The organism is Dokdonella sp. (assembly GCF_041395345.1).
In the GTDB taxonomy this organism is placed as follows: domain Bacteria; phylum Pseudomonadota; class Gammaproteobacteria; order Xanthomonadales; family Rhodanobacteraceae; genus Dokdonella.
Window position 1 is genome coordinate 57672 of the sequence record NZ_JAWLAR010000012.1, and the last position, 104820, is coordinate 162491.

Consider the following 104820-nt stretch of genomic DNA (forward strand, 5'->3'; position numbering starts at 1 on the left):
GGCTGATCGCGGCACGGCGACGGCCTGGGCACGGATGTTGTAGCCACCCGACTTGAAACCGCGCGAATAGGAAGCGTAGATCATCGACTCGGGTGCGATCTCGTAGTTGATCGCAATCTTTGGCGAGGTGTTCTTGAAATTGATCGTCTTGTCGAAGTCGGCTGCCACGGAAATCGGATCCGTGTAGCTGCCATCCGCATAGCCCTGGTTGAGTACGTCGGCGCGCTTGTCTTCGTCGGTGTAACGCAGACCCAGATCGAGCTGCCAGCGCTCGCTCAGGTCGAATGTCCAGTCGCCATAGACCGCGATGCTGTCGGTGTAGACGGTTCCCTGCGTATCGCCGAAGAGAAGGCCGAAGAAGTTGTTCAGCACCTGGCCACCGGCATCGCCATTGAAGCTGTAGATGCCGAAGACGCCGCGTGACCTGCCGCCGGCGTCATAGTTGAATTGCAGCTCGTTGGTGGTCTGGCTGTCGCTGTAGAACGCCTTGACGTCGGCAATGGTCGCCTGATTGAGATCGAAATCGATATTCGTTTCCGTGTCCGACTTGCGATAGGCGAGGATGTACTTCATCGACCAGGCATCATTGATCCACCAGTTCGCGGTGGCGGCATAGCCTTCCATGTCGGTGTTGTTGACGTTGGGCATGCCATTGCGCACGTCATAGCGCGAGTCAAGCGGCTCGACGCCCGGAATGAAGGGATTTGGTGCCAGCATCTTCGCGCCGCGCACGCCGGACATGTCCTCCATCCAGTCGTAGTTGAAGACGATGTCGAAGGATTCGCTGGCGAATATTCCGAAGCTGACGCGCGCTGCATTGATCTGCTTGTCGCTGACCGGCTGGTCGGTGACGATGTTCTCGCCGAATCCGTCGTGATTGAGGCTGGCCATGGCAATCCGTGCGCGGAACACGCCGTTGTCGTCGAACGCGCCACCGACACCGGCCTTGGCATCGAGCTGCTCATAGTTGCCTACCGTCAATTGGCCATAGCCATTGAAGTTGCGGTCCATCGGTCGCGAAATGTACTTGATCGCACCGCCAATCGTGTTCTTCCCGTACAGCGTTCCCTGCGGGCCACGAAGGACCTCGATGCGCTCGACATCGAAGACATCGAGCAGCGCACCCTGAGGCCGTGCCAGATATACGTCATCGAGATAGATGCCGACGCCTGGATCCACGCCCCATAGTGGATCGGATTGTCCGACACCGCGGATATACGCGGTAATCGTGCTGCTCGAGCCGCGCGCCGCGTAGATGGTGAGATTGGGCACCTTGCCGCTCAGATCGCCAAGGTCTTCAACGTTGAGCGTGTCGACGCGCTCGGGCGTGAACGCGGTGACGGCCACAGGCACGTCGAGCAATGTCTCGGTGCGCTTGCGTGCAGTGACCTTCACCGCATCCATGCGCGCGATGTCGGCGGTACTGGAGTCAACGCTCGAGCTTGCTTCCTCCGCTTCGGCTGATTCGCTGGCGTCCTGGGCCTGCACGCTGGCGCTGAAGGCCAGGCCGAGGACGACACTGATTGCAAGACTCATCGGGTTGCGCTTCATGACTCACCCCTTCTGTATCGGTTGGTATTCGGTGATCGGGGATCCGGGCTGCGATCGGGTAGACGGGCCACTTTGCCGAATCTGGCTCGGCGCAGTCTGCCGGCTGGGACAGGGCCCGACACTTGTACCTTGGTACAGTGGGCCTCGGCGGGCCCGACTGGGGATACTGCCGGCCCACTGCGTGATATGCGCCGTTGTTGCGGAGCTGCAAGGATGTCCCTGTTGATCGTGCTGGCCGCGCTGGCCTTCCTGATGTTTGTCGCCTATCGCGGCTACAGCGTGATCCTGTTTGCGCCGATCGCGGCTCTTGGTGCCGTGCTGCTGACCGATCCGGCCCTGGTTGCCCCGATGTTCACCGGCCTGTTCATGGACAAGATGGTCGGCTTCCTCAAGCTCTATTTTCCGGTCTTCCTGCTCGGCGCCGTATTCGGAAAACTGATCGAGATATCAGGGTTTTCCAGGTCGATCGTGGCAGCCACGATCCGCGTTGTCGGGGCGCAGCGCGCGATGCTCTCGATCGTACTGGTTTGCGCCTTGCTTACCTACGGCGGCGTGTCACTTTTTGTTGTCGTCTTTGCCGTTTACCCGTTCGCGGCAGAACTGTTCCGCCAGAGCGATATTCCGAAACGCCTGATCCCCGGCACGATCGCGCTCGGTGCGTTCACCTTCACCATGGATGCCCTGCCGGGTACGCCGCAGATCCAGAACATCATTCCGGCCTCCTTCTTTGGCACCAACAGCTGGGCCGCGCCGATCCTCGGAACGCTGGGCGGCGTCTTCATCCTGATCGTCGGCATGCTTTACCTGGAATCGCGTCGGCGCCGCGCCGCGCGCGAGGGCGAAGGCTACGGTGAGCAGTTGCTCAATGAGCCGGCGCCGTTCGCTGGGGAAAAGCTTGCCCACCCGTTGATTGCAATCACACCGTTGATTCTTGTCGGTGTGGCCAACTATCTGTTCACGCGCTGGATACCGCGCTTCTATGGCGAAACCCAGTCATTCCTGCCATCGGTGATCGGCGATCCTGCGCCGGTCGTGCAGGAAGTTTCGAAACTGGCCGCCATCTGGGCCGTGCAGGGTGCCCTGCTTGCCGGCATCCTCTGCGTGATCGTGTTCGCCTGGCGTCCCGTCATCGCAAGCTTTGCCGAAGGCACGAAAAATGCCATCGGTGGCGCCCTGCTTGCCTCGATGAATACCGCTTCCGAGTATGGCTTCGGTGCAGTCATTGCGGCCCTGCCCGGATTTCTCGCCGTCGCCACGGCGCTGCAGGCGATCCCGAATCCGCTGGTCAACGAGGCCGTTTCGGTGACCGCCCTGGCCGGCATCACCGGATCGGCATCGGGTGGCATGAGCATCGCCCTCGCCGCGATGGCCGAAAGCTTCATCGCCAATGCGAATGCCGCAGGTATCCCGATGGAAGTCCTGCACCGGGTCGCCGCGATGGCCTCGGGCGGCATGGACACCCTGCCCCACAACGGCGCCGTGATCACCCTGCTCGCCGTCACCGGGCTCAGCCATCGACAGAGCTACAAGGACATCTTCGCGATCACCCTGATCAAGACTTCTGCCGTATTCGTCATCATCGGGCTGTTCTATCTGACCGGTTGGGTTTGAGCACGGTTCATGGGGCTTCCGGCTTCGCGCGGATGCCCTGGCCAGACAATCTTCGAAGCCTGCATCTGATCCGGCCGGGGCAGCAGTTCCCCTTGTGCCTTCATGCGCCAGTGGCGTGCGAAGGCCCTTCCGCCTCCGCTCGAGACGGACAGCAAGCCCGACACATTCGCAGTCCTCGCCAGCCTGGCCGGAATGTCCGCCATCCTCGGGACGTGTCGGCGTGATGACCCTTGCCTCATCCAACAGATGATTGCAGCCCGCGACCGGGAGGTCACAATGCCGGGTTCATCCAGTTCACTGCGGCTGCGCCTGGCAATCAACCCTCACTGCGACCGGCCAGCCCGCAGGCTTCAGTTCAGCTACGACTGAAAAAGCGGTAGCGATTCTTGCCTGCCCGCTTTGCCTCGTACATGGCAACGTCTCCGGCCTTCATCAGTTGCGATGCGGTCACTCCATCATCCGGGTATACCGCGATTCCGAATGATGCGCTGAACTGGAACGTGCGGTCATCAATCGTGGTCGGCCGACTGAATTCCTCGATGAGCTGATCGGCCAGCCTGCTCAGGACTTCGCGCAATGGAGCGCCAGCATTGGGAGCCGCCTGTACGAGCAGGATGAATTCGTCTCCGCCCAGGCGCGCGGGTTTGGTCTCGATCTGCTCATTGGCATTGACCACCTCACGGAATCGGTCGGCAAAGCGACACAGCAGCTTGTCGCCGGCATCATGACCCCAGGAATCGTTGACTGGCTTGAAATCGTCGATATCCGCGAGAATCACGGCAAACGGAAATCTTCTGCCGCGAGCGACATAGGCCTCCAGGCTCTCGCGAAACGCACGTCGATTGGCCAGTCCGGTCAACGAATCAGTGTTGGCAATCCGTCGAATGTCGCGATCACGCTTGGCGATGCCATCGGTCATGCGCTCGAAAGCGCGAATAAGCTCGCCGATTTCATCCTTGTTGTCCCGGCCGGGCAGGTTGACCGAGAGATTTCCGGCCTCGATTTCCTTGGCCGCATCGGCGAGGCGCCTGATCGGTCGCACAAGCACACGCTGCATCACAACGCTGACGATGATGCCGAGCGCAATGGCGAGTCCGATCAGGACGAACACACCGAGGAAATATCGGCGCGAAATCTCGTTGAGCCGTTCTTCGAGCGCTCTGGTAGCCTCAGCCTCGTATCGCTGCACCGAAGCCAGTGAATAGCCGATGCGAACTCCACCCAGACGATCCTCTCCAAGCAGGATCGGCGCGGAGACATCGACGATATCCCCGTTGCGCTGCATCAGCAGTTCGGATGCAGCAATGATTCTCGCAGCCAGCGGATCCGACATGACCTGCCCATAGCTTGCGATGGCGTCCGATCCATCATGAATGATGGCGCCGTCCGGATCGTAGACCGTCGCGTACTTCGCATCGGGCTGGGTGAGGACATCGCTGACGATGCGGCCGATGATTTCGAGATCAAAATTGTAGAGAGGGTTGATCAGGGCCTCGGCCGCGTTGCTTCCAGCCGCTCTGGCCTGCTCCTGCAAGCGCTCAAGCACGAGGTTCTGAATGGATTCGCGAGTCAGTTCGATGACATCGCGCTGCAAGGACAGTTGGCGCTGCAGGAGCGCCACCAACGCCAGCAGCGAAACCAGCAACGCGAACGCGACGAGGGTGAGGAATCTAGCCTGGAGGCCGTATCGAAAGCTCATTCGATCCCCGCGCTGACCTTGTTGACGCCCACGCGCAAGCGCTCCAGATCCTTCCTGTCGGTCTCGTCCAGGTCGAAAAAGCGCATCGACTGATGGTACTTCTCCAGCAGGCCAATCGCCTCGGGATCGTCTGCCATTCCAATCAGGACTTCGCGCAAGCGCGCCCGGACCTCTGGTTTCAGACTCTGTCGAACCACCTCCACGCCACGCGGTACCTCGGGGCTTTCCCTCAGAACGATGAAATCACTCTTGAAGAATTCCGGAATCTTGCGCGCGTTGGTCCAGTCGAGATTGCTCACGGTGCCCACATCGACGAGATTCTTGTGCACCCAGGTTGCGATGTTGCGTTCAGTGCGGGCGAACACGTAACCGACCGAATCTGGCACCGGAGGATCAAACGGAGAACCGAGTATCTCGAGGTTCATGTCCCGTTCCAGAAGCTCCATCGCCGGTATGAAATAGGCGCTGGTCGATGTCGGATTCTGGAAAGCGATGCGATGGCCGCGCAGTCCCTCGATCGAAGTAACCTTGCCATCCCTGCGTGCAAAGTAGACGGTGTGGTATCGACGAACACCGTTTCGATCTGACAACAGAAAGGTCTCTGCACCGGCCCTGCGCTGCAGAAGCATGGCGCCACCGGCCGTTTCCGAGACCCAGTCGACTCGGCCACGCCGAAGGTAGCTGGCCATTTGCAGCGCATCGCGCGCCATCAACACCTTGCCCTCGCGAATGCCGACGTCAGCCATGTGCGCAACGACATAATCGAGCAAGACCTTCATCGATTCGTAGTGCGACTTCGGGTCATCGCTGATTCGACCCAGCACGAGCACACCGGGCGCTTCTTCGGCATGCACGGCCACACCGGCTCCGAGGCCCGGACCGAGACAGGCAAGCACGAAAATCAGGCGGGCTATCGTACCTTTCAACGTGAACAACCCTTCCAGTACCGGGTGACAGATTATCGGAATACTCGAACGCACGACAGGCAGGAACGCAAGATTCGTGCCTTCGATGACGGGAATCGGGAATCGATGCCGGTGCAAGCCGGGATCAGGGGGTCTTGCTCCTCTTTCGGGCTCGGCGCAGGACAGGACCCATGGTCCCGAGAGATCCGTTTCACTTGTTTACCGTTCCCCATTCCCGGCTTCGGGGGACACCACGAAAAAGCGGGCCGAAGCCCGCTTTCGCTGGTTATTCAACCACGCGGTCGATCAGGCACTGACGCCTTCACCTTCCTCGACGGCCTTCATCGACAGGCGAATACGGCCCTGCTTGTCGACTTCCAGCACCTTGACCTTGACGATATCGCCTTCCTTGAGCTTGTCCGAGACCTTCTCGACACGCTCGTTGGAGATCTGCGAAACATGCACGAGTCCGTCCTTGCCCGGAAGGATCGTGACGAATGCGCCGAAATCCATGAGCTTGGCGACCTTGCCTTCGTAGATGCGACCCGGCTCGACATCCGAAACGATCATCTCGATGCGCTTCTTGGCTTCGTCTGCGGCCGCACGATTGACCGAGGCGATGATGATGGTGCCGTCATCCGTGATGTCGATCGTGGTGCCGGTTTCCTCGGTGATCGATCGGATCACCGAACCACCCTTGCCGATCACTTCACGGATCTTGTCCGGATGAATGCGCATGGTCAGCAGACGCGGCGCGAATTCGCTCATCTCGGTGCGTGCCGCACCAAGGGCCTTGTTCATTTCGCCGAGGATATGCAGGCGACCCTGCTTGGCCTGGGCCAGCGCGACCTTCATGATCTCTTCGGTAATGCCGTCGATCTTGATATCCATCTGCAGCGCGCTGATGCCATCGGCACTTCCGGCCACCTTGAAGTCCATGTCACCGAGGTGATCCTCATCGCCGAGGATGTCGGAGAGCACGACGAAGTCGTTGCCTTCCTTGACCAGACCCATGGCGATACCCGCCACCGGGGCCTTCAACGGCACGCCGGCGTCCATCATTGCCAGCGACGATCCGCAGACCGAAGCCATCGAAGAGGAACCGTTTGACTCGGTGATCTCCGAGACGACGCGCAGCACGTACGGGAAATCTTCCATCGACGGCTTGACCGCGAGCACGCCGCGCTTGGCGAGCCGGCCGTGGCCGATTTCGCGACGCTTCGGACCCATCATGCGACCCGCTTCGCCGACCGAATACGGAGGGAAGTTGTAATGGAACAGGAACGGATCCTTCGACTCGCCTTCGACGGCGTCGATAATCTGGGCATCACGACCGGTACCGAGCGTGACGGTCACCAGTGCCTGGGTTTCGCCGCGCGTGAACAGGGCCGATCCATGGGTACGCGGCAGCACGCCGGTGCGGATCGTGATGGCGCGAACGTCATCCAGATTGCGTCCGTCGATGCGCTTTTTGGTGGCCAGAACCGACGCCCGCAGGGTCGTGTATTCCAGCTCGGCGAATTCCTTGGCCAGTTCGCCGGATGCCCAGCCATTGGCTTCGGCATCTGCCTTGAGCCCGGCCATGACGTCTTTCTTGAGGGCGTTTATCGCATCACGGCGCTCGATCTTGTCGACCACGGCGTAGGCGGCACCCAGACGATCGCCGACGGCATTCCTGATCGCGTCGACGATGGCCGGATTGCGCTCCGGGGCGGTCCAGGAGAAGGATTTCTGGCCCACCTCGGCGACGAATTCGTTGATGGCCTGGACGGCCTGCTTGATGGCATTGTGGCCAAACACGACCGCGCCGAGCATGACTTCTTCACTGAGCAGCTTGGCCTCGGATTCGACCATGAGCACGGCATTGGCCGTGCCGGCGACAACGAGCTCGAGCTCGGAAGTCTTCAGTTCGGTGGCGGACGGCATCAACAGGTACTGGCCGTCGGCGTAGCCGACCTTCGCAGCGCCAATCGGACCGGCAAACGGCAGTCCGGACAATGCCAGCGCGGCCGATGCACCCAGCAGTGCCGGAATGTCGCCGTCGATTTCCGGATTCATCGACATCACGGTGGCGATGATCTGCACTTCATTGCGGAAATGCTCGGGAAACAGCGGACGGATCGGACGATCGATCAGTCGCGATGTCAGCGTTTCCTTTTCTGTCTGGCGACCTTCGCGCTTGAAGAAGCCACCCGGGATGCGACCACCCGCGTAGAACTTTTCCTGATAATCGACCGTGAGCGGGAAGAAGTCCTGGCCTTCGCGTGCCGACTTGGCGCCGACTGCGGTCACCAGGACGACGGTATCGCCGATCCTGACGACCACTGCACCACTGGCCTGGCGAGCGATTTCGCCCGTCTCCAGCGTGACTTCATGATTGCCGTACTGGAATGTCTTGGTTACTTTCGCCACGTTATTTGTGTCCTAAAGATTTTGAGCACGAACATGCCTGCGAAGGCGCGCTCGTGCGTCTTGTGAAAAGTGCGGCCAGGGGTGGCCGCTCTGGACTTCATCCAAACGCGAAACGTTGGCCCGTTCGCCAACGATTGCACATGCCGCGTTCATGGACGAACGCACGAATTACCTGCGCAGGCCGAGACGTTCGATCAGGGTCTTGTAGCGATCATTGTCCTTGCTCTTGAGGTAATTGAGCAGGCGACGACGCTGGTTGACCATCTTCAGCAGACCGCGACGGGAATGATGATCCTTGTCGTGATCCGAGAAATGCTTGGAGAGATGTTCGATACGGGCCGAGAGCAGTGCAACCTGGACCTCCGGCGAACCGGTATCGTTGGCAACACGACCGAAGTCGGCGATGATCTTGCTGGTTGTTTCGACGTTGAGCGACATGTTGGAAACCCTTATGGAACGAGGGCGAGGCTTGGGAACAGCCACCGGCCGGTGACAGTTACCAAGCCCCGCATGGAAGATTTGCCGGGAAAGCTGCCTATTTTAGCTGGCAAAGGTGCATTGCAACAAGTTGTCTGCGCCATTCGGCTCAGATTGAAGGCCCCGGGCCGCCCAGATTGAACCCGCGCAGGCATCTCAGGGTGCCGTCCGGATGCGCCTCAGCCAATGCCAGAAGACGCCCGTCCGGCGATTTCGCCATGTAAATGGCGGGCTCCAGCAAAAGCCTGACACGCTGCCCCTGAGCCAGCTTGAGACTGTCCGACTCATCGAGAACGATTTCCGGGTAGCCCGCCAGGCCCGCTTCAACGGGCAACAATCGGGCATCCAGTACGTCGGTGCCTTCGGCAGCCAGTCGCTCGAGTTCCGGAATAGTCGTCATTTCTGGCGAGCGGAAGGGTTCGACCCAGAGCCTGCGCAAGCTGGCGACATGAGCGCCACACCCGATGGCTTCGCCCAGGTCGCGCACCAGGCTGCGCACGTAAGTGCCGGACCCACATTCGACATGCAGGCGCAGTCGGTGGCCTTCGCGCCCGATCAGGCTGAAATCGCGCACTTCCACCTTGCGTGCCTCGAGTTCGATGCTTTCTCCGCGTCGGGCCAGCTGATAGAGCCGCTCCCCGTCACGCTTGAGTGCCGAATACATCGGGGGCACCTGAAGAATCGTTCCGCGAAAGGCCTTGAGCGCCTGTTCGACATCGGCATCCGAGAGCTCGGGGACGGGCCGGGTATCAACGACCGTCCCGTTCGCATCCGCACTATCGGTGCTGATGCCCAGCACGCATTCGGTTTCATAGGCCTTGAACGAGCCCAGCAGCAAGCCTGCGATCTTGGTCGCCTCGCCAAAGCAGAGCGGCAGGAGTCCGGTCGCCAACGGATCAAGGCTTCCGGTATGTCCGCCCTTGGCCGCCCGAAACAGATTCCGCGCTTGCTGCAAGGCCTGGTTCGAACTGAGCCCTTCGGGTTTGTCCAGCAGGAGCAGACCGTGGACATCGCGCCAGTGCTTCTTCATCGCCGCACGAACCGGATAACCATCATTCCTTGTCGGGGTCGGGCGCATTCTCGCGCAGCAACTGCTCGATGCGTTCACCGCGATCCACCGAGTCGTCGTAGTGGAATCTGATCTCGGGTACGCGGCGCATTTTCAGCGTGCGCGACAATTCGCGGCGAAACTCGAACGCCATCTCGTTGAGTGCCTTGACCGCCTTGTTCGACTCCTCGGACAGAAGCGTGGTGACGAACACCTTTGCCATATCGAGATCCCTGGTCACCTCGACATCCGAGACACTGACCGACGGAAGCGCATGGTCGCGCACCGCCTGGTGCACAAGCACGGCAATCTCCTTGCGCAACTGCACGGCAACTCGATCGGAACGTGTGAAATCGGACATTTTCTCGGAGACGGGAATAGAGAATAGGGAATAGGGAATAGGGAATGGTTAGGAGCAGGAATGGACAGCGGGCCGGTATCGGCAGTAGCTAGATTACGTTCTTGCTACTGCACTTACCTATTCCCTACTCCCTATTCCCTACTCCCGGCCTTTCAAAGCGTCCGCTGCACTTCGATTCGTTCGAAGCACTCGATCTGGTCGCCGGCCTTGACGTCGTTGTACTGCTTCACGGCAATACCGCATTCGGTGCCATTGCGGACTTCGTCCACCAGCTCCTTGAAGCGGCGCAGCGACTCAAGCTCGCCTTCGAAGATCACGGTGCTGTCGCGCAAGACGCGAATCGGCTTGTTCCGCTTGACCGTGCCTTCGATAACCATGCAACCGGCAACCGCACCGAACTTCGACGAACGGAACACGTCGCGAACTTCGGCCGTACCGATGATTTCTTCGCGGATCTCGACACCGAGCAGTCCGGTCGCAACCTGCTTCACCTGGTCGATGACGTCGTAGATGATCGAGAAGTAGCGAAGATCAAGCCCGCTCGATTCGACCACTCGACGTGCTGCGGCATCGGCGCGCACATTGAAGCCGATGATCGTGGCCTTCGACGATGCAGCACGCGTGGCATCGGATTCGGTGATGCCACCGACACCCGAGGAAATCACGTTGATCTTGATCATGTCGTTGCTCAGCGCAGTCAATGACTGGCGCAGGGCCTCGACCGATCCTTGCACATCGGCCTTGATGACCAGGTTGAGCGAAAGCTGACCCTCGGACTGACCCATCTGGGCCAGCACGTCTTCCATGCGATTGCCGGCGGCCTGAACCAGGCGCGTATCGCGCCGTTTGGCGTCACGCTGGCTGGCAACATCCTTGGCCAGGCGCTCGTCGGCCACGACCACGAAATCGTCGCCTGCCTCGGGCACGCCGGACAATCCGAGCAACTGCACCGGAATCGATGGACCGGCTTCCTCGATCTGCTGGCCATTCTCGTCGAAAATGGCGCGAACGCGGCCGTATTCCACGCCGCAAACCACGAAATCGCCTTTCTTCAACGTGCCCTGCTGGACCAGCACGGTCGCGACCGGGCCACGGCCCTTGTCGAGGCTCGATTCGATCACCGCACCGGAGGCGCGGCCGTCGCGCACCGCCTGCAATTCCATCAACTCGGCCTGCAGCGACACCGCCTCGAGCAATGCGTCGATGCCATCGCCGGTCTTCGCCGAGACCGGCACGAACTGCACGTCGCCGCCCCAGTCCTCGGGCACGACTTCGTGCTGGACCAGACCCTGCTTGACCTGCTCCGGATCCGCATCCGGCTTGTCCATCTTGTTGACTGCAACAATCAGCGGAACCTTGGCTTCGCGCGCATGCTTGATCGCTTCCACCGTCTGCGGCTTGACGCCGTCATCGGCGGCGACCACGAGGATGACGATATCGGTCGCCTGGGCACCGCGCTGCCGCATCGAAGTAAATGCAGCGTGGCCCGGTGTGTCGAGGAAGGTGATGACGCCCTTCGGCGTTTCCACGTGATAAGCGCCAATGTGCTGGGTGATGCCACCGGCCTCGCCCGCCGCGATCTTGGTCCGGCGAATGGTGTCGAGCAGCGAAGTCTTGCCGTGATCGACATGCCCCATGATGGTCACGACCGGAGGGCGCGGCTCGGCTTTGCCGTCGGTCTCCGCGTGCGCGAGCAGGCTGACCTCTGCGTCGGTATCGGTTGCCTTGACCGCGGTATGGCCCATCTCCTCGACGACCAGCTGTGCAGTGTCATGGTCGATGACCTGGTTGATCGTGGCCATGACGCCCATCTTGAAGAGCGTCTTGACGACTTCCGCACCTTTGACGGCCATGCGCTGGGCCAGGTCGGCCACGCTGATCGTTTCGCCGATCTCGACTTCGCGAACGACCGGGGCAGACGGCTTGGAGAATCCGTGGGCGCCAGCGGAACGCGAGGGTTCTGCGGCGCGCGAACGCGGCTTCTTGCGACCGGTGCGTCGCGCACTGCCCTCCTGGGACAGATGCAGCTCGTTGCCAAAGTAACGCTTGGACGGTGGCGCACCTTCGCCATCCCGACCACGATGACCGCTGGCGTGCTTGGGCTTGCCGTGGCGTCCGGCTCCCTCGGACGGCGCGCCCGAACGGCCCTCGTCCCGGTGCGGTCGCTCGGTCGCAATGGGCAGGACCGGCAAAACCGGAGCATCCGGCGCCTCGTCCGCCTTCTTGAGCAACTCGGCCTCGCTGGCCGCCGCAAGTCGTGCAGCTTCCAGTGCCTTCTGTTTTTCTTCCTCGGCCGCCTTGAGCCGGGCTTCTTCTTCCTGACGGCGACGATCCGCCTCGAGACGCGCCTGTTCCTCCGCTTCGCGCTTGGCCTGCGATTCTTCCAGCTTGCGCAACGCATCTTCGCGCTCGGGATCTATCGCCTTGCCCTGATCCTCGACGACACTGCGCTTGACATAGGTGCGCTTCTGGCGGACCTCGACGTTGACCGTCTTGGTTGCCGCGCCACGCTGCCCGGGATTGACGGTCAGTTCGCTGACCGTGCGACGCTTCAGCGTCACCTGCTTGGGTGCACTGTCTTCGCCAGTTGCCTCGCGTTTGCCATGATTCCGGCGCAGGAAGCCAAGCAACTTGACCTTTTCCTTGCTGCTGATCGACTGCTCCGGGTCGGAGAAGCTCATGCCGGCCTCGGCCAGTTGCGCGAGCAACTTGTCCACCGGTGTGGCCAGAATCGTGGCCAATTGCTTGATTGTTACGTCCGACATGTTCTGTACTCCTGACCTGCCCGCGATTGCCTCACTGCCATCTTCGCTCCGTGTCGGGATTCGCCCGTCACAGTGGTTGATGAAGTCATCAGGTCTCGCGTGCTGCCATAATCAATGCTGCCGCCCGTTCCTCGTCGACGCCTTCGATGGCCAGCTCCACCAGTTCATCGGTGGCCAGATCAGCGAGGTTCTCGCGAGTCACGATGCCGTGCTGGGCAAGCTCATAGGCCAATCCTTCATCCATGGTCTCGAGTTCAAGCAAGTCTTCCGCAGGCTTGTGCTCCTCGATTTCCTCCTCGACTGCAAGTGCATCGGTCACCAGGGCATCGCGTGCACGGGCACGGAGCTCCTCGACGATGTCCTCGTCGAATCCGTCGATGGTCAGCAGTTCCGCTGTCGGCACATAGGCGATTTCCTCGACCGTCGAGAAACCTTCCTGCACGAGAATCTGGGCAATTTCGTTGTCGACTTCGAGCTTCTCGACGAACAACAGACGTGCCGCCTCCTGCTCGCTCTCGCTCTTCTCGCGAACCTGGTCGGCCGTCATCACGTTGAGCTGCCAGCCAGACAACTTGCTGGCAAGGCGCACGTTCTGACCGCCGCGACCGATCGCCTGGGACAGTTTGTCCTCGGCAACCGCGATGTCCATGGAGTGCTTTTCCTCATCGACGATGATCGATTGCACTTCCGCCGGCGCCATCGCATTGATGACGAACTGGGCGTTGTTCTCGTTCCAGAGAACGATATCGATACGTTCGCCATTGAGCTCGTTGGACACCGCCTGAACGCGCGAACCGCGCATGCCGATGCAGGCGCCGATCGGATCGGTGCGATGGTCGTGGGCAAGTACGGCAATCTTGGCCCGATCACCCGGATCGCGTGCGCAGGCCTTGATTTCGACCAGACCCTGGCCCACTTCCGGCACCTCGAGCTTGAACAGCTCGATCATGAACTCCGGAGCAGTCCGCGAAATGAACAGCTGCGGGCCACGCGGCTCGGAGCGGACCTCGAAAAGATAGCCTCGCACGCGATCGCCCGCGCGGACGGCTTCGCGCGGAATCGACTTGTCTCGCGGAATGAATGCTTCGGCATTGCCGCCAAGGTCGATATAGAGGTTGCCGCGCTCCACGCGCTTGACGATGCCGGTAATCAGTTCGCCCACGCGATCCGCATAAGCCTCGACGATCTGGGCGCGCTCGGCTTCCCGGACTCGCTGCACGATGACCTGCTTGGCAGCCTGAGCGGCGATACGACCGAACTCGGGATTCTCGATCTGCTCCTCGATGTATTCGCCGACCTGGCTCTCGGGTTCGATATCGATCGCGTCCATCAGGCGCAACTGCCAGTCCGGCGACTCCATGACGACGTCATCGGCGACGATTTCCCAGCGCCGGAAGGTTTCGTATTCGCCGGTCTCCTTGTCGATCGACACGCGAGCGAGGATTTCCTCATTCGGATAGCGCTTCTTCGCCGCAGAGGCGAGAGCAGCTTCCATCGCCTCGAAAATGACGTCCTCCGGGACCCCCTTTTCGTTGGCAACAGCGTCAACCACCAGCAATAGTTCTTTGCTCATCAGTTCAACTCCCGAGCGACCGTCGCAACGGCCTCACTTGTGTTTCGGACCACGCGTGCGCGGCCCGGTGTCCTCTTTCTTCTTCGACGCCGCGGATATTCCGAGCGCCGCGTAGTCCGGAACCAGTTTCGCCTTGACGACATTGGCGTGGTTGATCACCACGTCCCTGCCATCCTGGTCCAGATGAATCCTGTCCTCTTGCACGTCCTTGATGGCACCGTGGAAGCGATGCCGTCCGTCAATGGGAAGGGCCGCGTTCAGTTTCACGGTGCTGCCGATGAAGCGCTTGAAATGCTCCAGCGTGAAAAGCGGCCGGTCAATCCCCGGCGACGAGACTTCCAGCGTATAGCGACCCTCGATCGGATCGTTGACGTCCATCAGGGCTGAGATCTCGCGGCTCACCCGCTCGCAATCCTCGATCGCCACCGGGCGCCCCGGCGCGTCGATATAGACGCGCAGCAGGCTGCTGCCTCGGCTCGGACTGAACTCGATGCCAACAAATTCCAGGCCGAGGTCGGTGACCAGCGGTTGCAGAAGTTCATTGAGTTTCTCGTTCGTCACAGCGACTTTTCGCTCCGCACCAAATCCCGCCAAAAAAAAATGGGCGCAAGGCCCATTCCGTAGTTCACCGTTGTCTTGCTTCCCAGGCATCGGTGCTCGCGCTTCCTGCGCTTTCCTTGCAGAAGGGCCACCGAAGTGGCCCTTCGCAGGAAACCTGGTAGCGGGGGCAGGATTTGAACCTGCGACCTTCGGGTTATGAGCCCGACGAGCTGCCAGACTGCTCCACCCCGCATCAGAGCCGCGCATTGTAACGATGTGGCATGAATCGCGCAAGGCGCCTACGGCCTTTGAACGATCGGGATCTCCCTTGCAGGGCAAGGAACCCGAATAGGGCTGCCAGATGCCCGTTCAGGTGGCGATCGGTTGGTATGCGGGGCCAAGGGATGCGCCCTTCCTTGCCGAAAGAGGTTGTCCAGCGCCACCGCCCGATTGCGTCCTTTTTATGCAAAATACCTGGAATGACAATTGCAACGATTTGGCTCCCTCATCCGTCGTGCTGAAGCGCCACAATAAGGACAGGGGAAGTTGCATGAGGTTTCATGTCTGCATTGCGTCTCTGGTCGCTGCGGGTTTCTGCGTGAATGCTTCTGGAGCCGACGAATCCACCGGACGCTGGTCGTTAGGTGTAGCTGCTGGCCCGGCCTACTACAACATCGATTCGAATCCGCTCGCCGATGTTCACCATGACCGGCGACCGACTTCCGCGGAAAGTCAATCGATTGCCCGCTCCATTCGCGCCGCATTTTCCTTCAACCCTTACATCGCGGTGCAGGGCACGTATACGGACTTCGGCTCGGTTGACTACGAAAAGATATACCAATGCACCACACCCGGCTTCTCCTGCCTGCATCAGGCATTTGCACCGATCAGAGGGCAATTTTCTGCGCACGCCATGCGATTGAGCTTGAAGGGATCCCTGCCCCTCGGGCAGCAACTTGAGCTCTTCGTCAGTACCGGCGCTTCTTACGTCGAGTACCGCAACCATTCCGCCGAAGTTCCGGGCATCAATGGACATCGCGAAATTGATCACACTTCGCACGAATGGTGCCCGGCCTTGGCTCTTGGCCTTCAATGGCACTTCGCCAGAAACTGGTCAACACGCCTCAGCTTCGATGGCATCTGGGACGTCAGCGATACTTCGACCACCGGTAGTGCGGACCTGTATTCACTCACCCTCGGCATTGACTATCGGTTCGGAGCGCCAAACTGACCGTTACGGGGAAATCGCAGCTGGTCTCTCCTGGGGAAGATTGCGCGGCACAAGCGGGCATGCATTTCCGGAGCCATCGATTCAACCGAGTGCCCGCAGCCTCTCGTGGCCGAATCTGGGTGTTTGTGACTGGTGTTACTCCATGGAACTCCGGCGGTGTTCTCACGCGCCTTCGGCTTGCGAGTCACTTCTCGCTGAATGGTCACTGCGCCGCCTGAACGGCACACGCAGCACGGCTGGCCAAAAGAGGAGAATTGCCGGTTGTCCGGCGCAAACGAAAGCTGCCAGAAACGGGAACACAGCATGCGGAGCAGGCGTTGCGCCGGCTCCGCATGCCCAATCATCACCCACCAACTGCCTCGGGCCGGTCAACGCCAATGAGCCCGAGGCAACTCGAGAATAATCTTCAGAACGCGTACTGATACCCGGCAACGAGCTGCCAATCCGTCTCCAGTTGCGGACCGTGCAGTCTCTGATAGACCGGCAGCAATAGCTCGACCGCCAGGCGGTTCCCGCGCATCGAACCTTGCGCGGCGTAGTTCATGCCGATGCCGAGCTCGATTCGCTGCCCGCCTTGCCTCGACGGATCCGCCGTCTGTACCGGCGCCATGATCTGAGGATCCTGACCACGAATCTCACCTACGTCCTGTCCGGCCAGGCGCAAGGATGTGCTGACAGACGGCGTCCACAGCCGCGAAACCCACGCGGTCAGACGTTGCTGATCGCCGAGTCGATAGTCCTCGTTGTTGTCCGTTACATGCCAGAGGCCGGTCCATTGCGCACCCCAGCTCCAGTCGTTGAACTGGCGCGTGACGGTGAGCCCGAGGATCGGATCGGTGGTTCCGCTCCCGAGTTGCATCGGGTATGGAAGTCGAAGCACCGGCTCCATGCCATTGGGTGCAAGCACCTGGCCTTTTTCCTTGACAGAACCCGTAGGCAACGAGACACCCACGTTGGCGTGCCATCGACCCATCGCGTTCTCACCCAACCCGATCAAGGCGGACAGCGTGCTGTCGGCAAAGCCGCTGCTGGATGTTTCGAAGTTGCCGAGCACATTGGTACCCATGCCCCCGGCGTAGGTCCGATGCTTCATCTGCTTGTCCACGTAGTTGATCATGGCCATCAGAGTTAGTCGATCGGTGAGGCCGTACATGGCGCCGAACATGTTCATGTCCATCTGCATGTCCAGGGGCACCACCCTCAATGTGGGTGGCATGCCCGGCATCCCTGCAAACGGGTTTGACTGCGTAGTGACGATCTCATCGGGCGAAATGTCGTCCGTACCCGTTCGGTTTCCCTGCATGTCCATATGCATATAGCGATAGGAGATCATCCACTCACCCGCGCGATGCAGGTGATCGCCCATCACGCCGATCGGTGCGTGACTGTCGGCACGCACTGGAGCCGCGTCTTCCGCGTTGTGGTCGGCTTGTGCCGTACCCAGATTCAGGGCAAGCGCAAGCGCCGCCGCAATTTGCAGTTTCATTGGAGTTTCCTGTATTTGCTGCATCGAACGTCGATGCTTCGAAGGCACGGCCACCAGAGGGCCGCTCGCTGGTCAGAACTTCAAGGATCCTGCAGGTGGACCGCGCGCCTCGTAGTATTGCTCGGGTACAACCACCACTGATATCGAGCGCGCGATCGGCTCGAGAGCCGCCTGCAATCGAGCCAGCTCCATCGTGAATGGCCGGACGGAGTCGGCAGCCGAATAGACCGTGAATTCGCAATATCCATCGCCGTGCTCATGCGCTGGCGCTGGCGAGCCATTCGGCACGCCATGTGATCCGTGATGCGCATGAGGGTCGTGATGAGCCGGGAACAGCAGTTCGACCTGATGCCGGCTCAGCCCGCTCGGGCAAAGGGCAACGTATGTTCCGGCACCCGGCATGGTTCCGGGCGCGAACGGCAGGCGCAGGGCAATTGCGAGAAGGGCCAGCCACGTCAAACCTTCGCTGCGCAGGCGACGACCAAGGTTTTTCCGCCAGAGAGCCCAGGCCGTGCGCACTGTCAGGACCAGCCGTGTTGGACGCGATCCATCGAAGGAAGCGATCTGGAAATCTCGATCGACCCAGGCTGTTCGCTGGAACTCACCGGAACAGGCTAGACGCCAAACGCCCGATTGCACCAGTCGAACAATGGCCCCCAGGCCAGCCCGAGCACGATCAGGGCCAAACCATTCAGCGAGATCACCCAACGCAGCGGCAGATCGGTCGGCAGCGGGAGCTGATCGGAATCCGCTGGCGCGTCGAAGTACATCACCTTGACGACGCGCAGGTAGTAGTAGATGCCGATGATCGCGAACACGATGGCGACGATGGCCAGCCAGAGGTAACCGGCGTCGACGGCGGCGCTGAGGACGAGCAGCTTGGCGAAGAAGCCGAAAAGCGGCGGCACGCCGGCCAGCGAGAACATGGCGATGGCCATGATGCCTGCGTACCAGGGGCTGCGCTGATTAAGACCCTTGAAATCGTCGATTTCCTCGCACTCGAAACCCGTACGTGCCAGCAGCGCGATCATTCCGAAGGCAACGGCAGCGGTCAGCGCGTAGCTGATCGCATAGAACATGGCCGCCGAGAATCCGGCAGGAGTCGCACCGACGAAACCGAGCAGCAGGAAGCCGACATGGGAAATCGTTGAATAGGCGAGCATGCGCTTGATGTTCGATTGCGCAATCGCGAACAGGTTGCCGATGACCAGCGAGAACACCGAAAGGATGGCCAGCATCTGGGTCCAGTGCTCGCCGAGTCCGCCAAGTCCGCCTTCGAGCAGCCGATAGGCCAGCCCGAATGCGGCAAGCTTCGGCGCCGAACCGATGAACACGGTGACGGCGGTGGGTGCCCCCTGGTACACATCGGGCAGCCACATGTGGAACGGTGCGGCACCGAGCTTGAATGCAATGCCGGCGACGAGGAAGACCAGACCAAAGGCCAGCCAGCCGGGATGCTCGACCTGTCCAATTGATGCGCTGATGCGGGCCAGATCCAGCGTGCCGGTCGCGCCATAGATCATCGACATGCCGTACAACAGCAGGCCCGAGGCCAGTGCACCGAGCACGAAGTACTTGATCGCGGCTTCGGCAGATACCGATGAATCCCGATTCAGCGCGACCAACGCGTAGGACGAAAGCGCAAGCAGCTCAAGGCCGAGATAGGCCGTGATCAGGCTGCCCGCCGAGACCAACAGCATCATGCCGATGGTCGCGAACAGGATCAGCAGATAGAACTCGCCGATCAGCAACTTGCGGTCACGCATGTAATTGCGACCGTAGAGCAAGGCAAGACCGCTCATCAGCAGGATGAACTGCTTGAGCACCACACTGATGCCATCGTGCAGGAACATGCCGTTGAACGCGACTGCGCCCTGCCCGGCAGCGGGTGCACCGCGCCAGACGAAAACAGCCGTTACGGCCAACGCCGCAATCGACAGCCAGTGGGTGACGTTGCGCTGGGTCGGCTTGATGAACAGGTCGATCAGGAGTATCGCGCAGGTACCTCCGAGCAGAATCAGCTCGGGCAGGATGGCGACCAGATCGGCGGGATTGAATTGCATGGTCATCGTATTCTCAGGCCTTGCTCAGCATCATTGCGTTGACGATCTGCAACACCGAGCTGTCCATCAGATCGGTCAAGGGCTTCGGGTAGATGCCAACCGCGAGTACAGCGGCCGCGAAGGAGCCGAGGACAATCCACTCGCGCGCATCGAGGTCCTTGAATTTCTCTACCTTGGGATTGGTCACTTGACCAAAGATCACGCGCTTGACCAGCCATAGCGTGTAGGCGGCGCCAATGATCAAGGTAAATGCGGCCACCGCAGCGACCCAGAAGTTGTCCTGGAACGCAGCCAGGATGACCATGAATTCGCCGACAAAACCGCTGGTCCCGGGCAAGCCGCAATTGGCCATCGCAAACAGCACGAAAAACGCGGCGTAGGCCGGCATCACATTCACAACGCCACCGTAGTCCCGGATCATGCGCGAGTGCAGCCGGTCGTAAAGTACGCCGATGCACGAGAACATGGCGCCGGATACGAATCCGTGCGAGATCATCTGCACCATCGCACCCTGCAAGCCGAGGCGGGCAGCGTCCGGATTCTCGTGGACGCGAACCAGCGAAAGCACGATGAAGATGCCGAGCGTGACAAACGCCATGTGCGCAATCGACGAGTACGCGATCAGCTTCTTCATGTCTTCCTGGACGAGGGCGACGTAGCCGATGTAGACCACGGCCACCAACGACATCGCGATGACCACCCAGGCATATTCCTGCGAGGCATCCGGCGTGATGGGCAAGGAAAAGCGGATGAAGCCATAGCCGCCGACCTTCAGCATGATCGCGGCCAGGATCACCGAGCCACCGGTCGGCGCTTCGACGTGGGCATCGGGCAACCAGGTGTGCACCGGCCACATCGGCACCTTGATCGCGAACGCGATCAGGAATGCGAAGAACAGCCAGGCCTGCTCGGTTGCGCCCAGGGGCGCTTCGGCAAATGCCTGCAGGGAAAACTCGCCGGTCTTCATGTGCAGGTAGATCAGCCCGATCAGCATGAAGATCGAACCGAGGAAGGTGTAGATGAAGAACTTCAGGGTTGCATAGACCCGTCGCGGACCACCCCAGACTCCGATGATGATGAACATCGGAATCAGCATGGCCTCGAAGAACACGTAGAACAGCAGCGCATCCGTGGCCGCGAAGACACCGATCAGCATGCCTTCCAGGGCGAGCATTGCGGCCATGTATTGCGACACGCGCTTGTCGATCGGGCCCCATGAACCGATGATCACGAGCACGCTGGTGAACGTGGTCAGCACAATCAGGGCGACGGATATGCCGTCGACGCCCAGTGCGTAGAACACATTCAGCGCGTTTATCCAGGCGTGTGATTCGACGAACTGCATGCCGCCGACAGGCGCGTCGTAGCCAAGGTAGAGCGGGATGCTGGCAACCAGCGTCGCCAGGGCGACCAGCACGCTGAGCCAGCGCGCCACGCGCGGATCACGCCCGAGTGCGAGTACAAGCACGGCGCCGACAATCGGCAACCAGATCAGCACGCTGAGTAGAGGCCATTGAGCCATGATGGTCGTCATTCCCCGTAATCAGGCGGCAATTCGCGTGAACAGCCACCACGATCCGCCGAGCAGCAGGATCAGGCCGAGGATCATCGCGAACGCATAGTGGTAGAGATAGCCGGACTGGACTCGCCGCACGATGGCCGAGAGCTGGTCGATCAGGCTGGCGGATCCGTCAATGGCGCCATCAATCAGGCCAGCGTCACCGCCGCGCCAGAGGCCGCGGCCAAGCTTGATGCCGCCACGCGCAAACACTGCCTGGTAAAGATTGTCGACCCAATACTTGTTCGACAGCATGTTGTAGACCGGTCGCAATGCGGCCTGCGCCTTGTCGGCAATGCCGGGATTGATCAGCCAGATGTAGGTTGCCGTGACAAAGCCGGCCACGGCGATCCAGAACGGCGGCGCCATCACTCCGTGCAAGACAAAGGCCGTGGCGCCGTGGAAGTCCTTGCCAAGTTCGCCGAGCACGTCGTTTGCATCGCGCACGAAGATCGCATTGCCGAAGTAGTCGCCGAACAGCATCGGGCCGATGGTCAAGCCACCGATCAGGATGGACGGAATCGCAAGCAGGATCAGCGGAACCGTGACGACCCAGGGTGATTCGTGCGGCGCGTGCACGAGTTGGCCCGGTTCATGGTGGGCGTGGTCATCATGGCCGTGATGCTGCTTCAGCGGATCGACCGTGAAGCGCTCCTTGCCGTGGAAGGTCATGTAGAGCAGGCGGAAGCTGTAGAGCGCCGTGACAAAGACGCCGACCAGCACACAGAAATAGGCATAACCGGCACCGGCGCGATGCGACTCGTGCACCGCCTCGATGATCGCATCCTTGGAAAAGAACCCGGCAAAGAACGGGGCACCGGCCAGGGCCAGCGAGCCAATCCACATCGTGATCCAGGTGATCGGCATGTACTTGCGCAGGCCGCCCATGTGGCGCATGTCCTGCTCGTGGTGCATGGCGATAATGACCGAACCTGCCCCAAGGAACAGGAGCGCCTTGAAGAAAGCATGGGTCATAAGATGGAACACGCCGGCCGAATAGGCCGACACGCCCAGCGCAACCGTCATGTAGCCAAGCTGCGAGAGGGTCGAATAGGCGACCACGCGCTTGATGTCGTTCTGCACGATGCCGATCAGACCGGTGAACAGGGCCGTGGTGGCGCCGATCACGAGAACAAAGGTCAGTGCAGTGTCGCTGAGCTCGAACAGCGGCGACATGCGAGCGACCATGAAGATGCCCGCAGTAACCATGGTGGCCGCATGGATCAGGGCGGAAATCGGGGTCGGGCCTTCCATCGAGTCAGGTAGCCACACGTGCAGCGGCACCTGCGCGGACTTGCCCATCGCGCCGATGAACAGACAGACGCAAACGATGGTCGCGACTTGCCAGGGATGACCGGCAATCAACTCGACCGAGCGCGCGCCCATGTCGACCGCCGGATCCTGCGCGTAGGCGAACACCGTGGCGTAGTCGAGCGAGCCGCCAAACCACATCAGCACGCCGGCAATGCCGAGCAGAAACCCGAAATCACCGACGCGATTGACCAGGAAGGCCTTCATGTTGGCGAAGATCGCGCTCGGGCGCTTGAACCAGAATCCGATCAGCAGGTAGGACACCAGGCCCACCGCTTCCCAGCCGAAGAACAGCTGCAGGAAGTTGTTGCTCATGACCAGCATCAGCATCGAGAAGGTGAACAGCGCGATGTAGCTGAAGAAGCGCTGGTAACCGTCATCCTCGGCCATGTAGCCGATGGTGTAGACATGGACCATCAGCGAAACAAAGGTGACCACAACCATCATCATCGCGGTCAGGCGATCGATGAGGAAGCCAATATTGGCGCTGGTGCTGCCAATCTGGAACCAGGTGTAGACATTCTCATTGAAGACCTGCGCGCCACCCCAGACCAGCTCGTAAAGCACGTAGATCGACAGCGCGCAGCTCAAGCCGACACCGGCGATCGTCACGCTGTGGGCGCCGACTCGACCGATGCGCCTGCCGAACAGGCCGGCCAGCACGGCGCCGAACAGCGGGGCGAGGACAATCGTCAGCAGAATGGATTTGTCGAGCATCATCAATCAACCCTTGAGACTGTCGATGTCGGTCACGTCGATGGTCGCGCGATTGCGGAACAGGACGACGAGGATGGCCAGACCGATTGCAGCTTCCGCCGCAGCCACGGTAAGGATGAAGAACACGAAGACCTGCCCCGACGGATCTCCGAGGAATCGCGAAAACGCTATGAAGTTCGTGTTGACAGCGAGCAGCATGAGCTCGATGCACATGAGCAACACGATGACGTTCTTGCGGTTGATGAAGACGCCGGCCACGGCGATGCAGAAGAGGATCGCCGCCAGGGTGAGGAAGTGCGCCAGTGTGATCATGGTGTCGCGTCCCCTTTCTTCACCGCATCCATCTTGACCAGGCGGATGCGATCTTCACGCTTGACCATGACCTGACGTGCGGGATTCTGCGACTTGATGCCACTGCGCTTGCGCAGGGTCAACGGGATCGCGGCGATCAGACCGACGGTCAGGATCAGGGCAGCCACCTCGAATGGCAGCAGGAAATCACGGAACAGGGTGCGGCCGAGCCAACCCATGTTGGTCATGCCGGCCAGGGCAGCCGGGTCATCGTTTGGCGCCATCTGCAAGGTACGCACGCCGATCATCATCAGCATTTCGACCAGCATGACCACGGCCACGACGATTCCAACCGGGAGGAAGCGGACAAAGCCTTCGCGCACCGGCGCGAAATCGACGTCGAGCATCATGACGACGAACAGGAACAGCACCATGACTGCACCGACGTAGACCAGTACAAGTGCGACAGCGAGAAATTCTGCCTGCGCGAGCAACCAGACGCAGGCCATCGAAAAGAAGGTCAGCACCAGGTTCAAGGCAGCCACGACCGGATTCTTCACGCTGATCACGGCCAGCGCGGCCAGCGCGGCGACCGCGGCGAAGAAATAGAAGCAGACCAGTTCAAATGTCATTGGATTCTCCGTGTCTGCTCATCGGAATGCCGCATCCTGGGCACGCGCTGCAGCAATCTCGCCCTCGTAGCGATCACCAATGGCGAGCAGCTGGATCTTGTTGACCACGTTCTCGCCGCGCTGCTCGAAGTGGTATTCGTGCAGGTGGGTTTCGACGATCGAATCGACCGGGCAGGATTCCTCGCAGAACCCGCAAAAGATGCACTTGAACAGGTCGATGTCATAGCGCGTCGTGCGCCGCGTACCATCCTCGCGCATTTCCGAATCGATGGTGATCGCCAGGGCCGGGCAAACCGCTTCGCATAGCTTGCAGGCAATGCAGCGTTCCTCGCCGTTGGGATAGCGGCGCAGTGCATGCAGGCCGCGGAAACGATTCGACTTCGGAATGTGCTCTTCCGGATAGCGCATCGTGTACTTGGGCTTGAACATGTAGCGAATGGTCAACCAGAGGCCGGCCAGCAGCTCCAGCAACAGCAGACTCTTGAAGTAGTGGATGACTCTGTTCATGAGTAGATTCGGATTCCTTGCTTGCTCATGCGCCGATCGTGACGAGGCCGAAGTACTTCAGGCAGGCCGCGACGATCACCCAGGCGATCGTGATCGGAATGAACACCTTCCAGCCCAGGCGCATGATCTGGTCGTATCGGTAGCGTGGGAACGAAGCGCGGAACCACAGATAGAAGAAGCTGAAGAAGAATGCCTTGGCGAAGGTCCACTGCCAGCCGCCCTTCCAGATCCAGTCGATCCACGGCACGTCGGCCGTGATCCAGCCCTGGAATGGACTGAGCCAGCCGCCGAAGAACAGGACGGCGGCCAGGAAGGCGATCAGGATCATGTTTGCGTATTCGGCAAGGAAGAAGATCGCGAATGCCGAACCGGAGTACTCGACGTGGAAGCCGGCGACGATTTCTGACTCGCCCTCGGCCACATCGAAGGGTGCGCGATTGGTCTCGGCGACACCCGAGATGAAGTAGATGATGAATACCGGGAACAGCGGCAACCAGTACCAGTCGAAGAATCCCATGCTTCCCTGTTGCGCGAGCACGATATCGGTCAGGTTGAGGCTGCCGGTAAGGATCATCACGCAAACCAGGGCAAAGCCCATGGCGATTTCGTAGGAGACTGTCTGCGCCGCCGCACGCATTGCGCCGAGCATCGCGTAGCGCGAGTTCGATGCCCAGCCCGCGAGGATGATGCCGTAGACACCGAGCGAGGTCATCGCCAGCAAAAGCAGCAGACCGACGTTGACGTTGGCCAGTACCAGGCCGGCATCGAATGGAATCACCGACCACGCCGCAAATGCCGGCACCAGCGCAATCATCGGCGCCAGGAAATAGAGGGTCTTGTTCGCATTGGCCGGAAGAACAACTTCCTTGAACAGCAGCTTGAAGACATCCGCGAATGCCTGCAGCAGGCCGAACGGGCCGATCTGGTTCGGCCCCATGCGCACATGCATCCAGCCGATGACCTTGCGTTCCCAGTACACGAACATGGCCACCGCGATGATCACCGGAACGGCAATCGCGAGGATCTTCAGAACGATCCAGAGGGTCATTCCGGTGTCGCCGTAGCCAAGCAGGCTGTCGCGCATCGTGTCGATCATGCCGCGGCCCTCGCAATCCTGAGCAACGCGCCATGGGCAGGAAGCTTGGCGACTTCCGCATACCCCGCTTCGATCCAGGCCGCACCTTCAGGCACGGCCGCGTCCAGCCGCACGGCAAGCGGTGTTTTCTCGACCCAAGCCTGATCGCCATTCTCGAAGCCGAGCGACGCCGCATCGGCAGGGTTCAGGGAAACCATTGCACCACGTGTCAACGGATGCGCATTGAGTGATGCCGAGCGACGCAGTACGGCATCGGCACGATAGATGGCAGTCGTGGCGATACGCTCGAACAGCCCCTTCTGCGCCGGCTCGGACTTGCGATCACCCGGTTCGGCCCTTGCTGCCTGCACCTTGACCATGCGCTCACGCACTTCGGCGATCTCGGTAAAGCCGAACCCTTCAAGCGCCAGCGCGGAGCCGAGCGCTCGCAGGACTCTCCATCCCTGTCGCGCTTCACCCGGCAGCTTCGAACCGGCCGCCACGCATTGCACGACACCGTCGATATTCGTGTAGCTGGCATCGATCTCGGGCGGAAGTCCTATCGGCAGGATCGCATGCGCGGTGTTGCGCACGTTTTCGCCCGCATAGGCACCGATATGCAAATGAAAATCCGCCTTGGCGCAAGCTTGGTCGAATGCCGCCGGCGTGGCGAAATCTGCCGAGCCAGCATGATAGACAACCAGGGTCTTCGGCGGATTCGCGATCATTGCGGCGGCCGCCCGACCCCCCTTCTGCGGCAGACAACCTGCATCGGACAGGCCGATGGCGTTTGCGCCAGAAGGTATCTCGTTGTAGCCGGCGCCCGTGGCGCGTGCGATGAACCTTGCCGCCGCGCGCAACCAGGCGGCCTCGGCGTGTTGCAGCGCCGATTCGCCAAGGATGATTGCCGCAGCGCCGGAATCGGACAACAGCTTGATGATGGTCTGGGCGGATTCGCTGGTTTCAGCCCGGGATAGTTCGCTGGCCAGCGCCGATGACGCCGGAAGCTTGCCGGCGTCATTGGCCGCCCTTGCCAGACCCAGCAGGCGACCGACCATCGCGCCAGGCGCAACGATCTGCTTGCCGGCCAATTTGAAGTTGAAATCGAAATCGAGCGGGTTGACGACGTGGACTTTGGCGCCCGCGTTCACGGCCTTTCGCAGACGGTGGTTGAGCAGCGGGATTTCATGGCGCGGATTGCAGCCAATCAACAGGACAGCCTCGGCTTTTTCAATGTCCGCGAATGGCGTTTCGAACGCGCTCGCATGTGGTGCATCGGAGAAATCACTCTGGCGCAGGCGATGGTCGATGTCATCGCTGCCAAGTCCGCGCACCAGCTGCGCAAGCAGGAACCCTTCCTCGCTTGAAGCCAGTGGCGCGACCAGGGCACCGAGCTCGGCACCCGCCTTGCGCAGATGTTCGGCAACGAACGCCATGGCGTCGGTCCAGCTCGTCGCCACAAGCTTGCCGTCCTTGCGGATCATCGGTGTTGTCGCGCGGTCGGCGGATCGCAGACCCTCGTGGCTGTAGCGATCGCGATCCGACAACCAGCATTCGTTGACCGACTCGTTGTCTCGCGGCACCGTACGCAACACCTCACCGCGGCGCGTATGCAGCCACAGGTTCGAGCCAAGCGCATCGTGGTAGCCGATCGATTCGCGCGCGATCAGTTCCCAGGCGCGCGCCTTGAAACGGAATGGCTTGTTGGTCAGCGCGCCAACCGGGCAGACGTCGATGACGTTGCCGGAAAGTTCGCTCATCAGCGGCTTGCCGACATAGGTGCCGATCTGCAGGCGTTCGCCGCGTTCCATGCCGCCTAGCTCGTAGGTGCCCGCCACTTCGGCCATGACGCGCACACAACGCGTGCACTGGATGCAGCGGGTCATTTCTGTTTCGACCAGCGGACCGAGGTTTTCATCGGCGATCGTGCGCTTGCGTTCGACGAAGCGGCTGACCGAGCGCCCATAGCCCATCGAGAGATCCTGCAACTCGCATTCGCCTCCCTGATCGCATATCGGGCAATCCAGCGGATGGTTGATCAGCAGGAACTCCATCACGTTGCGCTGCGCGGACAGTGCGCGCTGCGACTGGGTCTGGATCTTCATGCCGTCGGCTACCGGCGTGGCGCAAGCCGGCTGCGGCTTCGGCATCGGCCGGCCACCCATCTCGACTTCGACCATGCACATGCGGCAGTTCGCGGCGATCGCGAGTTTTTCGTGGTAGCAGAAACGCGGAATCGGGATACCGAGGCGGTCAGCCGCCTGGATGATCATCGAACCCTTCGGCGCAAACGTCTGCTTGCCGTCGATCTCGATGGTGACGTGATCGGGCGGGACGTCGGCCTTGATCGGCTGGGCGCTCATGGGTTGGCTCCTGTGGGAGCCGGGATTGATTTACGGCACGGGAATCGGGATTCGGGATTCGGGATTCGAAAAATCGCCGCGAACCGCTCCAGCGAATCTCGAATCTCGAATTCCCAATCCCAAGTCGTGAGCACAGCGAACGACATCATGCTGCAGCCTCCATCGAAGCTTCGACCATCGATCGCCCGTGGGTAATGAAATACTCGAACTCGTGCCAGTAATGACGCAGGAAACCCTGGACCGGCCATGCGGCGGCTTCGCCGAACGCGCAGATGGTGTGGCCTTCGATCTGGCCGGCGGCGGCTTTCAGGGTGTCGAGATCGCCAATCTGCGCCTTGCCTTCGACGATGCGCGTCAGCATGCGGTACATCCAGCCGGTGCCTTCGCGGCAAGGCGTGCACTGACCGCAGGATTCGGCGTAGTAGAAGCGCGCGATGCGCTGGCAGGCGCGCACCATGCAGGTGCTTTCGTCCATGACGATGACCGCCCCCGAACCGAGGCCCGAACCGGCCTTCTGGATCGCGTCGTAATCCATCGTGATGGCCATCATCGTTTCACCGGGCAATACCGGCATCGACGAGCCACCGGGAATCACCGCCTTGATCTTCGCGCCGTTGCGCATGCCGCCGGCCATTTCCAGCAGATCGGCGAACGGCGTGCCCAATGGAATCTCGTAGTTGCCGGGTCGGGCGACATGGCCGGAGACAGAGAAAATCTTCGGTCCACCGTTGTTCGGCTTGCCGACATTGAGAAACCAGTCGGCGCCCTTGCGCAGGATCGCCGGCACCGAGGCGTAGGTCTCGGTATTGTTGATCGTGGTCGGCTTTCCGTACAGACCGAAATTGGCCGGGAACGGGGGCTTGAATCGCGGCTGCCCCTTCTTGCCCTCAAGCGACTCCATCATCGCGGTCTCTTCGCCGCAGATGTAGGCGCCGGCACCGAGGGCAGTGTGGATATCGACATCGATGCCGGAACCGCCGATGTCCTTGCCAAGCAGGCCGGCTTCGTAGGCCGCCTTCAGGGCCATCTCGAAATGTTCGTAGGGCTCGTGGTGGAACTCGCCGCGCAGGTAGTTGTAGGCCACCGTCGATCCGGTCGCGTAGCAGGCGATCGCAAGACCCTCGATGACCGAATGCGGATTGAAACGCAGGATGTCGCGATCCTTGCAGGTGCCTGGCTCGGATTCGTCCGAGTTGCACAGGATGTATTTCTGTCCCGGCGCGTTGCGCGGCATGAACGACCATTTCAGACCGGTCGGGAAACCCGCACCGCCACGACCGCGCAGCGAACTGTTCTTGAGTTCGTCAATGATCGTGACCGGATCGGGCTTCTCGGCGAGGATCTTTTTCCATGCCTGGTAGCCATCGACCTTGAGGTAGTTGTCCAGCGTCCACGGCTGATCGAAATGCAGCGTGGTGTAGACGACCTGATGATCTTTTGGAGCGGGTCCGAATGCCATGGTTATTTCAGTCCGTCGAGGATCTTGTCGACTTTCTCGGTATCGAGGTTTTCGTGATAGTGGCCATTCACCACCATCATCGGCGCACCGCAACAGGCGGCCAGGCATTCCTCTTCGCGCTTGAGGTAGATGCGACCGTCCGGCGTGCTTTCGCCGAGCTTCGTGCCCAGCTTCCTTTCGCAATGCCGCACGAGATCCTCGGCGCCATTGAGCCAGCACGAAATGTTTGTGCAGATGGCGACGTTGTTGCGCCCCACCGGGCTGGTCTCGAACATCGAGTAGAAACTCGCCACCTCGAATGCCCAGACTTCCGGCAAATCGAGATATCGCGCCACCGCGACAATCAATTCGTCGGTCAGGAAGCCGCCATTCTGTTCCTGGGTCACGAACAGGCCCTGGATCAGCGCCGAGCGCTTGCGATCCGGCGGAAACTTCGCCACCCAGGCGTCGATATGCTGGCGCGTATGCGGCGTCAACGCCGCCATCGGATCGACGTCCTTGATCTGGTTGTAGGTTCCGGTGGGTTTCATGGTTTGAGAGCCGGGAATCGAGAATTGGGAATCGAGAGTCGGAGAGCAGGAGCAGCGGCAACAGGGCGAACATCTTGGCGTGCAGGAAGGCCCGCGTTAACCATTCCCCATTCCCCATTCCCCATTCCCGTACTCATCGATCTATCTCCCCGAACACCACATCGTAGGTTCCGATCATGGCGACGACGTCGGCGAGCATGTGACCGCGAACGACCGTGTCCATGGAAGACAGATGGGCGAAGCCGGGAGCACGCAACTTGCAACGGAACGGCTTGTTCGCACCGTCCGAAATCAGATAGCAGCCGAATTCGCCCTTTGGCGCCTCGACTGCGGCATAGGTTTCGCCGGCGGGTACGCAATAGCCTTCGGTGAACAGCTTGAAGTGGTGGATGAGGGCTTCCATGTCGTCCTTCATCTCTTCACGCCTGGGCGGCGCTACCTTGTAGTTCTCGATGATCACCGGGCCGGGATTCGCCTTCAGCCAGGCCACGCACTGCTGGATGATGCGGTTGGACTGGCGCATCTCCTCGACGCGCACCAGATAGCGGTCGTAGCAGTCGCCATTGACGCCAACCGGGATGTCGAAGTCGACCTCGGCATACTTCGCATAGGGCTGCTTCTTGCGCAGGTCCCAGGCGATGCCGGAGCCTCGCAACATCGGCCCGGTCATGCCCCAGGCCTTGGCCAGTTCGGGGGAAATGACGCCGATATCGACGGTGCGCTGCTTCCAGATGCGGTTGCCGGTCAGCAGTTCCTCGTACTCGTCGACCTTGCTCGGGAAATCCGCGCAGAACGATTCCAGATAGTCGAGCATCGAGCCCTCGCGCCACTGATTGAAGCGCTTGAGGTCATTGCCCTTGTGCCAGCGTGATTCCTTGTACTTCGGCATCTGCGCGGGCAGATCCCGGTAGACGCCACCGGGACGATAATAGGTGGCGTGCATGCGTGCGCCGGAGACCGCTTCGTAGCAATCCATGAGCTCTTCGCGCTCGCGGAATGCGTACAGGAACACGGCCATGGCGCCGAGGTCGAGGCCATTCGATCCGATCCACATCAGATGATTGAGGATGCGCGTGATTTCGTCGAACATCGTGCGGATCCACAGCGCGCGCTCGGGCACCTCGATCTGCAACAGGTTTTCGATGGCACGCACATAGGCATGCTCATTGCACATCATCGAAACGTAGTCGAGGCGATCCATGTAGCCGATCGACTGGTTGTACGGCTTCGACTCGGCCAGTTTTTCAGTACCACGATGGAGCAGTCCGATGTGCGGATCGGCGCGTACGACGGTCTCGCCATCCATTTCCAGCACCAGGCGCAGCACGCCATGCGCGGCCGGATGCTGCGGGCCGAAGTTCATCGTGTAATTGCGGATCTCTTCCATTACTTGATCCCCGCTTCGCGCTCGGCGTTGGCCTGCTCGTAGCGCGAGTCGTCGCGGATCGTCCGCGGTACCAGCACACGCGGTTCAATGGACACGGGCTCGTAGACCACGCGCTTTTTTTCCGGATCGTAGCGGACTTCAACGTTGCCGATCAGCGGGAAATCCTTGCGGAAGGCGTGCCCGACAAAACCGTAGTCGGTGAGGATGCGGCGCAGATCCGGATGCCCCTCGAAAACGATGCCATAGAGATCAAAGGCTTCACGCTCGAACCAGTTCGTGCCAGGCCAGATGTCCACCAGTGAAGGCAATGCAGGGACATCATCATCCTCGCAGAAAGCACGCATGCGCAGCCGATGGTTGTTCTGCAGCGACAACAAATGCACGACTACGGCGAAACGATGCCGGATATGGGTGTCGCGCGGCCGCTCGGCCCAGCTGAAGCGCCCTGCCCCCTTGCCTTCGACGCCGCGCGAAAATCCTTCCGAGGAGACGTCGGTCGTGTCCCACTCGGTCTGGCCATGACTGAGATAGTCGACGCCACAGACATCGACGCAGAGATCGAAATCCAGTTCCACCTCGTCGCGCAGGCTGCGCGAGACACTGAGCCAGTTTTCAGGCAAGACTTCGATCGTCGTCTCACCCAGCGAGGTGCTGGTGCTGACAATCTTGTGGCCAAGCTTGACTTCGAGATGACGGGCCAGGGTTGCGGGTTCGCTCATGCCGTCCTCAGCGTGCAATGGTGTTGGTGCGGCGGATCTTCTTCTGCAGCTGAAGAATGCCGTGAATCAGCGCCTCGGCCGTTGGCGGACAGCCGGGAACATAGATATCGACAGGCACGATGCGATCGCAACCACGCACGACAGCGTACGAATAGTGGTAATAGCCGCCGCCATTGGCGCAGGAGCCCATCGAGATGACCCACTTCGGCTCGGGCATCTGGTCGTAGACCTTGCGCAGCGCCGGAGCCATCTTGTTGACCAGGGTACCGGCCACGATCATCACATCGGACTGACGCGGCGAAGGACGGAAGATCACGCCGTTGCGATCAAGATCGAGTCTGGAAGCGCCGGCATGCATCATCTCGACCGCACAACAGGCCAGGCCAAACGTCATCGGCCACATCGAGCCAGTGCGCGCCCAGTTGACCAGCTCGTCCATTCTCGCGGTGACAAAGCCGCGTTCCATCAGCGGATTGTCCTCACCGGGGCGCAGGATGTCGTCGACCGGACCGCCCGGGGTCGGGTTGTGCATCACCCGTGCAATGGAATCACTCATTCCCATTCGAGGGCACCCTTCTTCCAGACATAGACGAAGCCGAGCACGAGCAAGCCGATGAACATGCCCATTTCGGCCAGGCCAAACACACCGAGTTCGTCGAACACGATGGCCCATGGAATCACGAATGCGATTTCCAGATCAAAAATGATGAACAGGATGGCGATGAGGTAGTAGCGCACGTCGAACTTCATGCGCGCGTCCTCGAACGCTTCGAAGCCGCACTCATACGGCGCGAACTTCTCCGCAGTGGGCTTTTTCGGCCCGAGCAGATTGCCGAGAATCAGCAATGCAATGCCGATTCCAGTGGCCACCACGAGAAACAGCAGGACCGGGAAATACTCGACTAGCACATGCACCTCCGCGCCGTTTGACGCATCAGCGGTTGCCACAGTGTGCGGCAACGACGGTTGTCTATGATGTTGGTGCCCAAGGGGGGACTCGAACCCCCACAGCTCTCGCCGCTACCACCTCAAGGTAGTGCGTCTACCAATTCCGCCACCTGGGCAACGCCATCAATCTCCGTCCTTCCCCGCTGTATCCGGCTGCGGTTCCGCAGGCGCGACGGCTGCAGGGGCCGGCGTGTCCGTGGATAGTGCAGGCGCCGGCGCTGGCACGTCCGTCGAACCCGGACTTGCCTGGACGGCTGCCGGCACATCGCCGGTGGCCGGCTCACTGCTTTCCGGAGCCACGCCTGCCATCACGCCAAGATCATCCGTACTGCCCTCAACGAGAGCGGGACGGCTGTGATACATGCCCATGCCGAGGCTGAGCAGGAAGAACAAACCGGCCAGAACTGCCGTGCTGCGCGAAAGGAAATTCGCTGAACCGCGCGCACCGAAGACAGTCGAGGAAGCGCCACCGCCGAATCCGGAGCCTGCATCGGCACCGGCGCCGCGCTGCATGAGGATCAGCGCGATCATCGCAACGGCAATCAGCACATAGAAAACTTGGGCAATGATCGAAAGCATCTGAATCAGGAATCCTGGTTTGCGGCAGACGCTGCCGCCGCGCAAATAGCAATAAAATCGGCCGCCACCAACGAAGCGCCGCCAATCAGCCCGCCGTCAATATCGGGTTCGGCAAACAGTTCGGCAGCATTGGCGGCCTTTACGCTGCCTCCGTAAAGGAGCCGCAGCGAGCTCGCTATTCTAGCATCCTGCCCCGCAAATTTGTCACGCATGAACGCATGAACCTGCTGGGCCTGTGCCGGCGAGGCCGTCTTTCCGGTGCCGATCGCCCAGACCGGCTCATAGGCCACTACCGCCCCTGCGAATGCGGATAGTCCGGCCAGATCGAGCACGGCATCCAGCTGCGCCGCCACGATAGCCTCGGTTTCGCCGGCCTCCCGGTGCTCCAGCAGTTCCCCCACACAGAGGATCGGAACCAGCCCGGCAGCCTGGGCTGCGACAAACTTTCGCGCCACAACCTCGTTGGTCTCGGCATGGTACTGGCGCCGCTCGGAATGCCCGACCAGCACATAGGTGCAGCCGACATCGCGCAGCATTGCGCCCGCCACTTCGCCGGTGTAGGCGCCCTGAGCATGTTCACTGAGGTCCTGGGCGCCAAAAGCCAGGCCATCTCCGGCATGGGCTGCGACCAGCTCGGCCAGATAGGGGAACGGAGGAATCACGGCAACATCAGCGTCTTTCGGCACGGATTGGGCCACGGCAGCGACCAGCTCGGTCGAATCGGCACGAGCACCATGCATCTTCCAGTTTCCAGCGACGAGTTTGCGGCGCATGTCTGGGCCTTGCCTGCCTGAGGGTCGCGAAGGATAGCCGCGGCTTGGCCTGCCGGCAAATATTCGAGCGCGAGCGGTTGGAGCGTGGCGCAATCGAGCCTGGGACACCGCCGCAGGTTGGCAGTGAGCGTAGCGAACCCCAACGGTTGGGAAAGTTGCCCCTTCCCTGAAGCCAGATTCATCGAGGAACCTGGACATCGTGAGCGAACGGGATCCCTTTCTCGGGGCGTTCCCTCAGCCCCACCCGAGTAAAGCGCGTCAACACCCTCGCTGGCAACGCGCTCTTTGCTTTCGGTTCGCCTACTCCCCACTCCCGCTCTACTGAGGCTACCCTTGCAATCCGTATTCATCAGGCGGCAGGACATGAACCCAGGCAAGGGCTACGCCCTCATAACAGGTGCCTCGGCCGGCATTGGCGCGGCTTTTGCCCGTGAGTTGGCCGCTCGCGGCCACCCTCTCGTGCTGACCGCCCGTCGCGCAGATCGGATGCAGGCGCTGGCGCATGAGCTGGAAGCGGCGAACGGCATCAAGGTCAAGGTCATCGCCTGCGATCTTGCCGATCCCGCTTCCCCACGCGACCTCTGCGAACAGATCGACCGGCAGGGACTTGCCATCGACATGCTGGTCAACAATGCCGGCTACGGCGTCACCGGCTACTTCCTGAGCCAGCCCTGGAAGACCCAGGCCGACTTCATCCAGGTCTTGATGACCGCACCGACCGAACTCTGCCACAGGCTGATGCCGGCCATGCTTGAGCGTGGGCACGGTCGAATCATCAATGTCGCCTCGCTTGCCGGACATATTCCCGGGTCCGCAGGCCAGACACTATACGCCGCGGCCAAATCCTACCTGATCAAGTTCTCCCAATCGCTGAGCCTCGAATACGGCCACAAGGGAATCCATACCTGCGCCCTGTGCCCGGGCTTCACCTATTCGGAATTCCACGACGTGACCGGATCGCGCGCAATGATGTCGAAGCTGCCGGGCTGGATGTGGATGGATGCCGAATCCGTGGTTCGCCAGGGGCTCTATGCCGTCGAGCGCGGCGAGGCGGTCTATATCAACGGCCGCATCAACCGGATGATCAAGTCCGTGGCCAAGCTTCTGCCGGATCGCATGGTTCTGCGAATGATGGCTCGGCAATCCAGAAAGTTCAGGAAGTCATCGCCCGATTGATATTTGAATGCGTGCCCGATTTTTCGCAGGAGCAGGCTTCAGCCACGATGCTCTTCTGGAGAGATGCAAACAGGAGCATCGCGGCTGAAGCCCGCTCCTACTCGAAAAGAACAGAACAGCGTTGCCCCAGGTACTTATTCTTCAAGCAGCTCGTTGATCTCATCGACGATGCGCGGAAGCATTTCATCGGAATAACCGATGTGGGTGAAGGCAACCTTGCCCTGCTTGTCGATCATCAGCATGTGCGGCAATCCGCTCACGCCATAGGCAGCGGAAACATCGGGATTGCCGCGGTCCACCGTCATGGTCAACTGGAAGTCCTTCATCTTGCGCCGCATCGCGCGGTACTTGTCCTGATCGGTGTCGGTATTGATGGCGACCACGGCTACACGATCCGGTCCCAGTTTTCGCTGGACGTTTTCGAGTACCGGCAATTCCTTGAGGCAATAGCCGCACCAGGTCGCCCAGAAGGTCAGCACGACGACCTTGCCGCGATAGTCGCTGATCTTTACTTCGCGCTTGTCCTTGTCAACACCCAGCGAATCGGGAGGAACATCACCCCACTCCAGCCTTGCCTCCGCAGTACCCGAGAACGCAAACATGATTATCAGAAACAAGGCAGGTAGCAGGCGCATAAGCGAACACTCCATTGAAGGCAGGATTCGGGCAGCAGATCTGCTGCCAATCCATCAAGCATCGTTTCCCTAATGCGCCACTCTATCCGCGAAGTCGGCTTCAGTGTGAACCGCTACTGTCGAACCCGTCATGGAACAAGCTTTGCGACGTGCGGACCAGCACCGCGTTATCGGTGCTGTCGATTTCGAGCAGTCCTGTTGGCCCCTGCACGACAGCGCCCAGGGCCGGTTCGGGGTCGTCGCCATCCAGCACCTGCACTTCGCCCTGGATTTCGATGCCCGCGCCGGGTAAGAGGTTGAAGGTTGCCGTGAGGTCACCATCCCGCATATCAATTGCACAGCTGTCCTCGCCACCAGTCGAGCAAGACAGGTCTGTCACCGCACCACCCCAGGGCAGGGAGACATTCAACTGCAGGCCATCGATTGCGACGTCGCCCTCGTAGGCCACGTTGACGACGAATGGCAGTCTTTCTCCGCTCATGTACGACCCGCCTGGGACACTCGCGGAAATCGAGACATTGCCCTGAGCATGAATTGAAACATCGAACAGGCCTGCCCCTCCGGTCAGTACCGCAGGCATGTCACGGATCTCGGTACCTGCAAGGATTCGACCGTTTTCGGGCGGCCCCAGCCATCGGTACGGCGACGCATACTGCCCCTGAATATTTCGCGGGATGATGCCGAGGGCTTGCCGACCAACGAACTGGCCCGTGTCGAGATCGAAGCGGGTCAGCCAGCGCGGAGTAAACTGAACTCCGGAACTGAATTCCCTCAAACGCATCCAGATTCCGCCTTGCGGCGTGATCCCTACATTGTCGATGCGCAGACTGGAGTCGGTTCCAGAACCCGGAAACCAGCGTTCGTAGGTTCCGCTGCCGTCGGTATGCAGCAAGGCTACCATCGACGTTGTGATGGTCAAATCGCCTGCATAGTAGGAAACCTGCAGCAGATTTCCATCCGGCAATGCATGGGTCGTCGGGTTTGAGCATCGACTCGGCTGACACGACAGTGCAGGCGCCGGCCCGGACCAGAGAATGATGCCGGTTTCTCCTTCAATCTTGCCCCAGCGCCTGAATCCGTTGACCAGGATGTCGCCGTCGTCGGTCGCATGCAGCCAGAAGATGCTGTCGAAACTGCTCAGATCCGCGCTCCATTTCACAGCACCCGAGTCGCCGTCCAGCCGCAGCAGTTGGAAACCTTCGGACAGAATCACGTCATCGCCAAGCAGTTCGAATTCGGGTATTTGAAGATAGGGCGGCTCCATCTGCGTAACCAGTTCGTAGCCGCGAGTCCACAGCAACGAACCATCCAGTGCGGCAAGTTTCCTCAACTGATAGCGCGCGCAGATATCTGGAAACACGCACTCCACATAGGTCGCCAACGAGACCAGCACGTTGCGATCGGCATCGATGCGCGGATTCGACAAGCTCGTGCTTGTCCAGACCTCGCCGTCTTCACCGACCCCGCTGCGCCAATGAGGCGCGCCCGTCATGCTGTCCCAGGTTGATACAGCGATGGCCTGGCCCGAATCGGATCGCTGCGCAAGTACGGCCGCAACAAGTCCGCTGGATGCAGACAGGATCGCGCCCGGCGGAAAAGTGGTGTCGGCATCTGACGGATCGATCAGCGGCTCTGACCGAGTCCAGCTTTCCACGCCTGTGCCCGCATCAACGCTGCGCAGCCGAAAGCGTGTGAGGACAGGATCCTGCTCGGCATGGATGGAATAGAGGCTCTCACCATCCACTGCGAATTCTGGCCAGACGCCCTGAGTCGTCGCCTGCACGCCGACCTGTTCGACAGCTTGCCCCGTATCGAAATCCATCCACTGCACCAGCGGCGCGGGTTGCGAGGGCAAGGACTCGACCCTCGCAACAGCGAGGAAACGGCCCTGGTCGAGTCCGCCAAAACCCAGCCATTGATCCACGCCGTGTCCCATTGCATCGCTTGCGGGCAGCTCGCTGATCCAGACTATCGTGCCGTCGGTCGCATGGATTCGCGCCAGTCCTGCCCGGGATTCAATCAGCACGGAATCGCCAACGACTTCGGCATGACCGGACAAGGCGATGGGCGTATTCCACTCGACTTCACCGCTATCTGGCGAATAGCCGATCACGGTTCCGGCAGCCACGGCAACGGGCCGGGGTGGCGTGGTCTGCACGAGAAAGTATTCTGCATTCTGCTCAAGTGATTGCCATAGCGCCGCGCCGCTCTGAGCATCCAGTGCCTGCAAACGGGAAGGTGTAGCAACATATACGCGTCCCGCATCGACACCGAGCAGGCGACCATCCGGGTCCGGCAAGTCGATCTGCCACAGCGGCAGGCCTTGCGGGTCAAGCTTCAGGATCCACGAACTGTCTGTTCCGGAATAGGCATCCACCTGCACGCTGGCGTAGAGGTTCGCATCCGCCGCAAGCGTGAATCCGCTCATCAGGCAGCGCGCGTTCGGGAACGACAGGCGCCTTTGCCAGTTGACCCTCCCGCTGCCTTGCTGCAGCGATGTGATGCCCTCGCAACTGGCAGTAAGCAGACTAGACCCGGCAGCATTGCGGAACCACTGCGCCGGCACGCGACGGGTCCAGACCAGACTGCCATCGGCTGCGATCCGGCTCACCGCTTCGAATCGTTCGCCGGCAACGAAGGCACCACCCTGGGATTCCGCGGCCACGGGCGCTGCGGCGTATCCCTCAGACAAGCCAACGATGGCAGACCAGCGTATCCCTGCATGCGCGGATATTCGGATAACCTGGCCGCTGTAGCCTGCATAAGACATGCTGGAGATGAGAACATCGCCGTCCTCGGCGAAAGTGAGGGCGTACGGAGCATCCTGCAGCCAGCTTGCATAGGGAGCACGGGCGAACGTCGGCGGGGATTGAACAGTCCAGTCTGTGCGCCAAACCGCTGGCACAGCGAGTGCCTGTCCTGCGCACATCGCAAGAACCGTGCATGCGGCGAGCCGAATTCTGCCGGCGGTCTTGAATCCCATGCAGTTTTCCCTGAAACGCTGTTCGTCCTTCGGCTAGATGCTTGCCTCGCTGCCCACTACGGCATTTTCAACCGCTTTCCCGGAGGGCTCCACTACCGCATGACGCTGGTCAGCGAGGATTCGTCGCAGATATTCCACTTTTCACAATACGACGATGCTGGAAACATTGCAGGTCTTCTCGTGCCCAGACCGACCGGATAAAGCGATCACGGGCACTGGCTTGGCGGACGGAAGCAGGCAAATTCAACGGTTCGCCGACCGGCCCGCACTGCATCGCCAATGTCGACGAACGCATTGTCCTTCCATTCCAGGAAGAAGCTGCCGGGTCCGAGATCAGGCTCGGCTCCGGGCGGCAGGTTGACGAAGACGAGGGCGCCGCGGCCCAGGAATATGGGCTGGATCGAGCCATCACCCAATCGCGCAGGTGTGAATGGCGGCTGGCTTGAACGCCCGACCTCGGATGCGTTGACCAGGTAGTACCACGGTGCGGTCTCGGTCTGTATGTAGCAGTTTTCCACGCGCGAAAGATCAGCACTCAAAGCCTTGACGGCCGGGTCAACGTAGAAGCCAAACTGGAGATTCCCGGTGCCCAGCAGATGAATCTGGCAGTCGGCGACCGGAAGATCCAGTTTCGCGATGGCATCGACAGCCGCATTGGCCAACTCGTTCTGGACGATGGTCTGGCTCCGGTAGCTGCGCACGATGTGCTGCGATACCGAGAAAAACGGAATGCAGACCAGCAACACGACCACGGCTGGCAGCCACGCGGCGCCGCGCTTCCCGAGATCCGATACGGGTGGGACCAGCACTGCAACGAGAACGATGGCAAATCCCACCGCAGCCATGAAGTAGTAGCGCGCAGCGAGAACGTCCATGAATGCGTCTGCGCCAAAATCCAGATTCATCAGAACGAGACCGGTGCGCGGCCATTGCACGATCGCGGCAACGGCGATCATGGCCAGTCCGGCGAGCAACGCGCACACGCGGTGGCTACTCCATCCCGAACGCAGGGACTGCAGCATGAACCCGACCATGCCAGCCAAACCCAGCAGCAACATCAACCCGGTCGTCCAACCCAGACGGGGGACCAGGCTCGCGTAGCTTGGCAATTTGGTGATCCAGGCGGTCATCCCGTCCCTGAACAAGTCAGCAGCGGACTTGTAGGCGAACAGCACTTCGGTGCCGCTGGATTCAAGCACGACATGCCGCACCAGCAGCCACAGTGCCACCAGCGCAACCAGCCACAGGCAGACCCACTGATCCTTCCTGAACCAGGACGCCGAATGGTTCACCGGCCACCACCAGAACACGAACGCGGCGGAGATCAGCGCCACCGTGTTTTCCTTCGCGCACAACGCCACTGCGAACAGGCCGAGGCTGGCCGCAAGCGCCGAGCGATCACGGCTCAAGCGAAACCGCCAGGCCTGGCCGAGTGCAAGCAGCCCGAAAATGGCCGCAAGCAGTTCGTAGCGATTGGAGAGCCAGGCGCTGGTCCCGATGGCGACCGGATGCACCGCAAAACCAAGCGCGATGGCGAAGGCCAGTCTCTCCGAACCGCCAATTCGGGTCAGCAGGCGCCACAGCGCCAGCACGACCACTGCCAGCAGGGCCGCATTGAGCAGATAGTGTGGCAAAGGTTCGGCGCCAAACAGACGTTGACTGATCCACCACAGCAACAGGCCCAGGGGTCGATAGTGCAAACCGCCCTCGACATGCTCATGCCAGAACGGCAGCAGCGGATTGTCGAAGAATCTCGGCAAGGCAAGCAGCGAGTAGTCGTCGAATATGAAGGCTCCGCCGAGCGCGCTGCGCATGGCCAGCAAACCAGCAACTGCCAGCAAGGCCCCCATCAGAAAACGCATGCGCGGGGAGATCATTCCGGCTTCCTGCGGCATCAGATCAGCTTGATTTCGCGCAGACGCTGGAGCAGGTATTCGTGCGAAGTAATCGAGGTGGGATAACGGCTCGGATTGGCTTCGCTTGTGCAGGATGGCAACACGTCGAGGACCACGTCGGGATTGGGATGCAGGAAGAACGGCACCGAATAGCGTGGCTTGCGCGCAGCGTCGCCTGGCGGATTGACCACCCTGTGCGTGGTCGAAGGATAGACATGGTTGGTCAGCCGCTGGAGCATGTCGCCGATGTTGACGACGATCGCATCGCCCTCGGTCGTGATGGGCAACCACGAGCCATCGCGCGTCAGCACTTCGAGACCGGCGGCACTCGCACCGACCAGCAAGGTGATGAAATTGATGTCCTCGTGCGCCCCGGCACGGACATTCGGAATGTCAGCTGAAGTGATCGGCGGATAGTGGATCGGGCGCAGGATCGAGTTGCCGAAATTGGTCTTGTCCTCGAAGAAATTCTCGGGCAGATCAATATGCAGGGCGAGCGCGCGCAGGACGCGCGTGCCCAGATCATCGAGTGCCGCGTACAGGCCATAGCCATGTTCGCGAAATCCCTCGACTTCGTCCGGCCAGACATTCGCCGGCATCACGCTGGCGAATTTCGAATCGCGTGGAATCTCCCGGCCTATGTGCCAGAACTCCTTGAGATCCGGATACTGCGAATCCTTGGCGGTCTCGATGCCGAACGGCGTGTAGCCGCGTGCGCCACCTGTACCAGGCTGGTGATATTTCAGCTTGACCGCTTCCGGCAAGGCAAAGAACGCCTGGAATACTTCGTAGGCCGCGTCGATGTCGGACTTCGGAATGCCGTGGCCGCTGATGCAGCAGAATCCGAATTCCCGATAGGCTGCCCCCAGTTCATCGACGAAGGCGGCCTGGTCGGTCTCGTAGCGACGAATATCGAGCGTGGGTACGTGCTTCATGGTCGGATCCGGATCTGGCGTTCATGGATTCCGCGATGAGGCATGCACGTCCCCATCCCGAACCAGGTCGGGATTCTTTCACATACGCTCAGGAAAGGCGCCCCTGGGCGGCACGAACCGCACCGGCGAGTTCGTCGACCAGACGCGTGACGGTGTCCTTGTCGCTGGCTTCGACGGTGACGCGTATCAGCGGTTCGGTTCCGGATGGACGCAGGACCACCCTGCCAAGTCCGGCGAGTTGCGTTTGCACGTGGGCAAGGACGCGCTGCACTTCGGCATCCTCGACGATCCTGCTCGTAGCGGTCGCCTCGATATTGACCGTGGTCTGCGGCACCTTGCGCATGCCGGCCGCACTTTCGGTGAGGCTTCGCTCGCTGCGGCCCAGCGCCTCGAGGACCTGCAGTGCGCTAACAATGGCATCGCCGGTCGATACGCGATCCAGGCACAGGATGTGTCCCGATGTTTCGCCACCCAGCACGCCATCATGCTCGCGCAGGGCCTGCATCACATAACGGTCACCCACTTTCGTGCGCATGAACGGCACGCCAAGGGCCGCCATGGCCTGCTCGAGGCCGAAGTTGCTCATCAAGGTGCCGACCAGCGGGCCGCGCAACCGACCTTGTGCATGCCAATCGAGGGCAAGTATGTAGAGTAGCTCGTCACCGTCGACGACCTGCCCCCTTGCGTCAACCATCTGCAGCCGGTCGCCATCGCCGTCAAAAGCGATTCCCAGATCGGCACCCAGCTCGGTGACCGTGCGACTCAGGGTTTCCGGGCTGGTCGATCCGCAGTCGCGATTGATGTTGAGCCCATCGGGTCGGTTGCCGATGGCAGTGACCTTCGCGCCAAGTTCGCTGAACATGTTCGGTGCAATCTGATAGGTCGCACCATGCGCGCAATCGACCACAAGATGGACGCCGTGCAGATTGAAGGAGCGCGCAACCGTCGATTTGCAGAACTCGAGGTAGCGCGCGGATGCGTCTTCGATGCGCATGGCCTTGCCGATCGCCTGCGACTCGACCGTCGAGAAGGGCGCATCGAGTTCGGCTTCAATGGCCAGCTCTACGGCATCGTCGAGTTTTTCCCCGATCGAGGAGAAGAACTTGATGCCATTGTCCTGATGGGGATTGTGTGAAGCACTGATGACGATTCCGGCGTCGGCCCGCATCGATCGTGTCAGGTAGGCGACGCCCGGCGTTGGCATGGGCCCGAGCAGGCGCACTTCGGCGCCGGCGGCAAGCAGGCCGGCTTCCAGTGCCGATTCGAACATGTAGCCGGAAACGCGCGTGTCCTTGCCGATCAGGACGACAGGTCTGTCTTCCTCGCGAGCAAGCACGGCGCCCATGGCGCGCCCCAGCTTGAGCATGAATTCCGCCGTGATCGGCCATTGACCGACATGACCGCGAATGCCATCGGTACCGAAGTAGCGCTTATGCACGGGAATTGGGATTCGAGAGTGGGCAATGGGAAAGCAGGTCGAACGGCGTAGCGCGCCGTTCGACTATCGAGTGTTGGGAAGACCAGCCAATTTTCTGCAAAAGATCAGGGAAACGAGTTCGAGTCGGCGGCAGCAGATTCATCGCGAACCCACCATCGCCCGAAAACCAGTTTTTCCGATTCCCAATTCCCTACTCCCCACTCCCGGCCTTCAATCACCCATCTGCTTCTGGCGGTGTTCCCAGCGTTCCTGCGCGTCCAGGCACAATGTGGCAATCGGGCGTGCATCAAGCCTTTCCAGACCGATGTCTTCGTCGGTTTCCTCGCAGAATCCGTAGCGGCCTTCCTCGATGCGCTTGAGTGCCTTGTCGATCTTGGAAATCAGTTTCCGGTAGCGGTCACGCGTGCGCAGCTCGAGCGAGTTCTCGGTTTCGCGGGTGGCGCGCTCGGCCTCATCGCCCACGTCGCGCACTTCATCACGGAGATTTTCGATGGTCTGCTTCGACTCCTCCACGAGATCTTCACGCCAGCGCTGAAGCTTGCGGCGGAAATACTCGAGGTGGCGAGGATTCATGTATTCCTCTTTCGCCGACGGACGGTAGCCTTCCGGCAATTCGACCACGGCATTGGTCGGCAGCGAGTAGCGGCCGTCCATCATGGTGACGCCTTTTTCCTTGTCCGAGGGCACGGCTCGTGCCTTGCGGCCTGCTGGAGCCCTCGATCTTGCGGGTGTTGCTGTCGTTGTTTCGATCACGGATGGCTTGGTTTTCTTGGTGGATTGGGTTGCAGGCTTCCTGGCCGCACTGCTCTTGACTGGCGCAGCCTTCTTCGCCGTCTTCGCAGCCTTTGCAGATGAGGCAGGGGCTTTCCTGATGGCAGGCTTTTTGGTCGCAGCGACCTTCTTGCTGGCCGCCTTTGCAGGCTTGGTCGATTTGGCGGGTGCTTTCGCCTTCGTCGCAGGCGCGGGCTTCTTGCGTGCCGGAGCAGCCTTCTTGGTGGCTGCGGCTCGCTTTGCTGGCGCTTTCGGCTTGGCAACAGGCTTTGCTTTCGTCTTGCTTGCGGCCTTGGGCTTGGCTTTCGCGGCCTTGGCAACAGGTTTCGCCTTGGCCTTGGCTGCAGGCTTTGAACGCACCGCTGCCTTGGCCGACTTGGTGCCAGCTTTGGATTTCTGATTCGATTTCGCCATTTCCGTCCTTACCTTGTGACTCGGCGGCGGCGTGTTATAGCCTAAGTACCCGCCCCCGGCAACCGCTGTCTGAGTCAGACTTGCGGACGTTGCGGCTCGCCCTTGAGCACACTCAACACTAACATCCTTGTGTCCCGGCTTATCCTCCACCTGCTGGCATTCTACAAGCGCTTCGTGAGTCCACTGCTGGGCTCGCGTTGCCGATTTCACCCCAGTTGCTCCGACTATTCGCGTGTTGCGGTAGCACGTTTCGGTAGTCTGCGGGGCAGCTGGCTGACCGTAAATCGCCTGTTGCGCTGCCAACCCTTGTGCGCCGGCGGCAGTGATCCTGTTCCGATGGATTTCAGCTGGCGACCCTTCCTACGCGAGAAACAGGAGCCTGGACACGATCATGAATGACTGGCTGATTACCAATGCACACCTCGTCAATGAGGGCCGTCGATTCAACGCAGACCTTCGCATTCGCAATGGACGCATAGAACGCATCGATTCCCAACTCGCCGCGAAACCGAACGAGAAGGTCTTCGATGCCGCTGGCCGATGGCTGATGCCCGGCATGATCGATGATCAGGTCCATTTCCGCGAACCCGGACTCGAACACAAGGCCTGCATCGAAACCGAATCGCGTGCCTGCGTGGCGGGCGGCATCACCAGCTTCATGGAAATGCCGAACACCAAGCCGCCTGCGGTCAACAAGGAAGCCCTGGAGTCCAAGTACGAGCGCGGCAGGATTTCGTCACGCGCCAATTACGCATTCTATATGGGCGCGACCAACGACAATCTGGAAGACATCCAGAAACTCGATCCGAAGGCGGCACCCGGCATCAAGGTGTTCATGGGCGCCTCGACCGGCAACATGCTGGTCGACAACCCGGAGACTCTGGACGCGATCTTCCGCGACGCGCCCACACCGATCATCACGCATTGCGAAGACACCCCGATGATCACCGCGAACGAGAACCGCGCACGGGAGCGCTGGGGCGATGACATTCCCGCCGAACAACACCCGCTGATCCGCTCTCGCGAAGCCTGCATCAAGTCCACGGAACTGGCGATCAGTCTTGCCCGCAAGCACGGCACGCGTCTGCACGTCCTGCACATTTCGACTGCGGATGAACTGGCGCTGTTCAGCCCGGGACCGATCTCGGGCAAGCGCATCACGGCCGAAACCTGCGTCCATTTCCTGCATTTCAGTGATGCCGACTACGCGCGGCTTGGACACCGCATCAAGTGCAATCCGGCGATCAAGACGGCAGACGATCGTGCAGCGATCACGCGTGCCCTGGCCGAATATCGCCTCGATGTACTTGCCACCGATCACGCCCCGCATCTTGCCGACGAAAAGGCACAGCCCTACACCCGTGCACCGTCCGGCTTGCCACTTGTTCAGTTCGCCGTGCAGGCAGCGCTGGAACGGGTTTTTGCCGGCGAACTGACTCTTGAGCGCGTTGTCGAGGCGATAACCCACGCCCCGGCCACCCTGTTCAACGTGCGCAATCGCGGATATCTGCGCGAGGGCTATCAGGCCGACCTGACCATCGTCGATCCGGATCGTCCGCACACCGTGACCCAGGCTGAAGTACTTTCCCGTTGCGCCTGGTCACCGTTCGAGGGCGAGACGTTCAAGTCGAGCATTGCCGCTACCTTCATCAACGGCATCCTCGCCTGGAACGATGGCCAGCTCGACGACAGCGTGCGAGGCGAACGCCTCGAGTTTGATCGGTGAGAGCGCGCCTGCTGGCTGCAGCGTTTCTGACGGCCCTGGTTGCGAGTTCCGCGATGGCGGACTCGACGGACTTGCGCGTGGTGTTTCCACCCAGCGCCGCCCAGGGCGCCATGGTGATTGGCAAGGTTCCGGCCGGAAGCACAGTGCATTACGCCGACAGAGATTTGCGCGTGACGCCTTATGGCACGGTCGTTTTCGGAGTTGGCCGCGATGAGACCGGACCCCTGCAGGTGAACGTGCAGCGCCCGGACGGCAGCACGATCGTGGCCGAGATCCGCGTGGAAGCGCACGAATGGCCGATAGAGCGAGTCAACGGGGTTCCGCCGAAAACCGTGGATCCACCACCCGCGATTGCCGCACGCATCAAGCGCGAACAGGCACTGGTCGCGCAGGCGCGTGAGCGTGACGACGAACGGACCGACTTCACCGAGTCCTTCATTCGTCCGGTCGAGGGTCGCATCAGCGGTCGCTTCGGCAATCAGCGCGTCTACAACGGAGTACCGGGTTCCGCCCATTCCGGCATGGACATCGCCGCACCCGGCGGGACGCCTGTCAAGGCGCCAGCCAGCGGCATTGTCACGTTCGCCAACGACGACCTTTACCTGACCGGCGGCACCCTGCTGATTGACCACGGACACGGCATCAGCAGCAACTTTCTGCATCTTTCGCGCATCGACGTCGCCGTGGGTGATCGCGTCGAGCAGGGGCAAGTCATTGCCGCGGTCGGCGCCAGCGGTCGCGCCAGCGGCCCGCACCTGCATTGGGGCATGAGCTGGTTCGCCGTGCGCATCGATCCGCAGCAGGTCCTGGACGCGGCCAAACATTCCGCCAGCCATTGAGACAGTTCATTGCCGGTGCGCCGGCTTGCGGCGCAGGAACGGTTGCTCGATACAGCGATGCGGGAACTGCGCGACGACGATACGCGACGGAAAAACGGAAACCGGCAAGGTCCAGAACCTCGCAGCCGCGGACCAGGAATCCGGCAAGCGCGGGAGAATCACGGGAAGAATCGGCATGTGCCGCAGGTACACGCCGAACCAGATATCGCAGAAACGGCGCACTGGTCGATTCGCAGGCAAACGCCCGGTCGCAACCAGGCGAATCATTCCTGCGCCAGGCCAGATCGCAAGCCATCATGACTGCGACAAGTGCGGCTCCCGCCAGCATGCCGATGATGAACTGGTCGACGCACCCGGGCATCCGTTGCCTGGAAGCGACCCGTGACTGAACCTTTTTATCGCTGAAAGCCGGGTGCATGAAGCAGCGATAGCCATGTGCTGGTCATGAGCCCGGCATGCAGCAGCCAGCCCCCTCGACGCCGGTCGATGAAGTCAGCCATCCGGGGCAGCACCCATCGGAACGAAAACGCGATCGGCAAGGTGAAGCAGGTCGCCCGGATCCGATACAGCAGCACCCACGATGCGGCAAGGCCGCGCGATCCGGCCAGCGCAGACTATTCCGGCCGCCGACGCTGGTCTGCATCGGACGTGGATTCGCTCATCTGTCCGCGCGTTCCAGTTCAGATACCGACCGCTTCAAGTCCGGCGCCAGATAGCAATGCGAGCCACACGCCATCAGCCCGGCCTCGGCAAAGCGTTCGCGATACCACTTTGGCGAGCGCGCAATGAACCCTTTTGTATCCCCGTCGACAGGGTCCCTAGCGGTAAACAGTTCGATGAAGGCGAGACCTGCAAGGAGCTCTGGAAATCCCGACAGGCCCTTGCGCAGTTCAGCGGCTCGCAGGTAGTGGACAACATCGGAACAGACAATCAGGTCGAAACGCCTGTCGAATCGCAACTCGGCCAGATCGGCGAAACGCGCCGGACGCAGATTTCGCGAGCGACCGTAGCGGCGGATCGCATATTCGCTCGAATCCAGCCCCAGATAGTCGATTCCAGGTCGCAAGGCGCGCAGGGGTGAACGCCAGATCCCTTCGCCGCAGCCGATATCCAGAACGTTGGTGATCGTTCGACCCAGATAGTATTCGGCCAGCCCGACAACCATCTGCACCTTGCGCCGGGTCTCCCCGCCCGCCCTGACCCGATGCTTGGGATCGCGATACCAGCGATCGAAATAGGCGCGATCATAGGTTTTTTCTTTCATGGGTTCTGGTCAGGATGCCTGGCGCCCATGGTACAGAGTGCGCAGACAGCGGCGAAGAATCCGGACGGACTGGGCCGCCAGCCCCTTGAAACCGTAGCGGCGCCCCCGGCGACCGGCTGGATCAGCCGATTGTGCACTTGCACATAAACCCGTAAGGCCTAAAGATGGGCGGATTGGTCATCGAATTCAGGGTCCATCGCATGCTTTACCAACTCCACGAACTCAACCGCTCGTTGATGAATCCGCTGGTCGGCTGGTCCGGTGCTGCAGCGCAACTACTGACGGCCAGGGAAAACTGGCTGTCGGGTTTCCCCGGCGTGCAACGACTGGCGGCAGGCTACGAGTTGGCCTACAGGCTCGGCAAGGACTATGAAAAACCGCCCTTCGCCATCGAGTCGGTCACCGCGCACGGTCACGAAACGCCAATCTCCGAGCAGGTTGCGATCGCCAAGCCGTTCTGCAACCTGATTCGCTTCAAGCGCTTCAGCGACGATGTGCAGACCTTGAGCGAGCTGAAGAACGATCCGACCGTGCTGGTCGTCGCACCGATGTCCGGCCACCATTCGACACTGCTGCGCGATACCGTGCGATCACTGCTGCAGGATCACAAGGTGTTTCTGACCGACTGGATTGACGCACGCATGGTTCCGCTGAACCAGGGCGACTTCAACCTCGACGACTATGTCCGCTACATCCAGGAATTCATCCGCCACATTGGCGCCGAAAGGCTGCATGTGATTTCGGTCTGCCAGCCCACCGTGCCGGTGATGGCCGCGATCTCCCTGCTCGCTTCGAGCGGCGAGACCACACCCCTGACCATGACCATGATGGGTGGCCCGATCGACCCGCGCCGCAGCCCGACCAAGGTCAACGATCTCGCCACGACCCAGCCGATCGAATGGTTCGAGAACAACGTCATCCATACCGTGCCGTCGAACTATCCGGGTGCCGGGCGCAAGGTCTATCCGGGTTTCCTGCAGCATGCCGGATTCGTTGCGATGAACCCGAGCCGGCACATGAGCTCGCACTGGGATTTTTACGAGGACCTGCGCCGCGGCGACCTCGAGGACGCGGAAGCCCATCGCAAGTTCTACGACGAATACAACGCCGTGCTGGACATGGATGCGCCGTTCTACCTGGAGACCATCAAGGTGGTCTTCCAGCAGCATCTGCTGCCGCGCGGACTTTGGGAGATCGAAGGCCAGCGCGTCGATCCGGGCGCGATCACGCGCACTGCCCTGCTCACCATCGAGGGCGAACTCGACGATATTTCGGGGCGCGGCCAGACCGAGGCTGCACATGAGTTGTGCTCGGGAATCCCTGCCTCGCGCAAGCAGAATCTTCTTGTCGAGGGCGCCGGCCACTACGGCATTTTCAGTGGCCGCCGCTGGCGCGAGACGATTTACCCGCAGCTGCGCGACTTCATTGCCAGCCACTCGAAAGCGCCTGCATCGGCTTCCCCGAAACCCGCCAGGCGTGCCGGCAAGAAGTCAGGCTGAAGATCCGTCGGCGCCTGCCGCGAGCCCTTCAGGCTGGCTTGACCAGCAGGTGCTTCGCCAGTTGCCCATGCAAGTGGCCGATGCCACGCGCGATGTGCAGCATCACGAACAGAAGCAGGATGCCGAGCGCGAACAGCAACGGCAGTGACCAGACCGGTGCCGACCAGATCTGTATGCCGTCGTTGACGAACTGGATGCCCGTGCCGTCGCCGCCAAACAGGTGCACGAACGGCGCAGCGATCATGCCCAGCGCGAACGACGTGCCGATCGTGACGATGCAGAAATAGACGATGCCGAGTGGCAGCATCAGGAGCATGTAGAACAGGGTGCTCCAGCTGCGCGGATCGGTGAACATGGCGCCGATGCGTTGCCAGATCGAGCCCTCGGTGGCCACTGCCTGCGGGCGTCGCGGCATGCGCACGCCGAGCATGGCTTCGACGATCTTGCCTTCCACGAATGCCAGTGCGCGTACCGTGGCAAAGAACAGGATGATGAACGGAATGCCGATGATCAGGATGGCGAATCCGGCTGAAAGGCTGAGCCCGGTCACCACCCAGGTGAAATAGAAGATGCCGGTTGCCATTGCCAGCACCATGTAGAACAAGGCGGAATAGGCGCGCGGATCCAGGGCCACGCCGAAGAATTTCGCCAGCGGCGACCTTTCCGCTTGTGCAAGCCTGCGCCGCGGACGCAGGGCCTGTTCGACTTCGCCTTCCTTGACGCGGTAGATCTCGGCCACTTCATCGGGCGCTCCGTAGCTGGTGGCGACCTGTGCCAACACGGTTTCCTCGTCCAGTTCTGGATGCTCGGCCAACTCGGCCCGCAGGTGCTCCTCGGCATCATAGAGTGCGTCCTGGATCATGGCCGGATCAGCGCCCTGCAGTTCAGTTCGCAGCTGGTCCAGGTATTCGCGGATGTTTCGTGGAATCGGATGATTCATGGTTTCGCCCCTTGCGATGTCAGGCCTTCAAGCACGCTGTCGATAAAATCCCGTGATGTCTTCCACGAGTTGATCCACTCTTCGAGCACTTCGCGTCCCAGCGCATTGATCCGGTAATAGCGTCGCGGCGGTCCGGACACCGAGGGTTCAACCTCGCTGTCGAGCAGGCCGGCCGCGCTGAGATTGCGCAGCACCGGATAGAGCGCACTCTGCTTGCCTGCCAGTACGCCCTCGCCGCCTTCGCCCAGACGCTTGGCGATCAGGTAGCCATACATGGGCTCGTCGGAGCCGGCGAGTACCGCCAGCAGGACCAGCGATACCGAGCCGGCGGAGAGCTCCTTCTGGAACTTCTTGAGATGGCTTTCCAGTTCTGTCATGGCAACTGCCGTTCATCACGTCATAGCGTTGAAGTGATGATAATATCAACTTCGTACTAGTTAATGGGCCGGAAGTCATGCTCGCTGCTGGTCCAGGCAAGCCCGAGTGATTCGCCGCTTGTCGTGCCAGCACGCAGACCGCTTTCCATCAGCCTCCGTGCAGGCCATCCCTTTCCTGGTCTTTGCCTATGCAAATCAGGGGCAGAACTGGAGGACCAGCCATCCGGCGATTGAATCGCGCCCTGGTCAGCGCCGGGCTGACGGCACAATCGGCGTTGACCAGGGCGCATGCATCCGGAGCTGCCTGCACACGTCTGGACGCCACCCCTCGCGATGGAGCACTCTGGCTTTCAATGGTTTCAACCACCCAGCCCCCTGCCCGAGGTTCATGATGCGCCCCAGCAACGCCCTGCCCGCGATCCTGCACTCGCTCGTCCTGTTCGCCTGCACTGCCTTCGGACTTGAGGTAGTTGCCACTGTGGCAGCCGAGCCGGCAGCGAAGAAGCCGACCATGCAACAGGTCATCGATGCCTCCAGGCCTGCCGACTGGCGCAGGCCGGACCCGGAAAACACGCTCTACATGGAGCTGCCCGGCGGTCGCGTCGTGATCGAACTGGCGACGGCATTCGCGCCGTTGCACGCGGAAAATATCCGTACCCTGGTCAGGCAGAAGTACTTCGACGGGCTGAGCATCCTGCGCGTGCAGGACAACTTCGTCACCCAATGGGGCGATCCGAACGCCGGAGAGGAAGGCAAGGCGCGTTCGTTGGGCGAGGCCAGGACGACCCTTCCCGAAGAATTCAGCCGATCCGCCAGGGACCTGCCTTTCACGCGCCTGCCGGATGGCGATGTCTATGCCGCCGAGGTCGGCTTTTCCAACGGCTTTCCGGCTGCGCGGGATTCAGCGACCGGCAAGGCCTGGCTGACCCACTGCTACGGCATGGTCGGTGCCGGTCGCGGCAACGACGCGAAGTCCGGCAGTGGCGCCGAGCTCTATGTGGTGATCGGCCAGTCGCCGCGTCAGCTCGATCTCAATATCGCCACGGTCGGGCGTGTCATCCAGGGCATGGAGCTGCTCGCTGCGCTGCCGCGAGGCACGGGTGGAGGCGGATTCTACGAAGAAGCCTCGCAGATGCTGCCGATCAAGTCGGTTCGCCTCGCCGCCGATGTCGATGCGAGCGAGCGCAGTGCGCTGGAAATCATGCGTACCGATACGCCCACCTTCAGCGCGCTGGTCGAGTCGCGCCGCAATCGCAGTGACGACTGGTACCTCAGGCCGGCCGGCAAGATCGAGGTGTGCAACGTGCCGATTCCGGTACGGACGGTTGCCGACGAGGCCGGTTGATCTGCCGTCGCGAACAGCATGAGCTCAATCTCGTGAATCCTTCTCCCGCTGGCGGGAGAAGGTCCCGAAGGGGGATGAGGGTGGTGCTCCTGACTCGCGAACCCGACTACTTCGCTTCGATGGCCCACCCTCATCAGCCTGCTGGCAGCGTTTCCCGCCAGCGGCAGAAGCGTCGATTCTTTACTATCCGAGGTCCGACAAGCCGGGCGCTTCGGGCTCTGAGCGCTGCACCGACAGCCCGCTCAGAACCAGCGGCGTATTTCGCCTTCGCCTTCGACGTTGACGACACAGCGTGCGCACAGCTCCGGGTCATCGGCATGGCTGCCGACATCGGGCCGATAGTGCCAGCAACGTACGCATTTGGCTGCCGAACTGGGTCTGGCAACCACCCAGGCCTCCTGGCCTTCGACACGGACTGCATCGGCAGGCTTGTCTGAAATGTCGGCGAACTGCAGTTCCGACGTGATGAAGAAGAAGCGAAGTTCATCGGCAACCTCCGCGTGACGCGCCCGCGTGGCTTCGTCGACATGTACCGTGACATCAGATTGCAACGACGCACCGATCGTGCCCGCCGCACGCATGCCTTCCAGCACCTTGGACGCCGAGCTGCGAATGGCCAGCAGTTCGCTCCATGACTTGCGCTGCTCGGGCAAAGCCTGGGTCGCAGCCAGACCGGTGTACCAGGTTTCGAACAACACGGATTCGCCGCGCTTGCCCGGTATCAATGGCCAGATTTCCTCGGCCGTGAAACTGGTGATCGGCGCCAGCCAGCGCACCAGCGCCTCGACGATGTGGAACATGGCCGTCTGTGCACTGCGCCGACCATGGCTGTCGGTCTGCATCGTGTACAGGCGATCCTTGGTGATATCCAGATACAGCGAGCCCATTTCGTTGGTGCAGAAGTTCTGCACGCGCTGGACGATCTCCGGGAAATCGTATCTCTCGTAGGCCGCGATCACCGCGGTCTGCACGTCGTGCGCCTGTTGCACGGCCCACTGGTCGAGCAACAGGCATTGATCGACTGGAACAAGGTGCTTCTCCGGGTCGAAGCCGTCAAGGTTTCCAAGCAGGAAGCGCGCCGTGTTGCGGATGCGGCGATAGGCGTCGGAAACGCGCTTGAGGATTTCATCCGACACGGTCATCTCGTTGCGGTAGTCGGTCGACGCTACCCAAAGGCGCAGCACGTCGGCGCCCAGCGAATCGACCACCTTTTGCGGCGCGACCACGTTGCCGAGCGACTTGGACATCTTGCGGCCGTTCTGGTCGACCGCGAATCCGTGTGTCAGGACTTCGTTGTAGGGAGCATGCCCGTGCATCGCCGACGAGGTCAGCAGGGAGGAATGGAACCAGCCACGATGCTGGTCGGAGCCTTCCAGGTACATGACCCTGTCGCCGTTCTTGCGCGCCAGTTCCTCGCGCTGGTCGAGCACCGTGTAGTGGGTGACGCCGGAGTCGAACCATACATCGAGGACGTCCGTGACTTTTTCATATCGCTCCGCGTCGTCACCGAGCAACTCGCCGGAATCGAGCGTGAACCAGACATCGATGCCGTCCTTCTCGATGCGTTGCGCGATCTCCTCGAACAGCTCTTCGCTGCGCGGATGCGGCAACTGGGTAGACTTGTCGACGAACAACGCGATCGGCACACCCCAGGTGCGCTGACGCGAGATGCACCAGTCGGGGCGGCCGGCGATCATGCCGGTGATGCGCTCCTCGCCCCAGGATGGAATCCAGCGCACATCCTTGATCGACTTGAGCGCAGTTGCGCGCAGGCCTTCCTTTTCCATGCTCATGAACCACTGCGGCGTGGCCCGGAATGCAACCGGCGTCTTGTGCCGCCAGCAATGCGGATAGCTGTGTTCGAATTTGGCGTGGGCGAGCAGATGGCCGTTGCCGCGGACGAGTTCGGTGATTGCGTCGTTGGCTTTCCAGATGAACTGGCCTTCGAAGATCGGTGTGCCGGGCAGATAGACGCCGTTTCCACCGAGCGGATTGAGTTCGGCTGCCGAATACTTCTCGATCAGGCCGTAGGCTCGCATGACCGTGAAGTCCTCGACGCCGTGGCCCGGCGCGGTATGCACGGCGCCAGTACCGTCTTCGGCAGTGACGTGGTCGCCGAGCAATAGCGGGATTTCGCGGTCGTAGAACGGGTGGCGTAGAAGTGTCGAGCCTTTCGCTTCGGGCGTCCCCTCATCCGACCTTCGGCCACCTTCTCCCGAGGGGAGAAGGGAAGCCAGTGCGGTGCCCTGGCACCGACCCGCCACCGTGACGGACTCGACGCCGTAGCGTGCCAGAGCCTTTTCAGCAAGCGCCTCGGCGACGACCAGCAACACACGCCGGCCCTCACGCGCGGGTCCCTCCACCAGCACGTATTCGAGATCCGGGCCCAGCGATATCGCCAGGCTGGCAGGCAGCGTCCATGGCGTGGTCGTCCAGATCGGCACGGCGACGATCGTGTTGTCGGCGATGTCCACCCCAAACCTCGCCGCCAGCGCGTGCGGATCGATCGCGTCGTAGGCGACATCGACCGCAGGCGAAACCTTGTCGGCGTATTCGATCTCGGCTTCGGCCAGCGCCGAGCCACAATCGAAGCACCAGTGCACGGGCTTGAAGCCTCGCGTGATGTGGCCATTCGCGTAGATCTTCGCCAGCGCCCGCAGCATGTCGGCTTCGAACTTTGAATCCATGGTGCGATAGGGATGATCCCAATCGCCGAGCACACCGAGGCGCTTGAAATCCGCGCGCTGCAGATCGATCTGCTTCGCAGCGTATTCGCGGCATTTCTGGCGGAACTGCGCGGCATCGAGCTTCTGCCCGACCTTGCCGAATTCCTTTTCGACCGCGATCTCGATCGGCAGGCCATGGCAATCCCAGCCCGGCACATACGGCGATCGGAAACCGGCCAGCAACTTGGACTTGACGACGATGTCCTTGAGCACCTTGTTGACCGCATGTCCGATATGGATCACGCCGTTCGCATACGGCGGGCCATCGTGCAGGATGAACGCCTTCTCGCGATTTGCCGCGTGCTTCTGGATCTCCTGGTAGCGGCTTTTCGCATACCAGTCAGCGAGAATGCCCGGCTCGCGCGTGGCCAGATTGGCCTTCATCGCGAATTCGGTCTTCGGCAGGTTGATCGTGCTCTTGTAATCCTTGCTCACGCGTAAACTCCGGCGTTTGAACGACTGTCGCTGACAGGATGTTCGGGAAGATCGTCTGGGTGTGCGGCAAGAATACCGCGTGCCTGGGCCGCATCGCTGTCGATCTGTCGGACCATGGAATCGAGATCATCGAACTTTTCCTCGGCGCGAAGAAAGGCGACGAACTCGACCTGCAGGCGTCGACCGTACAGATCACCATCGAAATCGAAGAGGTGGGCCTCGAGCAGGGGCTCGGTGCCGTCCACGGTCGGTCTCACGCCAAGGCTGGCGACACCCGGCATGGGTTGCGCGTGGATGCCATGCACGCGCACGGCGAAAATTCCCGAGATCGGCGAGGTACGACGGCCGAGCCGGATATTGGCAGTCGGGTAGCCCAGTTCGCGGCCCAGTTGCCTGCCGCGAACCACGTGCCCGCCGATCATGAATCGGCGGCCCAGCAGGCGCTCGGCAGAAGCGAAATCGCCATTGCCCAGCAGGTCGCGTATCGCGCTGCTGCGCACGCGCTCGTCGTCTAAGGTGAATTCCGGAAATACTTCTGCGACGAATCCGCGCTGGCGGCCAAGCTCGCGCAATAGCGCGACATCGCCGCGCCTGGCATGCCCGAAGCGGAAGTCGGCACCGACCCAGACCTCCCGCGCAGCCAGGCGGTCGACCAGGATGCGGTCGACGAAGTCTTCCGCAGCCATCGACGCCAGTGCGGCGTTGAAACGCATCAGCAACAAGGTATCCATGCGTACAGCTCGAATCTGCTCGATCTTGCCGCGCGCGTTGTCGAGCCGTGGCACCGGCGTGGTGCGCGCAAAGAATTCCCGCGGGATCGGTTCGAAGCTGACGGCGATGGCCGCAAGACCCATTGCATCTGCACGATCGCGCACGCGTTCGAGCAGCGCGCGATGGCCGCGGTGGACGCCATCAAAAGCACCGATACAGACAACACTGCCACGCGGCGCCAGACAGGCACCCTGGCTATCGCGAACAAGCCGGAACATCGGCGAAGTATAGCGGCTGGACCGGGGAAACACTGCGGAAGCGGTTGGCGGCATGCGGGTACGTTGGGCATCGCTCTGCTCAGCCCAAAAACGAAGCGGCAACGCGAGGAGAGCTGCCAAAGCCCGCGCCGACGTTCGGCTGTTTCGGAGAAAGCGGCTTCAGCCGCCTCCTGCGGATGAACCTCAAACCGAAAGGCGGAATGGACCAGCGATCAGGGCGCGCGCAGGTTGCCCATCCGGAATCCGCTGCCGAACAGCACCAGCACAAAGGTCGCACCACCCGCCGCGATCAATCCGGTCAGATGCAGGACACGCGACCAGACATCGAGGATTCCCCAGTCAGGCGTGTAGCCAAGGCCACCCCACAGCACCGCCAGCATCGCGATACAGGCCAGGCCAAGACGAACCAGATGCAGCATCCATCCGGGCTGCGCCTGATAGATCCCTGCCCTGCGCAGGGCCCTCCAGAGCAGACCCAGGTTGAGGTAGCTGGCGCAGGCGCTGGCCAGGGCCAGCCCCATGTGCAGACCGGGAATCGTAGATAGCCGGGTCAGCAGCCCTGCGTCGGCGCTGTCCGGCTGCTCCCAGAGAACCAGCAGCAATCCGATGAAGACGGCATTGAGCAGCATGCTGGCCACCATCGCGATGATTCCGGCGCGCACCGGCGTCTTCGTGTCCTGGCGCGCATAGAAGGCCGGGGCCACCACCTTGACGAGGGCAAAGGCGGGCAGGCCCAGGGCCAGGGCTGCCAGCGACATGGAGGCCATGTCGACGTCACGCGCAGTGAATTCGCCGTGCTGGAACAGCGTGGCAAGTATCGGTTTCGCCAGCACCACCAGGGCCAGCATCGCCGGGACGGCGATCAGCAAGGTGGTGCGCAAGCCCCAGTCCAGCGCCCTGGTGAACCCTTCGCGGTCGGTCGAAACATGGTGGCGCGATAACGTCGGCAAGATCACCGTACCCAGTGCCACGCCGAAAATGCCGAGCGGGAACTCCAGCAGACGATCGCTTTGCGAGAGCCAGGTTTGCGATCCGGCAATCAGAAACGAGGCAATCAGGGTGTCCAGCAGCAGGTTGATCTGGGCCACCGACGAGCCGAACAGGGTCGGCACCATCAGGCGCAGGATCTTGCGCACGCCGGGATGATTCCAGCCCCAGCGCGGCAGGGTCAGCAGATCAAGCTTGCGCAAGGCCGGGAACTGGATCAGCAGCTGCAGGATGCCGGCCACGAGGATTGCCCAACCCAGGGCCATGATCGGCACGTCGAGCAGCGGCGACAACCATAGCGCACCGGCAATCATGCACACGTTGAGCACGACCGGTGTCAGCGCCGGCAGGGCAAACTTGTTGAAACTGTTGAGAACGCCACCGGCCAGGGCCGTCATCGAGACAAACAGCAGAAACGGGAAGGTCAGGCGCAGCAGGTCGGTGGTCAGGGCGAACTTCTCCGGCTCGTCGATCGAGCCCGGCGCGAAGCCGCGCGTGACCCAGGCCGCACCGAATACGCCCAGGGCAGTGACCACGAGCAGGATCGCGCCGAGGGTTCCCGACGTGCGCGAAACCAGTTCCCTGAGCTCCTCCGGGGTCTTTTTTTCCTTGTATTCGGTCAGGACCGGGACAAAGGCCACCGAAAAGGAGCCCTCGGCGAACAGGCGGCGCATGAAGTTGGGGATACGGAAGGCGACCCAGAAGGCATCCGTGCTCGCATTGGCGCCAAACGTCCAGGCAATCGCCATTTCCCGAAACAGGCCGAGAATGCGCGAAACAAAGGTGCCGCCACTGAATGTCAGCACGGATCGCAGCATGTTGGGGGCCTTCACGAGGAGACTCCGGGCGTGGCCATGGCGGAATTCCGTTTGACTCTTGGCGATCGGCTCGGCATAATCCCGCCCCTTTTTCCGCCCCCCGCTTTTGGAGTTTTACCTTGGCAAATATCAAGTCCGCGAAGAAGCGTGCGCGCCAGTCTGAAAAGGCTCGTCAGCGCAACGTCAGCGCCCGTTCCATGGTCCGTACCGCGCTCAAGAAGGTCGTCAAGGCAATTGACGCGAACGACAAGGCCGGCGCCGAAGCCGCCTTGAAGAGCGCCACCCCGCTTGTTGATCGCTACGCCGCCCGCGGCCTGATCCACAAGAACAAGGCTGCTCGTCACAAGAGCCGCCTGAATGCGAGCATCCGCGCCCTGGCCTGAGCCAATCGCTGCAGCTCGACGCAAAAAGCCGGCTGATGCCGGCTTTTTTGTGGCTGACACGCAGCCAGGGCCATCAGCGGCCTTCCCTGCCCGCATGGCTCAGTCCTGACCCGCCGCGATGGCCGCTTCTGCGGCATCGCGCCGCTGCTCGTCGAAAAAGCGCTGGATATCCAGACAGATCGGCCACGTGTTCTCGCGGGCAATGGCCGAAACCAGATACCAGGGCTGCTTCCACTTGAGCTTCTTGACGATCGCCCTGGCGAGCTTTTCGCGCTCCTCCACCGGGATCAGGTCGAGCTTGTTGAACACCAGCCAGCGTTCACGCTTGAGCAATTCGGGATCGAATCCGGCCAGTTCGCGTTCGATGGTCCTGACCTGCTCGACAGGATCCGTGTCGTCATCCAGCGGCGCGATGTCGACCATGTGCAGGAGCAGGCGTGTTCGTGCGACATGCTTGAGGAACTGGACGCCGAGGCCAGCGCCGTCCGCCGCACCCTCGATCAGGCCCGGAATATCGGCAATCACGAAACTCTTGTCCGTCTCTATGCGGACCACGCCAAGATGCGGCTGCAGGGTCGTGAACGGGTAGTCGGCGACTTTCGGCGTGGCAGCGGAAACGGCGCGAATAAACGTGGACTTGCCCGCATTCGGGAAGCCCAGCATGCCGACGTCGGCCAACACCTTGAGCTCCATGCGCAATTCACGCTCCTCACCCGGCGAGCCCTGGGTGGCCTTGCGCGGCGCACGATTGGTCGAACTCTTGAAATGGATATTGCCCTGGCCACCCCGACCGCCCTGGGCCACCAGCAGCCTCTGGCCGTGTTCGGTCAGGTCGCCAATCTGCTCGTCGGTTTCGATGTTCGATACGACCGTGCCGACGGGCACACGGATGATCGTGTCGCTGCCGCTCTTTCCGGCCATCTGTCGACCCATGCCGTTCTCGCCGCGACCCGCCTTGAACATGCGCTGGTGGCGAAAGTCGACCAGGGTGTTAAGGCCCTCGTCGGCGACCAGCCAGACGCTGCCGCCATCGGCACCGTCGCCGCCATCGGGGCCACCAAACGGAATGAATTTCTCGCGCCGGAAGCTGACGCAGCCGTTGCCGCCGTTACCGGCCTGGACGCGAATGGTGGCTTCGTCTACGAATTGCATGGTTCAGGAGCCGGGAGTCGGGATTGGGGAGTCGGGATTCGGAAAAGCGTACAGCAATCGCACGCTGCAACGTGCGTTCTACAGTAGGAAACGGCTTCAGCCGTGACGCTCTTCCTTGTTGCTGGTGATCAGGCTGGCGGAAATCATGAGCAGGAGCATCGCGGCTGAAGCCGCTTCCTGCGGCCGCTTCCCGGGTCATATCCAGCGTGCAAATGAAAAGCCCCGCACAGGGCGGGGCTCTGTCACGAATCGGGCGAAACGATGTCAGTTGGCCGAAGCCGGCACCACACTGACGTGCTTGCGCTTGTCGACGCCCGCCCGGTCTTGAACTCGACCACGCCATCGATGATCGCGAAAATCGTGTGATCACGGCCAAGGCCCACGCCGGTGCCCGGGCGATACTTGGTGCCGCGCTGGCGGATGATGATGTTGCCAGCGCTGCACAGCCTGGCCGCCGGACTCTTCACGCCGGGTACTTCGGATTCGAGTCGCGACCATTGCGGGTTGAGCCGCCTGCTTTCGCAATGTGCCATGACTTACTCGCGGTCGCTTTCTTCTTGCTCGAAGCACCCCAGTGATGCGGTGATTTCGATTTCGGTGTAGTGCTGCCGATGCCCCTGCTGCTTCATGTGGTGCTTGGCGGCGATTTGATGATGCGGATCTTGTCGGCGCGACCGTGCGACTTGATCTTCGCGCCGACCGTTGCGCCCGCGACCAGCGGGGCTCCGATGCTGACGCCTTCGCCGGAACCGACCATCAGCATATGGTCGAAATCGACCGTGCTGTCGACGTCGCCGACAAGTTTTTCGACGCAGGGTCTCGCCTGGGTCACCCGGTACTGCGCACCGGAAATGAGTACGACTGCGTACGTAGCGTTGCCTATGCTTAGTTCTGGGAACGACCCTCAATCAGGCAGCACGGACGAGCCGGAGACCGGATTTGGGGCGCTGATGTTAGCAGCTTGCCCCGCTCAGGTCAATTCGGACCGACCCTCGACGGCCGTTTCGTTCAGCTTTCCCGGTCATTCGACCTGCAATGCGCATTTGATACACTCCGCGGCTACGCCCGCATGGGTGCAAGCGGAAAATAGGCGAGGAACCCCCCAGTAGCAGCCCGCAGCGTTCGTGGTTTGGACGCCTGACCCACGCGTTATCAGGAGAAGTCAGCAGCCGCGAGGAACTGATCGAAGAGCTGCGATCCGCCCAGGCCAACGGCTTGCTGTCGGACCATACCCTTTCGATGATCGAGCGCCATCAGGGTGACCGACCTGACCGTCGGCGACATCATGGTCCCGCGGTCGGAAATGGTCTCGATTCCCGCGGAATCTTCGCTGAAGGATGTCCTCGACATCGTCATCGAGTCCGGCCATTCAAGGTTTCCCGTGCACGGCACGGATCGCGACAGATCATCGGCATCCTGCTGGCCAAGGACCTGCTGCGCTGCTTTGCCGAGAACGGCGGTGACGACATCCGCCGCCTGCTTCGTCCAATGGCCTGATTCCGGAAACCAGCGCCTGAATATCCTGCTCAAGGAATTCCGCCAACACACCACCACATGGCCATCGTCGTCGACGAGTACGGCGAGGTCGGCGGACTGGTCACGATTGAAGACGTGCTCGAACAGATCGTCGGCGATATCGACGACGAGCATGACGAAGAAACGCCCAACCTGATCCAGCCGCAGACCGACGGCCACTTATGGTCAATGCGATGACCTCGGTCGAGGATTTCAACGACCGTTTCGGTCACCGCTTTCCGGTCGAGGACTACGACACGATCGGCGCCATGATCACGGCCGAGTTCGGCCACCTGCCCCAGCCGGGCGAAGAGATCAGGCTGGCCGGCTTCCTGTTTCGCGTCAGTAAGGGTGATGCCCGCCGCGCGTGCAGCAGTTTGCCGTACGGATCCAGGAAGCGTGATTCATGCGGGGAGCCTGAAACCCGCATCACGGCCCGAGCATCGCGGATGGAACATGGCGTATCTGCTGCTGGGGCTGGTGATCTTCCTGCTGCAGGTCATAGCCGGAACCGCCTCTGCCTCGCTCAAACCGACGACGCGCCGGCGCTCGGGTCAGTTTGCTGACATTCGGCAGGTCAGGTCTACTGGGAGCGGTTCGGACACAACGCGATCGTGATTCGTGATCCGGGCAGTGGCGAGGCAGTCAGCTACAACTACGGCATCTTCGATTTCGAGGAAGAGGACTTCTTTCTCAACTTCATCCGTGGCCGCATGCGCTACCAGATCGCTGCCAATGATGCCAGGCGATATCGACTACTACGTATCGCAAGGTCGCTCGGTTACACAGCAACGCCTGCACGCTGACGCCTGCGCAGGCGCTTGCCCTGAAGCAGGCTCTGGACACCAATCTGCTGCCCGAAAACCGGCACTACGCCTACGACTATTTCCTCTCGAACTGTTCGACCAAGGTACGCGACCAGCTTGACGCGGCATTGCAGGGCAACCTGCGCCGGCAGATGACCTCGCCGTCGCGCGGCTTCACCTACCGCATGCTGGCTGACGCCCTGACCAGCCCGGATCCGTTCCTGATGGGCGTGATCGATATCGGGCTCGGTCCGTTTCCGACCAGCGCCTGTCGTTCTGCAGAAGAGGTAGCTTCGTGCCGATGCGGCTGCGCGATCACATGCGCGAAATGAAGGTGACGGACGAAGCCGGGAATTCGGTACCACTGGTCTCCGAAGAGCGCCAGCTGGCTGAAGCGCGACTGCCGTCTCCACCGCCGCTGCCACCCGACCTGCGCTGGCCCGTTCTTCGCCATCGGCCTTGCGACCGCATCGCTACTGGGCTTCCTTTCGATCAAGCGCGAGCGACGCTGGGCGCGCATCAGTTCGCGTCGCTGGCCCTGCTGTTTTCCGTGGTCTGCGCGCTGTTTGACTGATCCTGCTAGGTCTCTGGGGCTTCACCAGAACATGTATCGGCATGGGCGCAACGAGAACCTGCTGCTGTTCGATCCGCTTTGCATCCTGCTGCTGCCGACATGGTGGCGATCGGGCACGCCGACTGGCAGGCAACCGTCTTCGCACGTCGCATCGCAATGCTGATTGCCCTGCTCGCTGCGTTCGCGCTGTTCAGCAAGATCCTTTCCAGTTTCGTACAGGCCAGCGAGCGCCGGATACTGCTGCTGCTGCCGGTACATCTCGTGCTTTTACCCATGCTGCCCTGCGCAGCTCGATCCAGACCAGCCGGGAACATTGAGCAGCACGCGAATCCGAAATCGGCACATCCGAGTAGCCACAAGGCTCCCGTTGACAGGTCAACCCACAAAGAGAGGCGACGACATGCAGGATCCAGCTTCCACAACTGCCCTGATCACCGATGACGCGGTCGTTTTCGGCCTGCTTGCCAGTGTGCTCGAGCTGGTGTTCTGGACTTCGTCGAGAAAAGACGGATTCTGGAAGCGTCTGTACACCTATGTACCGGCCCTGCTGCTCTGCTACCTGATTCCCTCCATTTTCAACAGCATTGGCCTGATTGACGGCAATGCCAGCGGGCTATATCCGATGGCTCGCGACTACCTGCTGCCCTCGGCACTCGTGTTGCTGACCTTGTCCATCGATTTCCAGAGCATCCTGCGCATGGGCCCGAAGGCCATCGTGATGTTCACTGGCCGGTACCGCCGGCGTCATGTTCGGCGCCGTTTTCGCGTTCGGCCTGTTCGAGGTGATCTCGCCACGAAACCGTCGCCAGCGATCTGCCGGCGCAGCATGACAACGATTGCCGGAAGCTGGATAGGCGGCAGCGCGAATCAGGCAATGAAGGAGGTGTTCAACGTCGACAGTGACCTGTTCGGACAATTCGTGACGGTCGACATCCTGGTAGGCACCACGTGGACCGCCGTGCTCTGTTACTTGGCTACCCGGGCGGAGGCCTTCGATCGCTGGACCGGCGCCGACACCCGCAGCATCGAAGACATGAAGCGTCGCATCGAAACCTACCAGGCCCAGCACGCGAGATCCCGACCCTGAACGATCTGATGATCATCGTCGGCGTCGGCTTCGGCGCCACCGGCCTCGCCCATGCAATCGGCAGCCCGCTGGCGGCTGGATTGCAGAGGTTGCGCCTGAGCTGTCCCGCTACAGCCTGACTTCGGATTCTTCTGGGTGGTGATCATTGCGACCACGACCGGGCTTGCATTGAGTTTTACCCGCGCCCGTGAACTCGAAGGTGTCAGCGCATCACGCGTAGGTTCGGTCGGCATCTATATCATGGTCGCCACGATCGGCATGCACATGGATATCGGTGCATTGTTCGAACGTCCGCGCCTGTTTGCGCTGGGCTTCTGCTGGATCTCGGTGCATGCGCTGATCATGCTCGCGATTGCCAAATGGATACGCGCGCCGTTGTTCTTCATGGCGGTAGGCTCGCAAGCCAATATTGGCCAGGTGCCGCGAGCGCGCCGGTCGTGGCCAGCGCGTTCCACCCGAACCTCGCACCGGTCGGCGTGTTGATGGCCGTGCTCGGTTACGCCACTCGGCACCTATTGCGCCTACATGACGGGCCTGATGTTGCAGGCGATGGCAGGCCAGACATAACCCGGAACGGCTCCTTAAGGGCAACGCTGAACAAGTGGCGCAACCGTCCACGACGTCTGTCTGCGTGCAGATCGCGCCGCGCTGACGCAGATGGACCGGCCATCTCGGCAACTGCTCCTGCGTTGCGAAGCACAGGGATGTGCGAGTGTCGCGAGCGCAGGATGCGCTGGAGCGACCTCTACCTCCTGCATCCATGCAGTCGCTTCAAGGCAGCGCAACAAGGAGCTGCGTGCTGACAGGCGTCGCCTGACCGATTGATTCTCTATTGAACAGGTGGTTTTCAGAAGGCCCGCCAGCGTTGCCCTAGGGTCGCGCCAGCCGCTGCAGGTTCCAGGCATCGCCCCAGCGCGCCTGCATGCCGGCCACCAGCGCGTGCATGAGGACGATGCGTCGATCCAGCGTCGGCCATGCCAACCGGGCCTGGCGCGCAGCAGCCAGCCCTTCCCGGTAGTAGCGTTGCAGGACATCGACGGCGAGTTCTTCGCCGCTGCGTTCCCTTGCAACCGGATCATGACCGAGGGCGGTGATGATCGCTTCGGCCGTCGACCAGGTCGACCACGGGTTCTGCCCGGTAACCAGACGGCCGTCGACGACGGTGTTGTCCAGGTAAAGCTCGCCTTCGACGAACAGCGCCGATTTGGCGACCAGCGATTCCTGCAACAGGAACGGAAACACCTCTCTGGCCTTTTTCGTCAGGAACAATTCCTCGTCGTTGGTAAAGCCGGTCAGGCGCTTCCCTTGCACGAGGGAGCTGCCGTCATCCAGGGTCACATTGAGCAGTGCTGCCGGACCATGACAGACAGCGCCAACCACGCCGCCATTCGAATAGATCGCGCGCACGATGTGCTGGATATCGGCGTTCTCGGGAAAATCGAACAGGGTGCCCTTGCCACCTACAAAATAGACAGCCGCATAGTTGCCCGGATCGACCTCGGCCACTGGCAGGGAGTTCTCGAGTTTCTGCATCGCCGTGGCGTCATTGAGGAATGCATGATCCGCGTCGACCAGACCGTCATCGAGAACCATGGGCGGTTCGCCGCCCAGGGGGCTTGCGATATCCACTTCGTAGCCGTTGGCCAGGAACACGTAATAGGCCCGTGACAGCTCGGTCAGTTCATAGCCCGTGGCTTTGCCCGTATTGGGATTGATGTCCGTACTGGTGACCACGGCAAGGATTTTTCCACGGGATTCCTGGATGGCATTGCGCAGAAGGGCCAGATCGGCTGGCTGGCTTTGCGGGTCGGCCACGGGCAGTTCGTGCAGTTTGAAGCCGATGCCGTAGACGTAGCCGGCCACGCCCAGCACGAGAACAAGGGCCAGACTGCCCAGCACGAACTTGCCGAGTCGTTTCAACATTCGCTTTTTCATCACCGAGTTCCAGAGTTCGAGGAAGCACCAGCATGGACAGGTGATGTGAATCAAGAGTCAAACGCGATTCGGAGTCCTGTCGAGATCCAGACTTGCGCAGGTGCCTTGCGGACCGGACTCGATGCGCAGGTCGATCTGGTAGCGCTCGCAGAGGCGCCGGACTATCGCCAACCCGAGCCCAAAACCGGCACTCGACTCACCCTTCGCAAATGGCTCGAACAGATCGCCCGCTTCCAGATCCGGCATGGCTTGCGAATTGGTGATGCGCAAGCGGCCCGCATCCGTGTCGATGCGCACGTGACCCTGCCCGGTATGGGCGAATGCATTGCCGACCAGATTGCCCAGCAGGATGTGCAGGATCGATCTCGGCAGACGCATCTGCAGTTCGGGATCCACGTCCACCGACACTTCCACCGGCTTGCCTTCCAGTTGTAGGCCCTGCTCCATCACCACCTGCTCGATAACCGGCAGAATCAGGGCAGTCTGCTCGACCGTGTCGTCGACGGGCTGCTCGCGTGCGAGCGACAACAGGGCCCCCACGCATTGCTGCATCTGCCAGGCGGACTGGCTGACGAATCCGATCTGGCGACGTGCTGCAACAGACAAGCTCCTGTCCTGCTCGAGGCGCTCGCAGCCGCTTCGGATTACGGCCAGAGGGGTGCGAAGTTCATGGCTGACATCCCGACTGAACTCGCGCTCGCGCTCGACGAAATCGTGCACGCGGGTAGTCAGCGCGGCCAGCTTTCGTGCCAGCACTTCCACTTCGTGGCTGCGAAAAACCTGCGCGGAATCGAGTGGCGGATCGTCGGGCTGCATCGCCTCGACCTGACTCGCAAGTTCCGCCAGCGGGGCAGACATGCGCCGCGCAAGCCAGAAGCCCAGGCCAAGGGCGATCCCGACGACCAGCGAAACAGACCAGGCCAGGAACTCGAGGATGCTGCTGCGCATGCGTCGCACGACAAGTTGCTGGTTGACCTCGGCGACAAGAAACGCGGGCCCCTTGGCCGAATCTGCCTGCGCGAGTCGAACCAGATGGTAGTGCCTGCCCTCTGCGCCGCGAAATTCAGAACGCGCCGGTTCTGCCAGATAGGCTTCGCGAAGATCGTCGGGAAAATCCTGCGCATTCTCGAAGACCGTCATGAATTCGTTGTGCGGCAAGGTCCAGCGATTGAACTGTTCGTGATGGGCGAGCTGTCGCTGCGCCTCGCTTTGCAATGCATCGTGGAAAAAACGGTCCTCGACGGTGTAGAGGAACAACACCGCGATACCACTGAAAAGCAGGGCGACGAACAGGCTGATTCCGGCGAACGCAAGCATCAGTCGGCTGCGCATTGTCCACTGCGGCTTCATGTATCGCTGACCAGTCGGTAGCCAACCCCGTGCACACTCTCCAGCATGGGCTTGTCGAACGGCTTGTCGAGCGCCTGGCGCAGCAGATAGAGGTGCGAACGCAAGGGGTCCGATTCGGGCGCGTCGTCTCCCCAGAGCCGGGTCACGAGATCGGAACGCGTAAGCGTGCGTGGCCAGGCTTCGGCCAGCTCGAGAAGAATGCGAAAACTGGTACGGTGCAGGTTCAACGTCTGGCCGCTGCGCTCGACCGTGTGCTCACGCCGATTGATTCTCAGACTGCCAATTTGAAGTACGTGGTCCTTTCCCGCGCGATGTCGCATCGACAATGCCAGGCAACGCGCAAGCAATTCTGCGCTGGCGAATGGCTTGGGCAGATAGTCGTCGGCACCGGCAGAAAATCCGCGCAGCTTGTCGTCCAGCGAGTCGCGCGCCGTAAGCATCAATATCGGCACATGACGATCGGCGCGTGCACGCAGTTGCTCGCAGACCTTGAGCCCGTCCAGGCCAGGCAGCGACAAGTCGAGGACAACGACATCCGGGCGCGCTTCCAGAGCCAGCATCAGTCCACTCCTGCCATCCCCGGCCAGGCCCACCACGTGCCCTTCGGCTTCGAAAGCCGCTGCCATGTTTTCACGCAGCACCGGATTGTCTTCGATGATCAGAATGCGGAGTGCTTCGCGGGTCATTTCCGGCAGCCTGCTTGCGCCGAGTTGCGCAGTTCCTGTCGTCCTTCTCGGGAGGATAGCGGATCAGCCACAGTCACCGCAGCCGTTCACCGACGCCAGCCTTCCGTTTCAGCCGCCGGCTCCGCAGCCAGCGCCGAAACCTCGAAGCGGCCGACCACGCTGCGGTGCCGTTCAGGAGCAAGTCGCTCTGGCGCAAGCTACCACTGCGCGCTACTCTCGCGCCCCTATGAACGAACCCGTACGCAACGATTTCACGCTCGATCCGGATGACGGCGAGCGCCTGTCCAACCTGGTGGGCCCTTTCGACGAACACCTGCGCCAGATCGAGTTGCGACTCGGCGTCGAGATTGCCAATCGCGGCAATGTGTTCCGCGTGCTTGGCGACGAGCGTCCGGTGCAGCTGGCCAGCCGCGTGCTGCACGATCTCTATGCGATTACCGAAACCGAGACCCTGACAGCCGCACAGATCAACCTGCATCTGCAGGAATCCGGCATCGAGGCGATCGCTGCCGAGATGGCCGAAGGTGTCCAGGAAGTCAGCGTCAAGGTCAAACGCGGCATGATCAAGGGGCGCGGGCCCAACCAGGCGCGCTACCTGCATGCAATCGCCACGCACGACATCAACTTCGGGATCGGACCAGCCGGCACAGGCAAGACCTACCTGGCGGTGGCCATGGCTGTGGATGCGCTGAACGACAACCGCGCGCAGCGCCTGATCCTGGTTCGTCCGGCGGTCGAAGCCGGTGAGAAACTCGGCTTTCTTCCGGGCGACCTGACCCAGAAGGTCGACCCGTACCTGCGCCCGCTGTATGACGCGCTGTACGAAATGCTCGGCATCGAGCGCGTGACCAAACTGATCGAACGCAACGTGATCGAGATCGCACCGCTGGCCTACATGCGTGGCCGCACCCTCAACGATTCGTTCGTGATTCTCGACGAGGCGCAGAACACCACCGTCGAGCAGATGAAAATGTTCCTGACCCGCATCGGATTCGGTTCGGTCGCCGTCGTCACCGGCGACGTGACCCAGACCGACCTGCCCCGGCATGTACGCTCCGGACTGCGCGATGCCACTGAAGTGTTGCGCGAAGTCGAGGGCATCAGCTTCACCTTCTTCAACTCCAAGGATGTGGTGCGCCATCCACTCGTGCAACGCATCGTGCGTGCCTACGAATCGCGCGAAGACGCGCTTGAAAACGCGAAGGCAGCCGACAGCAAATGAAATTCACCTTCGCGACCATCTGCGCGCTTCTGTTGATATCTGCTCAGGGGATAGCCCAAGCCCTTGGCAACCCCGCCAGCACCGGGACGATCGTCGCGCCTGCAGCGACTGAAATGCCCAGTCTGCACCACGAGGCACCCAGCGTTTCAGCGATGCCTGGCGCTGAGCGGCGCGAATGAAACTCGACCTGCATCTGTCGCGCAGTCCCGGCCTTCCATCCCGGGGTATTCCGCGTCACGCGAGTTTCCAGTCCTGGATCGAAGCAACCGTGCTCGGCACGCGCAGGCGCCGCGCAACCGAACTTTCCATCCGTCTGGTCGATGCCGACGAGGGTCGCGCGCTCAACAAGCGGTACCGCAAACGCGACTACGCGACCAACGTTCTCTCGTTTCCGAGCGATCTGCCACTGCAGCCAAGCCTGTCATTGATCGGGGACCTGGCGATCTGCGTGCCCGTTGTCGTTCGCGAAGCCGCTGAACAGAACAAGCCGGTGCGCAGTCATTTCGCGCACATGACCGTTCACGGAACCTTGCATCTGCTCGGCTACGACCACGAACTCGATACCGATGCCGAACGCATGGAGGCACTGGAACGCAAGGTGCTCGAATCCTTCGGCATCGCGGATCCGTACCAGGTCCGCTGAACTGACCATGTGCTGCATGCGTCGATGTCGAGTACTACTGACTCGGACGAACCCGCGCTCCACGCAGTTGCAACTGGCCATCCACCATGTCCGTCCAGACCATCCATGCCGCACCGTCGCGCAACTGGATCTGGGGCGAACCACTGGCCCGGCCGCGCGCCGACAAGTCGGCAACCACGCCTTGCTGGATCAACTTTCCAGTGGCCGCGTCAAAGCGCGCAAGCATGAGCTGTTGTGCGTCGTTCTTCCTGCCTTCGACCAGCCAGGTCATCCAGACACTCTCGGCATCCATGGCCAGATTCACGCGGCCGAGCAGCCCCGAGCCTTCCGCAACCTGCAGGGGCGGCTCGAATTTCTCGCCAGCATCCGAAGACCGCGCCAGTCGCACTGACGGCCTGGCCCCGGCCTCGGTGTACCAGGCCACCCAGACATCATGGCCATGGGCAACCACGGCGGGTCCGTTGACCGGGCAACCGGCAATCTGCCAGTTGTCGGCATGCACGCTGATCGGTTTCGTCCAGCCCGAGCGATCAAGCCTGACCAGTCGAATATCGCGCACTTCATCATTTGTGCGACCGCGATAGGCCAGCACCGGGCCACTTCCGGTCATCGCCACCGAGGTCGGGCAACAATCGCACGTTGACGCATCCAGGATCTGTTCTGCAGATCGCTTGCGCTCGGCATCGAAGCTTGCTGCGCGCAACATCATCGCACCACCTCCATGCTCGTGATGCTCGTGATGCTCGTCCTGGCCTTCGTCCGGCACCTGTTTCTGCCGGCTGTCGAGCCAGGCAATGCCGAGCGTGTGATCGAGATTTTCCCACAGCGAAACAAAGCCGTAATCCAGACGCGCTCCGGCAGGTTCCAGACGGATCGGTTTCGACCAGGTCCGACCCTGGTCGGCGGAACGCACCAGTGCCACGCCGTAGTCGTAGATGCCGGTTCCGTTCTTGCGCAGCCAGTGCGCCCAGAGCGTGCCGTCCCGGAACACGACCAGATGCGGCGTGTCGGCCCAGTTCACGAACCAGTCCTCTCCCTCTGCGATGGTCTGCGCGGGCGACCAGGAAGCTCCAGCTTGTTCGGCAGGGTTGCCGGATGCGGATAGCTGACTGAAACGCAGCCGATGACCCTTGTCCCTCTTTTCCACCCAGCTCAGGGCCAGGCCGCCTTGAACGGTACCGACCAGTTCCGGTTGTGCGCGGGCACCCGAACCAGGCAGCACCAGTTCAGTGACTTCAAACGCGGCCGCCTGCGCGTCCATTCGGAGTGTCAGAAAGCAGAGCAGCACCACCATGCAAGTAATAAAGCGTGGTTGGGATTTCATGACCCTTACTTGCCTCATTCTCGCGCACGCGACTTCGCGCCTGAATGTGCGCCTTGGGATTGACATGGGCGGAATGGCTCCAGCGAATTGAATATCAGGTTAAAGATGCCGGTTCGTTTCAACGGCGAACTCAGAAGTCAACGTGCAACACGAAGCGGAAAGCATTTAGCTGATGCAGACGAGAATCGTGACGATTGCCGAACTAGTCTGTGTTTTTGCCAACCTCTACGAGCCTGGCGTATGCGTCTGCAATCTCTCTGGCGCCGGGCTTGTCGCAAAAACCCGGGTTGCCGGCAAATATCGAGAAATGGCTTCCGGCCACCATGCCATCGATACTCAAGCTACTCCCATCACGAACATCACATACGATTGTCTTCTCATCGAGGTTTGCGAACTGAGAGAATGTGACCAGAAACTCTGAAGCCATTTCCTCGGACCGTATTGTCTTTTCAAGTCGGAGTTGGCCTTCTTCTACCTGAATGACACCATCTACGTCCTTGATGTTGGAGTAGACCTGAATTTCTGACCCGGCGATCACCCAGCCGCTGACGCCGCCGATCAATGCACCCTGAACCCACACACGAACTTCTGCCTGGTCTTGTCCTAGTGGCGGAAGTTGAGCCAGGGCGCCGAAGTATTGCGCATTACCAGCAGCATCAAAGAGTTTTATCATCTTCAGATCATTCTGCTCTGCAGCAGGCATGGCTAACGCAATCAGAATGAATGGAAGCATTTCAGATAACTCCGATAAGTGGCTTGAAGCGCATTCGTCAGTCTGTCGGCTTGAGCTTTTTTTCTTGCGTACGACCTGCCTGACGTCCTTTCCAGGACATCAAGAGCTAGAGAATGATTCCGATAGAGTGGAGATTCAGGCCAATGCCAATTCCAGCAAGATTTTGACCGGCTTTAAGCACTAGCACTGAATCCAACAAGCTGAAGAATGTTCTTACGCCAATGAGTTGTTCCTGCATGCCCGGAAACGTCATTTCGAGCCCGAAGCAAGGAATCAGGCAGAGCCCAGAAGTCAGTAAACCGACCGCAATCGACATCGCCTGCGGCACCTGAACAAGTAGGGACAGTACAGTGCCAACAGCCGGTCTGACCCACAGCATTGCACCTGCTGCAATTGATGAAAAGGCGAGCAGAACAGCATGCGGCACCAGCGGCTCCTCTGTCGACAGGTAAACTGGAATCAGTAACCAAAGGACCAGAACGCTCCATGCGCCGGCGAGTATTTGCAGGACCGCAAGGAATTTGAGCGTCTTGCCTAGCTTCACGCATCTATCCAATGGCCATGAATCGATCCAAGTTCACTGTACGGGCCTGCCATCGAATCCATCCAAGAAAACGGGATCTGCGGTCGAGCAAGTCTGCACCACGACATCGTCCAGATAGAAGCCATCCGGAACGCGGCCGGTTGACGCATCCGTTGCAAGTCGAAAACGGAAGCGCACCGACTGCCCCGCGTAGTCGTTCAGATCAACAATGGTCTGCGACCAGTCGCGCGGGTCGCCGCACCAGGCCTGTCTGCCGCGCGCCGGGTTGTTGAACGAGGTGCTGATCGGGCCGTCATAGCTGCCGACCAGCAACTTGCCATCTGGAATCTGCGTCCAGCTGGCCCCGTCATCGACCGAGATTTCCAGCAAGGCGCCGTCATAGCAGCCGGCGATACGATTCTCGATGGTCTGATGGCTCCAGAATTCCAGGCTGAGCGGCAATTCGTCCATCGGCAGAGTGATGCCGGGTGAAACCAGGCGCTGGTCGGAATCGTAGGCGACATCCTGGGCGAGGAACGACTGCAGACCCCCGTGCGAACGTGCGCTGCTCAAGGCCCAGGTGTCGTGATCGCCCGAGTGGGTCCAGCCCGACGCACCGCTCTCGAAATCCGTCTCGTACAGAGCGCTGGCCAGGGTGCCTGCCGAGCACTCTCCCGGCAGCGGGACGGTCGTGAACAGGGATGTCGACGACGCCGCGGTTTCACCGCAGCCATTCAGCGCCGTGACACGCCAGTAGTAAGTCGTCGAATAGTCCAGCTGGACACCAACGCCATGCGAGGACGTATTCGAAACAAAGCTGTAGACGATGTCGCTGAAACCCGCATCTGTAGCGATTTCAATGCGGTATTCGCTGGCCTGGCTCGAAGCTGTCCAGCTCAGCAGCGGCTGGCGGGACTGGTTGATTGCAGCGGATGCCGGTGCGACCAGATCGAATGCGGCCGGAGTTGCGGAGTACAGATCCAGCACGGCGCTGCTTGCACGCGTCACTCCAGCGCCACTGGCGGTTACGGTCAACACGTGGCTGCCCGGCAAGGCAGCACCCAGGTTGCCAAGATTCAGCGCGCTGGCGCCAGGAACCGGCATGGGATTGCTCGCGAATGCGGCGGTCGCACCGGCTGGCAATCCATCCACGCTCAGCGACACGGCCTGGCCGAATCCCAGTATCGAGTTTGCCGCGACGGAATAGCTGGCCGAACTCGCCGTAGCCGTGCAGATCTCCAGGTTCGCTGGCTGCAGGTCCAGGACGAATCCGGCTTCGCTGGCGCAGTTGCTGCAGACCAGGCCGAAATCCTGGTCGGTCGGGTCGGCATTTCCCGGGACACCGTCACCGGCGATGTTGAAGCCACGTACGGTGATGCTCAACGGCCCGGTCATGCCTGCAGGCAGAAAGATCGCTTCTACATTGTTCGCCGTATCGGGTATGCCATCGGCATGGCTCCACTGGCCATTGAACTGGTTGCCACGCCAGGTCTGCGAAGCAAGCTGAACCTCCAGATCCAGATTGTTGACCTGTGGACTGGTGCCGACAGCGCCCGGCGCATCGGTCCAGGCCAGAACGATGCGCAACGGCTTCGAGGAATCGACAACCTGTCCCTGCCACGTCCAGGCCTGACCGGAATCACCCAGAGTGTGCTCCTGATTGACGATGACGTTTGGCGTGCCGTCAAACATGGCCTCGAGATCCGGCATGCCGAATCCCTGCGTATTGCTGGGCAGATCATCATTGGCACCTGCACCGGTCAGGTAGGTTGGATGCGAAACCAGCCAGGCCTTCATCAGGGCTGGTGACGGCACCGACGGTTTTCCGGAGTCGAACTCCAGGCTGCCGCGTCCATTGGCGATCCACCACCAGGCCAGTGACGCCACGCCTGCAACAGCCGGAGCGGCGTGGCTGGTTCCCGAGCTGGCCGCATAGGTCGTATTGCCGATCGGTCGCTCTGCGTCGCAGATGCCGCTGGCGCCGACCGGATCTGCCTGCGTTCCGGTCACATGCGTTCCGGGCGCGATCAGTTCCGGCTTGACCCGATTTCCGGGCGCGGGGCCGCGTGACGAGAAGAAGATCACGTCCATGGCACTGTCGGCGCCGCTCGATCCAATCTGGCAACCATCCACCCAGCTTCCATTTTCATCCAGCGGGCGGGGATTTTCCGAGGCACCCACCGTGATCATGTTCTTGCCATTGCCCGGCGTGCCCACCGAGCCGACTCCGGAGCCGTTGTTGCCGGCTGAGAAAATGGTGATCAGCTCCTGGTTGCCCGCGCTGGCCGAATCTGCGTCACGCGTGCCTGCATCGTAGGCCTGCGAGGAGATGTCGTACTGGCCTGCGCAGGCGCCGCAACCCCAGGAATTGTTCGAGATGCGCGCTCCGGCGGCATAGCTCGCTTCGATCGCGCCGGCGTAGGTTCCACCACAGGCGTTCAGGTCGAAACCCGGTGCAAACACGCGTGTGCCACCAAGGCGTCCGAACGGATTCATGCCCTGCCCGCGCTGGTACTCGCCGGGGAATCGCGCGCCCGGCGTATCGGCGTTGTCGCGCTGGTCATGGCCCGCGGCGATGTTTGCATTGAGATGCCCGTGACCGTCCACCGGACCGTTGTTGACGGTACAGGCCTGATTGTAAGCCAGACGCGTCGCACCACCGCTGTCGCCGGCAACGTTGAGGGTGGGATCGCCGCTCATGATCGTGCGGTTGCCGATGCCGGAATCGGTAATGTCGAGTACCGGATAGGCTTGAGGATCGGAAGGAAAACCCAAGCCCTGCAACCAGGGCAGATAACCGGGCTGGAGCGGCACGGATTGATCGGCACTCAGATGGCCGCGAATGATCTGGGCCTGCACCTCATCGTTGAGAGTCGGCTCGAAATACTCGCCCACCCAGAAGACATCCGGCCATTCGATGATCTGCTGGATCTGGTCCGGCTTGACCTCGAACCGTGCCACTTCGTACTGCAGCTGGGCCGTCCAGTCCAGTTCCGGCTTGAGACCAAGATCGCTGAATCGCTGCCTTCCCGTCGCATTGTCGGCGTGCCGATAGCGTTGAACGAAAACCGCGATCGCGGAGTCGTCCTGCGCACCGGACTGCAGACGATCGAACAGCGAATTGCCCAGCTTGCTGAAACCGGGCAACGGCTGGCTGAATTGCAGAACCTGGCCAGACCGCACCATTTCGTTCAATCCTGATCGTGCGCCCGGATCAGCCCATACCAGATAGCCGTTGCTGTCGATGTACTGGATCGGAACAGCTCCGGCGGCGCGCAGCTGTTCCAGCCAGGCATCCTTGATCGGGCCGACAAACTGGACGACCTGCAGCGCGGCATCGACCGGCCGGGCCAGCACGAAACCCTGCGCAGGCGTGATCGTCGCCAATCGCGTGTCGAAATGCTGGCGATCGAATTTCAGGACGTGGGCATCGGCAAGCCGCCACGCGCCGGATGGCGCGGGCGTCGAATCCCCTTCGAACAGGCGATAGCTGCCGTAGTCGGCAATCAACCTGAACGATGCCGGCACGGGCATGTCCGCAGGCAACACCCATGGATCGGCTTGCGCGCGTGTGGCGGTTGCACAGGCAGCGCTGACGGCCACGGCCAGAAGGCAGAATTTGCGCATGTTTCCGGGAACCCTGCTACTTGGCGCCAGACCGTCTACAGGGTAACCGCATTGATGCTTCCGGTCATTGATCGAGTCCAATTCGCCGATTCCGGCAAATTCCAGTTCCGCAGTTGTCTGCATGGCGGTCTTTCCCCGACCTGACCACGCCGCGAACGGACCTTGAACATGGGCATCCCGCCTCCACCTCGAATGATCGCGGCGAGGCGCTATAGTTGCCTGTTCCGCTCTCCCTGATTCGAGCCAGATCCTGCCCATGGACATGATCCGCATTCGCGGCGCGCGCACTCACAACCTGAAGAACATCGACATCGACCTGCCGCGCAACCGGCTGACCGTCATCACGGGACTGTCGGGTTCGGGCAAGTCTTCGCTGGCGTTCGACACCATCTATGCCGAGGGCCAGCGCCGCTATGTCGAATCGCTGTCAGCGTACGCGCGGCAGTTCCTGTCGATGATGGAAAAGCCCGATGTCGACCATATCGAAGGCCTCTCTCCGGCGATATCGATCGAACAGAAATCAACGTCGCACAACCCGCGCTCGACCGTAGGCACGATCACCGAGGTCTACGACTACCTGCGCCTGTTGTATGCACGGGTCGGCTCGCCGCGCTGCCCGGACCACGGCCAGACCCTGGAAGCGCAGACCATCAGCCAGATGGTCGACGCCGCACTGGCGCTGGATCCGAGAAAGCGCTGGATGATGCTGGCGCCCGTCGTGCGCGAACGAAAGGGCGAACATGTACAGGTGTTCGAGCAGTTGCGCGCACAGGGGTTTGTCCGCGCGCGCATCGACGGCACGACCCATGAGCTCGATGCAGTGCCTTCATTGACCCTGCGCCAGAAGCACACGATCGAAGCCGTCATCGACCGCTTCCGCGCCAAGCCCGACATCAAGCAACGCCTGGCCGAATCCTTCGAGACTGCGCTGCGACTCGGCGACGGCATCGCCCTCATCGTCGACATCGACGACGAGAAGGCGGCAACCATGACCTTCTCTTCGCGCTACTCGTGCCCGATCTGCGATTACGCCTTGCCCGAACTCGAGCCACGCCTGTTCTCGTTCAATTCGCCGATTGGCGCCTGCCCGAGCTGCGATGGCCTCGGCATCACCCAGTTCTTCGATCCGGCACGCGTGGTCGTGCATCCGGAGCGCGGCCTGTCGGCCGGTGCGGTGCGCGGCTGGGACCGGCGCAACATGTACTACTTCCAGATGATCCTGTCGTTGTCGAAGCACTACGGCTTTGATGTCGAAACACCCTGGGAAAAATTGCCGGAAAAGATCCGCCAGCGCGTGCTGTACGGCTCGGGCGACGAACAGATCGCGTTCAGCTACGTGATGGAGAGTGGCGGCAAGGTCACCCGCAAGCACAAGTTCGAAGGCATCATTCCGAATCTCGAACGCCGCTACAAGGAAACCGAATCTCCGACCGTGCGCGAGGAGATCGCGAAGTTCATCAGCCCCCAGGCCTGTCCGGAATGCAACGGCCAGCGACTCAATCGTTCGGCACGCAACGTGTTTGTCGGCGAGATCAACCTGCCGGCAATCGGCGCCTTGCCGATCGATGAAACCTGCAACTATTTCGAGGGTCTGACCCTGCCCGGCTGGCGCGGTGAGGTCGCCGCCAAGATCGTCAAGGAAATTCGTGAACGTCTGCGCTTCCTGGTCGATGTCGGCCTCAATTACCTGACCCTCGATCGTCAGGCCGACTCGCTCTCCGGCGGCGAGGCCCAGCGTATCCGTCTGGCCAGTCAGATCGGTGCGGGGCTGGTCGGTGTCATGTACGTGCTCGACGAACCCTCGATCGGCCTGCACCAGCGCGACAACGAACGCCTGCTCGGTACCCTGGTGCGTCTGCGCGATCTCGGCAACAGCGTGATCGTGGTCGAACACGACGAGGACGCCATCCGCGCCGCCGATCACATCGTCGACATTGGCCCCGGCGCCGGCGTGCACGGCGGCGAGATCGTCGCCCAGGGCAAGCTCAAGGACATTCTCAAGGCACCCCGTTCGCTGACCGGCCAGTATCTTTCCGGCAAGCGTCGCATCGAGGTGCCGAAAAAGCGACGTGAGGCGGATCCCGAGCGCATGCTCAGAATTGTCGGCGCATCGGGCAACAACCTGAAATCGATTGATGCCGAAGTCCCGGCCGGGCTGCTTACCTGCGTCACCGGCGTGTCGGGCTCCGGCAAGTCGACCCTGATCAATGACACGCTGTATCGGCAAACCGCGGTCGAACTCAACGGTGCCAACGAAAAGCCGGCGCCATTCAGGAAAATCCAGGGACTTGAACTGTTCGACAAGGTCGTCGAGATCGACCAGTCGCCGATCGGGCGTACGCCACGCTCGAATCCGGCGACCTATACCGGCCTGTTCACGCCGCTGCGCGACCTGTTCGCGCAGTTGCCGGAATCGCGTTCACGTGGATACGGGCCCGGAAGATTCAGCTTCAATGTCAAGGGCGGACGTTGCGAAGCCTGCCAGGGCGATGGCCTGATCAAGGTCGAGATGCATTTCCTGCCCGATGTGTATGTTTCCTGCGATGTCTGCCACGGCCGACGCTACAACCGCGAAACGCTCGACATCACCTACAAGGGCCACACCATCGCCGACGTGCTCGAGATGACAGTCGAAGACGCACAGGTGCTGTTCCAGCCGGTGCCAGCTCTTGCCCGCAAACTGGACACGCTGATGGATGTCGGCCTTGGTTATATCAAGCTCGGCCAGAGCGCGACCACGCTTTCGGGTGGCGAGGCACAACGCGTGAAGCTCTCGCGCGAACTGAGCAAGCGCGATACCGGACGCACCCTGTACATCCTCGACGAGCCGACCACCGGCCTGCATTTTCATGACATCGAGCAGTTGCTCAAGGTGCTGCATCGTCTGGCCGATGACGGCAACACCGTGGTCGTCATCGAGCACAACCTCGACGTGATCAAGACGGCCGACTGGATCATCGATCTCGGTCCCGAAGGCGGCGGCGGCGGCGGTACCGTGATCGCCAGCGGTACACCCGAACAGATCGCCAGGGTCAAGGCCTCGCACACCGGGCGTTTTCTGGCACCGGTCCTGGCCAGCACGAAAAAGAGGAAAGCGGCATGACCGAATCGAGCCAGCCACTGTTGGCACGCGTGCCGATCACGGTCCGCTGGCGCGATCTTGATGCCTACAACCACGTCAACAACTCCGTGTTTCTGACCTATCTGGAGGAAGCACGACTGGTCTGGCTGGAAGGGCTGGTGGGAGACTGGAAAACGGAAACCCTGAGTCCGGTTCTGGCCGCCAGCCAGATCGATTTCCGCGATCAGATCGAATGGCCCGCTGAACTCGCTGTCGAAGTGCGTTGCGAAAAGCTCGGCAACAGCTCGCTGACCCTTGCCCATCGCATCACCTCCGCCGACGGCACGCGGCTGTTCAGTGAAGCCAGCGTGGTCATGGTCTGGATAAATCCGCAAACCGGTCGACCCGTCGCGTTGCCGGACGCAGTCCGCGCAGCCTGCGTGGCGTAGCGAAAGAACAGCCGCGGTCGGCGCGAACTACGACGAATCCAGCCGAACCCGCCGGTCGCTCCTGTGCAGCACCCGATGTGAATGCGACAATGCGCGCGCACGCTCATTGTTCCAGTCCCAGTAGCGTCGGTCATCGATATTGCGAACTCGGCATCGACGAATGTGTTCACCGAGGTAGGCCCATGCGTTGACGTCCCAGACCGCGTATCCGCTAGCTGGTACACGTCACTGACGCTGTCATCGACGCGCGACACGCGCTGCACGCCAGTCAATGACACCTGCACCCCAGCTCGCTCTTGCCTTGCCAGCCGCCAACCACCGTGGCATTACCCGGTTGAACACTGTTCAGCGGCTCGTTGCGTGCTGGTCATCCCGCGCATCCAGCTTGCCCGAAACTCCATGTAGGCACCCTTCCACGACTCGCGCCAGGCGCCCAGCCGCCAATGAGCGTCAACTTCAAACCCATGTGGATTTCCGCGCGATCCCGATTGACTGACTGAAACACCAGTGCGCCAGATTCGGATCAATTCCGAGGTTCGCACGCGAGTCGATGAGATCGCGAAAGCGATTGTCGTAGACGGCCACCGAAGCCATCAACGGTGGACTGCTCCAGTGCGGTCCCACCGGAATCCAAGGCTTTCTTCAGGCTTGAGGTCCGGATTGGGCTTGACCAGGTAGTTGAACCCCGGCAGGTAGAGTCCGACATTGACGTCGGAAACGGCGGTGCCCGATAGCCCTGCACAATCTGGGCGTACAGGGTCGCATTCTCGCTGGCAGTGAAGCCGCAAGCCGAGTTTGGGCGTCCATTGCGTGCTGTCGACGTCGGCAATCGCGGTATCCGGATTGTCTTCCAGCCAGATGGCATCGGGCTTCGCATCCAGCGAATAGCCTTCCCAGCGCAAGCCTGGCACTACCGGGACCAGCGCGGCGCGAAGCCAATTTCATCCTGCCAGAAACCCCCGATCTCGGTCGCTGTCGAGACTCGGGAAATCACGCACTGGAAAGACCTCGCTGAGGATCACATGGGTGCCTTCCCGGTTTCGAGATTGTCTGCGCGTTGCGGAATCCTTCGTATTCATGCCGGTCAGGTCAGATGCATACACCTGCCAGTGATCGCTGCTTCCCCACTGGTTGCGTGATTGCGCCACCAGTTCGATGCCGCGACTGGTCTGGTTGAAATCGAACTCGCGGGCACGCAGGGTCGGATCGGCGTTTGTGCGTCGGCAGTTGGCGGTACTGGTCGGTCAACTGCGTAGTGCTGACTCCCGTTGCAGACCAGCATGTCGAGCACATCGGCGGCAGCCCAGGTTTCCTGACTAACCGGCAGCGAGGTTGACCCGGTCACGACTCCAGTCATCTCCTGCAGTGCGTACGTCGTGCTGTAGCGATTCGACCAAAACCAGCGACTGCACATCGGTTTTGCTGGCTGCCCGAACCGTGATCCAGGGTAGCATCCAGCGCCTCGGCGCGTTCGCCGTCGCAGGCCAGCCTGGCCAGCACAACATCCCGGATCAAAGTCCGCCGGCTTGGCAGAGATGCCGCCATCGCGTGGATTGTTTTCCGATTCGTACGACATGGCGCGCAAGCAGAACCAGCCCGCTCCAGGGCCCATTTGTCGCCGCGAGGTTGGCCGAGCCGAATTCGCTGTTGTCACGACTCCACATGCCTGCCGAACCACCACCGGCCAGGCGCGCATTGCCACGCCAGAGAAAATCCTCGGGCGTCCGTGTCGACATCGCAACCACCTCGGCCAGCGCCCAGCCGCCATAGAGGGTTGAAGCCGGTCCACGCAGAACTTCAACCCGCTGCACGGCATCCAGCGAAACCAGATCACGTCCGGCCAGGGCGAACTGGCCGACTCCGAAACCATCGGCATCGGCACGCTAATGATTTCGACACCGACCCGATTGCCCTCCAGCCCACGGATATTGAATCCCTGACGCCCGAAGCGGACCGCGTCGACCGGCACGCTGACACCCGGTACCAGCCTGGAAAGGTCGGCGATATCAACCACACCGTTGCGTTCGAGTTGGTCGCGATCAATCACGCTGACACTGGCGACAACCTGCTGCAGCGGTTCCCTGGCGCGGCTGCCGATGACCACAATCGGATCAAGATTGACGACTTCGGCATCCGGGTCGGATCCGGCATCGACAACCGCTTGGTAAAGGCAACGCTTGAGCACGGGGCAGCCATTAGGCGCCCAAGGCAAATTGTATGACGCGTCAGGTGAAGAGCCATGCAGGGAGATCCGACGAAACGAGCCACAAATTTTTGCTGAGAGGCCCACTGGCCGGCCTGATCCTGCTCAAGGGAAAACGGCAGTCCGTCAAAACCGTACCGCTCTGGTACCAGATGCGTTCCCTTGATCTGAGTCAGAGCGATATCAGTCCAGAGGGATGAAACTGTCATTCAATGCGCCGCAACGATGGCGCCGGGTGAGTCAGCTTCATTTGGGAAGTCAACCATGAGGAATGATGAAAGTCAGCGGAATCCTGTTTGCGTTGTTGTGGCTGGGAAGCCCGGCCATCGCACAAGATGATGTCAACGAGCGCCTGCCCAAGCAGGGCAACGAGGCCGGCAAGGCGGCCTACATGGCCAACTGCGCAGCCTGCCAACAACCTGATGGAAAGTGTCTGGCCGGCGCGTTCCCGCCACTGGCAAATGCCGACTATCTGAACGAGCGCAGCGGTGCAGACATTGCAGGCGACGTGCTCAAGGGAATCACCGGTGAACTGACCGTTCATCAACGGCCAGAAATACAACAACGATGCCGGCCCAGAGTCATCTTGGCGATGGCGACATCGCCGCGATCATCAATTACACTATTCAAGCTGGGGCAATTCGGGCAAGTCGATTACGGCAGCCGACGTGGCGGAGAAGCGCCGCGCACTTGATGTCAGTGCAGATCAGGCACAGGGGGAGATGCATCCGGTACGCCCCGCAGCATGGAGAACTACCAGGAGCCCCCTCAACCGCCGGCGCCGAAGGCGTCGAGATGATCATCAACCCGGATGCACCCTCAATCAGCAAGGCCGAGTACGCCGAATCCACGCAGATCTTCTTCGAGCGCTGCGCAGGTTGCCACGGCGTGTTGCGCAAGGGCGCCACCGGCAAACCATTGACACCGGACATCACCCGGGCCAAGGGTACCGACTCACCTCAAGGCCTTGATCAATTTTGGCTCACCCGGCGGCATGCCGAACTGGGGAACCTCCGGCGTGACCCCTACCGCCGAGCAGGTCGACATGATGGCGCGCTCCTGCAGCACGATCCGCCGGCACCGCCGGAGGGCATGCCGGAAATGATGGCCTCGTGGAAGGAGATCATTCCGGCTGACCAGCGCCTGAGCAAGAAAGAGAACAACTACAACATCGACAATTTCTTTGCCGTGACCAGGTGACTCGGGCGAGATCGCCCTGATCGACGGTGACACCAAGGAGATCGTCAACATCATCAAGACCGGCTACGCCGTGCATATTTCGCGCTCTCGCACTCGGGCCGCTATGTGTACACGATCGGCCGCGATGGCAAGATCGACCTGATCGACCTGTGGATGAAAGCCCGAACGCGTCGCCGAAATCAAGATCGGCCTCGAGGCGCGCTCGGTCGAAACCTCCAAGTTCAAGGGCTACGAAGACAAGCTGGCCATCGCCGGCGCCTACTGGCCGCCGCAGTTCGTGATCATGGACGGCCCGACCCTGAAGCTGCTCAAGATCGTCTCGACGCGTGGCCCGATCAAGATACCCAGGAATACCACCCGGAACCGCGCGTTGCTGCCATTGCTGCCAGTCACGAGCATCCTGACTTCATCGTCAACGTGAAGGAAACCGGGCGTGTGCTGCTGGTCGACTACAGCAACCTCGACGCACTCAACATCACCACGCTGGATGCTGCCCGCTTCCTGCACGATGGTGTGGATGGGATGTCAGCGCAAAACGCTACTTCCTGACTGCAGCCAACCAGTCCGACAAGATCGCCGTTGTCGATTCCCGCGAACGCAAGATGACCGCCCTGATCGATGTCGACAAGATTCCGCATCCGGGTCGCGGTGCCAACTTCACCCATCCGAAGTACGGCCCGGTCTGGGGCACCTTGGCGCTCGGCAACGAGAAGGTCACCTTGATCGGTACCGATCCGAAACCATCTCGAAAACGCTGGGAAAGTTGTCGTCGAGGTGCTCAAGGGCCAGGGGGTGGTTCGCTGTTCATCAAGACCATCCGAAATCCCGCAACCTCTGGGTCGACACCACGCTCAATCCCGATCCGAAGTTGAGCTTAGGGGCCGATTGCCGTATTCAACATCGACGATCTCGAAGCCGGCTATGAAGTCTGGCTGGAAGGACTGGTGGGAGACTGGAAAACGGAAACCCTGAGTCCGGTTCTGGCCGCCAGCCAGATCGATTTCCGAGAGCAGATCGAATGGCCCGCTGAACTCGCTGTCGAACTGCGTTGCGAAAAGCTCGGCAACAGCTCGCTGACCCTTGCCCATCGCATCACCTCCGCCGACGGCACGCGGCTGTTCAGCGAAGCCAGCGTGGTCATGGTCTGGATCAATCCGCAAACCGGTCGACCCGTCGCGTTGCCGGACGCAGTCCGCGCAGCCTGCGTGCCGTAGCGAAAGAACAGCCGCGGTCGGCGCGAACTACGACGAATCCAGCCGATACCGCCGATCGCTCCTGTGCAGCACCCGATGTGAATGCGACAATGCGCGCGCACGCTCCAGATCGCGGAATCCTCATGCAGCAAACCGAGAAGCAGCCTGGCCCGGCAGAAGCGGCGCAATCGGCGCCATTGGAAGGCCTGCAATTGATCATCAACGGCAAGCCCTATTTCCATGACGGCGACCCCGCGATGCCGCTGCTCTGGTATCTGCGCGATGTGCTGCGACTGACCGGCACCAAGTATGGCTGCGGCATCGGCGCCTGCGGTGCGTGCACGGTGCTGGTCGACGGCAAGGCCGCACGCGCCTGCCAGACCCCGATGCAGGTGACCGCCGGAAAGGCCGTCACGACCATCGAAGGGCTGGAAGGCGAACAATTGCATCCGGTCCAGCAGGCCTGGATCGAGCACGACGTCGCCCAATGCGGCTATTGCCAGGCCGGCCAGATCATGGCGGCTGTCGACCTGCTTTCGCGCAAGCGCAAACCTTCGGAAAGCGATATCGCCAGTATCGGAAATCTTTGTCGCTGCGGAACCTATCCGCGCATCCGCAGCGCGATCCTGCGCGCGGCGGCACTCACCCTGGAGCGCGAAGGGTGAGCGGTAACAGTGGCATCAGCAGACGTCGCTTCCTGCAGTTCGGACTTACCGCGAGCGGCGCCTTGCTGGTGGGTTTCCATGGTCGTGCCGATGCGGCACGAGAGTCCGTGCCGCCCGAGCTGCTGGGCGACGACCTGACCCGATTGACCGCCTTCGTCATGATCGAGCGCGACAACCGCGTGGTCATCGGCGCCCGTGGTTGCGAGATCGGCCAGGGCGTGATCACGTCCCTGCCCATGCTGATCGTCGAGGAACTCGACATCGAGTGGACGAAGGTGCGTGTCATCCAGCTGCCCTATGGCTATGAGCTGATCGATGGCAAGCCAGGCAATCGTTATGGCGACCAGTTCGCTGGTGGCAGCACCAGTATCTCCACCGGCTGGAAGGACCTGCGAGAAGCCGGTGCTACGGCGCGCTGGCTGCTCGTGCGTGCAGCAGCCGATGCCTGGGCAACGAAACCGGAGAGCCTGCAGACTCAGGCTGGCCATGTATTGCACGCGGACGGGCGCCGACTCAGCTACGGCGCGCTGGCGCGCACTGCAGCGGCGCTGACGCCTCCGTCGACTCCGGTCGCAACAAAGAAGCCCGCGGATTTCGACCTCATCGGCAAGCCGACGCGAACCGTGGACGGTCGCAGCATCGTTACCGGCCAGACCCGCTATGGCATGGATGAAATGCTCAGCGGCGCACTGGTCGCGGTGATGTTGCGCTGTCCGTATCTGGGCGGCAGTCTCGAAAGTCTCGACGACAGCGAGGCACGCAGCGTTCCTGGCGTACGCGACGTGATCAGCATCGACGGTCCGCCAGCGGATGGGGTATTCGATGGTCCCCTCGCCGCCGGTGTCGCCGTGCTCGCCGACAATACCTGGGCGGCACTGCAGGGGCGCAACGCGCTGAAGCCGGTCTGGAAGCAGGGGCCATGGGCGGACGAATCCAGTGCCCGCCTGAGCGCCCGGGCCAACGCCCTGCTGGACGGGAACACGGATGGCATCGAGGTCCGCATCGACGGTGACATGGCGCAGTCGCGAAAGCAGGCACGTCACAGCGTGTCGGCCCGCTACACCGTGCCCTTTCTTGCTCATGCCACGATGGAACCTCCCGGCGCGCTGATCGAGTTGCGCAAGGACGGTGCCTTGCTGATTGCATCCATGCAGAATCCCGCGGGCGCCTCTCGTGTCATCAGCCGGCTTACCGGCCTCGCGCGCGAGAAAATCGAGATTCGCCTGCCGCGATCGGGTGGCGGGTTTGGCCGGCGTCTGCAGAACGATTTTGTCGCCGAAGCCGTTCTGATCGCGCAACAGGCCGGCAAGCCGGTCAAGCTGATGTGGACCCGCGAGGACGACCTGACCCACGACTTCTATCGTCCGTTTGGCGTGCATGCGATGAGCGCGACGCTGGACAGGAAGAATCGTGTCGCCGGCTGGTCACACCGCTGCGCAGCCACCTCGCGTACCTGGCGCGCCGAAGGCATGCAGGATGACCCCGTGTGGACAGGCACGCTGGAGGCGGATGATTTCCCGGCCGGCCTGATCGACGACCTCGAAAAAATCTACTATCCGATCGAGTCCGGCATGCCGCGCGGCTGGTGGCGCGCGCCGCTGCACACATTCCACGCGTTCGCCGTGCAGAGCTTCATCGACGAAATCGCCTTCGAGGTTCGCAGGGATGCCGTGACGATGCGCCTCGAGATGCTGGGCGAGCCTCGGGAAATTCCATACAGCGGCCACGGCGGACCGCAGTTCGATACCGGGCGCATGGCCAATGTGCTCAAACTCTGCGCGGAAAAGATTCGCTGGTCGGAAAAGCGCAATGACGGGCGCGGCATCGGCATCGCCTGCCATTTCACTTTCGGCGGCTACAGCGCACACGCGTTCGAGACATCGATGCAGGGCGACCGGCTGGTCATTCATCGCGCCGTCTGCGTGGTCGATGTCGGGCGCGTCGTCAATCCGATGGGACTGGAAGCGCAGATCATGGGGGGCACGATCGATGGCATATCGACCGCGCTCAATCTCGAGATCACGGTCAAGGCCGGCCAGGTCCAGCAGAAAAACTTTCCCGACTATCGCCTGCTGAAGATGGCTGATGCGCCGGCCAGGGTCGAGGTACATATCGTCGAATCGACACGCGATCCGGTCGGAGGCGGCGAAATGGGGATCGCAAGTGTTGCACCGGCGCTGGCCAATGCAATCTTCGCGACAACCACGGTGCGCATCCGCAAGCTGCCTCTGATGCCCGAACTGATGCGAATGCTCTAGCAGGCTGTTGTTGCCTACTCATGCGGCGCGATCCAGCGGCAAAGTGCACCTCAGAATGCTCATTTACCTTGAGAAAACTGCGCTTCTTCGGCCCACTTTGCCTTGTCTCACGCTCGCCTGAGCGACAACAACAGCCTGCTAGCGGAAATAAGCATGGCAGGAAACCGCGGGTTCAGTCGGCCGGGTCGCAACCATCCCTTGCGCGCTGTTCTCTGGCCGCCGCACGCTCGGCAATGCCGGCGCCGTCCATAAGGCCAATCCATTTCAGGTACTTGCGAGAGACCTTGTCGCCAAGGGATTCATCGCGGGCGAAGTTGCCGGCGAATTTCGTACGCTTGCAGTCGAGCGGATTTTCGCCGCGCGTCTCGATCTCGGCCCACTGCGCCTTGGCCGCCTCCAGCGGATTCTCGATCTTTGCGGGCCCGATGCGTGTCGCTGACCTGGGCATTCGCAGCGAGCCATCGGCGTTGAACAATTGCAGAGGCGCTTCGCTGGCGCTGCCGATGCGCGCCTGGGTACTTGAGCTGGACTCCGCGTTCAGCGGCGGTGGCGTCATGTCTGTTTGCGGCGGCTCGATCTGTACCGCAGAGGGCTTGCGCCTGAACTGAGCCGGCACCGGTTCCGGCACGGGCTCTGGCGGCACTTCGAAGACTTCGGGCGGAGTGATGATATTGACGATGACCGGACCGCGATCGGGCTGCAGGCGCCGGATCGGTTGCATGACCTGATCGAGGCCGACTATCCACAACGAGTTGACCAGGATTGCCAGCACGACCAGACCGATGACGGTATTGCGGGCGAATTGCGGGGACCGCCACAGGCGTTCGCGGCGAAGCGCCTCACCGGCAAAGCCGATACGCAGGCGCGCGGATTCGTTGGCGTCAAGCACGGGTGCCGAGGCAAGCGCAGCGAATCGACTGGACATTCAGAGCGGGTATCCGGATCAGGTTGGACAACAGGCTGGCGCAGCATACGCAGGCGACGCTAAACACTCGTTAAGGCAGCGCTGGTCAAGAAGGGCAATCGTCACGCTCACTGTGCGCATGCAGATCGCGGCACGCCGGCGCGAATGGACTGGCCTGTCCATGAGTCAATCCGGCAAGGAATGCCACGCAGACAGCGGTCGCGACAGCTGCGCCCCCGGACCAGAGCCTATGCCAGGCGCGCCATCAGCCAGTCCACGGCGCGCTCGGCCACGCTGGGGGCATCGGTTCCCAGCAGGGGGCCCACATGGCTGCAGTCGGGAAGCAATTCGAAGTCGCCCGAGCAGCGCGTTGCAAGGCCTCGACTGACGACCACAGGAACATCGTCGTCGTTCTGGCTCGCGATGACCAGAACCGGGCAGCGCGGAAACGCTACCGGGATGCCAAGTCGGGCCTGCTCCAGTACCAGTCCGGACTCATCCCGCCAACGCCTGAACGCGTACAGACACGCAGCATCATCGGCATCGTGCATGGCTCGCCGGGTGGACGATATCGAGCGTTGCTGCCCCCAGTGCAGGATGGCGGGATGCGGTTTGCCGAGTGGGTTGGCGACAACGCCTGCGGGCGGCATGGGGTTGACCAGGATCACGGCGGCCGCTTCCACGTCGGCGGCCACCGCCAGGGCCAGCAATCCACCCAGGCTGGCCCCGGCCAGCACTACACCAGTCTGCTGGCGGCGGACGAGCGGCTGCACCCACGCGACAACCTGAGCACGGTAGTCCTCGAAACGGGTTTGGGCGAGGCCGTTGGCAGCGGGCTGCAGATCCGGAGCCGACGCGACCAGTCCATGCGCCGACATGACGCGCCGCCACTGGTTCCACTCCCAGCCGCCCGCACCCGCACCATGGATGCAAAGGACAGCCGGCAGTGTTTTCTTGGAGGTCCTGACCATGACGCATTATCGCGCAGGTCCGGCAACCGGGCATTGCAAGGTTCCGCAGCCGGCTCTGCCGCAGCGCCGCTTGACCGCCCCTGCCGATCGCGCAAGGCTTGGGCCGACGGTTCAACCAGCGCGGCACGCCGCCCTCACGCCGACAGGCCCCTGGATCGGCGCGGACCCGATGCTCGCCCTGCTCCACTCTCTGGGAGAAAAATCATGGCACACAGTACTGATGGCATCCGCAATGTCGCCCTGGCAGGCCATGCCGGCGCCGGCAAGACCACCCTGACCGAAGCCCTGCTGCATGCCGGCGGCACCATCCAGGCGGCAGGCACGATCGAACGCGGCAATACGGTGTCCGACTTCGACCCGATGGAAAAGGAGCGCCAGCATTCGATCCAGGCCAGCCTGGTTTCGATTGATCGCGGCGATTGCCACATCAACCTGGTCGACACACCGGGCTATTCCGATTTCCGCGGCCCCACGCTCTCGGCACTGGCGGCCGTCGAGACCTGCGCCATCGTGGTCAACGCAACCAACGGCATCGAACATACGACACGGCGCATGATGGATTACGCCCGATCTCGCGGTCTGGCGCGGGTCCTAGTCGTCAATCGAATCGATACCGAATGCGATCTCGAAGCGCTCACCGCCGAATTGCGCGACGAATTCGGCCCCGAATGCCTGCCCATCAACCTGCCCGCCGAAGGCGCCAGCAAGGTCGTCGACTGCTTCTTCAAGCCGGATGGCAAGGCCGACTTTTCTTCCGTGGCCGAAGCCCATCAGCAGATTCTCGACCAGGTCGTCGAGATCAACGAGAAGATCATGGATCGCTACCTCGAGAAGGGCGAGAAATCCCTCAAGGGCAGCGAGTTGCACGATGCGTTCGAACAATGTCTGCGCGAAGGACATCTCGTGCCGATCTGTTTTGTGTCCGCGCGCTCCGGAGCCGGCGTCTCCGAATTGCTCGACCTGATCGAAAAGCTGCTGCCCAATCCGCGGGAAGGCAATCCGCCGCCTTTCGTCAAGGGCGAGGGCCCGGACGCGAAGCCGGTGATCGCCGTGGCCGATCCTCAAAAACATGTCATTGCCGATGTCTTCAAGATTGCCAACGACCCGTTTGTCGGCAAGCTCAGCATTTTCAGGATCTACCAGGGCACCTTGCGCAAGGACACGCAGTTGTTCATCGACGACGGCAAGAAACCGTTCAAGGTCGGTCATCTGTTCCGCATTCACGGCAAGGACCACATCGAAGTCGACTCGGCGACTGCCGGCGACATCGCCGCAGTGGCCAAGATCGAGGAAATCCATTTCGACGCCGTGCTGCACGATTCGCACGACGAAGACCATATCCACCTCAAGCCGCTCGATTTTCCGCAGCCGATGTTCGGCCTGGCCATCGAGCCGGCGCACAAGGGGCAGGAGCAGAAGCTGGCCACCGCACTGGCCCGGCTCGGCGAGGAAGATCCCTGCTTCCGAGTCGAGCACAACAAGGAACTCAACGAGACCATCGTTCGCGGCCTCTCCGACCTGCATCTGAAGCTGATGCTCGAACGCATGAAGGATCGGTATGGCGTGGAGGTCACCTCGCACCGGCCCAGTATCGCCTATCGGGAAACCATCTCCGGAAAGGCCGACGGCCACCATCGGCACAAGAAGCAGACCGGCGGCGCAGGCCAGTTCGGCGAGGTGTACCTGCGCGTGGAACCGCTGCCGCGCGGCAGCGGATTCGAATTCACCGACGAGATCAAGGGCGGCGCCATCCCGCATCAGTTCATTCCGGCCATCGAAAAAGGCGTGCGCCAGGTCCTCGAACAGGGTGCCGTTGCCGGCTACCAGATGCAGGATGTGCGCGTGGTCGTGACTGACGGCAAGTTCCACACGGTAGACTCGAAGGAAGTCGCATTCGTCGCAGCCGGAAAGAAGGCTTTTCTGGACGCGGTCGGCAAGGCCAAGCCGCTGCTGCTTGAACCGATCGTCAACATGGATGTGAACGTGCCGGAACTGCACATGGGCGACGTCACCGGTGGGCTGGCCAGCAAGCGGGCCCGCATCCATGGCACCGATTCCTTGCGCGGCGGTGAACTCGTGATCAAGGCTCAGGTGCCGCTCGCCGAAGTCGCCGACTACCAGACCGAGCTCAAGGCCATGACCGGAGGCCGTGGCCGCTACACGATCGAGTTCAGCCACTACGATCCGGTACCCGCCAATGTTCAACGGCAGCTCATCGATGCATTCAAGCCTCACGCCGATGAAGACTGAGCCGGAGAGAGTGCCCGCTGTCCACTTCGTTCCCGGAGTCTCCGCATGCTGCAGAATCGTCGTCAGTTCCTGATCGGCATGGCCTCGATGGCCAGTGCTCCGCTGTGGTTGTCGGCGCAGCGGGCGATGGCCGGCTCGCCGGGCAACGCAAGCTGGCCGGGCTATGCACGGGCCATGGTCATTGATGCCCTGGGAGGCCCGGGCGAATACGACGCCGAGCCCTATTCGCCACTGAGCGCCAGGGCCCTCGATGATGTTCGCGCCAGTGGATTGACTGCAGTGAATGTCACCGTCAGCGGGGTCGGCAGCTATGCCAATGATCCCGAATCGACGATCAGGAATATCGCCTACTGGAATGCGCAAATCGCCGCTCACCCCGAGCGCCTGATGCTGGTTCGCGAGGCCGCCGATCTGGACACGGCGAAGAGCACCGGACGACTGGGCCTGATCTACGGATTCCAGGACACCACGCCAATCGGCGAAGACCTGTCTCGCCTGGAACGCTACGACCACCTCGGCGTGCGTATCGTGCAACTGACCTACAACCGGCGCAATCTCGTCGGCGACGGCTGCCTCGAAGCAGGCAATGCCGGACTCAGTACTCTGGGCATTGAACTGATTGAAAAACTGAACCAGCGCCATCTGCAAATCGACCTTTCGCATGCCGGTGAACGAACGACTCTGGAGGCGATAGCGCGCTCGAAGGATCCCGTCGCGATCACTCACAGCGGTTGCGCGGCTCTGGCTCCGCTTCCACGCAACAAGACCGACAACGAGCTGCGCAAGCTGGCCGACAGCGGCGGTGTGGTCGGCATCTACCTCATGCCGTTCCTGCGGGTGAAAGGACAACCCACGGCGCAGGATCTGATCGCGCACATCGAACATGCCATCAAGGTCTGCGGCGAGGATCACGTCGGCATTGGCAGCGACGGCGGCATTTCACCGATCAATTTCAATGAAGAGTTCAAGCGCAAGCACGCCGAGGATGTTGCCGATCGCCGCGCGCGCGGCATTTCGGCACCAGGAGAAGACCCCGAGGTCTATATCTTCCTGCCCGATCTCAATACGGCCAATCGCCTGGAACACCTGGCCAGCCTGCTCGCGGCTCGCGGACATTCCGACCGGCTGATCGAGAAGATCATCGGCGCCAACTTTGCCCGCCTGTTCCGCGCTACCTGGGCATCGGCCTGAGCCGGCGAACGCCTGCTGTCTGCGCAACGCAGTCCGCAGGAACAGGGAAGCGGGCAACGCGGCAATGAAGTACGCGGCCCGGACAGGAGATCGGAGATCAGTCTCCCCATGCGGCGCCGCCATCGCGGTTCTGCTGCATGGACTCTGCCTCGCCGAAGTCAGGATTTTCCGAACGGGTTTCGCAGGCGCTTCAGGAAGGAAGACTTCTGACTGCTTTCATCGGTATCCGCATGGCGTGACTGGCGTGGCGTCTTCTTCAGACAGCCAATCGCATCGTAGGCATTGACCACATCGAATACCTGGCCCATTTCCACTCCGCAGTTAGCGGCAATCTCGTGCAGCCGGATCGGCTGCATCATCGCCGCGGAAACACGGGCAAGCTGCGGATAGTCGCGCGCGATCTCCAGCCAGCGGGTGAGCTCATAGGTGCCTCCCGGATCGAGGCCTGAAGCCAGTTTTCCGCCCGAATGCAGCAACACGTCGAGCCAGATCAACTTGCTGTACGGCTGCTCCGGCTGTTCCTTGCGAATCTGCGCGATCTCGGAACTGGTCAGTCGACGCCATTCGTCACGTCGCGGCGATTTTCTGCAGTAGGCCTCGAGATCGCGCAAGGTTCGCGTGCAGTGATAGACCTTGTTCTTCGGATCCAGCGACAGCACTGCGGAGCCCGACCATGCTATCTGCGCAGGACCGGCGAGCAAGTCACCTTCCAGATACTCGCGAAGACGATGGGCGCTGCGCTCATCGGCCTGACTCGGCTTGAGCGGGCTTCGTGCCGGTGGCGCATGTCCAAGCGGAGTGCCTTGCGACTCGCGCTCACGATCGGCCCGCGCTTCGCTGCGCCTTGTCGATAGACCGGTACTCTCGACCATGGTCGAACTGTCGAGCCTTGCCGGCTTCAGATTGGCATAGGGATCCGCCAGCGGATTACCGCGAATCATTTCGTCCAGGCCGGGAGCTGCATCGGAGGACGTCGAATCGGGTTTGATGTCCTGCGTCAGGAACGGGAAATCCGAAATCTCTGGCTCGGAAGGATCGGAATCGTCGGTGTGGTAGAAGTCTTCGGTGTGCGGTGCCGCATGTGGCAGGCCCCCTGCAGACACCTGGGTGGCCTGGTTCAGTACGCCAATGACGTTCTCCAGCTTGAATGGCCGGACGAGGGCAGGATCATCCTCCGCCGCGGTCTCCGCATCGCAAATGATCGCAACGCGCATGCCGGAGACCTTGGCTCGGGCGCGCGCCATCTGACCGGCGAAATTCGAGATATCGACCGCGAGCAGATCCGCCCCGGTGTCAGAGCCCCAGCGCCAGACATGGCTCAGTTCATCGGCGGCCCGGCGCATGAGCAAACGCAGATGCGCCACGTCCTCCTCGCTGACTCCTATCGTGGATATGACTTTGTCGTTTGGCACGCCGATCTCACCCCAGTCTGCCGCCCACCTGCACCGCCTTCACTCATTCATGCACCGGCGCAGCCTCGGTTCCTAGCCTGCAGCTTTGCGTCACTCATTGCAATCGGGCGTTGTTGCAACCGGGCCGGCCGGCATTCAGGAAGATTTCTTCTTCGACTTGGCGGGTCTGGACTTGGGCTTGAGCATGGTTCCGATGCAGTCCGCGTGGCCGCAGCGGCATTCCCATATCTTCTTCAGGCGCGGCGTCAGGCGCTCGCCGAGGTCGATGCCATAGTCGTAGGTCAGTTCTTCGCCAGCCTCGATATCGCGCAGGGTTTCGATCAGCACCCGGTCCTTGCGACGCCTGCCCTTTTCGTCTTCCTCGACCAGAGCCTGGCAATTGGGTGCGCAGCTGTGGTTGATCCAGCGTGCCACGTTGCCGTCCTCATTCGCGTCGATGACATAGCGATCATTCAGGGTGAACAGAAACGTGTGTCCGGTGTCCGTCGTGCCGTCGTACAGGCGATCCGCCTGGGCATGCGTCAACAACCGTCCCTTGTATTCGACAAGTTCAGTTCCGGCGGGAATGTCGGCGGTGGCGAAGACGCCGTTGCCATGAATGGGCGAACGTCGCTGCTTGAATTTTCTGGGCATCGGGTTTGAACGGCTCGGCAGATGGGGAACGCATCATAGCGACTCCGGCCATGCAGCGGAATTTCCGCAACTGCCCATTGAGCAGAAATCCTGATAGTTTCATGCCCACTGCCACGGCCTGTGACGTCCCGATGCGCCGTTCAAGACTTTCAAGAACTGTACTGCGTGCGGTTGCCGCACTCATCGTGATACTGGTGCTGGTATGGTCCACGCGCGAGAACGGACCTGGTCTGCCTGGCTCGCCAACGGTCGATTCGAGTTCGCCCGCCGCCCCGGCATTCGACTATTTCCTCATCGCGTTGTCGTGGTCACCGACGTTCTGCGAGAGCAATCCCCAGGAAACCGAACAGTGCGGGACGCGCGGCTACGGCTTCATCCTGCACGGACTCTGGCCGCAGCTCGAGCACGATCGCGGACCCCGCGACTGCAGCAGCAAGCAGGAACCACAGCGCGCGACGATTGAGCGGACCCTGGCTTTCATGCCCAGCCGGCGCCTGGTCGAACATGAATGGCGCGCACACGGAACCTGTTCCGGACTCGATCCGGAAGCCTATTTCATGCTCGCCGACCGCGCCTTCGCGTCAATCAGGATTCCGGCTGATCTACAGGCTACCTCGCGTCCCGGGCCGATGACGTCCGAAGACATCCGTGAGGCGTTTGTCGACGCGAATCCGGGGCTTGAGCCCGACATGCTCGGAGTCAGCTGCAAGTCCGGAAAATTCTCCGAAGTGCGCATCTGCGTGGACAAGGCACTTCGGCCGCGCCGCTGTGGCAGCGGCGTCGGCATGCACTGTCCACGCGATGTGCCACTGCGTATCCCGCTGGCTCGCTGAACCCGGCCTAGCCGCTTCAGCTATTCGCAACACCCGTCGCCGCCGCGGTGACTGTGCGCATCGGTAGCGGCGACACCCATGGTCAGTCCCTTGCCACTGGCGATGTAATGGTCGGAAACCACCTTGGCAACCGCAGCAGTGACGCGCTTGCCGGTCGGAATGTGCAGGAACTCGTTCGGACCATGCGCATTGGAATGAGGGCCGAGCACGCCGGTTATGAGGAACTGGGCGCCCGGGAATTTTTCGCCGAGCATGCCCATGAAGGGAATCGAGCCGCCCTCACCCATGTAGGCCGGGGGCGGACCGAAATACGTGCGTGAAGCCTCGTCGACAGACTGCTCCAGCCAGGGCGCCAGTGCGGGCGCATCCCAGCCGCTGCCGGCCTTTTCCAGATTGAAGGTGACCGTCGAGCCGTACGGCGGATCGGCTTCGAGCAGCTGCTTGAGGAATTCGCCACTCTTCGCGGCATCCGCGGTCGGCGGCAGGCGCAGACTCAACTTCACTGCAGTGAACGGGCGCAGCACATTGCCAGCGGAATCGAGGCCGGGCAATCCGCCGACGCCGGTTATCGCCAGGGCAGGCCGCCAGGTCCGATTGAGCACGAGTTCGGTCAGGTCCTTGCTCACCGGCTGCATGCCATCGAGCAAGGGGAACTTGGAATAGACATCGTCACCGAGCACCTCGGCGCTGAGCCGAGCCTGCTCGACGCGTTGCGGGGGAATTTCCGCATGCAATTCGCGCGGCAGAATTTCGCCGGTATTTTCGTCCTCGAGTCGCGACAGGACCTGACGAAGGACGCGAAAGCTTGATGGCACCACGCCTGAGGCATCGCCCGAATGCACCCCTTCCTCGAGCACATTGACCGTCAAGTTGCCTCCGGTCATGCCACGCAGCGAGGTGGTCAGCCACATCTGGTCGTAGTTGCCGCAGCCCGAGTCCAGACAGACGATCAGGGATGGCTTGCCGATACGGTCGGCGAGATGATCCACGTAGTACGGCAGATCGTAGCTGCCGGACTCCTCGCAGGCTTCGATCATCACGACGCAGCGCGAATGCGGAATGTCCTGAGCCTGCAAGGCCATGATCGCGGCCAGTGAGCCGAAGATGGCGTAACCGTCGTCGGCGCCACCGCGTCCATACAGCTTGTCGCCTTCGATGACCGGTTTCCACGGGCCGAGATGTTCGTCCCAGCCTGTCATTTCAGGCTGCTTGTCGAGATGCCCGTAGAGCAGCACACAATCATCGCCCTGCCCAGGAATATCTATGAAAATCAATGGAGTGCGCCCCTCGAGTCGGACAACCTCGAGCTTCATGCCGGGAATCGGCTGCTTGCTCGCCCAGTTCTCCATCAGGGTTACCGCCTGATCCATGTAGCCGTGCTTGACCCAGTCGGCATCGAACATCGGCGACTTGTTCGGAATCCGGATGTATTCGACGAGTTGCGGAACGATCTGCTCATCCCAGAGTTTGTCGACGAAACTGCTGATTGCGCTTGAATCCATGATTGCTCCGAGCACGATGCGCTGCGGGACTCGCAGCGGAAATCCGATTCTAGCGCGTCGACGCATTCTTGCCTGAATTCATTGCCCCGATCAGTCCGCTTGTAGGAAAAAGACTACGTGGCGCGACGCGCGTCGCCTACGACAACAGGCGTCAAATGCCGATGCCGCCTTCCACTGCATTGGACGAGACTTTCCTCGCCGGACACTCACGTCGCGGCTTGAATCCAATCAGGAGCAATTCATGAACATGAAGACCATTCTCGCCAGCCTGGCCCTTTCCCTGGCTCTGGCCCTTCCCGCATTCGCTGCGGAACCCGTCGACATCAACAGCGCAGACGCAAGCACGCTTGCCGAAGGCCTGACCGGTGTCGGCCTGAGCAAGGCCGAGGCCATCATCGCCTACCGCGATGAGCATGGCCCGTTCGCAAGCGCCGAGGACCTGGCCCAGGTCAAGGGCATTGGCGACAAGCTGGTCGAGCGCAATCGCGAAAACATCGTGGTCGGCGGCGCCAAGGCAAAGGCCTCGGCCAGCAAGTCCTCGGCCAAGTCAGCGAAGGTTGCGTCGACTGACTGAGAGGTCGGCAACGGGTTGATGCGATCCAGTCAGATCGCATCAACCCCTACCGCCGCAAGTCCGGTGAGACGGCCATGGACAGCGGCCCTGCACAAGCATCAAGGCAAAATCCGGACCGTTCGAGCGCCTGAACAAGTCAGGCCGAGCATCGGAAGTTTGCGATTCACGCCTTCAGAAGCGGCAAATCCGCGTGCTAGACTTCGCGCCCCGGTCGGTGCGCACATGATTCTTCCCCGCTATCACATCAGCCCATCCCTTATTCCGGATGCCGGACAAGGCATGTTCCTTGACCAGACTGTCGAACCCGGCAGCATCCTGATTGCTCCGGATGCCATTCCGCAAACCTGGACTTTCAGCGAAGTCATGGCGATGCCGAATGCCCGCGAACTGCTGCCGGCAACGGTACGCTGGTTCGAAGATCGCTACACGATTTCGAATGACTGGCCGGACGAATGTTTCGTCAATCACTCGTTTGCGCCAACCGGCCTCTGGCATCTGGGATTCGTTTTCGCAACGGCCCGGCTCGGGAGCGGAACGGAGATTACCGTTGACTATCGCCACCTGCTCGCCCCAGGGCAGGAGGAAGATTTCCACGATGCGGAAAGCGGACAGCCGATCGTCGGATTCACCTGGAAAGAAAGTCTCAGAGCGTCCTCGCAGGCGTTGCTCCGACTTCTGGACTGAAGCCACGCCATGCTTGAAATCCCCGTACTGATCACCGAGCGTCTGCGCCTGACGGCGCTGTCCGAGCGCCATTTTGAACTGTACTCGGCCATGCTGGCCGATGCGTCGAGCACGCGCTTTGTCGGCGATGGCCAGCCGCTGGATCGCATGAACGCCTGGCGCTCGATGGCCATGCTGATCGGCCACTGGGCCTTGCGCGGCTATGGCATGTGGGCCGTCGAGCTGAAGGGAAGCGGAGAGTTCATCGGTCGCGTCGGACTGCACAACCCGGAAGGCTGGCCCGACCTCGAACTGGGCTGGATGTTGCGTCCGGAGCATCGGCACAAGGGCTATGCGACCGAGGCGGCGCATGCCGCGCTCGCCTATGCGTTCACGCGCCTCGGTGCAGAACGAGCGATCAGCCTGATTCGCACCGAGAATACGGAGTCCGAACGCGTCGCACGCCGCCTCGGTGGGCGCCAGTCGACGACCATCGATTTCCTCGGCAGCGCGACCCTCGTCTATACCTACCACCGGCCCGACAGCCCCAACTGATCCGGGTTCCCGCCATGCGCCTGCTGCGACCCAGTGACTACCGACGCACACGCTGGAAGAACGACGGCGGCTGGACCACCGAAATCGCCAGCTGCGAGGACAATTGCAACCAGACGGATTTCGTCTGGCGAGTCAGCATTGCCGAGATCGAGAGCGATGGGCCGTTCTCCAGCTTTCCCGGCGTGCGCCGCGATCTGCTCATGCTGGCCGGCAACGGCATGGAGCTCGATATCAACGAGCAAGCGCCGCGCCGCCTCGACAAGCGCTTCGAGCACGTTCGCTTCGAAGGTGAAGATTCAGTCCATTGCCGCCTGCTTGCCGGCCCCACCCGGGACTTCAACGTGATGACGCGGCGCGACTCGGCCACCGCCGAGGTCCATGCCCGACCGATCAATGGCACGATGCTGGCGTTTTCAGAGGCCGGCTCAACCTGGCTTGTTCATGTCTTCGCCGGACAAATCACGGCCAGAACCGGCCATCAGGCTATCGAAGCCGGAGCGAATGCCACCCTGATCATCGAATCGGTCTCGGACAGGCGCGAACGCATCGTTCTTGAAGGCGGCGGGGAACTGGTCCTGGTCCGCTTCAACACGCTCGAGTGCAAACCCGCCGAATAACCGGGGTCAGCGGTCTTCCCCGCTAAAGTTCCATCCCGATTCCCGAATCCCGAATCCAGGCTATCGATCGTCCCGCGAGTAAACCCAGCCGTCCTCGACCTTGACCGGGAACTTCGCGGTTGGCTCGTAGGCAGGCGGGCACAAGGCAGCACCCGTGCGCACGTCGAATCGTGCGCCATGGCGCGGGCACTCCACTTCGAATCCCTCGATCGGGCCGCCGGTCAACTCGCTGCCATCGTGCGTGCAGATATCTTCAATCGCGTAGAGCTCGCCATCGACGTTGAACACGGCGATGGGGGTATCCCCGTCCCAGCCTGTCTGGCATTCGCCGGGCAGCAATTCGGCCATGTGGCAGATGCGCACCCATTCACTCACGGTGTTGCATCCAGCAGAGCGTTGCCTGCGACAAGTTCGCAGATGCGGCGCACGTCGCCGTCCATGGCGCGATCGCGCTGCATGAAATCGATACACTGGCGAATCCGCGCATGGGCCTTCCGCACAGCCGAGCCTGCGTGAAACTCGCCCGCCTCGGTCAGGGCCTTCATGAGACCACGGATCTCCGCGGCGAATGCGGCATGACTCGGATGATCCTCGCGCGGCGCGTTGCTGATCTTGGCCGCCAGCGCCGACCAGTCGCCACGCTCGGCCAGACTGCGCGCGGCATTCAGCATGTCCTGGCGATATTCGAGGGCCTGCGCCGCCGTGTACAGTTCAAGCGCAAGCACGTGGCTGAGATCCTCGGTCATCTCGAGCACGTGGCGCGCCTCGTTGGTGCCCATCGAGACATGATCCTCGGCATTGGCGCTGGTCGGTATCGAGTACACCGATGCCGGATGCGCGCGCGTTGCGAGATCGTTGACCAGGGCAGCAGCCGTGTATTGCACAATCATGAAACCGGAGTCGGTCGCATCTTCATTGCCGATCAGGAAGGCCGGCAGGCCGTCATTGTTGGCCGGGTCGACGAGCTTGTTGAGGCGCCGCTCCGAAATCGATGCAAGCACCGGGATCGCGGCCTTGACGTAGCTCATCGCCAGCGCCAGCGGCATGCCGTGGAAGTGACCTGCGGAAATGACCTGATCCTCGATGTAGCGCGGATTTTCCGCCTCCGGGAAGACCAGGGGATTGTCGGTCACGGAGTTCAGCTCGATGTCGATGATGCGGCAGGCCTGTTCCCAGGCGTCGCGCACGGCACCGTGCACCTGCGGCATGCAGCGCAGACAATAGGCATCCTGCGGCTGGTGTTTCTTGCCACCCTTGAACGGCAGGAATCGCTCGTAGAACGCCTCGCGACCATGCCGCTGCGATGGCGGAACATAGTCCCAGCAGATATCGAAACGCCGCTGCTGTTCGACCGGATCGCTCCAGGATTCGGCAGTCCAGGTGCGGAAGCGCGGCACCAGGTGGTATGCAATATCGACCAGGGTGGAGCCTGCAAGCAGTTCGCGCAGATGGCGCGCCGTCTCGACCTGGCCCGGATGCGGGCGCAGGGCATGCACTTCCGGGCGCAGCGCGCCGCTGCGTCCGGCGAACGCATCGAGCGTCATGGCCGCTGCCAGATCGGCCGTCGCGATCAGATGTTCGATGCGCGACAAGGCGAGTACGGCCGTGGCCAGCATTTGCGTCGTTCCATTGTTGAGGGCCAGGCCCTCCTTGAACGACAGCCGGATCGGTTCGATGCCGGCCCGCTTGAGCGCCTCGGCTCCCGGGACGCGCTCGCCTTCATGGAAGGCTTCACCGCCACCGAGCAGGACAATCGCGAGATGCGACAACGGCGCGAGATCACCGCTGGCGCCCACCGATCCCTTGGCCGGAATGACCGGAATCACGTTTCGATTGAGCAGGGCCGTGAGTGCCTCAAGAGTGGAGACGCGTATGCCCGAGTGTCCACGCAACAAGGTATTGATGCGGATCGCGAGGATCGCCCGCACGACATCAGGCGCCAGCGGCGCACCGACGCAGACTGCGTGCGTGATCAGAAGATTGTGCTGCAACTCTTCGAGCAGGCTACCCTCGAATTGTTCCGGATTGCCACCCGGCAGCTCATCGCGAGCGCGATGTGCACCGAGCAGCTTGTCTGCATTGCTGCCAAACCCCGTCGTCACGCCATAGACCGGCTCGCCGCAGCTGACTTTTTCGGCGAGGAAATCCGCCGCCCGCTGTACCCGCGCCAGGGCCGCCGGCGCCAGCGAGACTGTGGTCCCGCGACTGGCAATCTCGACGACTTGCGAGCGAGTCAGCGAGGAACCATCCAGCACGATCGTCATGCTCTTGCTCCCATGGCTGCACTCTGTTCAAGTTCGACGCGCAGGCTCTTGACCAGCTCGGGGCGCGCCACTTCAAACTGATCTTCGCGACGCAGATCCTTGACCGTGACCGTACCGTTCGCAATCTCGTTTTCGCCCAGCACAAGCACGAAGCGGATACCGGCGCGATCGGCGTACTTGAACTGCTTGCCGAGCTTTGAGGGCTCCATGACCACTTCGGTATTGATGCCGGCCTGGCGCAACTCGGTGGCCAGGGCAAGGTAGGCCGGCAGTTGCGCCTCATCCATCTGCGTTACCAGCGCCTGCACCGAGCTGCTTGCCGTCCCGATCAACCCGGCCTCGCGCAACTGCCAGTACAGTCGCGTCGCGCCGATCGAAATGCCGACGCCGGGCAGACTCGATTTCGTGTAGTTGCCGGCCAGGTTTTCGTAGCGTCCGCCCGAGCAGATGGAACCAATCTGCGGATGTTCGTTCAAGGTCGTTTCGTAGACGGTGCCGGTGTAGTAGTCAAGGCCACGCGCAATCGAAAGATTCAACGCGTAATGCGATTCCGGCACGCCGAAGGCCTTGATCAGGTTCAGAACTTCACGCAGTTCGGCTCGACCCTGCTCGAAGGTCTCGCTTCCGCTTCCGAGCGCGTCGAGTTTTTCCAGCGCATCGGCCAGAGAGATCGATCGCACCTGCACGAAAGCGAGAATCCTGTCCACGGTCGCTGTGTCGAGGCCAAACGCGGCACCGGTCAGTGTTTCCCGCACATGATCGATGCCGCGCTTGTCGAGCTTGTCGACTTCGCGCAGGACGGCCATCTGTTTCTCGCCATCGGCGATGCCAAGCCCTTCGAACCAGCCGCGCATGAGACGCCGATTGTTGAGCTGGATGGTGAATGGTCCGATGGCCAGATCGCGAAACACGCCGTATATCGTTGCCGGTATTTCGGCGTCGTAGCGAACCGACAGCGAGTCCTTGCCGATCACGTCGATATCGCACTGATAGAACTCGCGGAATCGACCGCGTTGGGCACGCTCGCCTCGATAGACACGCTGAATCTGGTAGCGGCGGAACGGAAAGCTCAGGTCGTGCTCGTGCTCGGCGACATAGCGGGCCAGAGGCACGGTCAGGTCGAAGCGAAGGGCCAGCTCGGGCTTGTCGCCCTGCTCCAGCGCGCCGGTCGACTGCACGAAATAGACCTGGCGCTCGGTCTCGCCGCCGGACTTGGTCAGCAGGACGTCGGCAAATTCCATGACCGGTGTCTCGATCGGCAGGAAACCGAAACGCTCGAAGTTGCTGCGCACGGTATCCAGCATGCCCTGGAAGGCGATCTGGTCCAGCGGCAGCAGCTCTAGCACGCCGGGCATGGTGCGGGCGGGGGTCAAAGGCATGTGGATCCTCGAAAAGACGCGATCGGCGCGGGCGAAACGGCCGCATAGATTAGCAGAACGACCGTTCCGGCCAGAATCAGGCGTTGCACTGCAACAGCGCCACCGCTATCATTCGCGGCCCGCCAGAACGCGGGCCGGTATCGGGGTGTAGCTCAGTCTGGTAGAGCGCTACGTTCGGGACGTAGAGGTCGTAGGTTCGAATCCTGTCTCCCCGACCACTTATTCAAACAAGAAGGGCCACCCGTCTGGGTGGCCCTTTGCATTGCGGCGCCATGAACCCTTGCCGATGAGTGGCCTCAACGCTGAATCGGCGTCTCCGGGGCCGCGACCGGCAAGGCGGTGCTGGCCGGCTCCAGGTCAGGCCTGGCCGCTTGGCGCGAAACGCCTGCCAGGGTGGCATCCGACCAGCCGCCGCCAAGGGCACGGTACAGATCCACATAGGCCTGCAGGTGATTCAGGCGCGCCCGCGCGAGTTCGAGCTGCGCCGAGAACTGCTGGCGCTGGGCATCGAGAACATCCAGATAGCCCACCACACCCGCCTTGTAGCGCATGTTCTGCAGGCGCAGCGACTCCGCAGCCGCCTTGGCGCTGACCGCGGCCTGCTCGACGACATCGGCGCCGAGTTCCGCTGCAGCCATGGAATCGCTGACTTCGCGCATGGCGTTGAGCACGGTTGAGCGATAGGACAGTACGGCGACTTCCGCCTGTGCACGTGCGCCACTGACGCCGGCCGAACCCCTGCCCCAGTCAATCAGGGGTAAAGACACGTTCGGGCCCCATGACCAGACATCAGCGGTGGACCCGCTGTTGTCGAAAACATCGCCCAGGTCGATGCCGAGGCGGCCGAGAAATCCGCCCAGGCCGATGGTGGGAACCGGAAACCGATTGGCAATGGCCACGCCGATCCGCGCCGTGGCCGCGTGCAGTACCTGTTCGCTCGCGCGCACGTCGGGCCGTCGCACAAGCAACTCCGAAGGCAGGCCGAGAGCCGGGAACGCCGGAACCTTCGGCAGAATCGCATCGTCACTGCGCTGGATCGAGGTCGGGTACGCGCCGAGCAGAAGGCTCAGCGCATTTTCGGTCGCGATCACGCGCTGCTGCAGCTGCGGAAGGCGCGAACGCGTCGCCGCCAACTGGGTGATCGCCTGTTGCTCGTCGGCCGCATTGGCGACCCCGCCACGCATCAGCTGGCGGACCAGTTCCAGCGAGGTTTCCTGGTCGGCGATATTGGCGCGCGTGATGGAAACTTCCTGATCCAGCTCTCTCAGGCGCAACCAGATTCCGGCCGTGGTTGCCACCAGCGACGACATGACTGCGCGTGCGCCATCCTCGCTGGCCAGCAGTTCGGCGCGGCTGGCCTCGCTGGCGCGCCGCAGCTTGCCGAAAATATCGATTTCCCAGCTGAAGACCAGGCCGAGCGAATACGCGCTGTCGTTGTCGCTGCTGGTCGCAGAAGGCGTTGTGGACAATGCACCATTCGCACTCGGGAAGAAGAACGAACGTGTACCGGTCAGCTGGGCACGTGCGGCCTCGACGCGCCAGAGTGCGATCTTCAGGTCCAGGTTGCGTTCCACGGCTGCGCGGACGACGGCTGCCATTTCCGCATCTTCGAACAAGTCGGCCCAGTCGAGATCGGCGAGCGTGCGCGCGGAATCGACACTCAGCGCGCCACGATAGTCGCCGGGAACCTCGAGGTCAGGCCGCGTGTAGTTCGGGCCAA

90 protein-coding genes, 3 tRNA genes and 9 pseudogenes (1 of these 102 cut by a window edge) are annotated in these 104820 nt (G+C 61.5%); 37 read left to right on the top strand and 65 right to left on the bottom strand.

Features of this window, described 5'->3' with window-relative positions; all coding sequences use genetic code 11:
- A protein-coding gene (locus R3F00_RS11985) for a TonB-dependent receptor (RefSeq protein ID WP_371282028.1) crosses the window boundary here: on the bottom strand, positions 1-1551 show its 5' portion. It extends 687 nt beyond the left edge of the window; the window shows 1551 of its 2238 coding nt (coding positions 1-1551); its start codon is at positions 1549-1551; its stop codon lies off the left edge, out of view.
- A gap of 213 nt (positions 1552-1764) precedes the next feature.
- Here R3F00_RS11985 and R3F00_RS11990 point away from each other — a divergent pair, with 213 nt between their 5' ends.
- On the top strand, positions 1765-3162 hold the full coding sequence (locus R3F00_RS11990; protein ID WP_371282029.1) for a GntP family permease: 1398 nt from the start codon (positions 1765-1767) through the stop codon (positions 3160-3162).
- A gap of 355 nt (positions 3163-3517) precedes the next feature.
- Here R3F00_RS11990 and R3F00_RS11995 read toward each other — a convergent pair whose 3' ends face one another.
- The 10 genes from R3F00_RS11995 to R3F00_RS12040 all read right to left on the bottom strand — a co-directional run bounded on the left by R3F00_RS11995 (position 3518) and on the right by R3F00_RS12040 (position 15195).
- Positions 3518-4861 carry a diguanylate cyclase domain-containing protein gene (locus R3F00_RS11995; protein WP_371282030.1) on the bottom strand — a complete coding sequence of 448 codons (1344 nt, stop codon included), beginning with the start codon at positions 4859-4861 and terminating at the stop codon, positions 3518-3520.
- A complete protein-coding gene (locus R3F00_RS12000; protein ID WP_371282031.1) occupies positions 4858-5787 on the bottom strand; it encodes a phosphate/phosphite/phosphonate ABC transporter substrate-binding protein in 930 nt (309 codons plus the stop codon). Before R3F00_RS12000 ends, R3F00_RS11995 begins: the two co-directional genes overlap by 4 nt.
- 285 nt (positions 5788-6072) lie before the next feature.
- The gene (pnp, locus tag R3F00_RS12005; RefSeq protein ID WP_371282032.1) at positions 6073-8178 is read right to left on the bottom strand and encodes a polyribonucleotide nucleotidyltransferase; all 2106 of its coding nucleotides are present in this window, start codon (positions 8176-8178) and stop codon (positions 6073-6075) included.
- A gap of 168 nt (positions 8179-8346) precedes the next feature.
- On the bottom strand, positions 8347-8616 hold the full coding sequence (rpsO, locus tag R3F00_RS12010; protein WP_371282033.1) for a 30S ribosomal protein S15: 270 nt from the start codon (positions 8614-8616) through the stop codon (positions 8347-8349).
- Between the two features lie 148 nt (positions 8617-8764).
- Positions 8765-9685 (bottom strand): tRNA pseudouridine(55) synthase TruB, encoded by a 921-nt coding sequence (truB, locus tag R3F00_RS12015; RefSeq protein WP_371282034.1) that lies wholly within the window; start codon positions 9683-9685, stop codon positions 8765-8767.
- Between the two features lie 22 nt (positions 9686-9707).
- Positions 9708-10064, bottom strand: a complete 357-nt coding sequence (gene rbfA / locus R3F00_RS12020) for a 30S ribosome-binding factor RbfA (protein WP_371282035.1) — start codon at positions 10062-10064, stop codon at positions 9708-9710.
- Positions 10065-10216: 152 nt separating this feature from the next.
- Positions 10217-12829, bottom strand: a complete 2613-nt coding sequence (gene infB, locus R3F00_RS12025) for a translation initiation factor IF-2 (protein WP_371282036.1) — start codon at positions 12827-12829, stop codon at positions 10217-10219.
- 88 nt (positions 12830-12917) lie between these two features.
- Positions 12918-14402, bottom strand: a complete 1485-nt coding sequence (gene nusA, locus R3F00_RS12030) for a transcription termination factor NusA (RefSeq protein ID WP_371282037.1) — start codon at positions 14400-14402, stop codon at positions 12918-12920.
- 33 nt (positions 14403-14435) lie between these two features.
- A complete protein-coding gene (gene rimP / locus R3F00_RS12035; protein WP_371282038.1) occupies positions 14436-14963 on the bottom strand; it encodes a ribosome maturation factor RimP in 528 nt (175 codons plus the stop codon).
- 155 nt (positions 14964-15118) lie between these two features.
- A tRNA-Met gene (locus tag R3F00_RS12040) sits at positions 15119-15195 on the bottom strand.
- A 210-nt stretch (positions 15196-15405) separates the two neighbouring features.
- On the opposite strand from R3F00_RS12040, the gene R3F00_RS12045 reads away from it, so the two are divergent.
- Complete coding sequence (locus R3F00_RS12045; RefSeq protein WP_371282039.1) at positions 15406-16173, top strand: outer membrane beta-barrel protein; 768 nt, start codon at positions 15406-15408, stop codon at positions 16171-16173.
- Between the two features lie 406 nt (positions 16174-16579).
- On the opposite strand, the gene R3F00_RS12050 is transcribed toward R3F00_RS12045, so the two are convergent.
- From R3F00_RS12050 to tpiA, 19 genes are all read right to left on the bottom strand, one after another.
- On the bottom strand, positions 16580-17659 hold the full coding sequence (locus tag R3F00_RS12050; protein ID WP_371282040.1) for a hypothetical protein: 1080 nt from the start codon (positions 17657-17659) through the stop codon (positions 16580-16582).
- A gap of 72 nt (positions 17660-17731) precedes the next feature.
- Positions 17732-18178, bottom strand: a complete 447-nt coding sequence (locus R3F00_RS12055) for a hypothetical protein (RefSeq protein WP_371282041.1) — start codon at positions 18176-18178, stop codon at positions 17732-17734.
- A gap of 95 nt (positions 18179-18273) precedes the next feature.
- Complete coding sequence (gene nuoN, locus R3F00_RS12060) at positions 18274-19722, bottom strand: NADH-quinone oxidoreductase subunit NuoN (RefSeq protein WP_371282116.1); 1449 nt, start codon at positions 19720-19722, stop codon at positions 18274-18276.
- A 13-nt stretch (positions 19723-19735) separates the two neighbouring features.
- Positions 19736-21244 carry an NADH-quinone oxidoreductase subunit M gene (locus R3F00_RS12065; protein WP_371282117.1) on the bottom strand — a complete coding sequence of 503 codons (1509 nt, stop codon included), beginning with the start codon at positions 21242-21244 and terminating at the stop codon, positions 19736-19738.
- Between the two features lie 21 nt (positions 21245-21265).
- Positions 21266-23311, bottom strand: coding sequence for an NADH-quinone oxidoreductase subunit L (gene nuoL / locus R3F00_RS12070; protein ID WP_371282042.1), 2046 nt, complete (start codon positions 23309-23311; stop codon positions 21266-21268).
- 3 nt (positions 23312-23314) lie between these two features.
- Positions 23315-23620: an NADH-quinone oxidoreductase subunit NuoK gene (gene nuoK / locus R3F00_RS12075; RefSeq protein ID WP_371282043.1), complete on the bottom strand. Its 306-nt coding sequence runs from the start codon at positions 23618-23620 to the stop codon at positions 23315-23317.
- Complete coding sequence (locus R3F00_RS12080) at positions 23617-24231, bottom strand: NADH-quinone oxidoreductase subunit J (protein WP_371282044.1); 615 nt, start codon at positions 24229-24231, stop codon at positions 23617-23619. The genes nuoK and R3F00_RS12080 overlap by 4 nt, the downstream gene beginning before the upstream one ends.
- An 18-nt stretch (positions 24232-24249) precedes the next feature.
- Positions 24250-24738 (bottom strand): NADH-quinone oxidoreductase subunit NuoI, encoded by a 489-nt coding sequence (gene nuoI / locus R3F00_RS12085; RefSeq protein ID WP_371282045.1) that lies wholly within the window; start codon positions 24736-24738, stop codon positions 24250-24252.
- 25 nt (positions 24739-24763) lie between these two features.
- Complete coding sequence (nuoH, locus tag R3F00_RS12090) at positions 24764-25834, bottom strand: NADH-quinone oxidoreductase subunit NuoH (protein WP_371282046.1); 1071 nt, start codon at positions 25832-25834, stop codon at positions 24764-24766.
- On the bottom strand, positions 25831-28176 hold the full coding sequence (nuoG, locus tag R3F00_RS12095; protein ID WP_371282047.1) for an NADH-quinone oxidoreductase subunit NuoG: 2346 nt from the start codon (positions 28174-28176) through the stop codon (positions 25831-25833). Before nuoG ends, nuoH begins: the two co-directional genes overlap by 4 nt.
- A gap of 145 nt (positions 28177-28321) precedes the next feature.
- The gene (gene nuoF, locus R3F00_RS12100) at positions 28322-29635 is read right to left on the bottom strand and encodes an NADH-quinone oxidoreductase subunit NuoF (RefSeq protein WP_371282048.1); all 1314 of its coding nucleotides are present in this window, start codon (positions 29633-29635) and stop codon (positions 28322-28324) included.
- A 2-nt stretch (positions 29636-29637) separates the two neighbouring features.
- A complete protein-coding gene (gene nuoE, locus R3F00_RS12105) occupies positions 29638-30165 on the bottom strand; it encodes an NADH-quinone oxidoreductase subunit NuoE (RefSeq protein WP_371282049.1) in 528 nt (175 codons plus the stop codon).
- A 133-nt stretch (positions 30166-30298) separates the two neighbouring features.
- The gene (locus R3F00_RS12110; protein ID WP_371282050.1) at positions 30299-31552 is read right to left on the bottom strand and encodes an NADH-quinone oxidoreductase subunit D; all 1254 of its coding nucleotides are present in this window, start codon (positions 31550-31552) and stop codon (positions 30299-30301) included.
- Positions 31552-32271, bottom strand: coding sequence for an NADH-quinone oxidoreductase subunit C (locus R3F00_RS12115; RefSeq protein WP_371282051.1), 720 nt, complete (start codon positions 32269-32271; stop codon positions 31552-31554). Before R3F00_RS12115 ends, R3F00_RS12110 begins: the two co-directional genes overlap by 1 nt.
- 7 nt (positions 32272-32278) lie before the next feature.
- Positions 32279-32833 (bottom strand): NADH-quinone oxidoreductase subunit B family protein, encoded by a 555-nt coding sequence (locus R3F00_RS12120; RefSeq protein WP_371282052.1) that lies wholly within the window; start codon positions 32831-32833, stop codon positions 32279-32281.
- Positions 32824-33180: an NADH-quinone oxidoreductase subunit A gene (locus R3F00_RS12125; RefSeq protein ID WP_371282053.1), complete on the bottom strand. Its 357-nt coding sequence runs from the start codon at positions 33178-33180 to the stop codon at positions 32824-32826. Before R3F00_RS12125 ends, R3F00_RS12120 begins: the two co-directional genes overlap by 10 nt.
- A 70-nt stretch (positions 33181-33250) precedes the next feature.
- Positions 33251-33335: transfer RNA gene (locus tag R3F00_RS12130), tRNA-Leu, on the bottom strand.
- Positions 33336-33342: 7 nt separating this feature from the next.
- The gene (gene secG, locus R3F00_RS12135; protein ID WP_371282054.1) at positions 33343-33798 is read right to left on the bottom strand and encodes a preprotein translocase subunit SecG; all 456 of its coding nucleotides are present in this window, start codon (positions 33796-33798) and stop codon (positions 33343-33345) included.
- A 5-nt stretch (positions 33799-33803) separates the two neighbouring features.
- Positions 33804-34571 (bottom strand): triose-phosphate isomerase, encoded by a 768-nt coding sequence (gene tpiA / locus R3F00_RS12140; protein ID WP_371282055.1) that lies wholly within the window; start codon positions 34569-34571, stop codon positions 33804-33806.
- Between the two features lie 363 nt (positions 34572-34934).
- Here tpiA and R3F00_RS12145 point away from each other — a divergent pair, with 363 nt between their 5' ends.
- Entirely contained in the window at positions 34935-35747 is an 813-nt protein-coding gene (locus R3F00_RS12145; protein ID WP_371282056.1) for an SDR family NAD(P)-dependent oxidoreductase, read from the top strand.
- Positions 35748-35881: 134 nt separating this feature from the next.
- On the opposite strand, the gene R3F00_RS12150 is transcribed toward R3F00_RS12145, so the two are convergent.
- The 6 genes from R3F00_RS12150 to dksA all read right to left on the bottom strand — a co-directional run bounded on the left by R3F00_RS12150 (position 35882) and on the right by dksA (position 44818).
- A complete protein-coding gene (locus R3F00_RS12150; protein ID WP_371282057.1) occupies positions 35882-36364 on the bottom strand; it encodes a TlpA disulfide reductase family protein in 483 nt (160 codons plus the stop codon).
- A 118-nt stretch (positions 36365-36482) separates the two neighbouring features.
- Complete coding sequence (locus R3F00_RS12155; protein WP_371282058.1) at positions 36483-39365, bottom strand: PQQ-binding-like beta-propeller repeat protein; 2883 nt, start codon at positions 39363-39365, stop codon at positions 36483-36485.
- A gap of 206 nt (positions 39366-39571) precedes the next feature.
- Positions 39572-41242 carry a hypothetical protein gene (locus R3F00_RS12160; protein ID WP_371282059.1) on the bottom strand — a complete coding sequence of 557 codons (1671 nt, stop codon included), beginning with the start codon at positions 41240-41242 and terminating at the stop codon, positions 39572-39574.
- A gap of 17 nt (positions 41243-41259) precedes the next feature.
- A complete protein-coding gene (locus R3F00_RS12165; protein ID WP_371282060.1) occupies positions 41260-42195 on the bottom strand; it encodes an isopenicillin N synthase family dioxygenase in 936 nt (311 codons plus the stop codon).
- A gap of 88 nt (positions 42196-42283) precedes the next feature.
- Positions 42284-43633, bottom strand: a complete 1350-nt coding sequence (gene glmM, locus R3F00_RS12170; protein ID WP_371282061.1) for a phosphoglucosamine mutase — start codon at positions 43631-43633, stop codon at positions 42284-42286.
- Between the two features lie 210 nt (positions 43634-43843).
- Positions 43844-44818 carry an RNA polymerase-binding protein DksA gene (gene dksA / locus R3F00_RS12175; RefSeq protein WP_371282062.1) on the bottom strand — a complete coding sequence of 325 codons (975 nt, stop codon included), beginning with the start codon at positions 44816-44818 and terminating at the stop codon, positions 43844-43846.
- Between the two features lie 129 nt (positions 44819-44947).
- On the opposite strand from dksA, the gene yidD reads away from it, so the two are divergent.
- Genes yidD through R3F00_RS12190 form a run of 3 tightly spaced genes read left to right on the top strand, consistent with a single transcriptional unit; the run spans position 44948 to position 47383 of the window.
- The gene (yidD, locus tag R3F00_RS12180; RefSeq protein ID WP_371282118.1) at positions 44948-45217 is read left to right on the top strand and encodes a membrane protein insertion efficiency factor YidD; all 270 of its coding nucleotides are present in this window, start codon (positions 44948-44950) and stop codon (positions 45215-45217) included.
- The gene (locus tag R3F00_RS12185) at positions 45210-46544 is read left to right on the top strand and encodes a dihydroorotase (RefSeq protein ID WP_371282063.1); all 1335 of its coding nucleotides are present in this window, start codon (positions 45210-45212) and stop codon (positions 46542-46544) included. The genes yidD and R3F00_RS12185 overlap by 8 nt, the downstream gene beginning before the upstream one ends.
- On the top strand, positions 46541-47383 hold the full coding sequence (locus R3F00_RS12190) for a M23 family metallopeptidase (RefSeq protein ID WP_371282064.1): 843 nt from the start codon (positions 46541-46543) through the stop codon (positions 47381-47383). The genes R3F00_RS12185 and R3F00_RS12190 overlap by 4 nt, the downstream gene beginning before the upstream one ends.
- Before the next feature lie 6 nt (positions 47384-47389).
- Here R3F00_RS12190 and R3F00_RS12195 read toward each other — a convergent pair whose 3' ends face one another.
- Complete coding sequence (locus R3F00_RS12195; RefSeq protein WP_371282065.1) at positions 47390-47605, bottom strand: hypothetical protein; 216 nt, start codon at positions 47603-47605, stop codon at positions 47390-47392.
- Positions 47606-48041: 436 nt separating this feature from the next.
- Positions 48042-48647 (bottom strand): class I SAM-dependent methyltransferase, encoded by a 606-nt coding sequence (locus tag R3F00_RS12200; RefSeq protein ID WP_371282066.1) that lies wholly within the window; start codon positions 48645-48647, stop codon positions 48042-48044.
- A gap of 200 nt (positions 48648-48847) precedes the next feature.
- Here R3F00_RS12200 and R3F00_RS12205 point away from each other — a divergent pair, with 200 nt between their 5' ends.
- On the top strand, positions 48848-50146 hold the full coding sequence (locus tag R3F00_RS12205) for a polyhydroxyalkanoate depolymerase (protein WP_371282067.1): 1299 nt from the start codon (positions 48848-48850) through the stop codon (positions 50144-50146).
- A 28-nt stretch (positions 50147-50174) separates the two neighbouring features.
- Here R3F00_RS12205 and R3F00_RS12210 read toward each other — a convergent pair whose 3' ends face one another.
- Both R3F00_RS12210 and R3F00_RS12215 read right to left on the bottom strand, forming a co-directional pair.
- Positions 50175-51086, bottom strand: a complete 912-nt coding sequence (locus R3F00_RS12210; RefSeq protein ID WP_371282068.1) for a sensor domain-containing protein — start codon at positions 51084-51086, stop codon at positions 50175-50177.
- Positions 51083-51463 carry a PadR family transcriptional regulator gene (locus R3F00_RS12215; RefSeq protein WP_371282069.1) on the bottom strand — a complete coding sequence of 127 codons (381 nt, stop codon included), beginning with the start codon at positions 51461-51463 and terminating at the stop codon, positions 51083-51085. Before R3F00_RS12215 ends, R3F00_RS12210 begins: the two co-directional genes overlap by 4 nt.
- A 391-nt stretch (positions 51464-51854) precedes the next feature.
- On the opposite strand from R3F00_RS12215, the gene R3F00_RS12220 reads away from it, so the two are divergent.
- Positions 51855-52808, top strand: coding sequence for a peptidylprolyl isomerase (locus R3F00_RS12220; RefSeq protein ID WP_371282070.1), 954 nt, complete (start codon positions 51855-51857; stop codon positions 52806-52808).
- Between the two features lie 242 nt (positions 52809-53050).
- On the opposite strand, the gene ileS is transcribed toward R3F00_RS12220, so the two are convergent.
- From ileS to murJ, 3 genes are all read right to left on the bottom strand, one after another.
- Positions 53051-55969, bottom strand: a complete 2919-nt coding sequence (ileS, locus tag R3F00_RS12225; RefSeq protein ID WP_371282071.1) for an isoleucine--tRNA ligase — start codon at positions 55967-55969, stop codon at positions 53051-53053.
- The gene (locus R3F00_RS12230) at positions 55966-56958 is read right to left on the bottom strand and encodes a bifunctional riboflavin kinase/FAD synthetase (RefSeq protein WP_371282072.1); all 993 of its coding nucleotides are present in this window, start codon (positions 56956-56958) and stop codon (positions 55966-55968) included. The genes ileS and R3F00_RS12230 overlap by 4 nt, the downstream gene beginning before the upstream one ends.
- Positions 56959-57170: 212 nt before the next feature.
- Entirely contained in the window at positions 57171-58778 is a 1608-nt protein-coding gene (murJ, locus tag R3F00_RS12235; protein ID WP_371282073.1) for a murein biosynthesis integral membrane protein MurJ, read from the bottom strand.
- A 104-nt stretch (positions 58779-58882) separates the two neighbouring features.
- Here murJ and rpsT point away from each other — a divergent pair, with 104 nt between their 5' ends.
- Entirely contained in the window at positions 58883-59146 is a 264-nt protein-coding gene (gene rpsT / locus R3F00_RS12240; RefSeq protein WP_371282074.1) for a 30S ribosomal protein S20, read from the top strand.
- A 99-nt stretch (positions 59147-59245) separates the two neighbouring features.
- Here rpsT and cgtA read toward each other — a convergent pair whose 3' ends face one another.
- The 3 genes and pseudogenes from cgtA to rplU form a co-directional block, all read right to left on the bottom strand.
- Positions 59246-60298, bottom strand: a complete 1053-nt coding sequence (gene cgtA / locus R3F00_RS12245; protein ID WP_371282075.1) for an Obg family GTPase CgtA — start codon at positions 60296-60298, stop codon at positions 59246-59248.
- A gap of 264 nt (positions 60299-60562) precedes the next feature.
- A pseudogene (gene rpmA / locus R3F00_RS12250) lies at positions 60563-60824 on the bottom strand (50S ribosomal protein L27).
- A 10-nt stretch (positions 60825-60834) separates the two neighbouring features.
- Positions 60835-61181: pseudogene (gene rplU / locus R3F00_RS12255) on the bottom strand (50S ribosomal protein L21).
- 203 nt (positions 61182-61384) lie between these two features.
- Between rplU and R3F00_RS12260 the strand changes: the two are divergent.
- The 7 genes and pseudogenes from R3F00_RS12260 to R3F00_RS12290 all read left to right on the top strand — a co-directional run.
- A pseudogene (locus R3F00_RS12260) lies at positions 61385-62178 on the top strand (HlyC/CorC family transporter); the annotation flags it as partial.
- Positions 62179-62409: 231 nt separating this feature from the next.
- A pseudogene (locus R3F00_RS12265) lies at positions 62410-62619 on the top strand (DUF4105 domain-containing protein); the annotation flags it as partial.
- A gap of 47 nt (positions 62620-62666) precedes the next feature.
- A pseudogene (locus R3F00_RS12270) lies at positions 62667-62711 on the top strand (hypothetical protein); the annotation flags it as partial.
- Positions 62712-62771: 60 nt separating this feature from the next.
- Positions 62772-62951, top strand: coding sequence for a hypothetical protein (locus tag R3F00_RS12275; RefSeq protein WP_371282076.1), 180 nt, complete (start codon positions 62772-62774; stop codon positions 62949-62951).
- Positions 62915-63193, top strand: coding sequence for a hypothetical protein (locus R3F00_RS12280; protein ID WP_371282077.1), 279 nt, complete (start codon positions 62915-62917; stop codon positions 63191-63193). Before R3F00_RS12275 ends, R3F00_RS12280 begins: the two co-directional genes overlap by 37 nt.
- Positions 63194-63593: 400 nt before the next feature.
- A pseudogene (locus R3F00_RS12285) lies at positions 63594-64763 on the top strand (DUF819 domain-containing protein).
- Positions 64718-65083, top strand: coding sequence for a hypothetical protein (locus R3F00_RS12290; protein ID WP_371282078.1), 366 nt, complete (start codon positions 64718-64720; stop codon positions 65081-65083). Before R3F00_RS12285 ends, R3F00_RS12290 begins: the two are co-directional and overlap by 46 nt.
- Before the next feature lie 67 nt (positions 65084-65150).
- Here R3F00_RS12290 and R3F00_RS12295 read toward each other — a convergent pair whose 3' ends face one another.
- The 3 genes from R3F00_RS12295 to R3F00_RS12305 are packed head-to-tail and all read right to left on the bottom strand — an operon-like array spanning position 65151 to position 68251.
- On the bottom strand, positions 65151-66215 hold the full coding sequence (locus R3F00_RS12295) for a type 1 glutamine amidotransferase domain-containing protein (RefSeq protein WP_371282079.1): 1065 nt from the start codon (positions 66213-66215) through the stop codon (positions 65151-65153).
- A 57-nt stretch (positions 66216-66272) separates the two neighbouring features.
- Positions 66273-67547 carry a sensor histidine kinase gene (locus R3F00_RS12300; RefSeq protein WP_371282080.1) on the bottom strand — a complete coding sequence of 425 codons (1275 nt, stop codon included), beginning with the start codon at positions 67545-67547 and terminating at the stop codon, positions 66273-66275.
- 14 nt (positions 67548-67561) lie between these two features.
- On the bottom strand, positions 67562-68251 hold the full coding sequence (locus R3F00_RS12305; RefSeq protein ID WP_371282081.1) for a response regulator transcription factor: 690 nt from the start codon (positions 68249-68251) through the stop codon (positions 67562-67564).
- A 226-nt stretch (positions 68252-68477) separates the two neighbouring features.
- Between R3F00_RS12305 and R3F00_RS12310 the strand changes: the two genes are divergently transcribed.
- Both R3F00_RS12310 and ybeY read left to right on the top strand, forming a co-directional pair.
- Positions 68478-69473 (top strand): PhoH family protein, encoded by a 996-nt coding sequence (locus tag R3F00_RS12310; protein WP_371282082.1) that lies wholly within the window; start codon positions 68478-68480, stop codon positions 69471-69473.
- Between the two features lie 175 nt (positions 69474-69648).
- Positions 69649-70116 carry an rRNA maturation RNase YbeY gene (ybeY, locus tag R3F00_RS12315; RefSeq protein ID WP_371282083.1) on the top strand — a complete coding sequence of 156 codons (468 nt, stop codon included), beginning with the start codon at positions 69649-69651 and terminating at the stop codon, positions 70114-70116.
- 34 nt (positions 70117-70150) lie between these two features.
- Here ybeY and R3F00_RS12320 read toward each other — a convergent pair whose 3' ends face one another.
- The 4 genes from R3F00_RS12320 to R3F00_RS12335 all read right to left on the bottom strand — a co-directional run bounded on the left by R3F00_RS12320 (position 70151) and on the right by R3F00_RS12335 (position 76323).
- On the bottom strand, positions 70151-71440 hold the full coding sequence (locus R3F00_RS12320; RefSeq protein ID WP_371282084.1) for a hypothetical protein: 1290 nt from the start codon (positions 71438-71440) through the stop codon (positions 70151-70153).
- 202 nt (positions 71441-71642) lie between these two features.
- On the bottom strand, positions 71643-72173 hold the full coding sequence (locus tag R3F00_RS12325) for a hypothetical protein (protein ID WP_371282085.1): 531 nt from the start codon (positions 72171-72173) through the stop codon (positions 71643-71645).
- Between the two features lie 106 nt (positions 72174-72279).
- A complete protein-coding gene (locus R3F00_RS12330; RefSeq protein ID WP_371282086.1) occupies positions 72280-72717 on the bottom strand; it encodes a hypothetical protein in 438 nt (145 codons plus the stop codon).
- Between the two features lie 33 nt (positions 72718-72750).
- The gene (locus R3F00_RS12335; RefSeq protein WP_371282087.1) at positions 72751-76323 is read right to left on the bottom strand and encodes a S8 family serine peptidase; all 3573 of its coding nucleotides are present in this window, start codon (positions 76321-76323) and stop codon (positions 72751-72753) included.
- A gap of 256 nt (positions 76324-76579) precedes the next feature.
- Between R3F00_RS12335 and uvrA the strand changes: the two genes are divergently transcribed.
- On the top strand, positions 76580-79426 hold the full coding sequence (gene uvrA, locus R3F00_RS12340) for an excinuclease ABC subunit UvrA (protein ID WP_371282088.1): 2847 nt from the start codon (positions 76580-76582) through the stop codon (positions 79424-79426).
- Positions 79423-79833 (top strand): acyl-CoA thioesterase, encoded by a 411-nt coding sequence (locus tag R3F00_RS12345; RefSeq protein ID WP_371282089.1) that lies wholly within the window; start codon positions 79423-79425, stop codon positions 79831-79833. The genes uvrA and R3F00_RS12345 overlap by 4 nt, the downstream gene beginning before the upstream one ends.
- Positions 79834-80426: 593 nt before the next feature.
- Here the strand turns inward: R3F00_RS12345 and R3F00_RS12350 are convergent.
- From R3F00_RS12350 to R3F00_RS12360, 3 genes and pseudogenes are all read right to left on the bottom strand, one after another.
- Positions 80427-80744, bottom strand: a complete 318-nt coding sequence (locus tag R3F00_RS12350; RefSeq protein ID WP_371282090.1) for a hypothetical protein — start codon at positions 80742-80744, stop codon at positions 80427-80429.
- Between the two features lie 600 nt (positions 80745-81344).
- A complete protein-coding gene (locus tag R3F00_RS12355) occupies positions 81345-81644 on the bottom strand; it encodes a hypothetical protein (RefSeq protein WP_371282091.1) in 300 nt (99 codons plus the stop codon).
- 74 nt (positions 81645-81718) lie between these two features.
- Positions 81719-82123 (bottom strand): annotated as a pseudogene (locus R3F00_RS12360) (TonB-dependent receptor plug domain-containing protein); the annotation flags it as partial.
- Positions 82124-82310: 187 nt separating this feature from the next.
- On the opposite strand from R3F00_RS12360, the gene R3F00_RS12365 reads away from it, so the two are divergent.
- From R3F00_RS12365 to R3F00_RS12405, 9 genes and pseudogenes are all read left to right on the top strand, one after another.
- Complete coding sequence (locus R3F00_RS12365; RefSeq protein ID WP_371282092.1) at positions 82311-82730, top strand: cytochrome c; 420 nt, start codon at positions 82311-82313, stop codon at positions 82728-82730.
- A gap of 101 nt (positions 82731-82831) precedes the next feature.
- Positions 82832-83236, top strand: coding sequence for a c-type cytochrome (locus R3F00_RS12370; RefSeq protein WP_371282093.1), 405 nt, complete (start codon positions 82832-82834; stop codon positions 83234-83236).
- 52 nt (positions 83237-83288) lie between these two features.
- A pseudogene (locus R3F00_RS12375) lies at positions 83289-83335 on the top strand (hypothetical protein); the annotation flags it as partial.
- 85 nt (positions 83336-83420) lie between these two features.
- Positions 83421-83501 (top strand): annotated as a pseudogene (locus tag R3F00_RS12380) (hypothetical protein); the annotation flags it as partial.
- Entirely contained in the window at positions 83498-83785 is a 288-nt protein-coding gene (locus R3F00_RS12385; protein WP_371282119.1) for a cytochrome D1 domain-containing protein, read from the top strand. The pseudogene R3F00_RS12380 and the gene R3F00_RS12385, both read left to right, overlap by 4 nt.
- Positions 83786-83808: 23 nt before the next feature.
- Entirely contained in the window at positions 83809-84108 is a 300-nt protein-coding gene (locus R3F00_RS12390) for a cytochrome D1 domain-containing protein (protein WP_371282120.1), read from the top strand.
- Between the two features lie 27 nt (positions 84109-84135).
- Positions 84136-84450 (top strand): acyl-CoA thioesterase, encoded by a 315-nt coding sequence (locus R3F00_RS12395; protein WP_371282121.1) that lies wholly within the window; start codon positions 84136-84138, stop codon positions 84448-84450.
- A 122-nt stretch (positions 84451-84572) separates the two neighbouring features.
- Positions 84573-85094, top strand: a complete 522-nt coding sequence (locus tag R3F00_RS12400; RefSeq protein WP_371282094.1) for a (2Fe-2S)-binding protein — start codon at positions 84573-84575, stop codon at positions 85092-85094.
- Entirely contained in the window at positions 85091-87352 is a 2262-nt protein-coding gene (locus tag R3F00_RS12405) for a molybdopterin cofactor-binding domain-containing protein (protein ID WP_371282095.1), read from the top strand. Before R3F00_RS12400 ends, R3F00_RS12405 begins: the two co-directional genes overlap by 4 nt.
- Before the next feature lie 172 nt (positions 87353-87524).
- On the opposite strand, the gene R3F00_RS12410 is transcribed toward R3F00_RS12405, so the two are convergent.
- Positions 87525-88277: a hypothetical protein gene (locus tag R3F00_RS12410; RefSeq protein ID WP_371282096.1), complete on the bottom strand. Its 753-nt coding sequence runs from the start codon at positions 88275-88277 to the stop codon at positions 87525-87527.
- Positions 88278-88504: 227 nt separating this feature from the next.
- On the bottom strand, positions 88505-89227 hold the full coding sequence (locus R3F00_RS12415) for an alpha/beta hydrolase (RefSeq protein WP_371282097.1): 723 nt from the start codon (positions 89225-89227) through the stop codon (positions 88505-88507).
- Positions 89228-89431: 204 nt separating this feature from the next.
- Here R3F00_RS12415 and fusA point away from each other — a divergent pair, with 204 nt between their 5' ends.
- Both fusA and R3F00_RS12425 read left to right on the top strand, forming a co-directional pair.
- Positions 89432-91477 carry an elongation factor G gene (fusA, locus tag R3F00_RS12420; RefSeq protein WP_371282098.1) on the top strand — a complete coding sequence of 682 codons (2046 nt, stop codon included), beginning with the start codon at positions 89432-89434 and terminating at the stop codon, positions 91475-91477.
- Positions 91478-91522: 45 nt separating this feature from the next.
- Complete coding sequence (locus tag R3F00_RS12425) at positions 91523-92668, top strand: dipeptidase (RefSeq protein ID WP_371282099.1); 1146 nt, start codon at positions 91523-91525, stop codon at positions 92666-92668.
- Between the two features lie 158 nt (positions 92669-92826).
- Here R3F00_RS12425 and R3F00_RS12430 read toward each other — a convergent pair whose 3' ends face one another.
- Together R3F00_RS12430 and R3F00_RS12435 are read right to left on the bottom strand one after the other, a co-directional pair.
- Complete coding sequence (locus tag R3F00_RS12430) at positions 92827-94080, bottom strand: hypothetical protein (protein ID WP_371282100.1); 1254 nt, start codon at positions 94078-94080, stop codon at positions 92827-92829.
- Positions 94081-94215: 135 nt separating this feature from the next.
- Positions 94216-94713: an SET domain-containing protein gene (locus tag R3F00_RS12435; RefSeq protein ID WP_371282101.1), complete on the bottom strand. Its 498-nt coding sequence runs from the start codon at positions 94711-94713 to the stop codon at positions 94216-94218.
- Between the two features lie 101 nt (positions 94714-94814).
- On the opposite strand from R3F00_RS12435, the gene R3F00_RS12440 reads away from it, so the two are divergent.
- Complete coding sequence (locus R3F00_RS12440) at positions 94815-95546, top strand: hypothetical protein (protein WP_371282102.1); 732 nt, start codon at positions 94815-94817, stop codon at positions 95544-95546.
- 20 nt (positions 95547-95566) lie between these two features.
- Here R3F00_RS12440 and R3F00_RS12445 read toward each other — a convergent pair whose 3' ends face one another.
- On the bottom strand, positions 95567-97048 hold the full coding sequence (locus R3F00_RS12445; RefSeq protein WP_371282103.1) for a M20 family metallopeptidase: 1482 nt from the start codon (positions 97046-97048) through the stop codon (positions 95567-95569).
- Positions 97049-97289: 241 nt separating this feature from the next.
- Between R3F00_RS12445 and R3F00_RS12450 the strand changes: the two genes are divergently transcribed.
- The 4 genes from R3F00_RS12450 to R3F00_RS12465 all read left to right on the top strand — a co-directional run bounded on the left by R3F00_RS12450 (position 97290) and on the right by R3F00_RS12465 (position 99457).
- Positions 97290-97622, top strand: a complete 333-nt coding sequence (locus R3F00_RS12450; protein WP_371282104.1) for a ComEA family DNA-binding protein — start codon at positions 97290-97292, stop codon at positions 97620-97622.
- A 222-nt stretch (positions 97623-97844) separates the two neighbouring features.
- On the top strand, positions 97845-98306 hold the full coding sequence (locus tag R3F00_RS12455) for an SET domain-containing protein (RefSeq protein WP_371282105.1): 462 nt from the start codon (positions 97845-97847) through the stop codon (positions 98304-98306).
- 9 nt (positions 98307-98315) lie between these two features.
- Positions 98316-98840 (top strand): GNAT family N-acetyltransferase, encoded by a 525-nt coding sequence (locus R3F00_RS12460; RefSeq protein WP_371282106.1) that lies wholly within the window; start codon positions 98316-98318, stop codon positions 98838-98840.
- Between the two features lie 14 nt (positions 98841-98854).
- Entirely contained in the window at positions 98855-99457 is a 603-nt protein-coding gene (locus R3F00_RS12465) for a HutD family protein (RefSeq protein WP_371282107.1), read from the top strand.
- Positions 99458-99517: 60 nt separating this feature from the next.
- Here the strand turns inward: R3F00_RS12465 and R3F00_RS12470 are convergent, their stop codons facing one another.
- Genes R3F00_RS12470 through hisS form a run of 3 tightly spaced genes read right to left on the bottom strand, consistent with a single transcriptional unit; the run spans position 99518 to position 103100 of the window.
- Entirely contained in the window at positions 99518-99832 is a 315-nt protein-coding gene (locus tag R3F00_RS12470) for a non-heme iron oxygenase ferredoxin subunit (protein WP_371282108.1), read from the bottom strand.
- The gene (hutH, locus tag R3F00_RS12475) at positions 99829-101721 is read right to left on the bottom strand and encodes a histidine ammonia-lyase (RefSeq protein ID WP_371282109.1); all 1893 of its coding nucleotides are present in this window, start codon (positions 101719-101721) and stop codon (positions 99829-99831) included. Before hutH ends, R3F00_RS12470 begins: the two co-directional genes overlap by 4 nt.
- Complete coding sequence (gene hisS, locus R3F00_RS12480; protein WP_371282110.1) at positions 101718-103100, bottom strand: histidine--tRNA ligase; 1383 nt, start codon at positions 103098-103100, stop codon at positions 101718-101720. The genes hutH and hisS overlap by 4 nt, the downstream gene beginning before the upstream one ends.
- A 141-nt stretch (positions 103101-103241) precedes the next feature.
- Here hisS and R3F00_RS12485 point away from each other — a divergent pair.
- Positions 103242-103318 (top strand) — tRNA-Pro (locus R3F00_RS12485).
- 78 nt (positions 103319-103396) lie between these two features.
- Here R3F00_RS12485 and R3F00_RS12490 read toward each other — a convergent pair.
- Positions 103397-104820, bottom strand: a 1424-nt coding sequence (locus R3F00_RS12490) for an efflux transporter outer membrane subunit (RefSeq protein WP_371282111.1), incomplete at its 5' end; no start/stop codon positions are given.

Coding starts and splice junctions, on each gene's coding strand:
- R3F00_RS11990 (WP_371282029.1), top strand. CDS start 1,765: ATGTCCCTGTTGATCGTGCTGGCCGCGCTGGCCTTCCTGATGTTTGTC.
- R3F00_RS11995 (WP_371282030.1), bottom strand. CDS start 4,861: ATGAGCTTTCGATACGGCCTCCAGGCTAGATTCCTCACCCTCGTCGCG.
- rpsO (WP_371282033.1), bottom strand. CDS start 8,616: ATGTCGCTCAACGTCGAAACAACCAGCAAGATCATCGCCGACTTCGGT.
- truB (WP_371282034.1), bottom strand. CDS start 9,685: ATGAAGAAGCACTGGCGCGATGTCCACGGTCTGCTCCTGCTGGACAAA.
- rbfA (WP_371282035.1), bottom strand. CDS start 10,064: ATGTCCGATTTCACACGTTCCGATCGAGTTGCCGTGCAGTTGCGCAAG.
- infB (WP_371282036.1), bottom strand. CDS start 12,829: ATGTCGGACGTAACAATCAAGCAATTGGCCACGATTCTGGCCACACCG.
- nusA (WP_371282037.1), bottom strand. CDS start 14,402: ATGAGCAAAGAACTATTGCTGGTGGTTGACGCTGTTGCCAACGAAAAG.
- R3F00_RS12045 (WP_371282039.1), top strand. CDS start 15,406: ATGCAAAATACCTGGAATGACAATTGCAACGATTTGGCTCCCTCATCC.
- R3F00_RS12050 (WP_371282040.1), bottom strand. CDS start 17,659: ATGAAACTGCAAATTGCGGCGGCGCTTGCGCTTGCCCTGAATCTGGGT.
- nuoN (WP_371282116.1), bottom strand. CDS start 19,722: ATGCAATTCAATCCCGCCGATCTGGTCGCCATCCTGCCCGAGCTGATT.
- R3F00_RS12065 (WP_371282117.1), bottom strand. CDS start 21,244: ATGGCTCAATGGCCTCTACTCAGCGTGCTGATCTGGTTGCCGATTGTC.
- nuoL (WP_371282042.1), bottom strand. CDS start 23,311: ATGATGCTCGACAAATCCATTCTGCTGACGATTGTCCTCGCCCCGCTG.
- nuoK (WP_371282043.1), bottom strand. CDS start 23,620: ATGATCACACTGGCGCACTTCCTCACCCTGGCGGCGATCCTCTTCTGC.
- R3F00_RS12080 (WP_371282044.1), bottom strand. CDS start 24,231: ATGACATTTGAACTGGTCTGCTTCTATTTCTTCGCCGCGGTCGCCGCG.
- nuoI (WP_371282045.1), bottom strand. CDS start 24,738: ATGAACAGAGTCATCCACTACTTCAAGAGTCTGCTGTTGCTGGAGCTG.
- nuoH (WP_371282046.1), bottom strand. CDS start 25,834: ATGATCGACACGATGCGCGACAGCCTGCTTGGCTACGGCGACACCGGA.
- nuoG (WP_371282047.1), bottom strand. CDS start 28,176: ATGAGCGCCCAGCCGATCAAGGCCGACGTCCCGCCCGATCACGTCACC.
- nuoF (WP_371282048.1), bottom strand. CDS start 29,635: ATGGCATTCGGACCCGCTCCAAAAGATCATCAGGTCGTCTACACCACG.
- nuoE (WP_371282049.1), bottom strand. CDS start 30,165: ATGAAACCCACCGGAACCTACAACCAGATCAAGGACGTCGATCCGATG.
- R3F00_RS12110 (WP_371282050.1), bottom strand. CDS start 31,552: ATGGAAGAGATCCGCAATTACACGATGAACTTCGGCCCGCAGCATCCG.
- R3F00_RS12115 (WP_371282051.1), bottom strand. CDS start 32,271: ATGAGCGAACCCGCAACCCTGGCCCGTCATCTCGAAGTCAAGCTTGGC.
- R3F00_RS12120 (WP_371282052.1), bottom strand. CDS start 32,833: ATGGGAATGAGTGATTCCATTGCACGGGTGATGCACAACCCGACCCCG.
- secG (WP_371282054.1), bottom strand. CDS start 33,798: ATGCTTTCGATCATTGCCCAAGTTTTCTATGTGCTGATTGCCGTTGCG.
- tpiA (WP_371282055.1), bottom strand. CDS start 34,571: ATGCGCCGCAAACTCGTCGCTGGAAACTGGAAGATGCATGGTGCTCGT.
- R3F00_RS12145 (WP_371282056.1), top strand. CDS start 34,935: ATGAACCCAGGCAAGGGCTACGCCCTCATAACAGGTGCCTCGGCCGGC.
- R3F00_RS12155 (WP_371282058.1), bottom strand. CDS start 39,365: ATGGGATTCAAGACCGCCGGCAGAATTCGGCTCGCCGCATGCACGGTT.
- R3F00_RS12160 (WP_371282059.1), bottom strand. CDS start 41,242: ATGATCTCCCCGCGCATGCGTTTTCTGATGGGGGCCTTGCTGGCAGTT.
- R3F00_RS12165 (WP_371282060.1), bottom strand. CDS start 42,195: ATGAAGCACGTACCCACGCTCGATATTCGTCGCTACGAGACCGACCAG.
- dksA (WP_371282062.1), bottom strand. CDS start 44,818: ATGGCGAAATCGAATCAGAAATCCAAAGCTGGCACCAAGTCGGCCAAG.
- R3F00_RS12185 (WP_371282063.1), top strand. CDS start 45,210: ATGAATGACTGGCTGATTACCAATGCACACCTCGTCAATGAGGGCCGT.
- R3F00_RS12200 (WP_371282066.1), bottom strand. CDS start 48,647: ATGAAAGAAAAAACCTATGATCGCGCCTATTTCGATCGCTGGTATCGC.
- R3F00_RS12205 (WP_371282067.1), top strand. CDS start 48,848: ATGCTTTACCAACTCCACGAACTCAACCGCTCGTTGATGAATCCGCTG.
- R3F00_RS12210 (WP_371282068.1), bottom strand. CDS start 51,086: ATGAATCATCCGATTCCACGAAACATCCGCGAATACCTGGACCAGCTG.
- R3F00_RS12215 (WP_371282069.1), bottom strand. CDS start 51,463: ATGACAGAACTGGAAAGCCATCTCAAGAAGTTCCAGAAGGAGCTCTCC.
- R3F00_RS12220 (WP_371282070.1), top strand. CDS start 51,855: ATGCGCCCCAGCAACGCCCTGCCCGCGATCCTGCACTCGCTCGTCCTG.
- R3F00_RS12230 (WP_371282072.1), bottom strand. CDS start 56,958: ATGTTCCGGCTTGTTCGCGATAGCCAGGGTGCCTGTCTGGCGCCGCGT.
- cgtA (WP_371282075.1), bottom strand. CDS start 60,298: ATGCAATTCGTAGACGAAGCCACCATTCGCGTCCAGGCCGGTAACGGC.
- R3F00_RS12275 (WP_371282076.1), top strand. CDS start 62,772: ATGACCTCGCCGTCGCGCGGCTTCACCTACCGCATGCTGGCTGACGCC.
- R3F00_RS12295 (WP_371282079.1), bottom strand. CDS start 66,215: ATGAAAAAGCGAATGTTGAAACGACTCGGCAAGTTCGTGCTGGGCAGT.
- R3F00_RS12300 (WP_371282080.1), bottom strand. CDS start 67,547: ATGCGCAGCCGACTGATGCTTGCGTTCGCCGGAATCAGCCTGTTCGTC.
- R3F00_RS12305 (WP_371282081.1), bottom strand. CDS start 68,251: ATGACCCGCGAAGCACTCCGCATTCTGATCATCGAAGACAATCCGGTG.
- R3F00_RS12310 (WP_371282082.1), top strand. CDS start 68,478: ATGAACGAACCCGTACGCAACGATTTCACGCTCGATCCGGATGACGGC.
- ybeY (WP_371282083.1), top strand. CDS start 69,649: ATGAAACTCGACCTGCATCTGTCGCGCAGTCCCGGCCTTCCATCCCGG.
- R3F00_RS12320 (WP_371282084.1), bottom strand. CDS start 71,440: ATGAAATCCCAACCACGCTTTATTACTTGCATGGTGGTGCTGCTCTGC.
- R3F00_RS12325 (WP_371282085.1), bottom strand. CDS start 72,173: ATGCTTCCATTCATTCTGATTGCGTTAGCCATGCCTGCTGCAGAGCAG.
- R3F00_RS12335 (WP_371282087.1), bottom strand. CDS start 76,323: ATGCGCAAATTCTGCCTTCTGGCCGTGGCCGTCAGCGCTGCCTGTGCA.
- uvrA (WP_371282088.1), top strand. CDS start 76,580: ATGGACATGATCCGCATTCGCGGCGCGCGCACTCACAACCTGAAGAAC.
- R3F00_RS12345 (WP_371282089.1), top strand. CDS start 79,423: ATGACCGAATCGAGCCAGCCACTGTTGGCACGCGTGCCGATCACGGTC.
- R3F00_RS12365 (WP_371282092.1), top strand. CDS start 82,311: ATGAAAGTCAGCGGAATCCTGTTTGCGTTGTTGTGGCTGGGAAGCCCG.
- R3F00_RS12370 (WP_371282093.1), top strand. CDS start 82,832: ATGATCATCAACCCGGATGCACCCTCAATCAGCAAGGCCGAGTACGCC.
- R3F00_RS12400 (WP_371282094.1), top strand. CDS start 84,573: ATGCAGCAAACCGAGAAGCAGCCTGGCCCGGCAGAAGCGGCGCAATCG.
- R3F00_RS12410 (WP_371282096.1), bottom strand. CDS start 88,277: ATGTCCAGTCGATTCGCTGCGCTTGCCTCGGCACCCGTGCTTGACGCC.
- R3F00_RS12415 (WP_371282097.1), bottom strand. CDS start 89,227: ATGGTCAGGACCTCCAAGAAAACACTGCCGGCTGTCCTTTGCATCCAT.
- fusA (WP_371282098.1), top strand. CDS start 89,432: ATGGCACACAGTACTGATGGCATCCGCAATGTCGCCCTGGCAGGCCAT.
- R3F00_RS12425 (WP_371282099.1), top strand. CDS start 91,523: ATGCTGCAGAATCGTCGTCAGTTCCTGATCGGCATGGCCTCGATGGCC.
- R3F00_RS12435 (WP_371282101.1), bottom strand. CDS start 94,713: ATGCCCAGAAAATTCAAGCAGCGACGTTCGCCCATTCATGGCAACGGC.
- R3F00_RS12440 (WP_371282102.1), top strand. CDS start 94,815: ATGCCCACTGCCACGGCCTGTGACGTCCCGATGCGCCGTTCAAGACTT.
- R3F00_RS12445 (WP_371282103.1), bottom strand. CDS start 97,048: ATGGATTCAAGCGCAATCAGCAGTTTCGTCGACAAACTCTGGGATGAG.
- R3F00_RS12450 (WP_371282104.1), top strand. CDS start 97,290: ATGAACATGAAGACCATTCTCGCCAGCCTGGCCCTTTCCCTGGCTCTG.
- R3F00_RS12455 (WP_371282105.1), top strand. CDS start 97,845: ATGATTCTTCCCCGCTATCACATCAGCCCATCCCTTATTCCGGATGCC.
- R3F00_RS12460 (WP_371282106.1), top strand. CDS start 98,316: ATGCTTGAAATCCCCGTACTGATCACCGAGCGTCTGCGCCTGACGGCG.
- R3F00_RS12465 (WP_371282107.1), top strand. CDS start 98,855: ATGCGCCTGCTGCGACCCAGTGACTACCGACGCACACGCTGGAAGAAC.
- hutH (WP_371282109.1), bottom strand. CDS start 101,721: ATGACGATCGTGCTGGATGGTTCCTCGCTGACTCGCTCGCAAGTCGTC.
- hisS (WP_371282110.1), bottom strand. CDS start 103,100: ATGCCTTTGACCCCCGCCCGCACCATGCCCGGCGTGCTAGAGCTGCTG.